The sequence below is a fragment of the Frankia sp. RB5 genome (genome assembly GCF_059816245.1).
In genome coordinates this window covers 1-115343 of sequence record NZ_JCBATA010000002.1, presented here as the reverse complement: position 1 = coordinate 115343, position 115343 = coordinate 1, and the positions used below count along the sequence as shown (strand labels likewise).

Below are 115343 nucleotides of genomic sequence, written 5' to 3'. Positions count from 1 at the left end.
GACTGGCCGCGTTTCCGGAACCCGGGACGCCGGTGCGAACCGCCGAAGAAGTTCCGCAAAGCCTGCTCGAAGTCCCGCAACGCCTGCTGCTGGACGGTCTGCGACCCGGCAGCCAGCCACGGGTTCTCCGCCCGCGCTTCGGTCAACTGCCGACAACGCTCCACATGATTCGGACCTTTACCCCGATACGGCGTCCACCACGCCTGCTGCTCGACCGCAAGATTCCAAACAAAACGCGCATGCCCGCAGTGCTCTTCGAGTCCGGCGACCTGTTCAGGCGCCGGAACGAGCCGGTAACGGGACATACCGTCATGCTACCGAAAGGACTCGCAATGCGTTCCAACGTGGGACGCCGTTACCTCCCGGGCCTGAAGGCCGGGGTATCCACGGCGAGATCCCGATGAGAATCCAGGACGGCGTCCCGGCGCGGCCGGCGGCCTCCGACCCACCGCTGCGGGGCCTACGGGTCCTGGACACGGCGACCCTCTACGCCGGCCCGTTCATCTCGACGCTGCTCGCCGACCACGGCGCCGACGTCATCAAGGTCGAACCGCCGGGCGGCGACCCGTACCGGGCCCGGGCGATGTGGCCGATCCTGGCCCGCGACAAGCGGTCGATCACGCTGAACCTGCGCTCCGAGGAGGGTTGCGAGCTGCTGCGCCAGCTCGCGCGGCACGTCGACGTGCTGGTCGTGAACATGCTGCCGGGCCAGCTGGAGCGCCGCGGCCTGACCTGGGAGCGGCTGTCCGCGATCAACCCGGACCTGGTGCTGGTGTGCGTGACCAGCTTCGGTCTGGACGGTCCGAACGCCGAGCTGCCGGGCTCGGGCACCCTCGGCGAGGCCTTCGCGGGCCTGACCCATCTCACCGGCGACCCGGCCGACCGGCCGATGCTCGCGTCGGTGCCGCTCGGCGACGCCGTCACCGGCATGGTCGGCGCCTTCGGGGTGCTCGCGGCCTGCCTGTCCCGGGCGAACGGCGGGCCCGGCCGGGTCGTCGACGTCAACCCGGTCGACGCGCTGCTGCACGTCGCCGCGCCGGCGCTGGCCGAGTGGACGCCGGGCGAGCCGGCTCCGGGCCGCCTGGCCGGGCGCCTCGCCGGCTCCCCGGTGCGCAACACCTACCGCTGCAAGGACGGCACCTGGGTGGCTATCAGCTGCAGCACGTCCCGTCATCTCACCGAGCTGCTCGACCTCGTCGGCTACCGCGACGACGAGGAGGAGGACGTGATCGGCGACGCCGACGGTGGCGCGATCGACCGGGCGGTCGCGGCCTGGGCGGCGCGGTCCGTCCGCGCCGAGATCCTCGCGGTGATGAACGCCCGTCGGCTGCCGGTGGTCCCGGTCCACGACGCGGCGAGCCTGTCTGACGACCCGCACGCGCAGGCCCGGCGGGCCGTGCGCACGGTCGACAGCCAGGACGTCGGGCCGCGTCTCGTCCCCGCCCCCGCCCCCCGTTTCGGTCCGCGGGCGGCCGCGGCCGACGGGTCGGCGGTGCCCGACGCGCCACGGCGCTGCCCGGACATGGGTGAACACACCGCCGAGGTCCTCGGCGGCCTGCTCGGTCTCGACGACGAGCGCCTCGCCGGGCTGCGGCGCGAAGGAGTGATCTGAGCATGTCCGATCCCACGACGCTGGTGTGGATCAGCGGCGCCACCGAGGGGCTCGGTCTGGGCCTGGCCACCACCTGCCCGCACCCGAACGCCCGCATCATCAACCTCTCCCGCCGCCAGCACCCGGACCTGGAGTCGGTGCGGCTGGACCTGACCGACCCGGCGACCTGGCCGGGAGTGATCGAGCACTTCCGCACGGAGCTCGCCGCCTTCCGCGGCGAGCGGGCGATCTTCATCCAGAACGCCTACTGGCCGGGCCAGCCCGGGTTCATCGGGGAGCTCGACCCCGAGTACGTGCGGGCCGACGCCATCGGCAACGGGACGGCGCCGCTGGTGCTCGCCGACGCGTTCATCCGGGCCGTGCGACCGGACTACGAATCCGGGCTGGTGCTGATGTCGTCGGCGGCGGCGCGGGTGCCGTTCGAGGGCCGGGCGGTCTACGCCGCGGCCAAGGCGGGCATCGAGCAGTTCGTCCGGGTGGTGCACCGGGAGCGGCGCCACCGCGGCCGCGGGCCCTGGGTCGTCGCCGTGCGCCCGGGTTTCGTCGACACGCCGTCGCTGCGCGCCCAGGCCGAGGCCGACCCGGACAGCTACCCGGTGGCCACGTCGATGCGCGCCGGCGTCGCCTCGGGCGAGGCCGACCAGCCCGACGACGCGGCCCGGCGGATCTGGGCCGCCCTGCCCCCCGCCCCCGACCAGACGCTGCTGCTGTTCGGCGAGGTGCCGAAGGGAAGCCGTGCGCAGACCTCCTGACCCCACCCGCACCGCACAGGAAGGCATCGCGGATGACCACCACCGCGCCACCGGACATCAACCAGGCCATTGAGCACCTGCGTGACCTCGTCCGCGGGGACGGGGCGGACCTACGCCTCATCGACGTCAACGACCAGGCCCACACCATCGAACTGGCGCTCGACATCACCGACGTCGAGTGCGCCGAGTGCCTGCTGCCGCCGAACCGGCTGCGCGAGGTCCTCACCGCGAGCCTCGCGCAGCGCGGCCTCACCTCCCACCGGGTGGTGCTGCGCGATCCCCGCAGCACCGCCACCACCGAGTCCGCCGCGCCGGCCCGGATCACCGTGCTCGACCCGACCGCCGCCGTCGACGCGGGCGATGGCGATCCCGGACCCGACGCCGGCCCGCTGGCCGGGCGCACGATCGCCATCCGCATCGACGTCCTGTGGCAGTCATGGGACTGGGTGGTCGACGAGTGGACCCGGCTGCTCGGCGAGGGCGGCGCGACCGCGCGGGCCTGGCGGCGCGCCCAGGGCCTGTCCGGCGCCGAGGGCGCCGCGGCGGACGACGCCTACGACCGGCTGCTCGCCGAGGCGGACGTCGCCATCGTCGGCCTCGGCAACTGCGGTTCGTGCACGTCATGGACGATCCGCGACGCCGTCCGCCCGGCGCGGCGCGGCCTGCCGACCGTCGGCGTGGTCACCGCCCAGTTCACGGCGCTGGGCACCATGCTCGCGACCCAGTACGGCCGGCCCGGCCTGCGCCTGCTCACCCTGCCCTTCCCGCTGCAGACCCGGCCGGAGGACGAGGTGCGCCAGATCGCCCGCGACGCCTTCCCGGCGCTGCTGGAGACCCTCGGAGCCACCCTGTGAGCACGGCGAGCGCCGTCCTGTCGAGCGTCCGCCACGACGTCGCCGGTGATCCCGGCGACTTCCAGGAGTTCGCGACCATCGCGGGCTGGGGCGACGGGCTGCCGCTCGTCCCGCCGACCGAACAGCGGGTCGCCCGCTTCCTCGACCTCGCCGGTGCCGACCCGGCTGAGGTGGTGGCCGCGTCGCTGCCGCCGTCCGGGGCGTCGTGCACGATGGAGAAGCTGGCCGTCAACGCGGTGATGGCGGGCGCGAGCGCCGAGTCGCTGCCGCTGCTCGCCGCGGCGCTGCGGGCGATGGCCGCGGACGACTTCGAGCTGCACGGCCTCAACGCGACCACCGGTTCGGTCGTCCCGCTGATGCTGGTCAACGGGCCGATCCGGCGCCGCCTCGACCTGCCCTGCGAGACCGGCTGCCTCGGTGGCGTGGCAGGGCCGGCGCCGGCGATCGGGCGGGCGCTGCGGCTGGTGATGCGCAACGTCGCCGGGCAGCGGATCGGCGTCACGTCGCAGAGCACGTTCGGCCAGCCGGGCCGGGTGGCAGGCATCGTGTTCGGCGAGTGGGAGGAACGCTCGCCGTGGGTGCCGCTGGCGCAGCGGCGCGGCGTGCCCGGCGACGCGGTCACCGTCTACGCCGCGATGGGCACGATGAACGTCTGCGACACGCTCGGGCAGACCGGCGCGGACCTGCTGTCGATCATCGGCCGGTCGATGGCGGTGCCGGGCGCGAACGGCTACCTGACCAGCTCGGCCTACTCCGAGGTGCTGGTGCTGATCAATCCGGTGTGGGCGGAGGTGATCGCCCGGGAGGTGCCGGACATCGAGGAGGTCCAGCGCCGGCTGTGGCAGCTCGCGAGCCTGCCGCTGACCGACTGGCCGGAGTCGTACCACGCGCCGATCGCCGACCTCGGCCGGGTCCGCGACGGCCGGGTGCACCTGGTGCAGGACCCGTCCCAGGTGCTCGTCGCCGTCGCCGGCGGCCTCGGCTCGCTGCACGCGACCGTGATCCACAGCTGGGGTGCGACCCTGACCACCACCCGACCGGTCGAGCCGATCCGGCGCTGAACCGCCACGGCGCCCGTCAGGCCGCCGCCGCGCCCAGGGCGTGCCGGCGGCTGGCGGTCGTCGCGACGGACGAACGGCCGCACGTAGCCTGGTGGGATCACCGAGACGCCAGCGATGCCGGGCCGACCCGGGCCGGCGGATCCAGGACGTAATGACGGACATCGTGACAACTTCGCTCACCCCGATCCAGGGGCACGAACTGCTGGCGAAACGGGTCGAGCACCAGCTGCGCGAGGCCATCCTCGCCGGCGAGCTGCCGCCCGGTTCCCACCTGAGCGTCCCCGAGCTCGCCCGCCGCCTTGGCGTGAGCCGCACGCCGGTGCGCGACGCCGTGTACGCGCTCGAACGCGCCGGCCTCGCCGAGATCCGCGCACGTCACGGCGCGGTCGTGTTCGGCGGCAGCCACGACGACCTGCGCCACCTCTTCGAGCTGCGGGAGGCGTTGGATGGCATGGCCGCGCGCCTCGGCGCCGCCCGGATGACGCCGCCCGAGCGCGATGCCCTGCGCGAGGTGCTGGACCAGCACACCGAGGCCATCCGCCACGCGGATCCGGACCTCCACGTCGCCTTCGACGCCGAGTTCCACCGCCTGATCCGCGACGGCGCCCGCAATCCGCGCCTCGCCGACGACCTGGCCCGGCTGCAGGACCAGATCGTGCTGGTCATGCGCGCGGTCTCGCTCGCGCCCGGCGCCATGGGCCACGGGGTCCTACACGACCACGCGGCCGTTCTCGCCGCCATCACCCGGGCGGAGCCCGAGACCGCCGAGCGGGCCATGCGCGCCCACATCCGCGCCGTCCTGCGGTTCGTCGAGGACGCCTCCTTCGAGGCCGAGATCACCGGCTGACCGCCGCCCCACCCGAGCGTCCCGGACCGCGGGCCTCTCGGGCGCGTTCCCGCGCCCGGCGGCCGAGGTGTCGGCTACTTGTCACGGCCCGAGCGGGGCCTTCCGCGGCCGTGCCGGCAGGCGGACAGCGAACCGCCCGCCGCCCGTCCCGCCCGTTCGTCCCGGGCCGGATTTCCACCTGCACCAGAACGAGAAAAGCTCTCCTGCCCGTCGCGCGGGCTGACGGAACGGATGCCGCGGGCACGGACATAGCAGCGGATCCGGGCGAGTATCCAGCTACTGCCATGTTCCGCCATCAACGCGGTGCGACACGCTTCACCACCGCTCCTGGACGCCGCGAGCTCCGGGGAATTACTTTCTTCTCGTACCCAGGAAGAACTGCCGGGCGACGACATCGGCCGAGCGCGACCCGAATGCAGGAACGCCTGGTGTGCAGGGCGCCGGATACCGGCGCCAGCCGGCCACCATGAAGCGCGTTCACGGCACAGCTCACGGGACCAGAACACTTCGATGAAAAAGCCTGGACAGGTGGCCGGAAAAGCACAGCGCCGCCCGCGGGCGGCGTCCATCAATCCTACCTCTAGTTCAAGGAGTGACCATGAACAGGAAGGTACTGCGCCGCGGCCTCGCCGTCGCCGCCAGCGGCATGGCCCTGGCGGGCATCGTAGCCGCCGGCCAACCCGCAGGCGCCGCCACCGCCAAGGACGGCCCGGCGCCCACCCACGCCACCAGCCTGCCCGACCCCGCTCCGTCCTTGGGGACGCGCAGCACCACGGCCTCCACGCCGTCGGCGCGCAACGCCGGGGGCGTCGGCGTCCGGCACCTCGACGGCGCCTGCAACGTCGGCGACCTCTGCCTGTGGTGGGGCTACAACTACTACGGCAGCCACGCCGACTTCTACTGGGCTGACAACAACCTCAACAACGACTACTTCAACAGCCCCGGCGGCGGCCAGGGACAGCGGGTCGGCAACAACGCCCGGTCGTACGCGAACTACGACCACTACCTGACCGCCCGGGCCTTCACCAACACGAACTACACCGGCGCCTCGGTCAACCTCTACCCGTGGACCGGCAACAACTTCCCGGGCGGATTCGCCGACAACGTCGAGTCCTTCTACTGGACCTTCTGACCTGACGTAGAACGACGCCTGACCGGTTCCGCGGCGAACAGGTCGGCACGCGGCCCGGTCCCCTCCGAAACCGGCGGGGACCGGGCCGCGGCGCCGGGAGTCCGACCCGCGCCCGTCGACGCCCACATTTCCCGGCCGTCGCGCGCCGACCGCCCGGATGAAGAGGAGCCCCGATGCCCCACCCCTCCGGTGGCGGTGAGCACCCCGTCCTCCGCGGGAGGACCGGACTCGCCCGATCCCGCCGCATGACCTGGCGGGTGACCCGGCGGGCGCTGGCCGCCGCGCTGAGCCTCCCCTGCGTCCTCGTGGCCGGCTGCGGCAGCCAACCGAGCCGCCCAGCGGCCGCGACGCCCCCGAGCCCGGCCGCGGTCGTCGACGCCTCCCGGCTCCGGCTTCCCCTGGACAGGTACCTCCTGAGCCCGGACCAGTCGGAGCTCGTGGCCCGGGCACACCGGACGGTGCTGGCCGAGTGCATGCACCGCTTCGGGGTGGCCGGACCACCGCGGCCGCCCAGGCCCGACGGCCCGCGTACGTGGGAGGAGCGCCGGTACGGCATCACCGACCTCGACCTGGCGTCCCGCACCGGCTACCGGACCTCCACTCGCCCCCCTGCCCCCGTGACCAGGCCTTCCGGGCTCGACGACCCGCAGACGCTGGCCGTGCTCACCGGGCGGGGCGACCGCGTCATCGGCGGTCGGCCCGTCCCGCCCGGCGGCTGCGCCGGTGAGACGCGGCGACGGCTGACGGCCGGTGCGCCGACGAGCGTGGAGGAGACGGACCTGCCCCAGTGGCTCGGACGGGATACCTATCTGACGTCCAGACGCGACCGCCGGGTCCAGGCGGCGCAGCGCGCCTGGTCCACCTGCATGCGCGAGCACGGCTACCACTACGCCACCGCGCTGGACGCCCCGGCCGACCCGCGCTTCAAGGGCCTGCCGGTGTCGGCCCTCGAGATCACCACCGCGCGGACCGACATCGCCTGCAAGCGGCGGACCGATCTGGTCGGGGTCTGGTTCGCCGTCGAGGCGGACCTGCAGCGCGCGAGCATCGCCACCCACCGGGACGCGCTGGAGCGGATCCGGCTGACCAACGAGGCCCAACTACGGGCCGCCGACGGCCTTCATCTCGACTGATGCCTCCCGCCGACCGCCCACTCATTCCGCCCATGCCACGGAATCCCGGCATGGCGCGCATAACCCGCTCGCGCCGGCAAAAGGCCGCAGGCCCCCTCCTTTCACCGGTCGCGACCACCACGGCCTACCGCGACGTTTCGCCATCATTGCGGTTCGACACGCTTCATCGCGCGCTCCTGGACTTCACCGGCCCCGCGACATATTTTCGTCGCGCACCCAGAACCACCTGCCGGGCAGCGAAATTCGGCCGAGCGCGATCCGAACAGGAAAACAGGTGCACCAGCCACCGGAGAAAACGTTCGCGGCGCGGCTCACGGGACTGATGAGACACGAATCGACGACATGCCAGAACGGGTGGCCGGGCCAGCACGACGCCGTCGCGGCAGCGCCGCCGCGCGGGCGGAATGCTCTCATTCACTGATAACTCACAGGAGCGTGCACATGAACAGGACTGTACTGCGCCGTGGCTCCGCCGTTGCCTTCGGCGGTCTGGCGTTGGCCGCCGGCATCGTGGTCGCCGGCCAGCCGGCCAGCGCCGCCTCCGACGGCGGGTCGGCCACCTCGGGCGGCTCGACCGCGCCCGGCGGCGTGTCGGTCCCGGGCGCGGCCAGCGCCGCCTCCACGGCGGACACCCGCGACGGCGGCGGCGTCAGCACCAAGCACCTCGACGGCGCCTGCAACCTGTACAGCAACGGCGACGGCGACCTCTGTCTGTGGTGGACCCAGAACTTCACCGGCAGCCGCGCCGACTTCTTCTTCGCCGACAACAACCTCAATGACAACACCTTCCTCACCGCCGGTGGCGGTCAGGGCCAGCGTGTCGGCAACAACGCGGAGTCGGTCTGGAACTACGACCGGCACCTGACCGCCCAGGTCTGGACCGGCGTCAACTACACCGGCACCGCGGGCACCGTCGGCCCGAACAGCGGCGGCAACTTCACGCCGACCTTCCGCAACAACGTCGAGTCCTTCAAGTGGGTCTGATCTGACTCGATCAGTGGTTGACGGACCGGTGGCTCCTTCCGCCGGTACCCGGACGCTCTGAGACCGGTCCCCGCCCCAGCGGCGGGGACCGGTTCCACCGATCGGCGCCGCGCCCCGCACTCCCGGCACGGGACACCTCGCTCACCCGTTCAAGAACGGCATCCACAGGATTCGGGCGGGTGTGGCCCGGAGGAATCATGAACATTCGCGCCCCGCGCGCCGGGGCGGTTCCGCGCAGGGCGATCCGGTTACGACCGCGCGCCGCGCAGTCGGTACGGAAAGGCAATGCGATGCTCCACCGGATGGGCGACGGGATATCTCCCGTCCCCCGCGGACGTGCTGGTCTCCCCCTAGCCCACCGGCTGACGCGATGGACGCTGGCGGCAGCCCTGGCCCTCCCGGCTGCCCTCACCGCCGGATGTGGCGGTGGGCCGGCCGCACCGGCGGGAGCACGTCCGACCGCGGTCGTCGACGCCTCCCGGCTGCGGCTTCCGCTGGACCGATATCTGCTGAGCCCGGATGAGTCGGCCCTGGTGGCCCGGGGATACCGGGTGCTTCTCGCCGAGTGCATGGACCGGTTCGGGCTCTCCGGGCCGCCGGAACCACCGCGGTCGGAGGGGCCGCACACCTGGGGGGAGCGCCGGTACGGCATCACCGACCTGGCCCTCGCGGCGCAGGCCGGCTACCGGGTGTCCACCCACCCGCCCGTCCCGGTCGCGAGGCCGTCGGCCAACGACGATCCCCGCACCCTGACCGCGCTGACCGGGCGGGGAGCGCCCACGGTCAACGGCCGCCCCGTCCCGCCAGGCGGCTGCTCGGACGAGACGGACCGGCGGCTGCGCGCCGACGCGCCGACCGGCGCCGACGAGTACCTCGCCCAGCGACTCGACCAGGACAGCTACTTCCGCTCCGAGCGGGATCCGCGGGTCCAGAAGGCCGCCCAGGCCTGGTCGGCCTGCATGCGCGGGCACGGCCTGCGCTATCCCACCCCCCTGTCCGCGCCCGCCGACCCTCGGTTCAGGAACTGGCCGGTGTCGCGCCTGGAGATCACCACGGCCACGACGGACATCGCCTGCAAACGGCAGACCAACCTGGTGGGCATCTGGTCCGGCGTCGAAGCGGACCTGCAGCGCGCCGGCATCGCCGCCCACCGGGACGCGCTGGAGAAGGTCCGGCTGACCAACGAGGCCCAGCTGCGCGTCGTCAGCGATCTCCACCTGCGCTGAGGCGTCCGGCCTGGCGCCCCCATCTGTTTCACCCCAACCATCCATGCCCCGCTACCGCCTCGCCGGGGACGCCATCCGGGCGCCGGGCCGCATCCGCACGCTGCGGTCCGATCTACCGGGCTGCCCACGGCCAGGCAGAAAGTGATCACTCCATGAGTCGACGACTGTCACTGCGCACCGCCGCCTGCGGGTTGCTGGCCGGTGTCGCCCTGACCCAACTGGCCCTGACCGGCACCGCGCACGCGGCCACTCCGGACGTGACCGGCCGCTACATCGTCGTGCTGAAGTCGGTGGCGCCGGCGAGCGGCTCCTCGGCGGCCGTGACCCGCGCCCGCACCCGGGGCGTCCAGGTCACCCGCGAGTTCCGCCGTTCCCTCAACGGATACGCGGCGCAGCTCGACGCCAGCCAGCTGGCGGCGACGCGGGCCGACCCCGACGTCGACTTCGTCGAGCCCGACGCGGTCGTGCATGTGACCGACGACGAGGTGTCCGCGGAACGCGCCGTCACGCAGCGCCCGGCCGACTGGGGCCTGGACCGCGTCGACCAGCGCCGCCGCCCCCTGAACAACACCTACACCTACGCGTCGACCGGGAACAACGTCACCGCCTACGTGATCGACACCGGCATCCGCACCTCGCACCAGGACTTCGGCGGGCGGGCCAGGGGCGGCTTCTCGGTGATCGACGACGGCCACGGCACCGATGACTGCGACGGCCACGGCACGCACGTCGCCGGCATCGTCGGCGGCTCGACGTACGGCGTCGCCAAGTCGGCCCGCCTGGTCGGCGTGCGCGTCCTCGACTGCGACGGCTTCGGCACCATCAGCGGCGTCATCTCCGGCATCGACTGGGTGACCGCCGACCATGCCGGCCCCGCCGTGGTCAACATGAGCCTGGGTGCGAACGCCTCCCGGGCCCTGGACCAGGCCGTGCGCCAGTCGATCAACTCCGGGCTGACCTACTCCGTGGCCGCCGGCAACAGCAACGGCAACGCCTGCAACGAGTCGCCCAGCCGGGTGCCCGGCGCCATCACCGTCGGCGCGACGACCTCCACCGACAGCCGGGACACGAACTACTCGAACTTCGGCCGCTGCGTGGACCTGTTCGCGCCCGGCACCGACATCACCTCGGACTGGAACTCGTCCGACAGCGCGACCAACACGATCAGCGGCACCTCGATGGCGACGCCGTTCGTCACCGGCGTCGCCGCCCTCTACCTCCAGCGCCACCGGAACGCCGGCCCGACCAATGTCCGCAATGCCATCGTCGACGCCGCCACCCCCGGCACCCTGACCGACATCGGCGCCGGCTCCCCCAACGCCCTCCTCTACTCCCGCGCCGCCGGTTTCTGACCCGCCCAGGCAGGGGCTCGCGGGCCCGTGGGGAATTCCTCACGGGCCCGCATGGCATTCCCCACAGAACCGTCATGAAGGAAGGGAAAACCTGAGAACGATGACGCTACGCCGCGGCCTCGCCGTCGCCGTCAGCGGCGCCGCCCTGGTCACCCTGATGGCCTCCGCCCAACCGGCGGACGCCGCCCAAAGCCCGAGTTCGGCACCCCTGCAGAACGCGAGCGCTCCACGCCCCGCACCGGTCCCCGGCACCGCTTCAACCACCGGCAACTCCGGTAGCCGTAGCGGCGGTGGCGTCGGCACCCGTCATCTCGACGGCGTCTGCAACCAGTACAGCAACGGCGACGGCGACCTCTGCGTGTGGTCGGGAGCGAACTTCACCGGCACTGTCAAAGACTTCTTCTACGGGACCTGCGGACTCGTGTCGCCCCCGCCCATCGGCAACGTGGGATCGATCTGGAACTACGACCGACACCTGTCCGCCAGGCTCTTCACCGCCCCGAACTACATCGGCAGCACCGCAATCATCCGCCCCAACACCGGCGGAAACCTAGCACCACCGTTCCGCGACAACATCAGCTGCTTCGACTGGATCTGACAACCACCGACCCCCAGCCCGACCCAACCGCCGCGACTCCCCCGTCGCGGCGGCCACCACCCCGACCGCCCACCACCGGATTCAACTCAAAAACCCCTGAACCCCCAGTGCATGGCGTTCCAGAATCGGGCATCACCCAGCCGTGTCACCCGTTCCCGGTTGCCGTCCCAGTGACCTTGGCTGCATCGTCGCTGCCGCTCGATCCGTCCGCGGACTCACGCCACTCACGCAGGTTCTGCACGACCTCCTCGTAGCACTTCTCCAGAGCGTCTACGACAGATGTGACGAACGTACCTTTTCCGGCACCGCGCTTCGTCCCAAGTGGCGCACTGAGCGAAACCCGAAAAGCCCGGAGTTCGTTCTCTGAACCCGAAACAAGCACGTCCGGCTTCTGTCGCACCAAGGCAAGCAACTCGGCGCGGACGGCCTCCCTGGAGCCCTGTTCGAAGGTCTCGATCCGCAGGTTTCCGTTCGCGTCCCCCAGCTGCCGGGCGAGCCACCTGACACGGGTGAGCGGCCGCCCTTGGCGCGGCGCATCGAAAGTCACCGAGCAGGCGACCCGGCCAGCCCGCAGATCTGTGATGATCGACACCGGACCAACCGCGCCTGGCACACGCAACGTCGCGGAGAGAGTGCCGGTGCGGCAAAGCTCCTCGGCCAGTGCCTGGCGCCGCTGCGCGGCGTCCACACGACGGTTGAGCTGTGGCAGAACCTCCAGCCCGAGCAGACCGCCAAGGTGTAGGCACAGGTAGTGAGCAAGCTGGTCGAATCGCTCGGCGACTGGGAAAAGGCCCCGGTCCGTCGGGCGCAGCGTTCCCAAGGCGACGCTGTCCCGCACCTGCACCCAGTGCGGGCCCATGTCGTCAAACCGTTCGGCGCCTGACCGTGGATGGGCCAGGTACCTCAGGAACTCGGTGAGAAGATACTCCTGAGTCCCGTCGGCCACTGCGCTGTTCTCGATGAGCATCTGACAGCGGAAACGAATCTCGGCCCAGGAGAGGTGCCCGACGGACACCTTCTTCGTCTTTCGCCCATCGACGGAGACCGGATGGCGCTCGTCGGCCGCCGTGATCAGATTCGAGATCGTGATGACCGCGTCGAACCGCTGCTCTCGCGCGATGTCCAGGTATGCCTCGACCTGCTCTGCCCGGAGTTCCCCGGCACCAGTCTTGACCTCAACCAGCGCGGTCCACACGCGTTGGCCGCGCGTAACCCGGATGAGGCCATCAGGTCGGTAGGGCTCATCACCCAGACTGAACGGTACCTCGATGAACGTCTCGATCTGACCCGCGGGTGCGCCGAATCGAGTAGTGATCGTCCGACCGAACTCTCGCACCGACCCCAGCACGGCCAGCAACGCGGACGTCGCTCGTCGTTCCTGCTCGCCGGCGCCGCCGATACCAGCAACGGGGAACAACCGTGCCGGCTGCCACGACTCGGTAACATCACCCAGTTCTACCCGGCGCACCTTGGACGCCGACAACCGCTTGGCGGATCGGCGTTTCCGGGTGGTGACCGTCTGGGCTCGCCTCTCCTTGCCCCTCGTCTGAGCGGGCCTCGCCGTTCTCTGCTGCGCTGGTCCCAGCGAAGCGGCAGCGGCGACGGTCACATCCTCGGTAGCCTCGTCGACAACGGATACCAGTGCTTCAACGGCGCTCTCCGGCTCGCTTCCGCCATCTTCCGGGTCGACCTCGACACCGTAGTCCGTGACGAGGGCTGAGAGGCCCATCGCATATCCCTGACCAATGGCACGGAACTTCCACTGCCCGATTCGGCGGTACACCTCACCGAGAACAAACGCCGTCTCGATTGACGCGTCCGTCACGTCGAAGCGGAGGAGCTCCGTTGCGTCGGACCCTCGCAGAAGCCGGACCCTCAGATACTCCAGGCAGCCGAAGCCGAGTCCGTCACCACCGTCCAGACTTGCAGCGAGAATTATCCGATCAACACTGTCAGGGACATCGTCCATATCGATTTCGACCACGTCCGTGAAGGTCGTGACGCGATCCTCGACGCTGGATGTCTTGCCCCGCAGACGAACTGCGCCACCAGCCCCGGCCGGCTGGTTGTAGAACACGAGGTCGTCGTTGGACCGGACCTTCCCATCGTCCCCCAGCAGGAGCACACTCACATCCGCATCAAGCGGATGATCTTTCTCGGTGGCCCACTCGAGAATGACCGACACAGAACCCAGCTCGTCAGCCAGAGCACTGAGGGTGACGTTTCCCCCCTTGCGCATGGCCGCAACAGTCGCAGCGCACATGGCAAGGACCATATCGTTAGCACTCACCACAAAGAGCCCAACGTCACATATCCGAAAAGTCCCTAGCCGACGTCAACCAAGCAACATATTCGGAACAACATAACAACAAAGGCGGCCCTGACGCACGCCAAGATCGCCATAACTAGAAACAGGGTCCACCCACCCACCGACCCGAAACAACAAAAAAGACCTGAACCCAAAACCAGTCCAGGTCATCGTGGGGGGTTTCGGGGGGGCTCGGCCCCCCCGGCCAGCATTACGCTACGAAAAAACCCAAGCAATACCTGGGTATAGAAACCCAGAGTAGCGTGGAGCTGAGGGGATTCGAACCCCTGACCCTCACACTGCCAGTGTGATGCGCTACCAGACTGCGCCACAGCCCCAACTGCTCGTACTGTTCTTTTATATCAGATCCGTGTGGACTCCGATGTGGTGCCCTCCTGGACCCGAACCTCGGTGCCCGGTGGGCTACTTCGGCAAGTGTACAGGTTCCGTGTCGGACTCCGTCGGGGCCCCCTGACTGGGCAGGAGCGCCTGGGACAGGCCCGATCCGGCTCTGCCGACCTTACCAGTCAGCAGCGGAGCCGCGTTGTGCTCGGTGAGCCGGAAGCCGCCCTCGGCGAGGCGCAGCAGCGACCACCGGCAGTTGGCGAGCGGGCCGAAGTGCCACCACAGCTGGGGGGGCATGCCGAGCACGCGGCCGATGAGCGCCCGGGCGGTGCCGCCGTGCAGCACGAACACGATGAGCGGGTCCGGGGTGGAGGCCGCCGACGCCTGCTCGGCACGGACCTCGTCGAAGAGCTCGCCGGCGCGCCGGGCGACGTCACGGTACGTCTCGCCGCCGCCGCGGGGAATGTCCTCACCGGTGCGCCAGGCGCGATCCTCCTCGGGGTACCGGGCGGCGGCCTCGGCGCCGGTGAGGCCGGACCAGCGGCCCAGGTCGACCTCCCGCAGCCGCGCGTCGGCCCGGAACGGCAGGCCGAGGCCGGCGGCGGTGTCGCGACAGCGCTGCAGGTCGGAGGAGACGACCACGTCGGGGTTCATGGCGCGGATGAGCGGGGCGACCGCGGCGACCTGGGCCCGGCCCGTGTCGTCGAGCGGCGGATCGGCGTGCCCCTGGAAACGCCCGATGTCGTTCCAGGTGGTCCGCCCGTGCCGCCAGAGCAGCAGCCTCACTGGGAGGTCGCCGGGCCGCCGCGACCGGCCTCACCGGCGGGCGAACCGGCGGAGGCGGCCCCGACACCGACCGCCGCGTCCGTGAACGGGATGACCGGGCAGTCCTTCCACAGCCGCTCCAGGGCGTAGAAGCCGCGCTCCTCGTCCCGCTGGACATGGACGACGACGTCGACGAAGTCGAGCAGCACCCAGCGGCCCTCCCGCTCGCCCTCCCGGCGCACGGGCTTGGCGCCGAGCTGGCGCAGCTTCTCCTCGATCTCGTCGACGATGCCCTTCACCTGCCGCTCGTTTCCCGCGGAGGCGAGTACGAAGCAGTCGGTGATGGCCAGCCGCTCACTCACGTCGAGGACGAGCAGGTCATGGCCGAGCTTGTCGGCGGCGGCCTGCGCGGCGGCGAGGGCGAGTTCGACGGCTCGGGGGGAAGCGGTCACGCTCGGGGTCTCCAGGGTGGTGACGTCCGCGCGACGGCCAGGCCTGGCCGTCCCGCGCGCCGCCCGGGGTTCCGGGTGGCTGGGTCCAGCGTGACACATCCGCGCCCGGACAGGGCACCCATCAGGTCGGCGATGCCCCGAAAAGCGGTTCATCGCCGCACCTCGCCGCCGCCGGGCCGGGCGTCGAGCCGACCCGCGGGCCCGGCCCGATCAGGCCCGCGGGTCGCGCTCCGACGCGTGGTAGAGGCCTCGCTTGGCGATGTAGCGCACGACGCCGTCCGGGGTGAGGTACCAGATCGGCGCGCCGCGCCGGACCCGCTCGCGGATGTCCGAGGACGAGATCGCCAGCGCGGGTACCTCCAGCAGGCTTACCGTGCCGGGCGGGAGGGCGCCGTCGAGGCTGAGGTGGTAGCCGGGCCGGCTGACGCCGACGAAGTGAGCGAGCGCGAACAGCTCCTGGTGGTCCCGCCAGGTGAAGATCTGCGCGAGGGCGTCCGCGCCGGTGATGAAGAACAGCTCGTCGTCCGGCCGCTCGTCCCGCAGGGTGCGCAGCGTCTCGATCGTGTAGGAGGCGCCCGCCCGGTCGATCTCGAGGCGGCTGACGGTGAACTGCGGGTTCTCCGCGGTGGCGAGGAAGGTCATCAGGTAGCGGTCCTCGGTGGCGGAGACGACCCGGTGGGTCTTCTGCCAGGGCTGCCCGCTCGGCACGAACACGACCCTGTCCAGGTCGAACAGGGAGGCGACCTCGCTCGCGGCGACGAGATGCCCGTTGTGGACGGGGTCGAAGGTCCCGCCCATCACGCCGAGTCGCACGGACGGACCCTAACCCCGTTCGACCTGCACACGCCCGCCACGCCCCGGCGGACGGGAGATGTCCCACAAAGCAACCCACCGGACAGGCCCTGTGGACGGCCCCCACGCCTGTGGACGGCCGGACCCCCCGCAGCGCGATCCGGCTAGGCTGACGGCAAGGCCGCCGGCCAGCCCCGTCCCACCGCGAGGAGGCGCCGCCCATGCCGACCAGTCCGCGCGCGGGTAAGCCCGCCGCACCCGAGGACCTCATCGACGTCGACGCGCTGCTCGCCGCCTACCACGACATCCATCCGGATCCCGCCGATCCGGCGCAACGGGTGGCGTTCGGGACATCGGGCCACCGGGGTTCGGCGCTGCGCGGCTCGTTCAACGCCGACCACATCCTCGCGACCACCCAGGCGATCTGCGACTACCGGGCGTCCGCCAGGGTCGACGGCCCGCTGTTCATCGGGGTCGACACGCACGCGCTGTCGGCGCCGGCGCTCGCCAGTGCGCTGGAGGTGCTCGTCGCCAACGGCGTCGCCGTGCGCATCGCCCCGGACGGCGAGGCCACGCCCACGCCGGTGATCTCGCACGCGATCCTCGCGCACAACCGCGAGCGCGCCGGGTCCGCCGCGGGCGGGGGGCGCGGCCTCGCGGACGGCATCGTCGTCACTCCCTCGCACAACCCGCCGGCCGACGGTGGCTTCAAGTACAACCCGACCCACGGCGGCCCGGCCGACACCGCCGTCACGAAGGTCATCCAGGACCGGGCCAACGCGCTGCTGACGGCCGGGCTCACCGGCGTCGTCCGGGTCCCCCACGAGCGGGCCCGCGCCGCCGCCACCGTGCACGACTTCCTCGGCGCCTACGTCGACGACCTGGCCGACGTGATCGACCTGGACGCGATCCGCGGCGCCGGGGTGCGCATCGGCGTCGATCCGCTCGGCGGCGCGAGCCTGGTGTACTGGCAGGCCCTCGCCGAGCGGTACAAGCTCGACCTGGACGTCGTGAACACCACCGTCGACCCGACCTTCGGCTTCATGACGACCGACTGGGACGGGAAGATCCGGATGGACCCGTCGTCCCCCTACGCGATGGCCTCCCTGCTGCGCCTGGCCGGCTCGTTCGACGTCGCGCTCGCCAACGACGCCGACGCCGACCGGCACGGCGTGGTCACCCCGGGCGCGGGGCTGCTGAACCCGAACCACTTCCTGTCCGCGGCGATCGAGTACCTGTTCGGCCACCGGGCCGCCTGGCCCGCCGGGACGGCGATCGGCAAGACGCTGGTCAGCTCCAGCATGATCGACCGGGTCGGCGCGGGCCTCGGGCGCGGCGTCGTCGAGGTGCCGGTGGGCTTCAAGTGGTTCGTCGAGGGGCTCGCCGACGGCACGCTCGGATTCGGCGGTGAGGAGAGCGCCGGCGCGTCGTTCCTGCGCCGCGGCGGCGGGGTGTGGACGACGGACAAGGACGGCCTCATCGCCTGCCTGCTCGCCGCGGAGATGACGGCGGTCACCGGCCGTGATCCCGCCACGCTCTACCAGGAGCTGACCGAGCGGCACGGCGCGCCGGCCTATCGCCGCGTCGACGCGCCGGCCACCCCCGCGCAGAAGAAGGTGCTGGCCGCGCTGACCCCGGCGAGCCTCGGCGCGACCGCGCTGGCCGGCTCCCCGGTGACCGCGGCCCTGTCGCACGCGCCCGGCAACGGCGCCGCGATCGGCGGGGTGAAGGTCGTCACCGACGACGCCTGGTTCGCCGCCCGCCCGTCGGGAACCGAGGACGTCTACAAGATCTACGCGGAGAGTTTCCGCGGCCCCGGCCATCTGGACGAGGTCATCGCCGAAGCCCAGACGATCGTCGACGCCGCCCTCGTCGGCGCCTGACCGCGCCCTCCCTCACGAAGCGGTCGGCGGCGGGTCCGTCGCCGCGTTCCGCGCGACGCGGGTGAACGCGGCGTACGCCGGTCGCAGCACGTCCCGCAGGTCCGCCGACCCGTCGACGACCAGCGGCCCGCACTGGTCGAGCAGCCCGTCGGGGGGGTCGGCGGGCACGCGGCCGGAGCCGGCGTCACCGACGGACTCCGCGTCAGCGCCGGATCCGCCGTCGCCGGAGGACCCGAGGTCGTCGACAGGTCGCAGGATGCCGCCGGTCCAGAAGACGCCGGGGTCCGGGGCGGCGGTCGACGATCCGTCGGCCTCGGTCGCGGCCTCGCCGGGCTGGGTGTCGGGGACAGGAGCGGGGATGCCGCGGTGGGTACGCAGGCCGTCGAGGAGGACGTCGCGTTCCCGGCCGCGCAGCGCGAGGACCTCGAACGGATCGCGGTCGAGATGCTCGGCGAGGGCGTGGCAGGCGGCCGCGAGATGAGCGCACGGTCGCTGCCAGTCGGGGCAGGAGCAGTCCATCGCGAGGTCGTCCGCGCCGGTCGGCAGAGGGGACAGGCCGAGCGCGGTGAAGACCCGGTCGATGTCCGCCGGCACCGTCCCAGCCAACAGCGACGCGGCGTAGCCGGCCCGTGCGGCCAGCGCCCGCTCCAGGCGCGCCCACTGCCCGCCGGAGAACGTCCCGAACGCCAGCCTCGCCTTGTGCACCTCGTCCTCGCCGTCACGCACCAGGGCGACGACCAGGTTCCCCGACCGGCGCACGCTGATCACCGCGCCGGCCCGCACCAGCCGGCGGCCGCCACGCACCGCGCCGGTCATCCCCAGCTCCTCGATCAGCGCCAGGAAGCGCCGGGACCAGTCGGAATGCCCGGAGGCCGCCATCACCCCGCACCGCCCTCGGCCAGGCCGCGCACGGCCGCCCCGGGCTCAGCCGCCCCGCCGTCGATCACCTCGGCGGACGCGGACAGCGTGCACAGGTCCCGCAGCTGGCTCGTCGACAGGCCGGCCAGCCACGACTCCCCGCCCACGATCATGCTGCGGGCCAGCGCCGTCTTGTCGGCGAGCATCCGGTCGATCCGCTCCTCCAGGGTGCCCATGCACACCAACGTCCGGACCTGCACGCCGCGGCGCTGGCCGATCCGATGGGCCCGGTCCGTGGCCTGCGCCTGCGCCGCCGGGTTCCACCAGCGGTCCAGGTGGATCACGTGGTTGGCGGCGGTGAGGGTCAGCCCGGTCCCGCCGGCCTTGAGGGACAGCAGGAAGATCCCCGGGCCGTGCCCGCGCTGGAACCGTTCGACCATCGCGTCGCGGCGGGCCCGCGGCACCCCGCCATGCAGGAACGGCACGTCAACGCCGAACCGCTCCGCGAGGTAGGGGGCAAGCATCGCGCCATAACGGGCGTACTGGGTGAAGCAGAGCGCCCGCTCACCGTCGGCCGTGATCCGTTCCAGCAGTTCCTCCAGCCGGGCCAGCTTGCCCGAGCGCCCGGCCAGCGGGGAGCCGTCGTCCAGCAGGTGCGCCGGATGGTTGCAGACCTGCTTGAGCCGGGTCATCGCGGCGAGGATGGCGCCCTTGCGCCGGGCCGGGGAGGTGTCGGCGAGCCGTTCGAGCATGTCGTCGACCACCGCCCGGTACAACGACGCCTGCTCGGCGGTCAGCACGCACAGATCACGGAACTCCATCTTCTCCGGCAGGTCCGCGAGCACCGCCGGGTCGCTCTTGATCCGGCGCAGCAGGACGGGCCGGAGGCGGCGGCGCAGCCGGGCGGCGGCCTGCGCGTCGTCGTAGCGCTCGATCGGCACGGCGTAGCGGGCCCGGAACCGCGACGCGCCGCCGAGCAGGCCCGGGTTGAGGACGTGCATGATCGACCAGAGGTCGGCCAGCCGGTTCTCCACCGGGGTGCCGGTGAGCGCGACGCGATGGCGGGCGGGCAGCTGGCGCACGGCCCCGGCCAGCTGGATGCCGCTGTTCTTGATCTGCTGTGCCTCGTCGAGCACGATCCGGTCCCAGCTCAGCGAGGCGAGCGCCGCCGCGTCCCGGCGCACCACCGAATAGGTGGTGATGACGAGGTCGTGGCGGGCGGCGACAGCGACGAAGGCGCCCCCGACCGCCCGATCGGCCGCGTGGTGGACGTGGATCCGCAGGCCGGGCGCGGCGCGGGCGGCCTCCCGCTCCCAGTGGCCGACGACCGATGTGGGGCACACGACCAGCGTCGGCGCCCGTGGGCCCGCCTCCCGGGCGAACAGCTCCAGGGCCAGCACCTGCACCGTCTTGCCGAGACCCATGTCGTCGGCGAGCAGCGCGCCGACGCTCACCCGGTCCAGGAACGCGAGCCAGGCGAGCCCGCGGCGCTGGTAGGGCCGCAGCTCGACCGCCAGCCCCGCCGGCGGGTCGACGAACTCCACCTGGTCGTCCTGCGCTCCCCCAGCAGTGCCTATGCCGCCCGCGCCGGCCGCTGCGCCGCCCGGCCCCGCGAGTAGACCGCCGAGCCAGCCGTCCGCGCTGACCTCGATGTCCAGATCGGCGAGGGCGTCCGGATCGACGAGGCCGGCCCGCACACGATCCGGCGGCGGCCCGATGCCCGCGTCTGGGCGCAGGTCCGGGTCCGCCAGCCGCCCCACCCCAGCAGGTCCCGCCGGCTCAGGGTCGGCAGCGGGCAACAGGCCGGCGTGGCCGAGGACGTCGCGGGCTGTCATCCGCGCGCCGGCCTGCTCCCGTAGCCGCGCCAGACCGGCGGCCAGCAGGTCGGGGTCGACATGAGTCCAACGGCCCCGGACCCGGACCAGCGGCATCTTGGCGGCGGCGAGTTCGGCGAGCTCCGCCTGGCTGAGCCGTTCACCGCCCAGCGAGACGCTCCAACGGAAGTCCACCAGCTGGTCGAGGCTCATCGCCGCGTCGCGGACGCTCGGGACGACCGGCTGGGCGCAGCGCACGCCCAGCCCCAGCGACACCCGGGCGCGCCGGCGCCACCATGACGGCACCAGCACGGCGAGTCCGGCCCGTTCCAGGCCGTCGGCCGCGCGCAGGAAGGCGTACGCCTCGTTCACGTCCAGAATCAGTCCGGTCGGGCGGGTCTCGAGCAGCGCGCGGCGCACCAGCGGCCAGACGGACGCGGCCCGGCCGAGCCCGGCGAGCAGCGTGTCCTGGGGATGATCCGCCCACACCGCGAGCCGGTCGGCCCGCCCATCCCAGACGCGGTCCGCCCCGACCAGCAGACTCCGGTCGACGAGCGGCTGCAGCAGGAACTCCACCCGCCACTGTGCCGCGGGGTCCGCGGCGTCGGCGGGCTCGTGCAACCGCAGGCAGACCCGCGCCGTCGACGCCCGCAGCACCCCACCGCGCCAGCCCTCGACCCGCGCGGCGAGCTCCCGCACCGCCTGCCCCGGCCCGGTGACGACCGCCCTGGACACCTCCTCCACACCGGCACCGAGCATCTCTCCCGTACCGACACCGGCCGCTTCCCCGGCTCCGGCGCCACGGCCCTCGCCAGCCGAAGCGGACGCCGCCGGCCATGGGCCGAGCGCGGCCACCCAACGGGTGACGAGCGCACCAGACCTCGGCTCCGGGACGAGGTGATGGCCCGCCGCCGCGAGCCGACGGCGGACGACGGCGTCGACCAGGTCATCCAGCGCCCGTCGCAGGACATCGCCCCGCGCGGTGGCCTCGCCGCAAGCCGATGCCGACGCGGTGGCGCCGCCCCAGCCCGACGTCCGATCGGCACGCGCCATCCGACCGGCACGCGCCATCGGATGGGCGCGCGACGCCGAACGCGCGGGCAGCGGCGCATGGGCACGCACCACCGGGGGCATCGCGTCGCGCAGGGCGTCGAAACGTGCCGCGTCCGCGCCGGTCAGCACCGGCGCCCATGCGGCGCGGACGGTCCCCTCTCCCGTGCGTGCCGTCGGCAGGACGCGTCCGCGGTCCACCAGATCGACCGCGAGGTCGCGGATCAGCAGCAGGAACCGGAACGACGCCGCCGGCACCCAGCCGGAGGCTCCCGCGGCGGCCGACCGCTCCAGATCCGCGAGCGGCCGGTCGACGAGGTGCGGATCAGCGAGATCCAGCGTGATCACACTGACCCGCCAGCGCCGCTGCGACGGGCGTCCTGCCAGCGCCGTGCCCTGGTCAGGCCCCTGGTCAGGCATGGTGTCGGCGACATCGACATCGATGTCAGCACCGGCATCGGCGGGCGAGACCGCAGGAATCGCCGACAGCGGTGGGCCACCGGCGTCGGTGTCGGCGGGCAGGCTCGCGAGGGTCGGTGACCGAAGCGGGCCGGCGGCGTCGCTGGGAAGCAGCACCGGCGCCTGGCTGACGGGATACACGTCCCCGCCAAGCGCCGCGCGCACGGCCCGCCGCAGGTCCACCGCCCGTGCGGCAAAGGGATGCCGCCCAGCCGCTATCAAGCCGGTCTGGTCCGAGGGCCAGCGCGATGCGTCCTCAGCCCACACCACCGGGCCGTGCGGCCCAAGCAGCCCGTGAAGCACCAGCACCCGCGCCATCACCTCCGGTGGCCACCCGGCCGTCCACCGGCGCGGACCGTTCCGCGCATCACCGTCCACTCTCCCCCGCCGCCCAGCCCAAGGACACCCCGGGCCCGCCCGCCGCGGCGAGGGCCACGCCGTCAGCCCGCCTCGTGAATACTCCTCCTCGCCCCAACGCCGCCAGGAGTTCCCGTTTGGACCGACACACCGCGGGCCGTCCACCTGCTGCCCGTGAGAACGCGGCGGGCAGACGGCGGTCAGGAGGGGAGGATGCGTTCGATGAAGTCCTGGAGCTGCTCGACGTTGCGGCATTCGACCATCTCGTCGACGAGGTTGGCGTAGACGTCGGTGGCCGAGTCGCCGGAGCCCCAGTAGCCGCGGGGCTCCGGGTTGAGCCAGTAGGAGTGGCGGGCCTGCGCGCACAGCTGGCGGAACACCGGCGCGGACGTCGGCCGGTAGTTGTTGCGGGCGTCGCCGAGGACGAGCAGGGAGGTGCGCGGGCCCACCGCGTCCGGGTAGCGCTCGGCGAAGACCTCGATGGCGTGGCCGTAGTCGCTGTGCCCGTCGAGCCAGACCAGGTCGGCCTCGCTGGAGATGCGCGCCATCATGTCGCCGAGGTCGAGGCCACGCAGGAAGCGGCTCACCTCGTCGGTGGTGTCGATGAACGCGAACGCGCGGACCTTCGCGAACTGCTCGCGCAGGGCGTGGGTGAGCATCAGGGTGAAGTGCGCGAACGACGACACCGAGCCGGAGACGTCGCACAGCACGACGAGCTCGGGCTTGTGCGGCTTGTGCGGGCGGTGCTTCGTCTCGACGGGCACGCCGCCGGTGGCGAGCGACGCGCGCACCGTGCGTCGGAAGTCGAGCCGGCCGGCACGGCCGAGGCGGCGGCGCGCGGTGAGCCGGGTGGCCAGGCGCCGGGCCAGCGGGTACACCTGCCGGCGCAGGTCGACGAGGTCACGCTGGGAGGCGCGCAGGAACTCGACCTGGTCGGCGAGCGGCTTCACGGCGGTGCGCTCGACCGCGTCGATGCCGCGTTCCTCCGCCATCCGCCGGCGCACCTCACCGGCGACCATGTCCTCGAACGCCCGGATGCGGTCGGCGATCGTCTGGCGGGCGACCCGTTCGGCGAGCCCGCCGCGCTCGGCGTCGCCGAGCAGCGCGGACAGCAGGTCGGCGACGAGTGTCTCGGCGGACATCGCCCGCAGCACCCGGTAGAGGAACCACGACCTCCCGGCGCTGCCGAGGCCCGCGCCGAACGATCCGACGGCCTGGCGGGCCAGTGCCCGCAGCGTCTCGTCATCGCCGTCGCGCAGCGCGTCGAGCAGGTCGGCGCGCAGCGCCTGGCGCAGCGCGTCGAGCTCCTCGGGGGTGAGATCGCGGGCTGGTGCCTCGCTGTCGGTGGGCGCCCCGTCGGCCGCGTCCCCACCGTCGCCGGCCCGCGGGTCGTTGACCCCGTCGCCGATCCGCGGGGGGAAGTACAGGTCGAACAGCGTGTCGAAGGCAGGACGGTACAGCGGCCGCTTGCACATCGTCGCCGCGAACGCCTCCCGCACGGCGTCCCGGTCGGCCCAGCCGAGCGCGCCGATCGCGGCGGCGGCGTCCACCGTCTCGGCGCTGCTGACCGGCACGCCGGCACGGCGCAGCGCGGCGGTGAAGTCGACGGTGCGGTCCAGCAGGTTCATGCCGGCGTCCTCGGGGTCAGTTCGCGGCGAGCTTGAGGTGGTCGATGGCGCGGGCGTGGTCGCTCGCATGCTTGAGGACGACGCCGAGGGTCGAGGCGACGGCGGCCTCGTCGAAGGTGTCGAAACCGAGGGCCAGCACGGTGTGCGCCCAGTCGATCGACTCGGCGATGGACGGCGCCTTCTTCAGCTCCATCGCACGCAGCGCCCGCACGATGCGCACCAGCGACTCCGCCAGCTTCTCCGGCAGGTCGGGGACGCGGGCGAGCACGATCTCCTTCTCCCGCTCGGCGCTGGGGTAGTCGAGGTTGAGGTAGAGGCAGCGCCGCTTGAGCGCCTCGGACAGCTCGCGGGTGGCGTTGGAGGTCAGGACGACGAACGGGCGGCGCGCGGCGGTGATCGTGCCGAGCTCGGGGATCGTCACCTGGAAGTCCGAGAGCACCTCCAGCAGCAGGCCCTCCACCTCGACGTCCGCCTTGTCCGTCTCGTCGACGAGCAGCACGGTGGGCTCGGTGCGGCGGATGGCCGTCAGCAGCGGACGGGAGAGCAGGAACTCCTCGCTGAAGATGTCGTCGTGGGCCTGCTGCCAGCCCTCGCCGCCATCGGCGTCGGACCCGGCGCCGGCCTGGATGCGCAGCAGCTGCTTCTTGTAGTTCCACTCGTAGAGCGCGCGGGCTTCGTCGAGCCCCTCGTAGCACTGCAGCCGGATCAGCTCGGCGCCCACCGAGCTCGCCAGCGCCTTCGCGAGCTCGGTCTTGCCCACACCGGCGGGGCCCTCGACGAGCAGCGGCTTGTGTAGCCGGTCGGCGAGGAAGACGGTGGTGGCGATCGCCTCATCCGCGAGATACCCGGTCGCGCGCAGGCGCTCTCGCACGTCCGCGACGTCAGCGAACGCGTGTTCCTGAAGCGGCATGGCTACCTTCCGTCCCCACGTCAAGCATCGCAACGTCCATAGTGCCAGCAACGCGCCCCAGACGCGGCACTACGTCATGCGCGTACCGTTTGGGCAGTTTTGCACCCACAGCGCGAGCGGAGACGGTCAGTCGATCCGCTCGTAGGCCGGCAGGGTGAGGAACTCGGCGAACGTGTCCCCGAGGGCCGTCTCCTCGAAGACCGCCGCCGCGTCCTTCCACCGGCCGCCGCCGAAGGCGTCCGCGCCGACGGTGTCGCGGATCTCGTCGAGCACCTCGGCGAGCGTGGCGCGCACCAGCTCGGCGGTGACCGGCCGGCCGTCCTCGAGCGTGGCGCCGGCCGCGATCCACTGGAAGATCTGGCTGCGGGAGATCTCGGCGGTGGCCGCGTCCTCCATCAGGTTGTCGATGCCGACCGCGCCGGTCCCGCGCAGCCAGCTCTCCAGGTAGCGCACGCCGACGCTGACGTTGCCGCGCAGACCCGCGGCGGTGATCGAACCCGGGGTGGCGCGCACGTCGAGCAGCTCGGCGGCGCTCACCGCGACCTCGGGCCGCTGCCGCGTGAGCTGGTTCGGCGCGTCCCCCAGCACCGCGCTGAACACCTCGGTGCACACCGGCACCAGGTCGGGATGGGCCACCCAGCTGCCGTCGAAGCCGTCGCCGGACTCCCGCTCCTTGTCGGCGCGGACCTTCGCCAGCGCCACCGCGTTGACCTCCGGATCACGCCGGGACGGGATGAACGCCGCCATCCCGCCGATGGCATGGGCACCGTGGCGGTGGCAGGTCGACACCAGCAGCTCGGTGTAGGCGCGCAGGAACGGGACGGTCATCGTCACGCTGTTGCGGTCGGGCAGCAGGAACTCCGCCGGCCGGGACGCGAATGTCTTGATGGTGGAGAACATGTAGTCCCAGCGGCCGGCGTTGAGCCCCGCCGAGTGTTCCCTCAGCTCGTAGAGGATCTCCGCCATCTCGAACGCGGCCGGCAGCGTCTCGATGAGCACGGTCGCCCGGACCGTGCCCACCGGCAGGCCGAGCTCGGCCTGGGCGGCGGTGAACACGTCGTTCCACAGCCGGGCCTCGAGGTGGGACTCCATCTTCGGCAGGTAGAAGTACGGGCCGACGCCGGCGGCGAGCAGGGCCCGCGCGTTGCGGAACAGGTGCAGGCCGGCGTCGAAGAGGGCGGCGACGATCGGCTCGCCGTCGACGACGACGTGCCGCTCGGGCAGGTGCCAGCCGCGCGGGCGCACGACGAGCGTCGCGGTCGTCTCGTTCAGCGCGTAGCGGCGGCCGTCCGGGGTGACATGGGTGAGCGTGCCGGCGATCGCCGCGGTGAGGTTGAGCTGCCCGCCGACCATGTTCGCCCAGGTCGGGACGTTGGCGTCCTCCAGGTCGGCCATGAACACCTTCGCGCCGCTGTTGAGCGCGTTGATGAGCATCTTCGCGTCGGTCGGCCCGGTGATCTCCGCGCGACGGTCGACGAGGCCCGGCGCGGGCGGGGCGACCTGCCAGTCGCCGGCGCGGACGTCCGCCGTCTCGGCGAGGAAGTCCAGGCTCGCGCCGGCGGCGATCGCGGCGCGCCGGGTGGCACGGGCGGCGAGCAGCTCGTCGCGGCGGGCGGCGAACGTGCGGTGCAGGCCCGCGACGAAAGCGACCGCGTCGTCGGTGAGCACCTCGTCGACCTGCGCCGGGCTCAGCCCCGGCACGTCCCGCACGACGGTGACCCCCTGCGTGCTCACGCCGTCCAACGCGCCCATGCCCATCCCCTTCCTGCGGTGACCGGCGGGTTCCGAACCGCCGGGCGCCGCCGGCGCCCCGCTCCCGCCTTCCCCAGTCTCGGGGCTGGACCGGGCGCACGCACCCGTTGGCGCCTCGGATCACGGCTGTGGGCACGGTCCCGCGCGCTGTCCTCGGACGCGGCCGGCACGCTTCGCGCGGTCAGCTCACCAGGTGGCCGTCACCGATGCCCACCCAGGTGGTGGAGGTGAGCTCGGGCAGCCCCATCGGGCCGCGGGCGTGCAGTTTCTGGGTGGAGATGCCGATCTCGGCGCCCATCCCGAAGCGCTCACCGTCGGTGAACCTGGTCGACGCGTTCACCATCACCGCAGCGCTGTCACAGGTCGCGACGAACCGCTGGGAGGCGCGCAGCGACCGGGTGACGATCGCCTCGGTGTGGCCGCTGCTCCATCGGCGGATGTGCGCGACCGCGTCGTCGAGGGACTCCACGACGCGCACGGCCATGTCCAGCGAGAGGTACTCGGCGGCCCAGTCGTCGTCGGTGGCGGGCACGGCGGCCGGGTCGATGGCGCGCACCGCCTCGTCGCCGTGCACGGTCACGCCCGCCTCGCGCAGCGCCGCCAGCACCCGCGGCAGGAAGGCGGCGGCCACGTCCCGGTGGACCAGCAGCGTCTCCGCCGAGTTGCACACCGAGACCCGCTGCGCCTTCGCGTTCACCGTGATGGCGAGGGCCTGGTCGAGATCGGCCTCCGCGTCGACGTAGACGTGGCAGTTGCCGACTCCGGTCTCGATCACCGGGACCGTCGACTCCTCGACCACGGCGCGGATGAGCCCGGCGCCGCCGCGCGGGATGAGCACGTCGACCAGGCCGCGCAGACGCATCAGGTGCTTGACCGACTCGTGGTCGAGCCCCGGCACGAGCTGTACCGCGTCGGCCGGCAGCCCGCCGGCGGCGGCCGCGTCACGCAGCACGGCGACGAGCGCGGCGTTGGAGCGGGCGGCCGAGGCGCTGCCGCGCAGCAGCACCGCGTTGCCGCTCTTGAGGCACAGGCCGGCGGCGTCGACCGTGACGTTGGGGCGGGCCTCGTAGATGATCCCGACGACGCCGAGCGGGACGCGCACCTGGCTGAGCCGGATGCCGTTGGGCAGCACCGAGCCGCGCACCACCACGCCGACCGGATCCTCGAGCGTCGCGACCTGGCGCAGCCCCGCGGCCATCGCCTCCAGGCGGGCCGGGGTGAGAGTCAGCCGGTCGACCATCGCGCCGGCGGTGCCGGCGGCGCGGGCGGCGTCGACGTCCTCGGCGTTGGCGGCGAGGATCTCCACCGACCGGTCGAGCAGGGCGTCGGCCATCGCGAGCAGGACGCGGTCCTTGTCCGCGCGGCTCGTCGGGGCGAGCTGGGCCGCAGCCGCCCTGGCGCGAACCGCAACGTCTCGGACAGCCTCCGCAGAGGTGCTCATCTCGGACCCTCCATCAGTGCGGGTGCCGCGGCGCGACCCACCCTCCTGAGGCTACCGGCGCCCGAGCACCGCCGCGCCGTCTCCCGGACGCCCGCCCGCCGGCGTCCCGTCGCCACGTCTACATCAAGATCCGAGGCGCCAGCCGCAGCTACACGATCGACTGCATCCATGACCCCACGAAGTCGACCTGGTGCGCGTGATGGCCGACGACCATGATTGCCGGCCAGGACTGCGCGCCGCCTACACCGCCTGGCCCCCGCGCGACGGTCACCCAGATGGACCGATCACGGCCGGGATCGACCCCCGTTGCCGGCCGGGCGCCCCCGCCTGCCTAACGTGCTCGCATGCTCGCCCTGCACACCTCCGACTGGCATCTCGGCCGCGGGCTGCACGGCCACGACCTGCTCACCGCCCAGGCCGCGTTCGTCGACCACCTGGTCGAGGTCGTCCGCGCCGAGGCGGTCGACGTCGTGCTCGTCTGCGGCGACGTGCACGACCGGGCGATCCCGCCGGTGCGCGCGCTCGAACTGTTCGACGAGGCGCTGTCGCGGCTGCGCGACGCGGCCACCCGGGTCGTGGTGATCAGTGGCAACCACGACGCCGCCCGCCGCCTCGGCGACAAGGCCGGTCTGCTCGACCCGCGCATCCGCATCCGCACGGATCCGTCGGCCCTGGCCCGGCCAGTCGTCCTCGACGACGCCCATGGCCCGGTGCGGATCTACCCCGTCCCGTACCTCGAACCCGCCGTGGCCCACACGCTGCTCCCCGAGCCTCCCGACGAGAACGACGAGGACGAGAAGGAGGACGAGGACGAGAAGCAGGTGGTGGCCCGGCCGTCGCCGGTGGCGACCATGGGGCGGGCGATGCGGGCCGTGCGCGCCGATCTGGCCGGGCATCCGGGGGCTCGTTCGGTCGTGCTCGCGCACGCGTGGGTGACCGGGGGCGCGGCCAGCGACAGCGAGCGGGACATCTCGGTCGGTGGGCTCGGCAACGTGCCGGCGAGCCTGTTCGACGGCGTCACCTACACGGCGCTCGGCCATCTGCACCGCCCGCAGGCGATCTCCCCCGCCGTGCGCTACAGCGGGTCTCCGATGGCGTTCTCGTTCTCCGAGGCGTCCGACCGCAAGGCGTCGCTGCTCGTCGAGTTCGGCCGTGACGGGCTCGGGGCCGTGCACGACGTGCCCGCGCCGGTCACGCGCCGCCTGACCGTGCTGCGCGGCACCCTCACCGACCTGCTGGGCTCGCCCGCGTACGCCGCGCACGAGGACGACTTCGTCGCCGCCGTGCTGACCGACCCGGTGCGGCCGATGGAGGCGATGGCCACCCTGCAGCGCCGCTTCCCGTTCGCGCTGCGCCTGGCGCACGAGCCGCCCGCCGGCGAGGGCGACGAGCGGACCTTCGGCGAGCGGACCCGGGGCCGCACCGACCTGGAGATCGCCATCGCGTTCGTCGCGCACGTGCGCGGGTCGACGCCCACGGACCGGGAACGGGCGCTGCTCGCGCAGGCGCTGGACGCGGCCCGGCTCGCCGAGGACGCTGCCTGATGCGCCCGCACCGGCTGAGCCTGGAGGCGTTCGGCGCCTTCCCCGGACGCGTCGACCTCGACCTCGACCAGGCAGGCGCCGGGGGCCTGCTGCTGCTGTGCGGGGAGACCGGCGGCGGTAAGACGACCCTGCTCGACGCGCTCGGCTTCGCCCTGTTCGGCGAGGTGCCGGGCCTGCGCGGCAAGCTGGCCGGCGGCCCTGACCTGAGGTCCCATCACGCCGGGGCGTCGGTGCGGCCGTGGGTGAGCCTGGAGTTCACCGTCGCGGCCGAGCGGTACCTGATCACCCGAAGTCCCGCCTGGGACCGGCCGCGGCGCGGCGGCGCCACCTCGCGGACGCATCCCACCGCGACGTTGGAACGCCGTGTCGGCGGCGGCGAGTGGGAGACGCTCGCGACCCGCCCGCAGGACGTCGGGCACGAGATCGGGCTGCTGCTCGGGATGACGCACGACCAGTTCTTCCAGGTCGTGATGCTGCCGCAGGGCCGTTTCGCCGACTTCCTGCAGGCCGACCACGACGACCGGGAGAAGCTGCTCAAGCGGCTGTTCCGAGTCAGCCGCTTCGAGTTCACCGAGCAGTGGCTGCACGACCGGGCCAAGAACGGCCGCGCCGACCTCGACGAGGCGACCGCCGACCTGCGCCGGGTCGCCGCCCGCGTCGCCCAGGCCGCAGCCGTGCCCGAGCCGGCCGAGGACGCTTTCGACGACCCGGCCTGGGCCGCCCAGCTGGCCATCACCGCCGCTCAGGAGGCCGCGGCGGCCGACGCCGCGCGGGAGGCGACCCGGGCCGCGCTCGACACCGCCGAGGCCACGCTGCGGGCCACCCGCGAGCTCGCCGGCCGCGTCGCGCGCCGCCGGGCGCTGACGGCCCGCCGCGACGAGCTCACCGCCGACCAGCCCCGCGTCGACGCCCTCGCCGCGACCGCCGACGCCGCCCGCCGCGCCGCCGTCATCACTCCGGCGCTGACCGAGCTGCGCCGCCTCACCGACAGCGCCCGCGACACCCGCGAGCTCGCGGACGCGGCCCAGCGCACGCTGGCCGAGCACCCCGCCGACCTGCTGCCGGCCGAGGACGCCCACGCCGGCGACATGATCGCGCGGCTCACCGCCCAGGCGCGGGCCGCCCACGTCGAGATCGGCCGGTTGGACGGGCTGACCCGTGCCCTCGACGACGCCGAGCGCGACGCCGTCGAGGCCAGCGCCGCCGCCGCCGAGGCCGCCGCGCACCACCGCGAGGCGGACACCCTCGACGAGCGGTTGCGCACCGAGCTGCCCGCGCTTCGCGCCGCCGCCGACGCCCGGGTCGCCGCCGCCCGGCAGGCCACCACCACCCTGCCCGGCCTGGTCGAACGTGCCCGCTGGGCCCGCGAGCTCGCCGAGGCCGTCGACGCCCATCGCGACGCGGTCACCGACGCGGACACCGCGGGCACAGCCGCCCACGCCGCCCGGGCCCACGCCGACGAGGTGCGCCGGGAGCGGATCGACGCGATGACGGCGGAGCTCGCCGCCGCCCTCGTCGACGACACCCCCTGCCCGGTCTGCGGTTCCCTTGACCATCCCGACCCGACCGAGGTCCGGGCCCGCCCGGTGAGCAAGGACGAGGAGATCACCGCCACCCGGGAGGCGGACCGGCTCGCCGCCGACGCCGCCGACGCCGTGGGCACCGTCCGCCGCCGCGACGAACGCGTCCGCACCCTGCACGCCGAACTCACCCGCACCTCCAGCCTGACCGACCCGACCGACCTGACCGACCCGACCGACCCGACCGACCGGACCGACCCGACCGACCGGACCGACCCGACTGATCTGGCTGACCTGGCTGACGTCGACGCGCTCCCTGGCGTCGAGCAGCTGCTGGACGTGTCGGTGCCGGCGGCGTCGCACGGCCTGACGACGTTCGTCGACACGCTGGACGACGCCGTCGTGGCGCGCACCACCGCCGCGGCCGATCTCGTCGGCGCCGAGGCGGCACAGCGCGACGTGCAGGAGGCGGAGCGGGACACGGCGACCCAGCTCGCGGCGCTGCGCACGGCGGCGGCCTCGGCGCGGCGGCGCGCGTCCGACGCCCGAGACCGTTCCACCCGTGGGTTCGCCGACATTCCGGACGGCCTGCGGGATGGTGACGCCCTCGCCGGCCGACTGGCAGCCATACACTCCCTGGCCGACGACGCCGAGGCCGCCCGCGGCGCCGAGCTCGCCGCCGAGCAGGCCCGCACCACCCACGTCGACGCCGGGCTCGCCACGCTCGACCTCGTCCGGCAGGCCGGGTTCGCCGACCTGGACGAAGCCGCCGCGGCCGGGCGCGACGCCGCCTGGCTGCGCGACACCGACGCCGAGGTCCGCGAGCGCCGCGACGAGCTGGCCGCCCTCACCGCCGCCCTCGCCGGCAACGAGCTCGCCGTCGACCCCGAGGCCGCCCTCCCCCTCACCGAGCACGAGACGGCCACCGACACCGCCCGCACAGCCCACGAGCAGGCCGTCGCCGCCCAGGCCCAGGCCACCCAGCGGGCCGCCGAACTCGCCGAGCTGCACGCCGAGCACGCCGACGGCCTCGAGGCGCTGGGCCCGCTGCGCGCCGGCGTCGAGGAGCTCGTGCACCTGGCGGACCTCGCCGCCGGAAGGGGCGGCAACACCGCCGGCATGCCGCTGTCGAGCTTCGTGCTCGCCGCCCGGCTGGAGGAGGTGGCGGCCGCGGCCAGCCGGCGCCTCGCCGCGATGAGCTCCGGCCGGTTCACCCTCGTTCACGACACCGAGGCCCGCCGGGACAAGCGCCGCCGCGCCGGCCTCGGCCTGCTCGTCGAGGACGCCTGGACCGGCCGACGCCGGCACACCCGGACTCTCTCCGGCGGCGAGACGTTCCAGGCGGCGCTGTCGCTGGCCCTGGGGCTCGCCGACGTCGTCACCGCCGAGACCGGCGGGCGGCGCCTCGACGCCCTGTTCGTCGACGAGGGCTTCGGCACCCTCGACGCCGACAGCCTCGACGAGGTGATGAGCGTCCTCGACGAACTGCGTTCCGGCGGCCGTCTCGTCGGCATCGTCAGCCACGTCACCGAACTCCGCCAGCGCATCCCCCACCAGATCCGCGTCATCAAGGAGACCGCCGGCAGCCGCGTCGAGACGACGGCGTAGTCCCGCCGCTGGCGGCGACCACGGGTCAGCGGGAGGGCAGGAGGAGGACGAGGTCGTCGCGGTGGATGACCTCGCGTTCGTAGGAGGGGCCGAGGTCGGCGGCGAGTTCGGCGGTGCTGCGGCCGAGCATGACGGGCAGCTCGGCGGCGTCGAAGGCGACCAGGCCGCGGGCGACGGGCTGGCCGTCGGGGTCGACGAGGTCCACCGGGTCGCCGGCGGCGAAGTCGCCGTCCACGGCGAGGATGCCGGCGGGCAGCAGCGACGCCCGGCGGCGCACCACGGCGGCGACCGCCCCCGCGTCCAGGCGCAGCCGGCCCTCGGGGGCGGTGGCGTGCGCGAGCCAGAGCAGCCTGGAGGCGCGGCGCGGGCCGGTCGGGTGGAACACGGTGCCGACGTCGTCGCCGCGCAGCGCGGGGGCGGCGTTCGCCGCCGAGGTGATGATCGCGCGCAGCCCGCCGGAGGCCGCCATCCGCGCCGCCTCGATCTTGGTGGCCATGCCGCCGACGCCGACGCCCGCTGTGCCCGTGCCGCGCGCGGTCAGACCGGCGAGGTCGGCGTCCGAGCGGACCTCACGGACCAGGTTCGCCGGGCCGAGCCGCGGGTTCGCGTCGTACAGGCCGTCGACGTCGGAGAGCAGCACCAGCAGGTCGGCCGAGACCAGGTGGGCGACGATCGCGGCGAGCCGGTCGTTGTCACCGAAGCGGATCTCCTGGGTGGCGACCGCGTCGTTCTCGTTGATGATCGGGACGACGCCCAGCTCCAGCAGCCGGTCCAGCGTCGTGCGCGCGTTGCGGTAGTGGGTGCGGCGGATGACGTCCGTCGCCGTGAGCAGCACCTGGCCGACCCGGAAGCCGGCCCGGCCGAACGCCGCCGCGTAGCTGTGGACGAGGGAGCTCTGCCCGACGCTGGCCGCGGCCTGCTGGGTGGCGAGGTCACGGGGCCGCTTCGACAGGCCGAGCGGCGCGAGCCCGGCGGCGATCGCACCCGACGACACCAGCACCAGCTGCCCGGCCCGGGGCAGCAGCGCCTCCACCAGCCGCTCCAGCCGCGCGACGTCCAGGCCCCCGGCCGCTGTCGTGAGCGATGACGATCCGACCTTCACGACGACCCGCTGCGCCTCGGCCACGAACGCACGCACGCTACACCCTCCGCGCCTCGTCAGACTGCGGTCAATCGAATTCCAGGGGCACGGAGCCCGCGGGGCACCCGCCGGACGTGCGGGTCAGCAGGCCCCGATCGGCGCGGAGATCAGACGTCCGGCTCGGCGGCAGCACCGGAGACGCCAGCGGTCTCCGGCTCGGTGTCGTCACCCGCGTGGGCTCGGCGGGCGCGGGCCATCCGCTCGGCGCGGGTCAGCCGCACCGACGTCCGCAGCCGGTCGTCGCTGCCACGCGGGCCCAGATGCACGTCCACGTCGCCAGCGCTGCCCGGCCGCGACACGACCGGAGCACCGGCGGTCCCGCCGACGGTGGCCACACCGGCCTCGCCCGCGCTGGTGGGATCGGCGCCGGTGAGGCCGCCGCCGCTGAGGGTCGGCTCCCAGTCGAAGGTGACGGCACCGATCGTGACCTCGACGCCCTCGACCGCGCCCTGGCGAGCGAGTTCCTTCTCCACCCCAAGCCGGGCGAGCCGGTCGGCGAGGAAGCCGATGGCCTCGTCGTTGGAGAAGTCGGTCTGGCGGACCCAGCGCTCCGGCTTCGCACCGGTGATCAGGAATCCGTCCCCGCTGGGCGACACGGTGAAGTCGGGTTCGTTCACCGCCCGGGGGCGCAGGACGACCCTGGTCGCGGTCGGCCGCGGCGCGGTCGCGCGGTACGCGGCGACCCGCTCCGCGAGCGCCAGTGACAGCGCGCGCACCCCCTGCCGGGTGGCCGTGCTGACTGCGAACACGTCGAGGCCGCGGGCCCGCAGGTCGGGCGTCACCAGCTCGGCCAGTTCGGCGGCGTCCGGGACGTCGATCTTGTTGAGGACGACGAGACGCGGCCGGTCCGACAGGTCGGCGGAGTAGGCGGCGAGCTCGGCCTCGATGACGTCGAGGTCCGTCAGCGGATCGCGGCCCGGTTCCAGGGTGGCACAGTCCAGCACGTGCACGATCAGGGAGCAGCGCTCGATGTGGCGCAGGAACTCCAGGCCCAGCCCACGACCCTCGCTCGCCCCCGGGATCAGTCCGGGCACGTCCGCCACCGTGTACGGCGGGTGGTCGCCGGCCTGGGCGACGCCGAGGTTCGGCACCAGCGTGGTGAACGGATAGTCCGCGATCTTCGGCTTGGCGGCGCTCAGCACCGACACCAGGGATGACTTGCCCGCGCTCGGGAAGCCGACGAGGGCCACGTCGGCCACTGTCTTGAGCTCGAGGACCGCGTCGAGCAGCTCACCGGGCTCCCCCAGTTCGGCGAACCCGGGAGCCTTGCGCCGGGCCGAGGACAGCGCCGCGTTGCCGCGCCCGCCGCGCCCGCCGCGGGCGAGGACGTACGCGCTGCCCACTCCGACGAGATCGGTGATCTCCTCTCCGTCGGCGGACAGGACGACAGTGCCGTCCGGCACCGGCAGGACGAGATCCTCCCCGTCGGCGCCGTGCCGGTTCGAGCCCTGCCCGGGCCGACCGCGCGAGGCCCGCTGATGCGGGTGGAAGTGGAAGTCGAGCAGGGTCGTCACGCTCGGGTCCACGACGAGGCGGACGTCACCGCCGCGGCCGCCGTCCCCGCCGTCGGGGCCGCCCAGCGGCTTGAACTTCTCCCGGTGGATGGAGGCGCAGCCGTGGCCGCCATCTCCGGCCGCCGCGTGCAGTATCACCCGGTCGACGAAACTCGACATGACACCGCCTCCTCTCCCTCGTCATCGTCATCCCGCCAGGGCGAACACCAAACCGCGCGCATCACACCCGGACGGGATGATGCGCGCGGTGGAAGATCAGCGCCTGGTCAGGCGGCGGTGGCCGCTACCTCGGCGACGATGTTCACGACCCGGCGGCCACGCCGGTGCCCGAACTGCACGTGCCCGGCCGACAGCGCGAACAGCGTGTCGTCCTTGCCCCGGCCGACCAGCTCGCCGGGGTGGAAGTGGGTGCCGCGCTGCCGCACGATGATCTCGCCGGCCTTGACGAACTGGCCACCGAACCGCTTCACGCCGAGGCGCTGGGCGTTGGAATCCCGACCGTTGCGCGAGGAACTCGCGCCCTTCTTGTGCGCCATGGCGTCAGGCCTTCCCGGTCTCGATGCCGGTCACCTTGAGCCGCGTCAGCTTCTGGCGGTGTCCCTGACGCTTGTGGTAGCCGGTCTTGTTCTTGAACTTGTGGATCCGGATCTTCGGACCCTTGACGACGCCGACCACCTCGGCGGTCACCTCGACGGACTGAAGGGCGTCCGCCGCGTGGGTGACCGAGTCACCGTCGACGAGCAGGAGCGGCCGAAGGTTCACGGCCGCGCCCGGCTCTCCGGAAAGGAGCTCGACGTCGACGACATCGCCGACGGCGACCCTGTGCTGCTTGCCGCCGCTGGCAACGACCGCGTACACCAGATCTCCCTGCTGTTGTTATGCCGCTGTGACCGCGCGGGATCAGATCCCCCGCGGAGCTTTGGGTCGCGCGCCTGCCACCCGGCACCCGCTGGGCGGCCGGACGGCGACTCCCCGACGGGCCGGCCAGCGGGCCGAGCTCAGTCCGGAGGAACACGCGGCCTTCACCTTACAGGTCATCCGCGGGTGGATGACGGCGGGGACCCGGCGCGTGGACCGGAGAGCGGCCATCAGCGGCCTGTCCCCCGCAGACGGGCCATGTCGTCGGATGACCCAGAAGGGCCATGGCGAACCCTCCCGGACAGGGAGAACCATAGACCGTCCACACGGCGCGGTCCGCGCCGGAACGCGGTCTTTCGAGGCCGGACACGACGTCGGGTCGGGGGTGACGGACATGGTCTGGCAACTGCTGGTCTGGGCCGCGGGCGCGGGGGCGGCCGGCGCGCTGGCCGTCGTCTGCCGCCCCGCCGCGGCCGCCGCACGCCACCACGGCTCGGTGCCCGGCACCGTGCCGGCCGCCACTGGAGCGCTCGCGGTCCTCGTCGTCACCGGTCTCGCCCTGACGGCGTTCACCGGCCTGCCCACCTGGGCGGGCGTCTGCTGGCTGCTCGGCACCGCGGCGGCGGCGGGCTGGATCGCCCTGCGGCGCCGGGATCCGGCCGCCTGGGGCCTGGCCACGGCGGCGGATCGCCCGCCGGCCGATGCCCCGGAGCTGGCCGCCGCCGAGCTGGCCACCGCCTCCCAGCCCGCCGTCGCGGTGGAGGCGCCGCGGCGGATGAGTCCGGATCTGGCCGATCAGGACGATCTCGTCCAGTCCCTGACGATCGCCTCCTACGCGCTGCAGATGGGCGATGCCGGCCGGGCGCGCCAGGCCGTCGAGGCGGCGCTGTCCCGCTCCCGGGCAACGCTGGACCTCCTCCTACGCGAGGATGCCGGTCGCGGCTTCGTGCGCTCCACGCCGGCCGCGCAGAGTTCGGCGGGCCCGACCGCCGCCTGAGGACCACACCGGATCCCGCAGAGTCGTTGTCACGGCGGACCGTGGCAGGGTTTTGGCAACGTTTCACGGCGGCCGTGTCGCGAACAGGTGGACAAACCGGACACGACACGCGGGGTTCGCGACATGGTGCCGCTGGCCCCCCACCCGCGCTTCCCACCTATGGGAAGGAAGTCCGCCCGACATGCGGAGACTGACTGGGAACAGCCGACGCCGCTGCTGATCGCGGCCGCTCCAGGGGATCTGCTCAACCATCCGCGGCTCCCCGGGAGCCACGCATAGGGAGAGGTTGCGGCGCCGGTCCGCCGCCACGCGGACCAGGCACGCCCGCCGCCGGTGCCAGGATGTGCCCGGCACCGGCGGCGGGTGCGTCGATCAGCTCGTCAGCTGGCCGAGTCCTCGGCCGCCGCGGGCGGCACGGACTCCAGGGGCTCCGCGGTGGGCTTGGACACCGGCCGGGAGGCCCGGCGCCGACGTCCCCGGGCGGGCTTGCCGGCAGCGCCGCTGTCCACCGTCGCCAGGCTGTCCGGATCATCGGAGTTGGCGTACACCGGCGTGGGTGCGTCCAGCACCGCCGCCGCACCCGCGGCGTGGTGACCGTTGCCGTTCACCGCGGGGTTGCCGTTCACCGCGAGGTCGCCGTTCACCGGGATGCCGTCGCCCGAGGGCACCGACCCGGCCGCCGCCGTCAGTTCCGCGGCGGCCTCTGCACCGAGCGGGGCCGCGCTGTCGCCACCCGTGCCGGGCGCGGCGCTCGCCACGGACCGGTCTGGCTGCGCGGCCGCCCCGCCTTCGCCGTCCACGCCCGTGTCGGGCCCGTCCGGCTCGGCCGCCGCGCCCGTGCGCGACGATCCGCCGTTCTGGCTGGTGGTGGCGACCAGGGCGGGCCCGCCCGCACCGCGCCCGGCGCGCGAACGCCGGCCGGAGCCCGAGCCCGCCGCCGCCGGCTCGGCCGGCCCGGTGCCGCCGGCGGCCGCGGCCTGCCCGTTGGTGTGGGCGCCACTGCCGCCCAGGTGGATGACGACGCCGCGGCCGCTGCAGTGCACGCAGGGCTCGCTGTACGCCTCCAGCAGGCCCTGGCCGACCCGCTTGCGGGTCATCTGGACCAGCCCGAGGCTCGTGACCTCGGCGACCTGGTGGCGGGTGCGGTCCCGGCCGAGGCATTCGGTGAGCCTGCGCAGCACCAGCTCCCGGTTGCTCTCCAGGACCATGTCGATGAAGTCGATGACGATGATCCCGCCGATGTCGCGCAGCCGCAGCTGCCGGACGATCTCCTCGGCGGCCTCCAGGTTGTTCTTGGTGACCGTCTCCTCGAGGTTGCCGCCCTTGCCGGTGAACTTGCCGGTGTTGACGTCGATCACGGTCATCGCCTCGGTGCGGTCGATGACCAGCGACCCGCCCGAGGGCAGCCACACCTTGCGGTCGAGTGCCTTCGCGAGCTGCTCGTCGACCCGGTAGTCGGTGAAGACGTCCCCGGTGCCGGTGTAGCGGCGGATGCGCGGGCGCAGGTCCGGGGCGACAGTGTCGATGTACTCCTCGATCGTCTGCGCCTCGCCGGAGCCCTGGACGACCAGCTCGGTGAAGTCCTCGTTGAAGATGTCGCGGATCACCCGCACGACGAGGTCGGGCTCGCCGGAGAGCAGCGAGGGTGCGGACGCCTTCTTGGACCGGCGCTGAATGTCGTCCCACTGCGCGGCGAGCCGCTCGACGTCGCGGGCGAGTTCCGCCTCGCTCGCGCCCTCGGCCGCCGTGCGCACGATCACGCCACCGTCCTCGGGCGTGATCTTCTTGAGGATGCTCTTCAGTCGCGCCCGCTCGGTGTCGGGCAGCTTGCGGCTGATGCCGGCGTTCTGGCCGTCCGGCACGTACACGAGGTAGCGGCCGGGCAGGCTGATCTGGCTGGTGAGCCGGGCGCCCTTGTGCCCGATCGGGTCCTTGGAGACCTGGACCAGGACCGACTGGCCGGACTTGAGCACCTGCTCGATCTTGCGCGGCCGGCCGTCGAGCCCGGAGGCGTCGTAGTTGACCTCGCCTGCGTAGAGCACGGCGTTGCGGCCCTTGCCGATGTCGACGAACGCCGCTTCCATGCTGGCCAGTACGTTCTGCACCCGGCCGAGGTAGACGTTGCCCGCGTAGGAGGCGGAGCTGGCCCGGGTGACGAAGTGCTCGACGAGGACGCCGTCCTCGAGCACGGCGATCTGAGTGCGGTCGCCGGCGTGGCGCACGACCATCCGCCGCTCGACCGCCTCGCGGCGGGCCAGGAACTCCGCCTCGGTGACGATCGGCGGGCGGCGCCGGCCGCTGTCGCGGCCCTCCCGGCGCCGCTGGCGCTTGGCCTCCAGCCGGGTGGATCCGCTCAGGCCGCGGACGAGGTCCTCGTCGCGGCGGGTCTCCCGGACGTGCACGACCGTGTTCGGGGGATCGTCGACGACTCCGGCCTCGTCCCCACCGGCCCGTCGACGCCGGCGACGCCGCCGGCGGGATCCACCGGCGCGATCGTCCTCCGCGTCACCGTCACCGTCACCGTCGGCGTCGTCGGCATCGGTCGCCTCGCCGTCGGCGGCCGCGTCCGCCGCCGCGTCCCAGGAGTCGGCGTCCTCGCCGCTGTCACCGGCCTGTCCCTCATCGGCGTCGCCGAGGTCGGTGCCGTCCTCCTCGCCCCGGGCCCGGCCGCGGCCGCGGCGGCCACGGCGGCGACGGCGGGTCGAACCCGCGCCACCGGACTGCTCCTCGTCCTCGAACTCGCCGTCCTCCTCGCCCTCGGCGAGCTCGGCGGCGATCGTGAGATTCTCGTCCTGCTCGTCCTGCTCGTCCCGATCCGGCGCGGCGGCGACAGGCTGCTGCTCATCGCCGGCGGCGGACGGCGCGACGGGGGCGGGGGCGGGGGCGGGGGCGGGGGCGGGGGCGGACTGATCGGTTTCGTCGCGACGCCACCGCGGCTCGGCCGCCGGCTCCGGCGCCTGGAAGGTCACCATGGCCACGGGACGGCGGCGGGACTGCCGGACGACGGGCTCGACGGCCGGCTCCTCCGTGACACCGGTCCAGGTCGGCGCGGTCGCCCGGCGGGAGCGCGTACGGCGGGTGCCCGTCGGGGCCGGCTTGGAGTCCTCGGTCGACGCCTCCTGCGGGGCCGCCTCGGCGGCAGCGGCCGACCCCTGCACCGCATCGGCGGCGGCGGACGCCGCCTTGTCCTCGTCAGCCTCCTCGTCGCCCGCAGCGGTGCGCTGCGCGGCATCGAGACCCCCGGCGGCCGTACCGGGCGGCGTCGAAGCCGCCGGTGCGGGCTGCGCCGAGATCGACCCGGCCGACGGGGCCTCGGCCACACTGGCCTGGGTCGCCGCCGGCTTCACCGGCTCAGCGACGGCGGGCTCGGCCGGGTGGGTACTCGCCGGGGAGACAGCGGGAGTGCCGGTGGCGGGCTGCGCCGCGGCGGCGTCGGGAGCGGGAACGACCGTGCCGGTGGTCGCCGCACGGCGACGGGTGGTCCGCGCCCTGGTCCGCGGCGCCGCGGCCTCGCTGCCGGCCGGCTGCGCGGCCGTCGTGCCGGCGGCTGCCAGCTCAGGACCGGCCGGCCCGGCCGCGCTCGGCTCGGGCGCGGTCTCCCCGCCGGCCGGCACCGCGGCGACCGGCTCGGCAGCGACCGGCTCGGCGGCGACCGGGGGTGCCGGCGGGGGGCTGGCCGGGGCGGACGTGGCACGACGGGCTCGCGTGCGCCGGGTCTTTGGCTCCGGCGCCGCGGTCGAGGCGGCGTCGGCGGTGCCGTCGACGGCCGGCGCCGACGCGGCGGAGGCCTCCGAGGACTCCGCGACGGAGGCCTGACCGCTGCCGCCCGCGCTGGACACGGGCTCGGCGGCCGGCGGAACGTCGGCCGCGGCGACCTCACGGACCGCGCGGCGACTCCGGGTGCGCCGTGCCGGCTGGGATGGCTCGGCGGCCGGGGCGCCGGCGGCCGGGTCAGCGCCCGCGGTGCCGTCGACGGCCGCGACCTCCGGCGTGCGGGCGGCCACGGACAGGACATCGGTACTCGCCACCGGCGTGGCGGCCTCGAGCGGGGAGGTGGGGACGGACTCGGTGTCGGCGTCATCGGCCAGCTGGGTGGCGGACTTCGCCCTGGCGGCGCGCGTCGTCCGGGTCCGGGTCGTGGCGGTGCTCGCACGGCGCCGCCGCGTGGTGGTCGGCTGCTCGTCCGCGGAGGCGTCGCCGCTGGCCGCGGGCCCGCCGTCGGCCGCGGGTGCGGCCACGGGTGCGGGTGCGGGTGCGGCCGCGGGTGCGGCCGCGGGTGCGGACGGATCCGCGGTGCCGGCGGCAGCCTCCGAGGCGGCCTCGCCGTGGTCGTCGACGGGCGGCCCCGCCGCCCGGCCGGCGGCCCGGCGCCGACGCGGCGCGGGGCGAGTGGATTCGAGCTCTGTCTGAGTGATCAGTTCATCGTCGGGCACGGGTTAAGAAGCCTTTCGGGCTCCCGGGCGCGCTGCTGGTGCAGTCGCGACCGCGCAGAAGCCGCTGTCTCGGTCCGGCGCGAGTGCCGCCGGGAAATCCTGCGACGCCCTGCAGTCACGCTGAGGAACAACCCACTGGCCGGCCAGCATCGTTGCGGTCCGGCGCCAGCGGATCCGCCAGCGTGCCATCGTCGAGCAGCCGGCCCTGTTCCAGCCGGGTGGGCTCGGGAGGCGCCGACGGGCGCAGACCGGCTACCACGTCCAGGGCGGTCAGCACGTCGTCTGGTCGCACAGCGGGCGTCGTGTGCCGCGCGACCAACTCCAGTATCGCACATGTGTCGTTCTCTGCACGACCAACGGCCGAGACCACGGCGCTACGCACGTCGAACCGGCGCCTGCCGTCCTTGGTCGCGCGCTCGACCTCGACCTCCTCGCGGCCCAGCAGCGCGGTCACGGCGGCGCTCAGCGCCGGCTCCGCGACGGTGGGCAGCCGCACCCGCCAGCGCGAGGCGTCGATCCGTTCCGCCAGTCCTCCGCCGCCCGCCACGACCGCGTCGACCACGTCCAGGCCGCCCGGCAGCGCCGCGTCCAGCGACGCCCGCAGCCACCCCGGATCGACCGCGGTGGCCAGCGCGAACTCGACGTACTCGGCCTCGCTCGCCGCCGCGGTGGGCGCCGCGCCCACCCAGGAGATCCGGGGATGGGGACTGAACCCGGCCGAGTACGCCATCGGCACCTCCGCGCGGCGCAGCGCCCGCTCGAAGGTGCGGGCCACGTCCCGATGGGACAGGAAGCGCACCCGGCCCCGCTTGGCGAAGCGCACCCGCACCCGCTGCACCACCGGCGGGGGCGGGGGCCCCTCAGGCCGGCGTGCCACTGCCCACCACCGGAGGGACGTCGACCGCGCCACCCGCCCCGGCACCACCCGCCGCGGCGGCGCCGGGTGCGCCGGGTGCGCCGGCGGCCCGCGCCGTCGAGGCCTGCGCGGCACTGGCGGCATCCCCGGAGCGGGCCCCGGCCGAGACGCCGACCACGGGCAGCAGCGAGCGCCCGGTCGGGCCGATCTGCGTGTCGGTGCCCATCGTCGGGCAGACCCCGCAGTCATAGCAGGGCGTCCAGCGGCAGTCATCGAGCTCGTTCTCGCGCAGCGCCTCCTGCCAGTCCGCCCAGAGCCAGTCCCGGTCCAGGCCCGCGTCGAGGTGATCCCACGGGAGCACCTCGCGCTCCTCGCGCTCGCGGGTCGTGTACCAGTCGAGCGAAACGCCGAGCGGCTCGAGCTCGGCGGCGCAGGCCGTCTCCCAGCGGGGGAAGGAGAAGTGCTCGTTCCAGCCGTCGAAGCGGCCGCCTTCGCGCCAGACCCGCTCGATCACGGCGCCGACCCGACGATCCCCCCGGGCCAGCAGGCCCTCGATGATCCCGGGACGGCCGTCGTGGTAGCGGAAGCCGACGGCGCGGGCGATCTCCCGGTCGGCGCGCACGGTGTCGCGCAGCAGCTTCAGCCGCGCGTCCGTGACCTCGTGCGACGCCTGGGCGGCCCACTGGAACGGGGTGTGCGGCTTGGGCACGAACCCGCCGATGGACACCGTGGCGCGGATGTCGCGCTGCCCGCTGGCCCTGCGGCCGGCCCGGATCACCTCCCGGGCCAGGTCCGCGATCTCCAGCACGTCCTGGTCAGTCTCGGTGGGCAGGCCGCACATGAAGTAGAGCTTCACCTGGCGCCAGCCGTGCGCGTAGGCGGTGCTCACGGTGCGCACCAGGTCCTCGGCGCTGACCATCTTGTTGATGACCCGGCGCAGCCGCTCCGAGCCACCCTCGGGGGCGAAGGTCAGCCCGCTGCGCCGGCCGTTGCGGGAGAACTCGTTGGCCAGCGTGACGTTGAACGCGTCCACCCGGGTGGAGGGCAGGCTGAGCGAGATCCTGCTGTCCTCGTACCGGTCGGCGAGCCCCGTCGCGATCCGGCCGATCTCGGTGTGGTCGGCGCTGGACAGCGACAGCAGGCCCACCTCGTTGAACCCGGTCGCCCGCAGCCCGGCGTCGACCATGGCGCCGACCGTCTCGATGTTGCGCTCGCGCACCGGACGGGTGATCATCCCAGCCTGGCAGAACCGGCAGCCACGGGTGCAACCGCGGAAGATCTCGACGCTCATCCGCTCGTGCACCGTCTCGGCGAGCGGCACCAGCGGCGCCTTCGGGTACGGCCAGGAGTCGAGGTCGGACAGGGTGTGCTTGCCCGGGCGGGCGCAGATGTCGTCCCGGTTCGGTGTGACGGCGGCGATGCGCCCGTCGGGGCGGTAGGAGACGTCGAAGAACGCCGGCACGTAGACCAGCCGCCGCCGGGCCAGCCGGGCGAGCAGCTCGCCCCGGCCGCCCGGCGCGCCCTCGGCCTTCCAGGCCCGCACGACGTCACAGATGCCCAGCACGGCCTGCTCGCCGTCGCCGAGGACGACCGCGTCGACGAAGTCCGCGATCGGCTCCGGATTGAACGCGGCGTGGCCGCCGGCCACGACGATCGGCGAGCCGTCGCCGCGGTCCCGCGCGTGCAGGGGGATGCCGGCGAGGTCGAGGGCCGTCAGCAGGTTGGTGTAGCCGAGCTCGGTGGAGAAGCTGACGCCGAACAGGTCGAAGTCGCCGACGGCGCGGTGCGCGTCGACCGTGAACTGGGGCAGGCCGTGCTCGCGCAGCAGCGCCTCGAGGTCCGGCCAGACGGAGTACGTCCGCTCGGCGAGCACGTCGGGCTGCTCGTTGAGGATCTCGTAGAGGATCTGCAGGCCCTGGTTGGGCAGGCCGACCTCGTAGGCGTCCGGGTACATCAGGCACCAGCGGACGGCGGCCGACGCCCAGGGTTTGACGATGGAGTTCCCCTCGCCGCCGACGTACTGCACGGGCCTTCGCACGCGCGGGAGCAGCGGCTCCAGGCGAGCGAACAGCGACTGTCCGGACATGCGTGCGAGCCTACGGCACCTGGCGGCGCGGGCTCCCCCGCGTCACAGAGCGTAGGGATCGGATCGTGATCGCAGTCGCACGTTCTGCAGCAGACCCACGGCGGTCATGTTCGCGAACATCGACGAGCCGCCGTAGGACAGGAACGGCAACGGCAGCCCGGTCACCGGCATGATCCCCAGGCACATCCCGATGTTGACGAACGACTGGAAGGTGAACCAGCAGACCACGCCGGTCGCGATGAGCGCCCCGAACGAGTCCTGGGAGGCGAAGCCGATCGACAGCGCCCGCCACAGCACCACCCCGAGCAGCACGATCACGCCGCCCGCGCCGAGATAGCCCAACTCCTCACCGGCGACGCTGAACACGAAGTCGGTCTGCTGCTCGGGCACGAACTGACCCTGTGTCTGCTGCCCGTGCAGCAGGCCACGCCCGGAGATCCCCCCGTTCGCGATCGCGATCATCGCCTGGGAGACGTTGTACCCGGTCCCGGAACTCGCCTTGTTCTCCGAGACGAACGACGTCAGCCGCGCCTCCTGGTACGGCTGCAGCAGATGGAACTGCAGGATCGCGCCGCCGAACAGCACCCCGCACAGGATCAGCCCGAGCACCCAGCGCCTTGGCGCCCCGCTGACGGCGAGCATGCCGAGGATCGTGAACACGAGCACCATGACCGTGCCGAAGTCCGGCTGGAGCATGATCAGGCCGATCGGCACCACGGTCAGCCCGAGCACGACCAGCACATCACCGTGCCCGGGCGCGCTGTGCCGGATCCCGGTGTGGCGGTCCTCGTGTTTCTCCCCCAGGATCATCGCCGCGCCGACAACCAGCGCCACCTTCGCGAACTCGGACGGCTGCAGCTGGAACCCGGCCGGCAGCACGATCCACGAGTGCGCGCCGTTGATCGTCGAGCCGAGCACGAGGACGGCGACCAGCCCGAGCAGTGACCCCAGGTAGACGAACGGCGCGTAGGCGCGCAGCACCCGGTAGTCGACGACGGTCGCCACCGCGCCGAGCACGAGGCCGATCGCCAGGTTCAGCAGATGCCGCTTGAGGAACGTCTGCGGATCGCCGCCGCCCTCACCGAGGCGCTGGCGGGTCGCCGACCAGACCAGCAGCGCGCCGATCACGGACAGCGCGACGACGCAGAGCTGCAGCGTCCAGTCCAGCCGCCGCAGCGGCGAGTGACGCCCCGACGCCCGGTCCCGCAGCTGCCCCATCCGGCCGCGCAGCGGCACCGGGGACGAGCGCAGCGCGGTCGGCCCGGCTTCCTGTGACAACGCCTCCTCCTGTCTCCCGATTCACGTCGCTGGGCTGGGCTGGTGCCGGCGGGCGGCGGGGCTGACGCCCCGCCGGGCTAGGGCGGCGCGCGGCTCGACGCGGCGGCGGACGACGCCGCGGGCGCGGGCAGCGTGGTGGTGCGCTCGGCGGGACGCGCCGTGGCGGCGACCCCAGGACCGCTTCCTGCGGTGTACCGGCCGAGCGGCACGGTGGTCGAACCGTCCCGGGCGCTGTCGGACGGCGTCGTCGATCCGGCGGGCAGCACGACGAGCGGACCCCGTCGCGGCGGACCGGCAGCGGGTCCCGGAGCGGGTGCCGGCTCCGCCGTGGCGGGCAGCAGGCCTCCGCCCGCGGTGGTGGGTGACAGGGCGGTGGGCGAGATCGCGGCCGGCGGGGCGCCCGCGGCCGGCGGGGTGCCGGCGGCCGGCGTCGCGCCCGTGGCGGGCGCGGGTGCCGGGTCGCCGGTGGTGGCGCCGGCGATCGTGCCGTCCCGGTTGATCCTGGGGAGGGTGGCCGGGGGCTTGCCGCCGGCCATCGCCGCCGGCTGCCCGACGCCGTAGATCGCCTGATAGATCCGCTTGGCCACGGGGCCGGCGTACTGGGCGCCCTGGCCGGAGTCCGGGATGGTCACGACGACGGCGAACCGCGGGTCGTCGGCCGGGGCGAAGGAGGCGAACCACGAGGTGTCGCCCTTGCCCTCCACCTCGGCGGTGCCGGTCTTCGCCGCAATCGGGATCTGGTCGGTCGGCCAGTCCGCGAACACGCCGGTCGCCGTGCCGCCGGGTTCGCTGGCCACGCCCCGCAGCCCGCTGCGGATGTAGGCCAGGATCTCCGGGGACACCGGCAGGGTGCCCGCCTTCGTCGGCGCGAAGGTGCGTACCACCTTGCCGTCCGGGGAGATCGCCGCCTTGGCCAGCGTCGGCTTCCACAGCGTGCCGCCGTTGGCGATCGCCGCGTAGGCGGTGGCGAGCTGCAGGGGGCTCACCGACAGGTACTGTCCCTGGCCGATCGCGAACTGGGCGGCGGCGCCGGCGTTGTACAGGTAGCCGTCCACGCAGGCCTCGGCGGCGTACTTGCGGTACCGCTCGGCCTTGGCCGGGTCCGGCTCCTCCGGGTAGCCGTTCTTGGCCCGCCGGCAGTAGGAGTCCTTCAGCTCCTCCCAGATCGCCTTCGCGTCGGCCCGGTCGACGACCGACCCCTTCGCCTCCCCGGGCAGGTCCACCCCGGTGGCCTTGCCGAAGCCCATGGCCTCGGCCATCCGGGCGAAGTACTCGTTCGGCGGAGCGTACGGCCCGCGCCCGTTGCGCAGTCCGCCGTCAGCGAGCCAGGAGTCGTAGGCGAACTGGTCGAAGATGACGTCGCAGGAGATCACCAGCGCCTGGTGCAGCGTGATCGGCCCGGCGGACTCGCCGTCGAAGTTGTGGAAGATCTGGTCACCGATCTGCAGGGTCGGCGAGCAGTCGAAGTGCTGGTCGGGCTTCGCTCCCAGGTTCTGCATCGCCACGGCGGTGGAGACGACCTTGAAGGTGGAGCCCGCCGCGCCGGATCCCTGGTAGGCCCGCGACAGCAGCGGGATGCCGTTGGCCGGGTCCGACAGCGCCTTGTAGTCTTTCTCCGACACTCCGCCGACGAACACCGACGGGTCGTACGACGGCAGGCTCGCCATCGCGACCACCCCGCCGGTGCGCACGTCCAGCACGACCGCCGACGCCGTGCGAGCGCCGCCGCCGAGCTTGTTGATCGTGTCCTGGAGGGCCTGCTCGGCCGCCTGCTGCACGCCGAGGTCGAGGTTGAGCACCAGGTGGTCGCCGCTGCGCGGGGCGGTGGTGGACGCGGTGCCGGCGACCCGGCCGAAGCGGTCGACCTCCAGGCGCTCGACCCCGTCGGCGCCGCGCAGCTCGTCGTCGTAGGTGCTCTCCAGCCCGGCGACGCCGATCAGGCTGTTGAGGTGGTAGCCCTTCTCGTCGCCCTGTTTGTTCAGCTGGTCCTGGGAGACCGGGGCGAGGTAGCCGAGCTCGTGGGCGGCCAGCGACCCATGCGGGTACTCGCGGACGGCCTGCAGATCGGCGGACACCCCCGGGAAGCGGTCGGGATGCTCGATGACGGCCAGGGCCTGCTGCGGGGAGACGTCCTTGGCCACCGGCACCGGCTGGTACGGCGAGCCGTTCCAGCACGGCGGGCGGACCTGGGCGGTGCAGAAGCGGACGCGCCGGGTGAGCTCGTCGGCCGGCGTGTTGATCACCGAGGCCAGGCGGGCGAGGACGGCCTTGCCGTGGTCGGCCTGGCGGTCCGTCGCCGACCGGTTCACCGAGATGACCAGGGACGTGCGGTTACGGACCAGCGGCTGGCCGTGATCGTCGAGGATCATGCCACGGGTCGCGGGGGTCACGACCTCGCGCACCCGGTTGGACTCCGCCACCTGGCGGTAGTGGTCGCCGTCCAGGATCTGCAGCACCCACAGCCGGGCACCGAGAGTAATCAACAGCGACAGGACGAGAACGCGAAGCAGTAGGACGCGGATGCGCATCCGGTCGTTCATCGGCCGCCCCGTGCCCGGCCACCGGCGAGCCGGCGGCTGGCCTTCAGCAACAGCGGGAACACGAACGGCGCGATGAGCACTGCGTAGACGCCCGCGGCCAGTGCCCGGCCGACGGCCTCGCCTCCGGTCATCGCCGCCTCACCCAGAATCGAGGTGATCGCCGCATAGCCCAGGGTGCCCAGCAGACTCGCTCCCCCGATCACCGCGAGGGGCACCGCCACCGACCGCTCCGCCGTCTCCATCACCAGGCCGACAGCGTAACCGATCAGGCACATAACGAGAGCGGACTGACCGAGAACATGACTCGACGCCAGATCGGCCAACACCCCTACCACAAAGCCGCTCATCGCTCCGACCAGCGGACCCTCGATGAGCGCGATGGCCGCCAGCAACACGAGGACGAGATCGAACCGCCCGCCGGGCAGGCCCAGCCGGGCCACGATCGAGACCTGGGCGACGAGGGCGACGGCCAGCAGCACGACCGCGGCGACGACGGTCCGGGGCCGCACCGACTCCTCGGTGTCGAGGATGTCCCACATGCCGGCTCAGCCCGTCCCGTCCTGGGCGGGTGCGGTGCCCGCCCCGCTCTGGGCGGGGGCTGTCGGCTGGGGCGGCAGGGGACGCGGCGACAGCAGGCGGTCACCCGGGTCGGCCGGCGGCCGGCTGACGACCACACCGACGAGGTCCAGCGTGCCGACGTGCACGAACGGCTTGACCTCGGCCGTGCGGGACAGCCCGCCGACGTCGGTGACCTTGGTGACCTCGCCGATCGGCACGCCGGCCACGTAGTCGAGGCTGCCGAAGGTCACCAGCCGGTCGCCCTTCTGCACCCGGAACGAGGCGTCGTAGAGGGTGAACGTGAGCGTGCTCGGCCCCTGCCCGCCGGCGACGGCGCCGAGCAGCTGGGTGCGCTCGAGCCGGGCACCGATCCGGCTGCCCGGGTCGCAGGCCAGCCGGACGACGGCGGTGTGCGCCGTGACCGCCGAGACGGTGCCGACGAGCCCGTCCGCGTTGAGGACCGTCTTGTCGACGACGACGCCGTCGTCACGGCCGGCGTTGATCGTGACCGTCCAGTCCGTCCCGGTCACGTCGCCGACCGCGATCACCTTCGCCGGGACGATCGAGTACTGCCCCTTGTCGGCGAGCAGCCGCAGGTCGGACAGCTCCTTGCTCAACCGGGTGACCTGGCCGTCGTCGGCGATCTGGCGGCGCAGCCGGGCGTTGTCCTGGGCGAGCCGGTCGGCACGGTCGTGGTAGCGGTTGGGATGGGCCAGCGACGAGACCGTGCGGCCGATCGGCCGGGTCACCGCGGTGACGCCGTTCTCGACCCCGCCCAGGACGGAATGCACGACGCCGCGCGCGCCGGTCGCCGAACGGCCCGTCCTGTAGTCCAGCGTGATCAGGGTGAACGCGACGATCAGCAGGGCCACGATCACCAGGCGGGATCGCCTCGTGTCACGCCCCACAACGGCCTCCGAACAAGCTCTCAGGTCCCACGGCGCCGGGCGGCAGGCGCCGGCGGGCGCGGAACTGCGGCCCGGCCTCGGCACGGGCGGGCAACGGCCGGGTCACGGCGGGCCGGGGCGGCCGGCCGAGGCCGGCCACCGCTCGCGGCCCGTCGCTGTGGTCGGACGATCGACATCGCCGCGACGTTCCCGGTTCTGACACGAAATTCCCGAATCCCGGGAATGCCCGGGCGGCCCGGCCTGGCGCCGGACCACCGGACACCGAGCCGCCGTGGCTAGCGCCGCGGCTCGGAGATGAGCACCTGCTGCAGCGCCTCGAACTCCTCCACGCATTTGCCCGAGCCCATGGCCACCGAGTGCAGCGGGTTCTCGGCGATGTGGATCGGCATGCCGGTCTCGTGGCGCAGCCGCTCGTCCAGCCCGCGCAGCAGCGCGCCGCCGCCGGTCAGCACGATGCCGCGGTCCATGATGTCGCCGGACAGCTCCGGCGGGCAGCGGTCGAGGGTCACCTTGACCGCGTCGATCACGGCGTTCACCGGCTCCTCGATGGCCTTGCGGATCTCCTCGGCGGTGACCACGATCGTCTTGGGCAGGCCGGTGACGAGGTCGCGCCCGCGGATCTCGGCGCTGGGCTCGTCCGGCACCTTGTACGCCGAGCCGATCGCCATCTTGATCTCCTCGGCGGTGCGCTCGCCGAGCATCAGCGAATACTCCTTCTTCACGTAGGAGATGATCGCGACGTCCAGCTCGTCGCCGGCGGTGCGGATCGACTGGCTGGTGACGATCCCGCCGAGCGAGATCACTGCGACCTCGGTGGTGCCGCCGCCGATGTCGACGACCATGTTGCCGGTCGGCTCGTGCACCGGCAGGCCGGCCCCGATGGCGGCGGCCATCGGCTCCTCGATGATGTACACCTTGCGCGCCCCGGCCTGGTAGCCCGCGTCCTTCACGGCCCGCTGCTCCACACCGGTGATCCCGGACGGCACGCAGACGACGAGCCGCGGCTTCGCGAAGTGGCGCCGGCGGTGCACCTTCTGGATGAAGTAGCGCAGCATCCGCTCGGTCGTCTCGAAGTCGGCGATGACGCCGTCCTTGAGCGGCCGGACCGCCACCACGTTGCCCGGGGTGCGGCCGATCATCCGCTTGGCGTCGGTGCCGACGGCGAGGATGCCGGACGTCGTGGTGTTGATCGCCACAACGCTCGGCTCGTTCAGGACGATCCCGCGGCCCCGCACGTACACCAGGGTGTTGGCGGTACCGAGGTCGACGGCCATGTCACGACCGAGGAACGACAGCGAACTGGACATCGTCGGGTACCGACCTTCCCGGGGGATGCGGTCCTGGCCACCTCCGGCGTGGTTCCGGCGGGGCGACCGGGGAACCACCGAAAGCGCGTGGAACAGGTACAGGGGGTTCGTGGATCGGGCAGGGAGACCCGGAGCGCCCACGGGGACCGACCGGCGACCCACGGAGACCGACCTGTGCTGTCGGCCACCGCGACCCACCGGACACGCTCCGGGCAGGTACTTGGAGGGTAGACCGCCGCCTCGCCCCCCGCCGCCCCGGTGGACGGTGGGACCGATCGTGTCACCGCCGGAGAGGATCGACGTAGCGGGTGCCATCGTGTCATCCAGCCGATACCCACCGCAGCCCGGCCCAGATCACGCTCCGGTTCGCACGCCGATGACCGATGCGCCGGACCTGACCGGACGACCGGCACGGGGCCCGGCGCCGACGACGCCGGCGAGCATGGACCCACCCACCCGCCCGGAACTCACCCGCAGGTGATGAGTCGGCGGCGTGGCCCGCCGGAGCGCGGCGCCCGCCGGCCGCGCGACCGGCGGGCGGGCGAGGCTCAGCTCAGGCCGGGGAAGAACAGGTCGATCTCGCGCTTGGCGGACTCGGGCGAGTCCGACCCGTGCACGAGGTTCTGGCCGATCTCCAGCGCGTAGTCCCCGCGCAGCGAGCCCGGCGCGGCCTTGACCGGGTCGGTGGCGCCGATCAGCCCGCGGGACGCCTCGACCGCGCGCGGCCCCTCGGCGACCAGCGCCACCAGGGGGCCCGAGGTGATGAAGTCGACCAGCTCACCGAAGAACGGCTTGGACGCGTGCTCGCCGTAGTGCGTCTCGGCGACCGAGCGCTCCAGCGTGCGCAGCTCGAGCGCGACCAGGGTGAGCCCCTTGCGTTCGAGCCGGCCGATCACCTCTCCGACGAGGCCACGGCTGACGCCGTCCGGCTTGACCAGGATGAGGGTGCGCTCGGCGGACACGGTTCTCCTTCTCGATCAGTGACGTCGTCGTCCTCGGGAACCCGCGGGCCCCTCGTCAACTTACAGGGTGCCCGCGTCATCTCCATGGCCGAACCGGGCCTCCTCAGGAGCGCAGCAACACCCGGGCGCGACCCACAACGGGTGCCGAACCCGTCACCAGGACACCCGCGCCGCCCAGGTCCCCGTCCTCCTCCGCGAGGCGGACGGCGTCGTCGATCGCGTCGTCGAGGCGCACGGCGACCTCCACCCGGTCCGCCCCGAACACCCCCGCCGCGACCGCCGCGAGATCGTCGACGGGCAGCGCCGCGGGCGTCACGCCCGTCGTGACGACAACCGTGGACAGAACCGGTTCGAGGGCGGCGAGCAGGTGGGCGGCGAGCGCCTCGTCGCCCTCGACGGCCAGCACGCCGACGAGGACCTCGAAGGTGAACGCCTCGTCGAGGGCGCTCGCGAGGGCCGCGGCCGCGACCGGATCGCCGGCGACGTCCAGCACGATGGACGGGCTGCGGCGCACGACCTCGAGACGGCCCCGGCCGTCCACCTGGGCGAGCCCCGAGCGGAGCGCGTCGATGTCGAGCTGGTTGCGCCCGCCGCCGAGGAACGCCTCGACGGTGGCGAGCGCGACGGCGGCGTTGTGCGCCTGGTGCGCGCCGTGCAGCGGGAGGAACAGCTCCTCGTAGGTACCGCCGAGTCCCTTCAAGGTGATCATCTGGCCGCCGACGGCGACCCGGCGGCCCACCACGCCGAACTCCAGGCCCTCGCGGGCGACGGTCGCCCCGACCGCGGCCGCCCGGCGCAGCAGCGCCCGCGCGGCCGGCAGCGACTGCTGCGCGAGCACGACCAGCACGTCGGCGCGGATCGCCCCGCCGACCGGAGCCGCGATCCGCTCCAGCGCCGCCGCCTCGCCATCCCCACCGCCGCGGGCGTCCCCATCGGCGGGAGACCCTCCCCCAGGGCGGACATCCCCGTCGGCGCCGAGGGACCCACCGTCGCCAGCGGCAGCGCGCCGCATCGGCTCCGTGCCGTCCGCGAGTACGCCGGCCTCGTCTGCGTCCGCCTCGGACACGGCCAGCGGCGTGATCGCGGCGACCGGCCCGTCGAGCAGGTCGGCCAGGTCACCGAGCTCGGTCGCGCCGTCCCAGCCGGACTCGACGACGGCCAGGTCGACCGGGGCGTCCGCGAAGGCCGCGAAGGTGACCGCGGCGAGCAGCTCGAAGGCGCACAGGCGCCCGTCGTCCTCGATCAGCGGCAGGTAGGGGGCGATGTCGTCATAGGCGCGGTCGAGCACGTCCGCCGGGATCTGCGCGCCAGCGAGCCCCACCCGCGCGGCGGCGCCGAGCCAGTCGGGCGAGCGCAGCGAACCGGCGCGGATGCCGAAGCCGTCGAGGAGCGCGGTGATCGCCGCGACGGTCGAGCTCTTGCCCACCGACCCGGCGACGACGATGCTCGGGAACGCACGCTGGGGATGGCCGAGCAGGTCCAGCAGCCGGCGCAGCCGGGGCATCCCGGCCGGCCGCGCCACCCCCAGCCGGCTCGCGTACGCGGCGGCGAAGGTGGGCACGCCCTCCCCCGCCGAATCGGTCGGCCCGGCCGTGATGCCGGCGTTCGCGGCGGCGCCTGTCACAACCCTGATCCTACGAGTCCGGACGACCCCGCCTCCGCGGGCGGGCGGCCGACCGTGTCACCTGCCTCATTCGCCTCCGCGAGCAGATCAACCGACTCGTCCGGGTTGCGCGAGTCGCTACTGTCGTGCGGGGTGAAGGAGGCGGGAACAGCTGGTGACGTGGACGTACGAGGCGGCGTGCGCCGCGCTGGCCAGGTCGGTGGACCTGGAGAAGCAGGCGATCACGAGCGAGCCGCCGGTGCCGAGCCTGGCGCGGATGCGGGAGCTGGCCCGCCGGCTCGGTGACCCGCAGCGCCGGTTCGACCTGATCCACCTGACCGGCACGAACGGCAAGACGTCCACGGCACGCATCGCGGCCGCGCTGCTCGGCGCCGCTGGGCTGCGCGTCGGGCTCTACACCAGCCCGCACCTGGAGCGTGTCAACGAGCGCCTGGTCGGCGACGGGGTGCCGATCGACGACGACGCCTTCGCCGCCTGCGTCGGCGCGGCCGTCGACGCCGCGGCGCCGATGGCCGAGCGGCCGACCTTCTTCGAGCTGCTCACCGCGGCCGCCTACCACTGGTTCGCCGAACGCGGTGTCGACGCGGCGGTCGTCGAGGTGGGCCTGCTCGGGCGCTGGGACGCCACCAACATCGCCGACGGCCGGGTCGCGGTGATCACCGGGATCGGCGCTGACCACCTGGACTACGCCGGCAGCCTCGCGGGTGTGGCGCGGGAGAAGGCCGGCATCGTCAAGCCGGGCGCGCGCCTCGTGCTCGGCGAGATCGAGGCCCGCTTCGACGACGTGTTCGCCGCCGCCCCGGCGTCGCGGGTGCGCCGCGGCGGTCACGACTTCGCGATGGACGACGCCCACCCCGATCCGGCGGGTCGGCGGGGGGACCTGCGTACGCCGCTGGCCCGCTACGACGGCGTGCTGCTGTCGCTGCATGGCGCCTACCAGGACATGAACGCGGCCTGCGCGCTCACGGCGGTGGAGGAGTTCCTCGACCGGCCGCTGCCCGACGCCGTGGTGCGGGAGGGCCTGGGCGCGGTGCGGGCGCCGGGCCGGCTGGAGATCGTCGGCGATCGGCCGCTGGCCGTGCTGGACGGGGCGCACAATCCGGCGGCGGCGGCGGCACTCGCCCGCTCGCTCGCCGAGGAGTTCCCCGACCGGCGGTGGACCGTCGTCTACGGGGCGCTGCGCGGGCACGACTTCGAGGGCACCCTGGCGGAGCTGCCCGCGGACCGGATCGCCGCCCTGGTGTGCTGTGAGCCGGACTCGCCCCGGGCGATCCCGGCCGAGCAGGTCACGGCGGCGGCCCGGCGGCGGGGAATCGTCGCGGACGCCGTGCCGCCCGTCGCCGACGCGGTCCGGCTTGCCATGGAACGGGCGGCGAGCAGCGGAGCGATCCTCGTGACCGGGTCCTTCTACCACCTCAGCGAGGCCCGCAGGGTCCTGGCTGCCGTCACGCGGCCCTGACACTCCCCAGCGGGCACGCGACCCCGGCTCTCCAGCGACGCGGCCCCGTCACCACGACGGACAGCGGCCGTCTGCCGTGCCGCCGGCGCTCGCCGCTCAGGCAGGCGCCGCCGCGCGGCCTGGGCAGGCCTCGCCGCGCCCCGGGCAGGCCTGCCGTCCGCTCAGGCGGACTTCTCCTGGCGGGGAGCCCGCTTGGAGGCGACATCGCGGGGCACGATGGTCGGGTTGACGTGCTCGAGAACGACCTCCCGGGTGACGACCACCCGGGCGACATCCTTGCGGCTCGGGATGTCGTACATCACCGAGAGCAGCACCTCCTCCATGATCGCCCGCAGGCCGCGGGCGCCGGTGCCGCGCAGGATCGCCTGGTCGGCGATGGCCTCCAGGGCGTCGGAGGTGAAGTCGAGGTCGACGTTGTCGAGCTCGAACAGGCGCTTGTACTGGCGGACCAGCGCGTTCTTCGGCTCGGTGAGGATGCGGATCAGCGCCTCGCGGTCGAGGTTCGACACGCTCGTGATGACCGGCAGCCGGCCGATGAACTCGGGGATCATGCCGTACTTCAGCAGGTCCTCGGGCATGATGTCACCGAAGACGTCCGAGGAGTCCGGGTCGTCCTTGCCGTGCAGCACCGCGCGGAAGCCCAGCGACTTCTTGCCGATCCGCGACTCGATGATCCGGTCGAGCCCGGCGAAGGCACCACCCACGATGAACAGGACGTTCGTCGTGTCGATCTGGATGAACTCCTGGTGCGGGTGCTTGCGCCCGCCCTGCGGCGGCACGCTGGCCGTCGTGCCCTCGAGAATCTTCAGGAGGGCCTGCTGGACACCCTCACCCGACACATCTCGGGTGATACTGGGATTTTCGGACTTCCGGGCTATCTTGTCGACCTCGTCGATATAGATGATCCCGGTTTCAGCCTTCTTGACGTCATAGTCCGCGGCCTGGATGAGCTTGAGCAGTATGTTCTCGACGTCCTCGCCGACATACCCGGCCTCGGTCAGCGCGGTGGCATCGGCGATGGCGAACGGCACGTTGAGCATCCGGGCCAGCGTCTGGGCCAGCAGGGTCTTGCCGCAGCCGGTCGGGCCGAGCAGCAGGATGTTGCTCTTCGCGAGCTCGACCTCGCCCTTGGCGCCCTCACCGCCCGCGGTTCCGCCGGCCTGCACCCGCTTGTAGTGGTTGTAGACGGCGACGGACAGCGTCTTCTTCGCCGTCTCCTGGCCGACCACGTAGCCGTCGAGGAACTCGTAGATCTCCCGCGGCTTGGGGAGCTCATCCCACTTGAGCTCGGAGGACTCGGAGAGCTCCTCCTCGATGATCTCGTTGCACAGATCGATGCACTCGTCGCAGATATAGACGCCAGGGCCGGCGATGAGCTTTTTCACCTGCTTCTGCGATTTGCCGCAGAACGAGCACTTGAGCAGGTCACCGCCATCACCGATGCGTGCCACCGAGGACTCAGTCCCTTCGTCCAGACGATGGTGTCGCCTGCGTGTCAGGGGCGGTTGACACCGCCCGGTCGTCGCGTGTCTGCCTGCAACCATCCCCGTGGGGACGGTACCCCGCCGAGCGACCCGGTGAGTGCCCTATCGCTCGGCTCATACCGGTCAGCCTACGGTCACCTCGGCCGTCCTCGCGCGTCCACGCCGTCCTGTTAGGCCAACGCGTCACGCGAGTGGTCGCGCTGGCCGAATTCGCACCCGTCGGCGCGTCGCACATGATATTTGCCCGTGATGACCGGGGTTGGGCGGAGTCGTCACGTCGCCCAGGTGCCCCTGGCAGGGCGGCGGCGCCACAGTGGACGCCGCAGCGGACCGGCCCGCCGCGGCGCACGGTCCGCCGGGGCCCCGGGCGGGTAGCCGTGTCCCGGGGCCGGCACCTGTACACGGCCGGCCCCGGAGCACGCGTACCGCCGCCCGGTCATCCGCCCCTGCGGGCGGCTCAGTTCGTGGTGGCGAGCCGCGAGGACTTGCGGGTCTTGATCACCTCGTCGATGAGACCGTAGTCCTTGGCCTCATCGGCGCTGAAGATCTTGTCGCGCTCGATGTCCTTGCGGATGTCCTCTTCCTTGCGGCCGGTGTGCGTCGCGAGCATCCGCTCCAGCAACGAGCGCATCCGCAGGATCTCGCGGGCCTGGATCTCGATGTCGCTGGACTGGCCCTCGCCCGACGCGGACGGCTGGTGGATGAGGATCCGGCTGTTCTCCAGCGCGAACCGCTTGCCCGGGGTACCCGCCGCCAGCAACACCGCCGCCGCCGACGCCGCCTGGCCCATGCAGATCGTCGAGATGTCCGGCCGCACGAACTGCATCGTGTCGTAGATCGCCGTCAACGACGTGAACGACCCACCCGGCGAGTTGATGTAGATCGAGATGTCCCGATCCGGATCCTCCGACTCCAGGAACAACAACTGCGCCATCACGTCGTTCGCCGACACGTCGTCGATCTGCACACCCAGGAAGACGATCCGCTCCTTGAGCAGCTTCGAGTACGGGTCCATGCCGTACTCGCCGCGCGACGTCTTCTCGATGATGTTCGGCAGGACGTACCGGCCCTGCGGCGGAGTCGCGGCGGCGGCCTGGCGGGCCTGCTCAAACCGCAGCTGCTGGTAGAGCGTCTCGTGGAACATGGTGGCTGCCTCCGGAAACGGATGACGACGGTGCGATCCGGGGTGAGCGGACGGAGCCGCTCAGCTCACCGGGCCTTCGCTGGGGACCTGGCGGGCCTGCTGGACGACGTGGTCGACGAAGCCGTAGTCCTTGGCCTCCTCGGCGGTGAACCACCGGTCCCGGTCGGAGTCGCGCTCGATCTGCTCGATCGGCTGGCCGGTGTGGAACGCGATCCGCTCCTGCATCATCCGCTTGGTGTAGAGCATCTGCTCCGCCTGGATGGCGATGTCGGAGGCGGTGCCGCCGATGCCACCGGAGGGCTGGTGCATCATGATCCGCGCGTGCGGCAGCGAGTACCGCTTGCCGGGCGCGCCCGCGCACAGCAGGAACTGGCCCATCGACGCGGCGAGCCCGAGCGACACGGTGGCGACGTCGTTCTCGACGAACTGCATCGTGTCGTAGATCGCCATACCGGCGCTCACCGAGCCACCGGGCGAGTTGATGTAGAGGAAGATGTCGCGGGTCGGGTCCTCCGCGTTGAGCAGCAGCAGCTGCGCACAGAGGGCGTTGGCGATCGCATCCTCGACCACGGACCCGAGGAAGACGATCCGGTTGGCCAGCAGACGGTTGAACACCTGATCGTCGAAGGCTGGTCCACCCTGGCCAGGCGAACGGAGCTCCGGACCCGGAACGGGCAGGCGCGGAACTGCGAGGTTACTCACGGTCAGCTCCTCGGCTTCCTCACATGGGGCGGCTGATTGACCGGCTCGACACTATCTGTGACACGCGCGAGTTCCGGCCGTTCAGGCTCGATGTTCGCGCTGGGCGTGAGGACCGGCCGGTTCGGACGGACGGCCGGCGACGGCCCGCGACCTTCGGCGACGGATCGTCGCCGCGGCGCGGCCGCAGGATCCCCCTGCCCAGCCATCCCGTACCCCGGGGAGCACACCGGCCCTCGGACCAGGTCCGAGGGCCGGTGGCCCGGATGACGGGAACGATCAGATGTCGCGGTCCCCGGCGTCGCCCGTGGCGGCCTCGGCCGCTCCCGGCTCCGCCTGCGCGGTGGCGGGCTGCGCGGTGGCGGGCTGCGCGGTGGCGGGCTGCGCGGCCTCGGCGGCCTCCTCGGTGCCGGCCGGCGCGTCCTCGGCGGCCTCGTCCACGTCGTCGGCCTCGGCGGCCTCGTCCGTGTCGGGCGCGGGCCGGGCCGGCAACGCGAGCTCCACCGGCGCGCCGGAGCCGTCGACGACGGTGGCGTTCTCCAGCAGGAGGAACAGTGCCTTCGTCCGCAGCACGTCGGCCATCAGCGCCTGCAGGCCCTCGCCCTGGGCGAGCTGCTGCGCGAAGACGTCGGGCTGCATCCCCGACCGCTGGGCGCGCATGATGACCTGCTCCATCAGCTCACCCTGGTCGATCCCGATCGACTCCACGTCGATGACCGCGTCGAGGATGAACTGCGAACGGATCGCCTTGCCCGCCGACTCGCGGACCTCGGCGTCAAACTCCTCGGCGGACTGGCCGAGGGTCTCCAGGTAGGCGGCGCGGTCGGTGCCGATGTGCTCCAGCTCGTGGGACAGCCGGTGCTCGCGGGCCTCGATCTCGCCGGTGAGCAGTGAGTCGGGCACCGGCACGTCGACCCGCTCGAGCAGACCCTCCAGCAGCTTCTCCCGCGCCTGGCCGACCTGCTCGGCGCGCCGGGACTGCTCGAGCCGCTGGCGCACGTCCGCGCGCAGCTCGCCCAGGGTGTCGAACTCGCTGGCGGTGGTGGCGAAGTCGTCGTCGAGGGCGGGCAGCTCCTTCTCCTTGACCCCGCGGACCGTCGCGGTGACCTCGGCCGGCTGGCCGGCCTGGTCACCGGCGAGCAGCTCGGTGGTGAAGGTGCGCGACTCGCCGTCGGCGGCGCCGATGATCGCCTCGTCCAGACCCTCGACCAGGTTCCCGCTGCCGACCTCGTAGGACAGCCCGGTGGCCTCGGCACCCTCGACGGGCTTGCCGTCCGCCTCCGCGGACAGGTCCAGCGAGACGAAGTCACCCGACTGGACGGGCCGCTCGACCGGCGTGAGCTGGGCGAAGCGGTCACGCAGCGCGCCGAGCTGCTCCTCTACCTGCTCGTCGGTGACCTCGACCGCGTCCACCGTGACCGTCAGGTCGGAGAACTCGGGCAGGGTCAGCTCGGGGCGGACGTCGACCTCGGCGGTGAACACGAGGTGACCGCCGTCAGCGAACTCGGTGATGTCCACCTCGGGCCGCGAAAGGACGTCGACCTCCTCGGCCTGCACGGCCTCGGAGTACAGCTGCGGCAGCGCCTCCTGGACCGCCTCGTCGAGGATCACTCCCCGACCGAGCCGCTGGTCGAGGATGCGCGGCGGAACCTTGCCCGGCCGGAAACCCGAGACCCGTACCTGGCGGGCGAGCTTGCGATAGGTGGCATCGAGCGAGGGCTTGAGCTCGTCGAAGGGCACCTCGACGGTGAGCTTGACCCGGGTCGGGCTGAGGGTCTCCTTGGTGGCCTTCACGGCGCGGCGGTCTCCTGGTACGACGTTGGACGGGGTGACACGCCGAGGCTATCGGTCGGGGCGGGGAGACTCGAACTCCCGATCTCCTGCACCCAAAGCAGGCGCGCTAGCCACTACGCTACGCCCCGAGGCGTCGCACGCTTATCCTACGGGGTAAGCTCGCACCGATCACCCCGCGGGTGTAGCTCAATGGCAGAGCCCCAGCCTTCCAAGCTGGCCATGCCGGTTCGATCCCGGTCACCCGCTCCATCGCCGGACGCCATCCGGCCGCGGTTTCGCCGCGGCCGGCGGCGTTCCGCCCCCGCGTGTCCTTCCGCGCCGCCTCATGCGCCAGACGTCCCGCCCGTGCCGCGTGACCTGGGCCGCATCCGGGTCGGCCGCGTGTCGACATCCGCCTCCCGTCCCGTCCCGCGGGCCCTCGGACGCGGACGCCCGCGTGGACACCGGCGGACGGGCATCGGCCGCCCGGTCTCGCACCGCGGAACCCGGGGGCACCCCCATCGACATGCCCCGCTGGCATGCCTGCCGCGCGTGTCGTGGCCACCGATCCGGCACAGCCCGCGCGACCAGCGGGACGCACCCACCGCATCCCGCCTCCCATGCGCTGAGTCACAGTCGACGGCGGTACTTTCGGGGCTCCCCCGTCCGTTTCCACGTCCCACCCGGTGCCCGAGGAGTGCGTTGCATATGGCCCTGAATCGCCGTGGCTGGCTCCCCGTGGTCGTCGGGGTCGGCATCGGGCTGAACACGGCCCGCCTGCGCGGTCGTCTGCACGCCATCGACGTGGTCCCCACCGAGGTGAGCGGTGCGGCGGCGGTCGGGCCCGCCGGGACCGCCCCCACCCGTCCGGAGGAGGCGCGCGAGCGGTCCCGCTACGTGCTGCTCTCCGCCGCGGGCACCCGCCTCACCGCGGGCCAGCGGCGCGCGGCCGAGGAGCACGCCCGGCGCAACGGCCTCGACGTGCTCGACCTCGTCCCGGCGAACCTGCCGGCACACCGCGTCCTCGACCTGGCCCGCATGGTCGATCCCGCCACCTACCGCGCCCAGCCGCTCACCCGCGGGCGCGGCGCCGGGCTGGCCGTGCTGATCGACCAGGAGGTGCTGGCCCGCATCGGGCTGGCCACAGCCGACCAGCCGCGCTTCCACGGCCGATCCGAGGTGGGCGACCTCACCGAGGCCGAGCTGGTCGCGATCGTGCAGCTGGGCAAGCGGCACGCCGCCGCCAGCACCGACCTCGCGGTGCTGCCCGGCCTGCGCGGGCCGGGCGCCGGTGCCGGTGCCGGCGACGCTCGGCTGTCCGTGCAGCAGACCGCCTATGCCTGGGAGCCGGCCCGGCGGGTACTGCCGGCGCTGCGCGACGGCGCCCTTCTGCTCGGCGCGGCGAGCAATCCGTCGGCGACGCTGGGGGCGCTCGCCCTGTCCTGGGTGCAGCCCGCGCTGGTCGGGGGCGGGCATGTGCGGGTGGATCCCGCCGCGCTCGGCCGCAGCCTGCTCGCCCGCCGCCAGATCGCCGTCGCGCAGGTCCGCCACGCCCGCGCCCGCGCGCGGGAGTTCCTGGGCGAGCCACAGCCCACCGTCACCGAGGCGGCGGGGACGAGCCGGCTGGTCGTGTCGGTCCGCCCGGCGGCCGCCGACGTCGACCGCGCCCGGCCCGGCTATCAGGCTGATCTGGCCGTCGGCGTCGAGCGTTTCCTCGAGGACCGCCGCGACAGCTGCCCCTGGTGCGGCGGCCGCGACCTCACCCTGCGGCTGCGCGGGCGCGACGTCGCCCAGCGCAAGCCCGGCGAGTTCCAGTACGACCGGTGCGGGGACTGCGGCCATATCTTCCAGAATCCGCGGCTTTCACCCGACGGCCTGGAGTTCTACTACCGCGACTTCTACGACGGCCTCGGCGGTGCGGCCCTGGAGGAGGTCTTTGGCTACAGCGTCGACCCCTACCTGCAGCGGGCCCGCCAGCCCATTGCGACGCCGCGGCGGTGGCTGGACGTCGGCGGAGGTCACGGGCATTTCTGCGCCATGGCGAGAACCGTCTGGCCGGCGACGAGCTTCGACGCGCTGGACATCGGCGCCGGCATCGAGGAGGCGGCCCGACGACGCTGGGTGGACCATGCCTACCGCGGTTTCTTCCCCGACCTCGTCGCCGAGGTCAAGGGCCGCTACGACATCATCAGCATGTTCCACTACCTCGAGCACACCCGAGACCCACTGACCGAACTGGACGCCGCCGCGGCGGCGCTGGAGCCGGGCGGCCATCTGCTCATCGAGGTCCCCAATCCGGACAGCCCGGCCGCCCGCTGGTACCGCAGCCTGTGGCCCGGCTGGCTGGTCCCGCAGCATCAGCACCTGATACCCGCCGCGAACCTCGTGGCCGCGCTGGAACGGCGTGGATTCGCGGTGCCCGAGCCCGTCTTCGGCGAGGTGCACCAGAAGGGCGATCCCGTGATGGCCGTCTACGGCCTGCTGCAGACGCTCGCGCCGTCACCCTCAGTCGCCTGGCGGGCCCCCGCCAGTCCCGGCCGTGGCCGGGCCGCACGCGCCCTGACGGCCGGGGCCCTCGTCCCCGCCTTCGTGGCCGCGCTGGTCACCGACGAGGCGACCCGCCCCTACCTGACCACCGGCACGCGCGCGAACGCCTACCGCATCCTCGCCCGCCGCCTCTAGCCCACGTCGCGAGTCCAGATCGTCGCCGTCGGTCGCTGCGGCGGGCCGTGGCAGCGTTCTGGCGACGTCGCGGCGGCCCGTGTCGCGCATTCGGCGACAAGACGGCTCAGTCCCAGCCCCAGTCGTCCTTGCGGTCCTTCGATCCGCGATCGGGGTGCCCGTGGCCGGATGCCCCGTCCCTGTCCCGCGGGCCCTTGTCATCCCAGGAGTCCTTGCCGTGCCAGGAGTCCTTGCCGTCCCAGGAGTCCTTGCCGTCCCAGTCGTCCTTGCTCCAGGAATCCCTGCCGCGCGCGTCCTTGTCCCGGGAATCCCTGTCCCGGGAATCCCTGTCCCGGGAATCCCTGTCCCGGGAATCCCTGTCCCGGGAATCCCTGTCCCGGTCGTCCCTGTCCCGGTCGTCCTTCTTCCAGGCGTCCTTCCAGTGTTTCCACCAGTCGTCCTTCGACCAGTCGTCGCCGGACCCGCCGTCCTTGTCCGGCCCGCCGGAGACGCGATTCCACCAGTCGTCCTTCGACCAGCTCGACGGCCACCAGTCCTTTCTCGACCAGTCGTCCGACCAGCTTCGGGGCTGCCTGGCCGGCGCCTCGGAATCGTCCGCGCGGGCGCTCGGCGCCACCGGTCCGAGAGTCACGAAAAGGGTCGCCACGGTCGACATCGTCATGATGAAGACCCGCGTCACACCAGGTCTGGACACAGTTCCCCCGTCTGTTCGCCGGATTTCCCGTCTCACCGCCGGACACCCGCCGGCCGAAACCGTGGCCGAGCCTAACCGCGCCGCCGCGCCACGCCCACACGATCACCGGGCCCCGTCCGACGATCGACAGCCATGCGGGGCAGGCAGGCCACGGCGACCATCGGTCACCTGAAGTAGCCTGTCGGCGACGGAGGGGGTTCGGATGGTCAGCACCATGGCGACGCGCCGAACGGCCGTCCACCTGCCGGACGCCGATCCAGACCGCGCGACACGACGAACGCGACCACGCGGAACCGGCCGCCACCGATGCGCCTGCGGTCCGCTCGCCGCAGGCCTGCTCGCCGTCGAGATGATCGCCGTCGGGATGCTCTCGGCCTGCGCGGGCGGCGACCCACCCGCTCCTCGCCCGCCCACGACGACGACGCCCGCCGCCCACGCGCCCCGCCCCACGGCGGCTCCGGCCGCGGGGCGCCATCTCGTCGCCTGGGCGGTGAACCCCGAGATCACCTGGTACGCGGACCCGAACCAGGACACGGCACGCGGCCGGCTGGCCAACCCGAACGAGCAGGGTGCCCCGCTGGTCTTCGCGGTCGTGCGGCGGTGGGCCGACTGGCTCCAGGTCCTGCTGCCGGTGCGGCCGAACGGCTCGCGAGGCTGGCTGCGCGCGGCCGACGTCCGCCTGAGCGAGACGCCGTACGCGCTGCGGGTCGATCGCGCGGCGCATCGCCTGACCGTGCTGCGTGACGGTGCCGTCCTCGCCCGGCTTCCGGTCGGCATCGGTACGGGCACCACACCCACGCCATCCGGTGAGTTCTACCTGACCGAACTGCTCCGCCCGTCGGATCCGGCCGGGCCGTGGGGGCCGCTCGCCTTCGGCCTGTCCGGCTTCTCCGACGTCATTACCAGCTTCAACGGCGCGGATGGCATCATCGGCCTGCACGGCACGAACCGTCCGGACCTGGTCGGGACCGATGCCAGCCTGGGCTGTGTCCGTCTTCGTAACGAGGACATCATAAAACTGGCGGGAATGGTGCCGGTCGGCACCCCGGTGGCCATCAGCCCGTGATTGCGCGTCGTTCCTGGCGGATGGCGGGGGACATCTCTAGGCTGCTTTCATGACGGGTTACCATCTGGCCCAGGTGAACATCGCCCGAGTACGCGCCCCGCTCGACTCCTCCGCGCCGGATGACCTCGTCGCCGGGCTCGCGCCGGCGGCCGACACCGGCGACGGCCAGCCCGGATTCGTCTGGCGGCGCACGCCCGGTCCCAGCGCGACGGCCGTGCACACCTTCCGTCTCGGTTCGGCCGCCCAGCTGACCGCCATCGTGAACCTGACGGTGTGGGAGTCGGTGGACGCGCTCGCCGACTTCGTGCTTCGCCAGGGGCATGGCGCGTTCCTGCGCCACCGCCGGGACTGGTTCCATCCGACCGACCGGGCGACGAACGCGCTGTGGTGGGTGCCCGTCGGGCACGAGCCGGGTGCCGAGGAGGCCGAGGAGCGGGTCCGGCACCTGCGCACCCACGGGCCGACGGCCACCGCGTTCACCCTGCGGCTCACCTTCCCTCCGCCTGATCGGCGGATCTCCCTGGTGCCGGGCGGGGGCGCGCGGGTCGCCGCTGCCCCGGCCGGGGGTGAGCCGGCAGGCCCGCCGGCCGCACGCAGCCTGGCCACGGGCGGCTGACCGCCGGCGGCCCGGGGCGCCCTCACGACACGGGCAGGTCGTCCCGTGCGCCGAGGTCGGCGACGTCGAGGTCGGCCCAGCCGGACAGGATCGTTCCGAACACGGACGGATCCTCGCCCCGGTTCCAGAAGGCGGTGGCGGCCTGCACGGCGACCGCGCCGGCCCGCAGGTACTCGGCGACGTGCCATCCCTCGCCGATGCCGCCGACACCGACGACGTCGACGGTGTCCGGCAGCAGGCGGCGCAGCTGGCGGACCTGGCCGAGGCCGATCGGCCGCAGTGCCGGGCCGCTGAGCCCAGCCAGTTCCACGTCGATGACGGGCCGGTGACCGGCGTCCAGGACGAGGGCGTTCGGGAACGTGTTCACCGCGGTGACGAACCGCGGCCCGGCAGACCCGACCAGCCCGGCAGACCCGACCGGCCCGGCCGCCGCGAGGTCACCGAGCAGCGCCGCGAGCTCGCCAAGCGCCGCCGGATCGGAGAACGGCGAGATCTTCACCCCATACGGGACGGCCGGGGCGCCCTCGGCGGCGCGGGCACTCAGCGCGTCCCCGACGGCCGCGCAGATCGCGGCCGTCTGGTTCGGGTCGAAGCAGGCGATCCGCTTCTGCGCGCCGCCGTCCCAGACGTTCGGGCAGGCGAGGTTCACCTCGATGAGGTCGACGCCGGTCGGTGCCACGGCCTCGACGAGCTGGCGGTACTCGGCGACGTCGAACCCGGCGACGCTCACGACGAGCGGCTTGCCGGCGGCGTGCGCGGTCGACACCATCCGCGGCAGGTGCTCGGCGTAGTAGTCCAGCCCGCGGTTGGGCAGGCCGAGGGCGTTCACCGAGTACGACGGGCCGGGCCAGTAGACGTTGCCGGTGTTGCCGGCCCGTGCGTGCACCGTGATGGACCCGACCATGACCGCCGCGACCGCGCTGCGCGCGAAGGCCTCGACGTCGGCCATCGACTTGCAGGTGCCGGCCGCGTTCATGACCGGATGTTCGAGGTCGATGCCGGCGAGCCCGGCCAGCGCAGTCATGCCGCCGAGCCTAGGCGGCGCGGCACCGGAGCGGGGATGATGATCAGTGCCGGGCCAGCGGCCGGCGGGCCCGCCGCGCGCGATGCCGGTCGACGGCCTTCTGGTAGACGGCGACCCGCAGCTCGGCGATGCGCCGCGGCTCCAGCTCCGCGGTCCCCGCCCGGCCGCGGGCGCCGACGGCGGCGGCGAGCTCCGGGTCGGTGAGGTAGGGCTCGAGCGCGTCCGCGAGTGCCTGCGCGTCCTCCGGCGGCACGACCGCGCCGCCCTCCCACTTCGCCACCCAGGTCGCGACGCCGGTGGTGGCGGTGGCCACGACCGGGCGGCCCGAGGCCATGCCCTCCAGGCCGGCGATGGAGAAGCTCTCGAATCGGCTCGGCACGACGACGACCCGTGCCTCCTCGTAGGCCTTGACCAGCTCGGGCCGGCTGAGGTGGCCGGCGAAGCGGCAGGGGACGCCGAGCTCGACCGCGCGCCGCTCCAGCCAGGTGCCGGTCGCGACGCCGTCGATGGTCCCCGACGACTGACCGGCGAAGACCACGGTCGGGGACACTCCCCGCTCCCGCAGCCGCGACGCCGCGTCGAGCAGGACGTCGAGGCCCTTGCGCCACTCCAGCCGACCGACGACGAGCAGTGTCCGGTCCGTGCCCTGGGGCGGCACCGACTCCAGGTACGGCGAGCGGTCGAACGGGTAGGGGATGACGTCCGCGTCGGTCTTCTTCTTCAGCCAGCCGAAGTCACGCAGCGTGGTGACGATCAGTTCGGATGGTGCGGTCCGCGCGTCGGCGCGCAGCGCGGAGAAGCGGTCGATCCGATCGGCGAGCGCGCCCCGGCCGTGCAGCCGGCCCTCACGCAGCCGGACGTCCATCATCGTCGGCGTGTGCAGATGGATGACGAGCGGCACGTCGCGGCGCACCGCGGTGCGCAGCCCCCGGGTCTCGCCGTCCTGCGTCTCGATGACGTCGGGCCGAAGCCCGAGGCGGCGCAGCCAGAACGCGTAGGAGACGGCGAGGACGAACCGCAGCATCAACGAGTCGCGCGGATGGTTCGCCCCCTGGACGGACCGCCCCAGCGGGCCCAGGTAACGACTGACCGGAAGGCGCAGCAGCGGCCGCCGGTGGACCTGGACACCGTCATGATCCTCGTCGGTCCGATGCCGCCCCTGGGCGCACAGGATATGAACCCTGTGACCGAGTGCGACCAACGCGTGAGCGATGTCGTGCGTGTAGACACCCGCGCCATCCCAGATGATCGGCGGGTACTGCTCGCACAAGAAGACGATCTCCATACCCATCCCCCACGGCGGCGAACTCCGGTCGGCTCACCATAGCGCCAGCCTATCGAGGCACCACGCCGGGTTTCGGGCATTGCGAGCACCCCGACAACATAACCCTCACGTAAACGTAGCGACACCCAAATGACACCACTGACCTGCGCTTTTGCAACACCCGGGCAACCGGCCGACGGCATTGCGGCCATCTTCACGCCATCGCCAACGCACACCCGACGGACATCCAGGCCACACCAGTAGGGCAATACCCCGCGTCATGGTGCTTCCCAGTGGTATCAGATGACCGATTCACGGTCCGGCGAGTGCCTCCGGCGTGCCCGCGCCCACCGCCCGGGCGCCGGCGCCGGACCGCCCGCGGTCCGTCCGGCGGGCACCGCGGACCCGCCCAGCGCCACTCCGGCGACCTGGCGAAACAGCGTCGGCAGGGTCGCGACGGTGGCCAGCAGCGCGGCGGCGGCGAGCACGAACGGCAGCCGCGGGTCGGCGGCGAACAACGCCCCGGAGAGCAGGGCGGCGAGCACGGTCCAGGCGGTCTGCGTCGTCGCGAACACCCCCTGGCCGCGGCCCACCGAACCGGTGCGCGCGCTCTCCTGCGCCAGCAGCGCCTGGCTGGCTGGATAGATGACGGCCAGCACGATCCCCTCCAGGCAGCCGATCACCAGGATGAGGGGCCGGGAGTGCAGGAACGGGTAGGCCGCGACGGCCGCGCCCCGCAGCGTGATCGTCACCATCAGCAGCCGGCGGCGGTCCAGCCGGTCGACAAGCCAGCCGGCGGGCCAGGCGAACACGAGATAGGGCAGCCCGAACAGGGCGAAGGTGACGCCGATGAACGCCGTCGACTCGCCCTCCCGGCGCATCAGCAGGCTCCAGCACGTCTCGTAGACGCCGGTGGCGAACCCGCCGCACGCCGCGATGAGCAGCAGCCCGGCGAGGCCACGCGCGTGCCGCCGCCCGAACGCCGGGCGGTCGACGCGGGTCAGGGCATCCAGCTGAGTCACCGCGGGTGACGGGTGGGACGGGGACCGGGCGGGCAGCAGCCAGACCACCGGCAGCGAGGCCAGCACGGCCGCCGCGCCGCTGGTCAGGAACATCGCGTCCATGTGCCGCTCGCCGGCGAGCCCGCCGAGCAGCGGGCCGACCGTCAGTCCGAGCAGCTGGCCGGTGAACACGGCGCTGAACGCCCGGCCCCGCATGCCCGGCGCGACGGTGGCGGCGACGGCGGTCAGCGTGGCGACCTCGAAGGCCCCTGCGCCGGCGCCCTGCAGCACCCGCATCGCCGCCGTCGCCGCCACCCCGCCGACCGCGACCAGCCCCAGGCAGCCCGCCGCGTACCCGGCCAGTCCGGCCAGCAGGACCGGCCGCGGACCGTGGCGCGCGGCGGCCCGGCCCGCCAGGTACTGCGACAGCAGGGCACCGAGGAAGAACGCCGCCATCACCACGCCGACGGCGGCGGCGGAGACGTGCCGGTCCCGCAGGTACAGCGGCAGCAGCGGGGCGATGGCGAACGACCCGCACCACTGCAGCAGCGTCGCGGCGGTCAGCGCCACGAGCAGCCGCGCGACGGCGGCCCGCGGCGCTCCCGCGGATGCCACCCGCGCAACCGCGCGCCCCCCGTCCACGCGTGGGTCATATCCCGCGAACCGGGTACCTGGCAACGTGGAGCCGCACACCGGGCATGCACCGCGGGACCGGGCAGACCCGGCCCAGGACCGGGCAGCCCGGGCGGACCGGCCGCAGCAGAGGATGCCGACAGATGCCACATGAGGACACCCACCCGGCCCCCGGCCCGAGCGCCGCGACCCGCGCACCTGCGGCTGGCCCGCCGGAGCGAGGAGCTCCGTTCGCCGCGAAGATGGCGTACTACCGCTCGCAGCACACCAGCCGGGGCATCCGGCTGACCCACCTGGTGGGCATCCCCGGCGTGGCGTTCTCGCTGCCGCTGTTGGCGGCGCGGCCCCGGGTCGGCCTGCCGGTGTTCGCCGCGAGCTGGGCGGTGCAGGTCGCCGGGCATCTGCTGGCCGAGCACAACCGGCCGGCGCTGGCCGAGGGGCCGCTCACCTACCAGCTGTGCGGCCTGGCCTTCTGGTGCGAGGAGGTCGTCGACCTGCTCGCCGGCCGCGGCCTGGCGGGCGCCGGGAGCAACCCCGAGCGTTGACGGTGACGGGCGCCGCTCGACCGGGCCGGCGGGCGGCTCAGCCCTGCTGGAGCGGCAGGCGGCCGGTAGGCGGCTGGGCCTGGGCGGACGGCGGGGCGCCACCGCCGGGTCCGCCGGACCCGCCCGCCGGAGCCGGCGCGGCGACCCGGGTGACCTTGGGTTCGATCCGGCGCAGCATCAGCGTGGTCAGCGCGAGCGCGACGACGCCGATGACGATCCCGAGCGTGATGTCGAGCGCCCAGATGCTCGCCCTGTGTTCCCAGAACCGGTCCGGCGGGTCGCTGCGCAGCGCCTTGTTGCCGAGCTTGCCGACGACGTTGAGATCGTCGGTGCTGGCGAGCGCGGCGAACCCCCACCGGGCCGGGGCCAGGTAGCTGATCTGTTCCAGGCCGATCCTGCCCGTCATGGACGTCAGGCCGCCGGAGAAGACCAGCTGACCCATGGTGACCAGGACCAGGATCGGCATCGCCTTGTCGGCGTTGTCGATCAGGGTGGACACGAACAGGCCGATCATCATCGACGCGAGCGCCGCGACGATCACCGCGACCAGGCATTCGAGCAGCGGCGAGCCGATCGCGACGGCCTCGGGCGGCGTGCGGCCGGTCACCGCGATGAGGGTGAACACCACGCACTGCGCGGTGGTGATCGCCGTCAACAGAATGATCTTCGAGCCGAGGTAGGCCGTGCGGGACAGGCCGATCGTCCGTTCTCGCCGGTAGATCGCGCGTTCCTTGACGATCTCGCGGACGGCGTTCGCCATGCCCATGAAGCACGCGCACAGCACGAGCACGACGAGGACCTTCGTCGCGTCCGCGTTCGGTGTCTGGGCCAGCGCGCCGAGGCCGTCCGGTGCTTTGAGCACCCGTGGGACGATGCCGAGAATGAACGGGTAGGCGATGATCAGCCGTAGGTAGGAGCGGTCGGCGAGGACGACCCGCCAGTAGCGCCTGGTCAGTGTCGCGAGCTGGGCGAGCACCGGTTGCTGGCGGACGCTGGGCAGCTCCGGTGGCGCCCTGCGCACGGCGGGCGCCACGACCGCCGAGGGTACGAAGAACTCCGACGCCCGGAAGCGGGCGGCCATCTGCGCGCCCGGGGTCGCCTCCAGCTCACGGAACACCGCGGCGAACTCGCGGAAGTCCTGCTTGCCGAAGAACCGCAGCGCGCCGTCGGCCGGCCCGAAGTAGGCGACATGGCCGCCGGGCGCGAGCACGAGGATGAAGTCGCACAGGTCCAGGAACAGCACGCTGTGGGTGACGACGATGACCGTGCGGCCGCTCTCGTCGGTGGACCCGGCGCCGCCGCCCTTGGCGAGGCCCTGCAGCGTCTCCATCACCGACTGGTCGTTGGCCGGGTCGAGGCCGGACGTCGGCTCGTCGAGGAAGAGCAGCGACGGGCGGGTGAGCAGCTCCAGCGCCACGCTGGTGCGCTTCTTCTGGCCGCCGGACAGGCGCGAGACGCGGGTGTCGGCGTGCGCGGACAGCCCGAGCTGCTGGATGACCTCCTCGACCCGGGCGCGCCGCTCGGCCGACGTGGTGTCGGCGGGGAAGCGCAGCTCCGAGCCGTACAGCAGCGCCTCGCGCACGGTGAGCTGGTCGTGCAGCGGGTCGGCCTGCGGGACGTAGCCGATGCGGCGGCGCAGTTCGTCGAATTCGCCGTAGAGGTCCCGCCCGGCGTAGCGGACCGAGCCGCGGTCAGCGGGGCGGAAACCGGTGAGCGCGTTGAGCAGCGTCGACTTGCCCGCGCCGCTGGGGCCGACGACGCCGAGCAGCGAGCGGCCGGGCAGCCGGAAGGTGATGTCGTGCATGAGCTGCTTGGCGCCGGCGATCACCGACAGATCCTGCACCTCGAAGGCGACGTCGCCAGAGTCGACGTACTCGACGAGCGAGCTGCCCTCGAGCTGGAACAGATGGTGCCCGATCGCGACGACGTCCCGCTGCATCACCGGCGCGCGGCCGACCCGGTGACCGTTGACGAACGTGCCGTTCGCGGACGCCAGGTCCACGAGCTCGACGCCACCGAGGGAGATGTGCAGCTCGGCGTGGTGCCGGGAGGCGAGCAGATCACCCACGGTGATCTCGTTGTCGCGGGAGCGGCCCAGCCGCATCCGGCCCGGTACCAGCGGGTGCACGCGGCGGCGGGCGTGCACGATCGCGCTCTGCGCCGTTGCCGGATCCAGCGCCATCGCGCCGGACGCGGGACCACCCGGCCCCTGCCCCGGCAGGGCGGCGCCCAGCGCGGTCGAGGGGTTCGCCGGCGAGGCTCCGGTCGGCGGCGAGGCGTAGGCGGCGAGGCCGTCGATGTCGATCGGCGCCGAGTCCGGGCCACGGGTGGGCGCCGTCGGCGGGATCGCCGGGCGGGCCGGCAGCAGTACCACCTCCGGGCCGTCGGCCGCGCCGAGGCGCAGCCGCAGCTCGCCCGCGACCTCCAGGCCGCCGACCCGGCGGCCGTCGCGCCACAGTCCGTTCGCGCTGATGTCCTCGACCCGCCAGCCGACCGGGGCGGGATGCAGCACCAGGTGCCGGCGGGACACCCGGCCGTCGTTGATGACGATGTCGGCGGAGCGGGCCCGGCCGATGACGGCAGGGGCGTCGCCGGTGAGCGTCACCTCCCCGGCCGGGGTGCGGACGTGGAGCGGGGTGCCAGGCACGAACAGTCTCCCTAGGTCGCCAGACGCACCATAGTGTGCCCGGCCACGGGCCATATTCCCGGCCCCTTCAGCCACATGTCCGGAACCCGACCGCTCACGCGGCGGTCCGCGACCCCCGGTCGATCAGCGCAACGCGCGCCCCCCGAAGCCGCGCTCGTCGCCTCGCGGCCCGTAGCCGGCATCGTCCCCCGCGTCATACCGGGCGCCCCCGCGGGCGGCGTCGCCGGCGTCCCCGCGGGCGGCATCGCCCGTCGTCATCGAGCCGTAGCCGGACGGCCGCGGGCCGGTGCGTCCCGCGGCCGGCGCCGCAGCGGAGGAATCCGTCGCCCCGCCGACCGCGGTCGCCTCCCGGTCGGCCCCACCGCCGGGGCCGGCCGCCGCGCCGGTGGCGATCTCGATGTGGCGGGGCTGGCTGCGGTGCGCCTTCGGCAGCGTCACCGTGAGCACGCCGTCGGTCAGCGTCGCCTCGACGCGGTCCGGGTCGACGTCGCCCGGCAGGGTGACGCGGTGCTCGAAGCTCCCGGTCCGCCGGGATCGGCGGCGCACGATCCCCGTCCGCTCCCGCTCGCGGACCTCGCCGGCGACGTGCAGCTCGCGCTCACGCAGATCGATGGACAGGTCGTCACGGCGCACCCCGGGCAGCTCCAGCTCGACGATGAAGGCGTCGTCGGTCTCCTCGACATCGACCGCCAGGCTCGTCCCGGCCAGCACCCCCAGCGGCCGACCCGCACCGCCGGCGACGTCCCCGAGCAGGCTGCCCATCCGGCTCCACACCTCCTCGATCTCCCGGAACGGGTCCCAGCGGGCGGGCGGGGCCGATCCCGCGGCGCCCTCGTGCATGGACAGCGTCATGTCGCCACCTCCATCATCACGGTCAACCATCAGCGCAAAGCGTGATTCTCTGCCTACACTGTGGTCAGTACCCGGGCGCTGTGGGACGGCAAACCGGTGGTATCCGTCACCATGGAGCGATGCATCCAGCGGGCGTGAGGCGGGCGTGAGGCAGCCTGGGAGGTCCGGCGCGACGCGCGCCGCCGCTGCCGACGGGCGCCCGGGCACGCCCCGTGGGCGTCGCTTCCAGCCGCACAGCCTGCCGACCAGGATCGGCGACGACCCGCACCAGGCCCGCTGGGCGGACGCGATGAAGACGGTGCTCAACCGGGAGCAGATCAGTCTGCCGATGCTCGCCGAACGGGTGGCGGCCGTCCTCGACCTGCGGGGCACGCACAAGCTGCGCCGCTGGCTCGGAAACGAGACGACGGTGCCGGCGCACGCGATCGGCGCGCTCGCGCGGGCGGTCGGCGCGCACGAGAGCGAGATGCTCGCCGCCTACGGACTGCACAGCCCGTCGATCGGGCGGCTGGTGCGCCGGGTGGAGGCGGCGCAGGAGCGGGAGCGGGCACTGCGGGCGCGCGCCGCCCAGGCGGACCGGGCCACCGGCGGCGCCCTGTTCGCGGTGGCGGCGGCGCGCGAGGGCCGGTGGGCGGTGACCGTGCGGCCGCACTGGCGAGGCCGGCGCCACCGCTGCCACTTCGCCGACCACGTGCTGCTCGAACGGGTCGACGCGATCAGCCTGCAGGCGGACGCCGAACGGGACTTCGCCGAGGAGTTCGAGCGCACCGGGGGCAGCTGGGACGTCGCGCCGGTGTCCGTGCGCGGGCTGCCCACCGGCCCGCTGCCGCCGGTGATCGTTCACCGGTTCACCGCGCCGCACGAGCCGACCGCCCACCACGCGCCGACCGACGCCTGCGGGGTCGGCGCGCAGGGGATCGTGGTCACCGGCCTGCAGTGGACCGGCTCCTACACCGTGGCGGCGCTGCTGGCCAGGGCGCTCGGCTGGGGCCTGGGCAGCTTCGCGCGCGACGCGCGGGCGGTGCACGGCGGCGCCCGGCTCGACTTCGCCCTGGCGGACGAGATCATGCGGGACTGGCTGCGCGCCCCCGACGAGACGCCCCGGCGGGTCTGGGCGCACGTGCTCACCGACCCGCCGACGCCGACCGCGCCGAGTGCCCGCCTGCTCGGAACGGCGCATCCGGACGTCCTCGTCATCGTGGTCGTGCCCGAGCCGGAACTCGTCGAGACCATCGCGGGCCTGTCGGCGAATTCGCCGGCCGAGTTCGCCGCCCGCGCGGCCCGCTGGGGCGAGCTGCTCGCGCCGCGTTCCCGTCTGCTGCACGTGACCGCCCGGGCCCCGCGCGCCGCGGACGGCTCGGTGCTCGGGGGCGGCGATCCCCGCTTCCTCGACGCCTACTTCGACTCGTCCGTCGACGCGGCGATGGACGCCCTGCGGCTGCTCGCCGGCGATCGCCCGCTGGGCGTGCTGGTCCCCGAGCAGGCGCGCCGGGAGGACCCGTTCGCCGCCCTCGTCGTCGCCGACGGTCAGGCCGCCAGTACGAGCAGATCGCCCAGCGCCGCTGACGCCTGCCCACCGGCGGCACCCGCGTCCCCGCGTTGATCGCCACCGCCACCCGCACCGCCCCTGCTATCGCCATCGCCATCGGCATCGGCATCGGCATCGGCACAGGCACCGCCGCCGGCACCGACAGCGGGACCGGCACCGGAACGCGGTCCGGTGGGTGCGGCGGCGTGGCACAGCACGGCGGCGAGGTCGGTGTCGCCGACGCCGGCCGCCGCCGGCCCGAACGCGCCGACCAGCGCGGCGCGCAGCGCGTGCACGCCGGCCTGACCCGTGCCGTGTAGACCGGCGGCCTGCGCCGCGAGCGCGGCCAGCCGGTAGGCGGCGATCCGCCGGTCGGCGCCCGCGCCGTCCGCCGCCGCGGAGAGGTCCGCCGCCGCGGAGGACGGCGGCGTGGGCGCCCACAGCGGCCGGGCCGGCTCCCGGCGCCCGCCACCCGACGCCGCGGCGCGGGCACCGACTCTCTCACCGGCGACGGGCCGCCCAGGGCCGTCGACGGGCACGTCCGCGCCGCGCAGGGCGCTGAACGGCAGCACCACGGGCGCCTTGTCGGCCAGCGGCCGGGCCAGGTAGCGCCGGTACCGCTCGGGCGAGGCAGCTTCGACGGCCCGGGTCACCCGCCGGATCCGGTCGGCCATCCGCGCCGGGGTGGTGCCGTACCGCTCGGCCCAGGCGCGCAGCGGCCACCCGGTGCCGGGCACGGCCGGAACGTCGCTGCCCAGCCACGTCATCAGGTGCGCCAGCAGCGCGCGGTCGGCCGGGTCCGGCAGGGCCCGACGCGCCCAGGCGGCGTCGGGAACGCGCTCGGGCCGCTGCTGCATGCCACTATCCCGCCGGCGCTCGCGGTGCAGATCGCCCAGGCTCGAGCGGACCACCCGGGTGAGGTAGCCGTGCGGGACCGCGCCACCGGCGCCCGGGCGGGTGCCGGGGCCCACCTCGACCAGCCGGGAGAGGACCCGTTCCAGCAGGGTGATGGCGTCGTCCAGGCAGCCCAGGTCACAGCAGCCCAGGACGCCGCCGCGGACCGCGCGGGCACCCTCGGGGCAGGGCAGGCCGCCATGGTGGGCCGAGCGGCGGGCCAGGGTGTCGTTGACGGCACGCACGGCCGCCGCGAACATCATCTGTTCCATATGCCCTCAGCGTGCCGGCCGCGGCGGGCCGGCGGACTCCCGCGGACTGCCGAGTTGGCCGGGTCGGACTGCAGAATCTGCCAGCCTGCCGACGGGCGCCCAGGGCCGCCGCCCGCACGCCCTACGCTGGAGCGGTGTCCAGCGTGCCGGGCGAGCAGGCCCTCGAACGGGTCATCGCCGCCCGGGTCCGCGAGTACCGGCTGGCCGCGGCGCTGTCGGTGGCGGAGCTCGCGCGCCGCTCGAAGCTGTCCAAGGCGATGCTCTCGAAGATCGAGAATGCCCAGACGTCCTGCAGTCTGTCCACCCTGAGCCGGCTCGCCGGCGGGCTCGGCGTGCCGGTCACGGCGCTGTTCCGCGGCGTCGACGACGAGCGGGAGGCGGTGTTCGTGCCCGCCGGGCACGGCGCGCGCATCCTGCGCCACGGCAACCGGGTCGGGCATCTCTACGAGCTGCTGGGCACGCTGCGCGGCGGGCACCGGCGGATGGAGCCGATGCTCGTCACCCTCAGCGAGCCCGCCGAGGTGTTCCCCCTGTTCCAGCACGAGGGCACCGAGTTCCTCTACCTGCTCGAGGGCGTGCTGGAGTACGGCCATGGGGAGGCCCGCTATCTGCTGCGCCCGGGTGACGCGCTGATGTTCGACGGCCTCGGGCCGCACGGGCCCGTCCGCCTGATCGAGCTGCCGATCCGGTTCCTGTCCATCACCGCCTACGGCTCCCACGACGGGCCGTGACGACGCACGGCTCGTCCTCTCGACCCGTCCGGTTGGTCGGCTAGCGCATCTGGCCGGCGCCGACGTAGGGGTGCGGGCTGACCAGCGGGTCGTTCTCCGCGAAGCGGGACAGCCGGAAGTCCGCGGCGGGGATCAGCGGATGGCTCGACTCCCCGTCGACGACGAGGTCGGCGACGAGCTCCCCGACCGCCACCGAGATCTTGAAGCCGTGCCCGCTGAACCCGGCCGCGACGACGAGCCCGTCGACCGACGTCGTCGAGATGATCGGGTTGTAGTCGGGGGTGACGTCGTAGCAGCCCGCGTAGGACGACGACAGCGCCACGTCCGGCAGGCCGGGGAAGCGGTGGGCGAAGCGGCCGACGGCCAGCTCGGTGTACTCGGGATCGGCGCTCTGGCGGAACGCGTCGGGGTCCACCCACTGGGGCCGGCTGTGATCGCTGTTGCCGACGAGCAGCTCGCCGGACCGTTCCGGGCGCACGTACTGCAGGGAGACCAGATCGGACAGCACTGGCCGGCCGATGATCGGCGCGCCGGGCGAGACCAGCAGGATCTGTTCGCGCTGCGCCCGCACCGGCAGCTCGACGCCGACCCCGGCGGCCAGCGCCGCCGACCAGACGCCGGCCGCGAGCACCACCGTGCCGGCCGCGACCTGGCCGCCGTCGGCGAGTTCCACCCCGACGGCCCGGTCCCCGGCGGTGACGATGCGGGTGACGGCCGCGCCCTGGCGGACCCGGACACCGCCGCGGCGGGCGGCGGCCAGGTAGGCGTGGCAGGTCCGGTAGGCGTCGCCGTAGCCGCCGCGCGGCTCGTAGGCGAACGCGGCGAAGTCACCGAGTTCCGCCTCCGGCCACAGCTGCGCGACCTCCTCCGGGTCGGCGAGGCGGGTGTCGACGCCCACCTCGGCGGCGGCCGCGACGTTGGCCGCGAGCGCCGCCGCGTCCCGTGGCCCCACCCCGACCAGGTAGCCGACCGGCTCGAAGCCGACCCCGCCGGCGACGCCGAGAATCTCCGCGGCGTGGGTGAACAGCTGGACGCCGCACCAGGCCATCGCCGCGAGCGAGCGCACCCCGTAGTGGCAGCGGACGATGCCGCTGGAGCGGCCCGTCCCGCCGGAGCCCACCGACGCCCGCTCCAGCACCAGGACGTCGCAGACGCCCCGGCAGGTCAGTGCCCAGGCCGTCGCGGCCCCTTCGATGCCGCCGCCGACGATGACCACCTCGGCGGTCGTGGTCCCGCTCACCGGCCCGGGATCCAGTCGGTTCCGGCGAGCGGCACGCGGGCCATGGCGGCCGCCTCGACGGTGAGCGCGACGAGGTCCTCGGGTTCGAGCCGGTGCACGTCGCTCTTGCCGCAGGCCCGGGCGAGCATCGTCGTCTCCATCGCCAGTGCCCGCAGGTAGTTGGCCACCCGGGTGGCGCCGAGGACCGGGTCGAGCCGGGCGGCGAGCGTGTCGTCCTGGGTGGTGACGCCGACCGGGCAGCGTCCGGTGTGGCAGTGCACGCAGTGGCCGGGTGCCGTGCCGAGGGCCGCGTACTCCGCGGACACGTCGACCTCGACGTATGCGCTGTCGCTGGCGCCGGTGGGGGCGGAGTCCGGAGGTGGGACGGGTCGGCGGCGGTAGGTGGGGGCGTTGCAGCCGAGCGCGACGAGGGGTGCGACGCCGAGGGAGACGGCGTCCGCGCCGAGGGCGAGCGCCTTGGCGACGTCGGCGCCGGTGCGGATGCCCCCGGAGACGATCAGGCCGACGTCGGTGGTGAGCCCGAGGTCGGCCAGCGCGTCGCCGGCGAGGCGGACGGCGGCCAGCGTCGGGATGCCGGTGTGCTCGATGAACGCGTCCTGGGTGGCGCCGGTGCCGCCCTGCATGCCGTCGACGACGACGACGTCCGCCCCGGCGGCGACGGCCAGGCGCACGTCGTGGTCGACCCGGGTGGCGCCGACCTTGACGTACACCGGGATCTGCCAGTCAGTGACCTCGCGGATCTCCTCGATCTTGATCTTCAGGTCGTCGGGGCCGGTCCAGTCGGGGTGGCGGCTCGCCGAGCGCTGGTCGACGCCCTCGGGCAGGGTGCGCATCCCCGCCACCCGCGCGCCGACCTTCTGCCCGAGCAGCATCCCCCCGCCGCCGGGCTTCGCGCCCTGCCCCAGCACGATCTCCACCGCGTCGGCGGCGCGCAGGTCGGTCGGGTTGAAGCCGTAGCGCGACGGCAGGCACTGGTAGACGAGGGTGCGCGACGCCGAGCGCTCCTCCGGCGTCATCCCGCCGTCGCCGGTCGTCGTGGACGTGCCGACCATCGACGCGGCCCGGCCGAGCGCCTCCTTCGCGTTCGCCGACAGCGAGCCGAACGACATGCCGGCGATGGTGATCGGGATGTCGAGCACCACCGGGCGGGCGGCGCGGCGTGCCCCGAACACCGTCCGCGTGTCGCAGCGTTCCCGGTAGCCCTCCAGCGGGTAGCGCGAGGCGCTGGCGGTCAGCAGTAGCAGGTCGTCGAAGTCGGGGACGGCGCGGCGCGCTCCCCAGCCACGAATCGGGTAGCGGCCCAGCTCCGCCCGTTCCCGGATGCCGGCGAGCACGTCCGGGCCGAAGGTGTGGTGGGCGGGGGGCGCCTCGGCGGCGAGCCGGCCGGGGTCGATCAGGTCGGGGCGGTGCGTCATCGTCGGCTCCCGTCAGTAGGCGCCGTCAGTAGGCGCCGTGGTGGGCGGTGTCGAAGTGGTAGAGGGAGCGGACGGAGGCGACCCGGGTGACGTTCTGCGGGTCGACGTGGTCGAAGCCGGCGGCCGCGGCCAGCGCGCCCGCGGCCGCCACGTCGGCCTCGGTGAGGTCCTCGACCCGGGCGTCGGTGCCGAGGCCGCGGATCCGGCCGGCGACGTAGATCACCGCCTCGTACAGGGAGTCGCCGAGCGCCTCGCCGGCGTCGCCGCCGACGAGGATCGTCCCGGCCTGGGCGAGGAACGCGCACGAGCGCCCCACGTCACCGGCGACGGCGAGCTGCCCGCCCTTGAGCGAGATCCCGGCGCGCAGCGACGCGTCCCCCTCGACGACGACGAGACCGCCGTGCGCCGACGCGGCGGCGCTCTGGCTCGCCGCGCCGCGCACCCGCACCGTGCCGGACATCAGGTTCTCCCCGACGCCCCAGCCGGCCGGGCCGTCGACGTCGACCTCGGCGGCGGCGCCGAGCCCACCGACGTAGTAGCCGGCGGGCCCCGCGATGCGCACGTGCACCGCCCGGGTGAGGCCGACGGCCAGGTTGTGCCGCCCGGCCGGGTTGTCGAGGCGGGCACGGGCGCCGTCCGGCAGGGAACGCAGGGCGGCGTTCGCCTCGCGTGTCGACATCGCGGCCAGGTCGAGCACGATCTCGTCGCGGGCCTCGTCCACCACGGCGGTGGTGCCGCTCAGCTCGCCCACAGGTAGACCTCCTCGGGCTCGGGTTCGAAGACGACGGCGTCGGCGAGGCCGGGCAGGCCGAGCAGCGCCTGGTACTCGGACACGACGGCCACCCAGTGGTCGGTCTCCGCGATGATCGCCGGCTTGCAGGCGATCGGGTCGCGCACGACGGCGAAGCTGTCCGCGGTGGTGACCGCGAGGGTGAAGAAGCCGTCGAAGGTGGTGGTGAGGCGGCGCAGCGCGGTGGTGAGGTCGTCGCCGGCGGCGCGGCGCGCGGCGAGCCAGTGCGCGGCGACCTCGGAGTCGTTGTCGGTCTCGGTGATGATGCCCATGCCCGCGAGGCGGCGACGGATCGTCGCGTGGTTCGCGAACGACCCGTTGTGGACGAGGCAGAGCCGCTCCTCGCCGGCCACGAACGGGTGGCAGTGCGCGGCGGTGACCGCGGACTCGGTCGCCATCCGGGTGTGGGCGAGGGCGCGCACCCCCGCCCGGCCCGCCAGGCCGATCCGCGCGGCGAACTCCTCCGGGTCACCGACCTCCCTGAACACCGTGAGGCCGGCCCCCGGTGCCGCCGGAACGCCCGGGACCGCCTGACCGGGAACGCCGGGAACGCCGGGAACGCCGGGAACGCCGGGAACATCGGGAACATCGGGAACATCGGGAACATCGGGAACATCGGGAACATCGGGAACATCGGGAACATCGGGAACATCGGGAACATCGTCGTGGATCGCGACGCCCGCCGAGTCCGGGCCGCGCCGCGCGACGCCGCGCAGCATGCCAGCCACCATGGCGCCAAGCCGCTCCCGATAGGTGTGGTCCTTCAGGTGCAGGCCCGCGATGCCGCACATGACGCCTCCCCTCGCCTCGCTTCCGTGCCGCCGGATCCCGTCCGCGCCCGCCGTCGCCGCCTCGATGCGGGACCCGGATCAGAACGCGGTCAGGTAGCGGTCGATCTCCCAGCCGCCCACCTGGCTGTGCCAGTCGAGGAACTCGGCGCGGCGGCGGGCGGCGTAGTAGGCGGGCACGTCGCCGCCCGCGCCCGCGGCCGCGAGCGCCCCGGTGATCACCGGATCGGCGACGAACGCCTCGACCGCGTGCAGCAGCGTCGGCGGCAGCTCGCCGCCGGCCGCTCCCGGCACGGGAGTCGTACCGATCCCCCCAGGCCGGCCCGGGCCGCCGACGGGACCGGGGTCGAGCTTCGCGTCGACGCCGTCCAGCCCGGCCGCGATCAGCCCGGCGATCGCCAGGTAGGGGTTGGCCGCCCCGTCGACGACGCGGATCTCCACCCGGTCGCCGTCGGGTACCCGCACCAGATGGGTGCGGTCATTGCCGCCGTAGGTGGCGCGGGTCGGCGTCCAGGTGGCGCCGGAGCTCGGCGTGGCCGCGCCCGTCCGCTTGAAGGAGTTCACCGTCGGGGTGAGCAGGGCGAGCAGCGCCGGCGCGTGGCCGAGCACGCCGCCGACGAAGCCGTAGGCCAGCTCCGACAGGCCGAGCCCGCGCGGATCGTCCGGGTCGGGGAACAGCGCCCGCTCCCCCGCCCACAGCGAGACGTGCAGGTGCATGCCGCTGCCGGTCAGGCCACTGAACGGCTTGGGCATGAAGGTGGCGACCATGCCGCGCCGCTCGGCGATCATCCGGACGAGGTAGCGGAAGGCGATGACCCGGTCGGCGGTGGTGAGCGCGTCGGCATGGGCGAAGTTCTGCTCGAACTGGCCGTTGCCGTCCTCGTGGTCGTTGGCGTAGTTGTCCCAGCCGAGCGTGTTGAGCGCCGTGGAGACGTCGGTGAGATGTTCGTACATGCGGGTCAGGTCGCGGGCGTCGTAGCAGGGCCTGGCGGAGCGGTCCGCAGCGTCCGCGGGGACGATCGTGCCGTCGTCGCGCCGCTCGACGAGGAAGTACTCGCACTCGGCGCCCACCCGCAGCGACCTTCCCTCGGTCGCGAGCCGCTCGCACATCCGGCGCAGGATGATCCGCGGCGCGTACGGCCACGGTTCACCCTCGACATGCGGGTCGCACTGCACCATCGCCAGTCCCGGGCGGACGAACGGCAGCGCGACGTAGGAGTCCGGATCGGGCCTCGCGATGAGGTCCGGGTCGCTCGGGACCTGCCCGGTGCCGCCGGCCGCGAACCCTGCGAAGCCGACGCCGTCGGTCTGGGCGCGGTCGAGCGCCGCTGCCGGGACGAGCTTCGCGCACGGCTTGCCGTCCAGGTCGACGAAGGTCGCCAGCACGAACGACGTGCCGTCGGCCGCCGCCCGCTCGGCCAGCGACGCGCCCGACGCCGTCTCGGTCACGGTGCTCTCGATCACGGTCCGCCACCCCCGCCCGCGAGGTCTCACCACAGGAGCCATCGTCAACTGGCATTCGACGAGAACCCGATGACGCCGGAACGGCACCGCCGTAACGATCCAGTAACGACCGGTTCGGGCTGCCCGGCCCACGTCCTTGGCCACCCCCGCCGCTGCCCGCCCCGTCCACCGGCGCCCCGTCCGGCGGGACCTCGCGACGACCCGCCGATTCCGCTCAGACGGGTCGGTCCTCGATGGACTGGGCCGGCGAGCCCTCCTCGGCGGACAGCGCGCGCGGTTCCCGTGCTTCGGGCACGACCGCGGTGGATGCGCCGCCGTCCTGGTCGCCCGCGGGCGAGCCCTCCCGTTCCCGCTCCCGTTCCCGCTCCCTTTCGTGGGCGCGGGTGAGCGCGGCGCGGGCGTCGTAGCGGACCAGCGCCGGCACCGCCACGCACGAGACGGCCAGCGCGCCGATGCAGGCCAGGCCACCGCTGACCACGGAGAAACCCGGCGAGACCGCGGCCGCGGCACCGCCGGCCTCCAGGTCGCCGAGCCGTGGGCCACCCGTGACCACCACCAGGAACACGCCCTGCAGGCGGCCGCGCATCTCGTCGGGGGTGGTGACGTTGAGGATCGCGTTGCGCAGGATCGCACTGACCATGTCGGCGGCCCCGGCCAGCGCGAGCAGCAGCAGGCCGGCGGCCAGGGTGTGCACCAGCCCGAACCCGGCGATCGCCCCGCCCCACAGGGCGATCGCGACGACGACGGCGACGCCCTGCCGGCGGATCTCGCCGAGGGGGCGCGACAGCCCGGCGGCGATCAGCGAGCCGACCGCGACCGCGGAGAACATGGCGCCCGCGGTGGTACTGCCGCCGTGGAAGTGGGTCTCGGCGAGTTCCGGGAACAGTGCCCGCGGCATCCCGAAGACCATCGCGATGATGTCGACGACGAACGTCATCAGCAGCACCTTCTGACCGCGCAGGAACCGCAGCCCCTCCCCCACGCTGGCCACGCCGGCGGCACGCCCACCGCCCGCCGGCGGCATCGCCGCGAGCCGGGCCAGCCCGTACAGCGGGGCGGCGAAGGTCGCGAGGTCCACCGTGTAGGCGCAGGAGAAGCCGCCGACGGCCACCGCGAGGCCGGCGATCATCGGCCCGCCGACCTGGGCGATCGTCCCGCCGATCTGGGACAGCGCGGACGCGGCCGGCAGGCTCTCCAGCGGGACGAGGCTCGGGGCCATCGCGCGCCGCGCCGGCTGGTCGATGGCGACCAGCGCGGACTGGGCGGCGACAAGGCAGAACAGCGGCCAGACGACGGTGTCGACGCCGCCCGTCGCCGTCAGCGCGAGAAACGCCAGTGAGATGGCCGCGAGTCCGCCGGAGGTGAGGATCGCGAGACGCCGGCGGTCGACCGCGTCCACGATCGCCCCGCCGAACAGACCGCCGACGACCAGCGGGACCAGGCCGACCACGCCGACGAGGCCGACCTGGAACGACGAGCGGGTGACGGCGAAGACCTGCAGCAGCACCGCGGTGGCGGTGATCTGGGAGCCGAGGGACGAGATCGTCTCCCCCAGCCACAGCCGGCGGTAGGCCGGATGGTCCCGCAGCGGCGAGACGTCGGCGAGCAGCCGGGCCGCTCGGGACGGCCGCGCGGCCTGGGCCTCCTGCGACGGGCGGGCGCTGACCGACCGCCGCATCGTGCCCCCTCCGCGCTGGCCGCCGACGCCCGTTCACCCGAGGCCCGGGCGTGCCCCAGCACGACGGGCAGGGTGCACGCTACCCGCGGATGGCCGCCCGGGCGGGGCTTCGCCGGTCAGAGCCGGCGATAACGGGCCTCGAAGAAGGAGTAGACGCCGAACAGCGCCAGGCCGAGCGCGCACAGGGCGAGCAGCCACTGGCCGTACGCCTGCCCGGCGAGTGTCCTGAGCGTGCCGTCGAGGCCCTTGGCCTCCTGCGGATCGAACTCGATCGCGGCCTTGGTCACGAACACGCCGACCAGCCCGAACACGACGCCCCGCACGACATACCCGACCGTGCCCGCGGGCTTCGCGATCCGCCGCGCGAACGGGCCCATCCGCCCGGTCTTCAGCTTCTCCTCGAACTTGCGCTTCACCCCGCGGACGATCATCCCGACGCCGATCCCGATGACGACGAGGCCGACGAAGCCGACCAGAACGCGGCCGGTGTCGTTGCGCATGACCCGCGCGGTCCACGGCGCCGGCTCACTGGAGCCCCCGCCGCCGGAGGTGAGGAAGCTGATGGTGCTGCCGGCGATCGCCAGGTAGACCACGCCGCGTCCGGCGGAGACCAGCCGCTTGGCGGTGCGCTTCTTCTGGTCCGACTCGCCCTGCTCGCCGACGGCCGCGTCCAGCAGCCGCCAGATCGCGTAGCCGAGGAAGCCGACGACAAGGATCACGAGCACCACGGACCCGAACGGCTTGTCCTTGATCTGGCCGAGAGCGCCCGACCGGTTCGTCTGCGCGTTGCTCAGCCCGAAGGCGACCTCGACGGCGAGCACGCCGATGAGGAGGTAGACCAGGCCGCGCCCGGCCAGCCCGATCCGGGCGGCGATGTCGAGCGACCTGCTGTGCCGCGCCTCGCGGGCGGCACCCTTGGCCCCGCCCGCGCTCGGCCCGCGCCCGCCGCTCACGGCGTGCCGAAACCGGCCGCCCGTCTGCACCGTCACTGCCATCAACTCCTCGCCGCCACCGGACCGGATTGATCCGGATGAGGCGATGCCCGTGATGGCGGTGAGAAAACCCGGTCGCTCCTGGTTCGGCCGGGCCTGTGACCCGCAGGTCAGGTCCCTGATTCGGCCAGCAGGTATCGGAGCAGGACCACGTCGTCGAGCTGGCGGACCTCCGCGAGCCGCAGGGGCGCGCGGACTCCCTGCGGGTAGTCGCCGGGCGCCACGAAGGTGGGCGCCTCGGCCACGCCGACGAAGAACGGAGCGACGACGAGGTGCAGCTCGTCGACAACGCCGGCGGTGAGAAACGCGGTGTGCACGGAGGTGCCGCCCTCCACGAGCAGCCGGCGCACACCCCGGCGGGCGAGGTCGGCGAGCACGTCGGCCACGGCGAGCCGCGGCCGGGCTGGCAGGTCGACGACGGTCACCGACGCCCTGCCGCCGGCGGTCGCCACAGCGCCCCGGCCCGCCCAGGGACTCTCCGCCGGTCCGCCGACGGCATGCCGGTAGAGGAGCACCTCACCCGGGTCGGCGGTGAACAGCCGCGCGGCCGGATCGAGGTCGGCCGCGCCGGAGAGCACGACCCGCAGCGGGGTCGGCGGCCTGCCGGCGGCCACCCGGGCGGCGCGGCGATGCTCGGCACGCACCACGAGGCGCGGGTCGTCGCGGCGCACCGTGGCCGCCCCGACGAGGATCGCGTCGCAGCCGGCGCGCACCTCGTCGACCCGGTCGAGGTCGGCCGGGCCGGACAGCATCAGCCGCTCGTCGGAACAGTCGTCGATCCGTCCGTCGAGCGACATCGCGCAGCTGCACAGGACGTAGGGGCGCTCCGCTACCGCTGGGGTCCGCACGGCGGCCCGCAGGCGTGGGTCCACAGCTCGCAGCATCGCATGTCGGGTCCTCTCGGTACCTCGTGGTGTCCTCGGCGCGGGCCTGTCGGAGCGCGGTACTACCGTCACACCTGTGCGGATCGCGACCTGGAACATCAACTCCGCGAAGGCCCGCCAGGCCCGGCTGATCGAGTGGCTGGACCGGGCGGCGCCGGACGTGGTGTGCCTGCAGGAGACCAAGCTCTCGGACGACGCGTTCCTCGAGCTGTTCGACGAGGATCTGTTCCGCCGTGGCTACCGGATCGCCCACCATGGCGACGGGCGGTGGAACGGGGTCGCGATCCTGTCGCGCGGCAGCCTCGACAACGTCGTGCGCGGCCTGCCCGGCGGGCCGGGATTCCCGGGGCCGGAGCCACGCGCCATCGCCGCGACGTGTGACGGCATCCGGGTGTGGTCCCTGTACGTGCCGAACGGCCGCACGGTGGACGACCCGCACTACGCCTACAAGCTGACCTGGCTGGCGGCTCTGCGCGATGTGGTCGTGGCGGAGTCGGCCCGGGGACCGCTGATGACGCTGGGCGACTTCAACATCGCTCCCACCGATGCGGACGTGTGGGACGTCGCCCAGTTCGAGGGAGCCACCCACGTCACCCCGGCGGAACGCTCCGCCCTCGCGGCACTGGTCGACGCCGGCCTCACCGACGTCCTTCGGGCTCGCTGGCCCGACGACGTCGTCTACACGTACTGGGACTACCGGCAGCTCTGCTTCCCGAAGAACTACGGGATGCGCATCGACCTCACGCTGGCGACGGCGGACGTGGCGGAACGGGTTTGTGCCGTGTGGGTGGACCGGGCGGCTCGCAAGGGCACCGGCACCAGCGACCACGCCCCGGTCGTCGTCGACCTGGACACGGCTCCCGACGGCGACGTCGGCCCCATGGTGCCGCCGCCGTCCAGTCGTGGTTCCTCCAGCCGGGGATCGTCGGGCCGCTCGACATCCAGCGACTCACTGCGCCAGCGCTGAACCGGCATCAGGTCCGGGCCGGCTGTCGGGTCCAGGCCGCGGCCGGCCCGGACCCGATCCGCCGGATGCCCGTCGGAACGCCCCGCCGACGTCCCGATCCGCGGGCTCACGCGGAGGGAGTGGCCTCGGCGGAGCTTGCGGCGTCGTTGCGCCCAGGCGCCGACTCCGTGGCCGCGGGCGCCGGGGCGTCGCCAGACCGCACAGGCGCGACCTCGGGGATCGCGCCGTCACGCGCGGGGGTCACGGCGATCCTGGTGGCCTTGGGCTCCACCGCCGCGCCCGCGAGCCGGACGCTTAGCACGCCCCGCTCGTAGCCGGCGGAGATCCGCGCGGCGTCGACCCGCTCGGGGAGCCGGAACTCGCGACGGAAGCCGCCGCTCCACCGCTCGCGGTGCACCCGCCCGCCGCGCGCCTCCTCACGCTGCCCGCCGCGCTGACCGCGGACCACCAGACGGCCCCGGTCGATCTCCACGACGACGTCACGCTCGACGTCGACGCCGGGCAGCTCCAGGTTGATCACCACGTCCTCGCCGTCGGCCACGACGTCGGCGGACGGGACGGCGAGCTCCGCGTCCTGCGCACGAGTGGCGAGCGCCGGGCGGCGCGTCCCCCACGCACGTCGGACGATCTCGTCGAACTCCCGGTCCATCCGGCCCAGCGCGGCGAACGGGTCCCACAGGTAGGTAGCCACAGCGATCTCCCTCTATGTGCTCAGTAGTTCGGAACTCCGACCGGACGCGCCACCCACAGGGCCCGCAGGTCGACCTGCGCCGACCACCCTGTGGCTTGCAACCTCCTGTCGTTCACAGTTCATGAGTCTAGGCCACTCAACCTTGCGAAGGCAAGTCGCCTCAGCAGTCGTGCGGACAGGAGACGGCGATCACGCGGCGGCGAGGCAGGCGGCGCGTCCACGGCGACGCCTGGCGGAGGAGATAGTCGCGGGCACGACACGCGGGCGGGGGGTGCGTACGCCGGACACGAGCCCGGCCAGGCCGGAATGGCACCGTTCGGACCTCGAAGTCGGCGGCCGATCACGGTAAAAGACGCCGTACCCAGGTAATCATCGGCGGGGATACCCGCCGATGATTACCGGCCGACAAACCGGCATGCCGGGCGGGCTACAAGGGGTGGCGATAAGTCAGCCACACCATCGTGGTATAAAGTTCCACGCTACACGGAACTGGATGCTGGGGAGGCAGTTCGTGTACATCGAGCGAACGGTCGCCGCGCCGCGCCCGCCGTCGGTAAGAGGAGATCACCTCGCCCGGCCCACTTCTGCCAGGCGGCGACCCGCCCGCGGTCGCGCCTGCCCGTCGCCTCGCCGGCGACCCAGCAGAGCGTGCCGGGTGCTTCGCTGCCTGGTCGCGCACGACTGACGAGCCGACGACCGGCGCGCCTCGTGACCGCCTGTCGCGGAGCGTCGCGCCGACAGCGCCGGCAGCACAGAGGACGAAGGAGCGGCATTGAACGAAAGCGATCGGCGCGCGGCTGTGGCGGTCGAGGCCCCCGCGGGCGGTGTTCCCCTTCCCGCGCTGGATCTCGACGATCTGCCCGCGTCCGTGGTCAGCCGGTTCCGCGAGGTGGCGACCCGGCTGCCGGACACCCCCGCGCTGGTGTCCCCGGGGGTGGCTATGACGTTCGCCGAGGCCGACCGGCGCACCGACGCCATCGCCGTGGCCATCCTGGGCCGCCTCGACGCGAGCGAGCTCGGCCCGGTCGCGACGCTGCTCCCGCACGGGGTCGCCGGGCTGCTGGGCCTGCTGGCCGCGATGAAGACGGGACGGCCCGTCGTCCCGCTCGACCCGATGGTGCCGGCGGAGCGGATGGCGCAGATCGTCCGCCAGGCCGGCTGCGTCGCCCTGCTCACCGACCTCGGGGACGCCGCCGTCGCCCGCTCCACGGTGGGCCTGCGCGCCGTCGGCGCCCAGGGTGCCGACGCCTCCGCGGTGGCCGAGATCAACCCCCGGCCGGTGCTCGACGCGCTCGGCGACGACGCCCCGCGCCTCGTCCTGGACCTGGCCTGCGCCGCCGGCGACGGAGCCGAGTGGATCGCGGCGAACGGGGCGGACGCCGTGTGGTGGCCGGAACCACGGCTCGACGAGCCGGCCTGCGTCGTGTTCACCTCGGGGTCCACCGGCACGCCCAAGGGCGTGGTCTGGAACCACGGGACCTTCCTCTGCGAGGCGTTCGCCGGCGCCGAGCGGCTCGGCTTCGCCCCGGGCGACCGGCTGGCGCTGGTGCTGCCGTACTCGTTCGCCGCCGGGATCACCGTGGTCGTGTTCGGGCTGCTCAACGGGGCGGGGCTGTACGCCTACGACCCGCGCGCGGCCGGTCTGCGCGGCCTCGGCGACTGGATCATCACGCAGAACCTCACCGCCCTGCAGACCACGCCGAGCCTGCTGCGGGCCCTCGTCGGCGCGCTCGAGGTGGACGAGGTACTGCCCGACCTGCGGCTCGTCACCACCTGCGGCGAGGCCGCGTACGGCCGCGACGTCGCCGCGCTGCGCGCGCACGTGCCCGCGACCTGCACCTACGTCAACTGGTCGGGCGCGTCGGAGATCGCCTCGCTGGGCTTCCACGAGATCGGGCCGAGAGCGCCGATCCCGCACGGCACGGTGCCCGCGGGCCTGCCCGCGCCCGGCAAGGAGGTGCTGCTGCGTCGGGAGGACGGCAGGGTGGCCGGGCCCGGTGAGTCCGGGGACGTCGAGGTGATCTCGGAGTTCCTGTCCGCCGGCTACTGGGACAACCCCGAGCTCACCGCGGAGCGGTTCCTCCCGCTGGCCGACGGGCGGACCAGCTGCCGCACCGGCGACCTCGGCCGGATCGAGCCGGACGGCACAGTCATCCTGCTCGGCCGCCGCGACGCCGCCGTGAAGATCCGCGGCTACCTCGTGGAGCCGAGCGAGGTCGAGGCGGCGCTGCTGCGCTCCCCGGAGATCGCGGAGGCCGTGGTCACCGCCGTCGCCGACGAGGACACCGCACAGCACCGTCTGATCGCCTACGTCGTGCCGGCCGTGAACGGGAACACGCTGTCCCCCGTGCGGATCCGGCGGGCGCTGCGCGAACGGCTACCGGTCTGGATGGTGCCCACCATGGTCGTCCCGCTGGCGGAGCTGCCCCGCAACGAGCGGGGCAAGATCGACCGGCGGGCCCTGCCTCCCCCGCCGGCGCGCACCATCTCGAAGCGTCCCCGGACGCAGTGGGAGATCGTCGTCGCCGACATCTGGACCCGCGTCCTGGACGTCGAGGAGGTCTTCGTCGGCGACGACTTCATGGAGCTCGGCGGCGACTCGCTGGCCGCGAACGAGCTGCTCACGCTCGTGCAGGAGAAGCTCGGCGTGTCGATGCCGTCGTCCGCGCTGGTGGACGCGCCCACGCTCGGCGCGTTCTCGCACGCGGTGTCGGTGGCCCAGCAGTCCGGGCCGCGCCACCCCACGGTCGTCCCGTTGCGCACCACGGGGTCGCGCCCGCCGCTGTTCTGCTTCGCGGGGGCCGGGGCGCTCGCCCTCGGCTTCCACTCGCTGGCCCGCCGGCTCGGCGACGACCAGCCCGTCTACGCGTTCCAGGCGCATGGCCTGGAACGGCGCGGCTTCCCGGACTGGAGCGTCGAGAAGACGGCGCGGCGCCACCTCGAGGTGATCCGGGTCCTCGCCCCGCGGGGCCCGTATCTGCTCGCCGGGCACTCGCTGGGTGGCCTGATCGCGATGGAGATCGCGCAGCAGCTCGCGGCGGTCGGCGAGGAGGTGGGCTTTCTGTCGATCATGGACACCTACCTGCCGTCCTCCCTGCGCATCGGCCCGAACGAGGACGGTGAGAACGCCCCCGCCGCCCAGGGTGTCGACGGCAGCGCCGTCACCGGCAGTGGCAGTGGCAGTGGGACCGGCAGTGGCAGTGGGACCGCGGGCGACAGCGCGCAGGAACACGCCCGCGGCTACCGCGGGCGGCTCGCCCGGTTCACCCAGCGGCTGCTGCCGGAGCAGCGGGCCAACTTCACCAACATGGCAACTCTCAAGAAAATGGTGCAGATTCCCCTGACCGGCGTGGTGCAGTTCGGGGGACTGGAGCAGTTCGATGTCTTCTTCAATCACGGCCGACTGCTCGAACGGTTTTACCGGCCCCGCCCGTGGGCCGGGCGCACGATTGTCTACCGCTCCGCGGAGAATCCCGACTCCGAGAATGCCTGGTCGACGTATCTGACCGGTAGCCATGACACCCACTACGTCCCGTGTGAGCATTTTTATCTGCTTCGCGAGCCGCATGTCATCAAGATCTCGGAGCATTTCCGGACCGAGATCGACAGGGTCGTCGCCGAGCAGGCGTCGCGAGGCTGAGCGTCGATGCCTCCGGTCCCGGCGGGGTGTGCTGAGCACACCCCGCCGGGAGGCACGTGCGGCCGAGGAGACGCCACGCCGCCCCGGCCGTGGGCCTGGCGCGCCGGCCCTGGGCCTGGGCCTGGACCGGCGTCGCGGGCGGGAGGGCCGGGTCAGCGGCGGTCGGCGGCGTAGGTGACCTGGACGTTGGTGAAGCCCAGGGCCCCGAGCAGGCCGCGCAGCATCGCGGTGGTGTTCTTCTTGCCCAGCTCGAGGACCTGGCCGTCGGTCTGGGCGGCCTGGGCCATCTTCGTCGAGGCCTTCTGGTAGAGCGCCTTGTCACTGCTGACGCCGCCGACCAGGCCGCCGACCCGGTCCAGCACCCCGCGCTGGCGGGCGACTACATAGCTGTGGTCGAGGTCGAGCTGCGGCTTGGACAGGGTCGGGTTCGGCAGCTCGATGCTCACCGAGCGGCGGTCCGGCGACACCTTGACGGCGCCGGCGTCCAGATGACCGAAGTCGACCATCGCGTCGACCGTGCCGACCCCGACGAACAGGGTGCGCTCACCCTTCAGCGCCGACGGCAGCCACTTCGTGTCCTGCTCCAGGTCGACGACGACCTCGAAGTGGGCGCCCGCGGCGTGGTACTGGCTGAGATCCTCCAGCGAGCGCAGCACCGCCGGGGAGCTGCGGTCGATCGTGCGCTGCGTGAACGGGTTGAGACTGGGTCGCCAGCCGGCCACCACCGCGACGAGGCCGACGACGAGCACGGCGAGCAGGATGGTGGCGATCAGCCGCAGCGGGCTGAAGCGGGAGACCAGGGCACGCGGGGACCGCGTGGAGCGGGTGGGCCGGTCCGTGCCGGACTCGTCGTTCATGGTGGGCGATGTACCCGAAAATCCCTGTGACCACGCTAGTAGTCGCCATCACGACGAACCGTCCGCGCTCTGGGGCGGCTGATCGGTGCGGGCGAGGATGATGGCCGTCCGGTCGTCGCCCTGCCGCCCCGGCGCGTGCCGGCGCACGGCGTCGAAGGCGTCGTCGAGCAGGGCCAGCGGAGTGCGGCCCGGGTCGCGCAGGATCTCCGCGATCAGCCGGTGCACACCGAACTGGCGGCCGTCGCCGTCGCGGGCCTCGACCAGCCCGTCGGTGTAGGCGATGAGCACGTCACCAGGGTCGAGGCGCAGGGTGCGGCTCTCCCAGGCACCAGGGCCGGTCAGCAGGCTGGACATCAACGGGCCCGTCGGCGGCAGCCGGACGATCTGCGCGGCCGCCGGCGCGGACGTGGATGGCGGCGCGGACGACGGCTCGGCGGGAGAAACCGGCCCGGACGGGGACTCCGACACGGGCGCCGACGCGGACGGGGATGGGGACGCTGGAACTGCGGGAGGCTCCGGCGCGGGCGACGGCCTCGGCGCCGACGGAGCCTCGGAGGCGGACGTGGACGCGGGCTCAGGCGCGGACGTGGACGCGGGCTCAGGCGCGGACGCGGGCGTGGCGGGAGGGGCGGCCGCGGAGGTCGTCCGCTCAGGCCACGCCGCACCGGCCCGGCGCAGCAGCAGGACGTCGGGGTGGCCCGCGTTGACGTAGGTGAGTTCGCCGCTGCCGGGGTCGACGATGGAGATGATCGCGGTGGCGAACATCTCCTCGGTGTCGCCGAGGTTCTCGACGACCCATTCCACGGCGATGGCGGGCGTGGCACCGGTGGACAGCGCGGCGTCTAGGAGCTGCTTGAGCCGCAGGGCGAACACGCCGGCGGTGGCACCGTGGCCGGAGACGTCGCCGACGATCACCGCGACCCGGCCGTCCGGCAGGTCAAGGGCGTCGTACCAGTCACCGGCGAGCTCGCCCTGGGCGGGATCGACCCGGCCGTGCAGCATCACGCCCCGGGCGCGCAGTACCGAGGGGGTCAGCGCGTCGCGCAGCGCGATCACGGCCGGCCCCTGTTGGGCGAGCGCTTCCCAGGACCGCTCGTTCTGCCGGACGAGCCGGACGAGCTGGGCGCGCATCGTCTCGACGTCGGTGGCCAGGGCGACGATCTCGGCCGGGCCGACCGAGGGGATGCGCGTGTCGTAGCGCCCGGCGGCGACCGCGTTGACGGAGCGCTGCAGGGCGCCGATCGGGCGCAGCAGCCAGCGCCGGGACACGATCATGACCGTCACGAGCACGCCGAGGATGACGGCCATCGCGCTGACCAGCGAGCTCAGCAGCAGCACCGCGGCGTTCTCGACCCGGTTGGACGCCTCGGTCTGCTCGCGGTCGATCTGGCCGGCGAGCCCGGCGACCTGGCGGCGCAGCTCGTCGAAGTCCTCGCGGGCGCTGGAGCGGACGATCGACGAGGCGCGGGCGACGTCCCCGCGGGCCATCGCGGCGAGTTCCGGCTGGACGACCTCGCTGCGCCAGGTGCGATACGCCTCGCCGACCTTGTCGTGCTGTGCACGCAGGTCGGGGAACTGGGCCAGCAGGTCGGCGAGGCGGGCGTCCAGGCCCGGCAGCTCCCGGTCGGAGGCATGAAAGGGGGCGAGGAAGCCGCGGTCGCGGGTGACGATGTAGCCGCGCAGGGCGCTTTCCTGGTCCACGTAGGCGGCGAGGAGCAGCGCCGTGGTGGTCGCCGCCGGGTCGAGATGGCGGCCCCGCTCGCCCGCGGCATGCCGCGATCGCAGCGCCGAGAAGACGGCGAGCACCAGCATCAGGATGACCGCGAGCCCGGCGAACAGGGTCAGCACCCGGATGCCTCGCCGGAGGCCAGCCGTCTCACCCACGTCAGGATTGTCGTCCACGACCTGCGGCGGACCAGGGGCGGGGGCGGGGGCGGGGGCGGGGGCGCCGGCCCGGATCCGCGACGCGGATCCGTCACCCGCCTCGGCCGCCGCGCGGACGCCCGGCGACCGGCCGGGACATGTCCGCCCAGCAAAGGTCAAATGAACCGACCGATCACAGTTCAGCCACTGTGCCGGAACCGTTCACCACCGCGTGGCCCGACAATCGGCGAAACCATCACCGCCACGCCGGAACGCCGGCTGTGGGCCGGTCGTTGGAAATCGTGGACGCGGCGCCCCTGACATGTGTCGGTGCCTGACTCGTCCGCACGCACCCCACGCTTCCCCGGCGATGTTCCCCGTCCCGGGCGATGTTCTTGTGCGGCGCCGAACCGTCCGTTCGCGCGTGTTTGCACCATGCTGCGCCCATAGCGCGAGCGCCCACGTGGTTCGGGCCGGCCAGGGTCGATCGTGGACTGGTGCGGGCATTCCACTGTTGCGGGCCCGCGCTGGCTCGGCGCCGTGTTTCGAGGTCATGGCGCCCGGCTGGGGCGGCACGACACTCGAGGTTGGGAGTACGACGACGATGACCTTCGGACCGTCCGCCGCTCAGGCGGATGCGGGCACGGCGCGCGCGCCCGCGGCCTGGGCGGGGGGCACGAGGAGCCTGGCCCGGTCCGACGCGGCGATCTGGACGCGCGGCCTGACGAAGAGCTACGGCCAGCGGCGCGCCGTCGACCACCTGGATCTGCAGGTGCCCCGCGGTGCGCTGTCCGGCTTCGTCGGGCCGAACGGCGCCGGCAAGTCGACGACCCTGCGGATGCTGCTGGGCCTGCTGCGGCCCACCGCCGGGCGCGGCCACGTCCTCGGCGAGCCCATCGGCCGGCCGGACCGTTACCTGCACCGCGTCGGTGCGATGATCGAGGGCCCGACGTTCCACCCCGGCCTGTCCGGCCGGCGCAACCTCGACCAGCTTGCCATCCTGCGCGGCCTCGGGGGCCGGCGCGGCCAGCTCCGCCGCCGTGTCGACGAGGTCCTGGCGCAGGTGGGCCTCGGCGACCGGGCGCAGGATCCGTTCGCGTCCTACTCCCTGGGCATGAAGCAGCGCCTCGGCATCGCCGCCGCCCTGCTGCCGAAGCCCAGCCTGCTGATCCTGGACGAGCCGACGAACGGCCTCGACCCGGCCGGCATCCGGGAGATCCGGGCGCTGCTCGGTCAGCTCGCCGGCGCCGGGATGACCGTGTTCGTCTCCAGCCATCTGCTCACCGAGGTGGAGCAGATCTGCGATCACCTGGTGATGCTCGACCGGGGCAGGATGCTCTTCCAGGGGCACGTCACCGAGCTGCTGGCGGCGGAGGATCCGCGCATCCACCTCGTTCCCGAGCATGACGGCGACGCCCGCCAGCTCGCCCGGATCCTCGACGAAGCCGGCCTGCGCGTCGAGATCGACATGCGCATCGGCCCCCCGGACGCCGTCGCCGCCCCCGAGCACCGTCCGGTGATCACCGTGCACGCGCCCGAGGTGCTGGCAGCCGATCTGAACCGGCTCGCGATGAGCGCCGGGATCGCACTGCGGTCGCTGCGCGCCCACCGGCCGAACCTCGAGGAGACGTTCCTGCGGGTCACCGGCGAGATCGACGGCGACCTCTCCCGCGCCGACGAGGTGCGCCCGGTGTCGGACGGCAGCGTCCCGCCGGTGGGCGCCGGCCTCGGCCCGGCTCAGAGCCGCGGAGGCGCCACGTGATCAACGCGTTCCGCGCCGAATGGGTGCCGCTGCTGCGCCCCCGGTTCGCCCTGGGCACGCTCGGCGCCGTGCTCGCCTGCTCCATCCTCGGCACGGTGCTGACGTTCTTCTCGGTCGGCCACAACGACTTCGACGGCGACCCCGTCACCGCCGCCGCGCTGTCCCACCCGACCGGTCTGGTGCAGGGCGCGCAGGCGGTGAGCATCCTGCTCGGCGTGGTGGCCCTGTCCGTCGTCGCCGCGGCCCTCGCCGGCGACCACAGCCACGGGACGCTGCGCAACCAGCTCGTCGCGCAGCCCCATCGGGCGCGGCTGCTCGTCGGGAAGCTCGTCGCGCTGGCCTTGTTCGTCGTCCTGGTGGTCGCGGTGGCGCTGCTCGCGTCGACGGCGTTGTCGTTCGCGCTCGCGCCGGTTGCCGGGGTGTCGACGTCGGCCTGGCTCACCGGCTCCGGCCTCGCCGCCCTGGGGTCCGGCTTCCTGAACCTCAGCGTCGGCTCCCTGGGCTACGCCGCCGTCGGTGCCCTGGCCGCGATCCTGCTCCGCGGCCCCGCCGCCGCGATCGCCGTGTCCCTCGCCTACGCCCTGCCGGTCGAGATGCTCATCTCCCGCATCTACCATCCCGCCCGCGACTGGCTCCCCGTCCAGCTCATGCAGGAGGTGGCCACCGGTGGCGCAACCTTCGACATGCCCTACTCCGCCGCGCTGCTGCGCGGCCTGCTCTACGCCGCCGTCATGCTCCTCGTGGCCATCCTCTTCTTCCAGCGCCGCGACATGACCTCCTGACGCCGCGCACCCGACGCTGCCGAGCACTGCCCCGGGGGCACGCCGGCCTGCCGCGGTCCCGGAAAATCCCTCGACGGGACAGTGCGGCTCTGGCATCCTGCCCGTCATGCGAGCCTGAGCTGCCATCGAACTGATCATTTTCTCCGAGCCGGCGTTGCCGCGCGTGCCGCGCGCCGCCGGCCTGCGTGGCGTTCCCGAGAACGGGCGCCGAGATGGGATCTTCGATGGAGCTCAACGAGTACGCATGCCTCGACGCGGTCGGCCTGAGCGGGCTGATCCGTGACCGCGAGATCAGCGCGGCCGAGGTCGAACAGGCCGCCCGCGCAGCCCTGGGCGCGGTGAACGACCAGGTCAACGGCCTGGCAAGGGCACCCTTCCCCCGGGCGCTCAGCCATGGGGTCGGGCCGTTCACCGGGGTGCCTTTCCTGATCAAGGACTCCGGGCCGATGGCGCGGGGCGTCCCGTTCTTCTGCGGAAGCCGGGCGCTCGGCGACGGCATCCCCGCCGCGGAGGATCACGAGCTGATGGCCCGGTTCCGCGCGGCCGGGCTCGCGACCGTCGGGCTGACGACGTCGCCGGAGCTGGGCCTGCACTTCGCGACGGAGCCGGTCCGGACCGGGCCCACCCGTAACCCGTGGGACGTCACCCGCGGAGTCGGCGGGTCCAGCGGTGGATCCGCCGCGCTGGTGGCCGCCGGCGCGGTACCGATGGCGCACGGCAACGACGGCGCCGGCTCGCTGCGGATCCCCGCGTCCTGCTGCGGCCTGGTCGGGTTCAAGCCGAGCCGCGGACGCACCCCGCACGGCGCCGGCACCGGTTTCGGCGCGTTCGGGATGCTGTCCGAGTTCGCCCTGACCAGGACCCTGCGCGACGCCGCTCACCTCCTCGACGCGGTCGGCGGCCCGGGACTCGGCGACGCGTTCTCCGTCCCACCCCCGGCCCGGCCCTACGCCGAGGAGGGGCGGCGCGGCGGTGAGCCGTCGTGCCTGCGCGTGGCGGTGGCGACCGGGGCCTGGTCGGGGGTGGCGGTGAACGCCGAGGTCGCCGCGGCGACGACGCGGGTCGGCGAGGTGCTCGAGCGGCTCGGCCATCCCGTCGAGGCGGCGAGTCCCGCGGTGGACTGGGACGGCGTCGTCCAGGCCGCGACGCTGGAGGCGACCGCGCTCGCCGCGCCGTTCCTGCTGGCACCGCGCCGGCCGCCGGCGCATCGGATGGAGGCCGTCTCGCGGGTGGTGCTCGCCGAGGCCGCCGGGCGCGGCGCCGTCGAGCTGGTCGCCGCCCTGAATGCGGCCGACCAGGTCACCCGGGCGATCGCCCGGTTCTTCACGACCCACGACCTGCTGGTCACGCCGACGCTCGGGCAGCTTCCCGCACCGCACGGGGCGCTCGACTACAACGCCGAGGAGCGCGGCGAAGGCCGCTCCACGACCGAGAGCTGGCTGCGCGCCCTGTTCGACTACGGGCCGTTCACGGTGCCGTTCAACATCACCGGCAACCCGGCGGTCAGCCTGCCGCTCGGCATGAGCGCGGACGGCCTGCCGATCGGCGTGCAGCTCGTCGCGGCGCACGGGCGGGAGGACCTGCTGTTCCGGGTCGGCGCCCAGCTGGCGGACGCGATGCCCTGGTGGCACCGCCGGCCTGCGGTCTTCGCCGGCTCCTGAACGACGCGCGGCGCGGGAGGGAGGCCACCCGGCGCGGTCCTTCCTCCCGTCCCGCGTGCTTGCGGGGGGCGGCCTAGTGACCGAAGGAGTCGGAGTCGAGAGCGGCGGCCTCGCCGGCGGGTCCGCGGTCGAGGGCGCAGATGTCGGCGATCTGGGCGGGTGTCAGGGCGAAGTCGAAGACGTCGATGTTCTCGGCCAGGCGAGCGGGGCTGGACGACTTCGGCACGACCACGAGGCCGAGGTCCAGATGCCAGCGCAACACGATCTGGGCGGGGGTGCGGTCGTGCTCGGCGGCAATACGGGTGATCACCGGCTCGGTGAGCAGGCCGGTGCCGGCGCCCAGCGGGCTCCACGCCTCGGTGACGATGCCGTGGCGGGCGTGGTAGGCGCGGATCTCGGCGCGGCCCACGCGTGGGTCGAGCTGGATCTGGTTGACGTCCGGTGCCACCCCGGTCTCGGCGAGCAGGCGGTCGAGATGCGTCGTCTTGAAGTTCGACACCCCGATCGCGCGGACCTGACCGTCCGTCAGCAGCTCGATGAGGCCCCGCCAGGCGGCGACATACCGGTCGCGCCACGGGTTCGGCCAGTGGATGAGCAGCAGGTCGACGTAGTCGATGCCCATTCGGCGGACGCTGTCCCGCGCGGCCTGGCGGACGCCGCGCACGCTGTGCGACCGCCTGTTGAACTTGGTCGTCACGAACAGCTCCTCGCGGGGCACTCCGGACGCGCGCAGCCCGGCGCCGACCCCCCGCTCGTTGCCGTAGTTGTGCGCGGTGTCGATGAGCCGGTAGCCGAGCCCGATCGCCCGCTCGACCACCGGAGCCACGGCCTGGTCGTCCAGCGGCCAGGTGCCGAGCCCCAGCCGGGGCATCCGGGCACCGTGGGTGAGGGCGACGGTGGGGACGGGCGAAGGTGGCACGGCGCGCGAACCTCTCTGTGACGAACCCTGGTTTCGGTGACTGGCTCTGGCGTGGTTGCCCGGCAGTGGTGTGAGCCACCCGGCGCGCGTCAACGGCCACCCGGAGAGCAGACTGCCTGCATGAGTGCCGCCAGGGATGACCGACTCTCCGTACCGTTGCCCCCGGACTCCGCGGAGGTCATCCGCGACGCCGCCGAGGGTGAGGGCCTCTCGCTGGAGGACTTCGCCGTTGAGGCGATGAAGCGGTACGCCCGCGAGGTGCTCGCCGACCGCCGCCTGTTCCGCGTGCCGGACACCGACTGGAGCGCGTTCGAGGCCCTGCTCAACGCCCCCTCGGCGGACACGCTCCGGTTGCGCCGCCTGCTCGACGAGGGACCCGGCGCCGACAAGGCCGAGTAGGCAGCGCAGGCTCGCATCATCGGCGGTGCCGGGCAGGGAGGCCGACCAGTCCCCCACCGCACCGCCCCTCGCCGTCCGACCGCGCCGCCGGGCGCCCGTCCAAGGATGTCACGCAGTGTCCCTCAGCAAGCCGACGGCCCTGACCGAGGCCCTGGACCGCACCACGTTCTCCAGCGGTGACCACACGCTGGACGGCTGGCTGCGCCACCATGCCCTGGATCATCAGCAGGACCGGACGACGAACACCTTCGTGATCGTCGACGACGGTCGCATCGCCGGCTACTACTGCCTGGCCACGGCGGCCGTCGAGCGCATCCCCGGCTCCCGCTGGCGTTCCCGGCGCCCGACCGAACCGGTGCCGGCCATGTTCATCGGGCGTCTCGCCGTCGACCTGCGTCACCAGGGCCGCGGACTCGGCGCGCGCCTGGTCCGCGACGCGGTGATGCGGGCGCTCACGGTGCACCGCATGGTCGGCCTGCCACTGCTGCTCGCCCACTGCGCGGCGCCGAGCAGCCGGGACTTCTACCGCCATCTCGGCTTCCGCGAGGTCCGCTTCGACCCCTACCTGCGGGCTCTCCCCCTGCGCGCCGCCGCGGCCGCCAGCGCCGGCTGACCGGGCCGCGGGACCGGGGCACCCGCTCAGATCATCGCGGGTTACAGGCAGGTGCGGGCACGCACGCCGGCCCGGCCGCGGCGGCGGGCGCTAGCCGTCGTTCAGCAGGACGTCGAGGTCGACGCGCAACAGCCACTGGTCGAGCTTGAACGGCGGATAGGGCCAGGTCAGGCCATCGAGCACCATCTGGTTGACGGGCAGCCACAGGCTGCGCCGCTCGGCGTCGACACTCCCGCGGCGCACGCCGACATAACGGGTCGAGGGGCCGCGCAGCCTGCTGAGGCCGACGTCGATCGGCTGGCCGGTGCGAAACGTCATCCGCGAGCCGCGCCCGGCGGGCCGGACCGTCTGGACGAGTCCGTTGAGGCCGGCGAGCAGCACCGCCCCGGTGCTCGGGTCGACGCTGATGCTGCGCACCAGCCCCCCACGGTCCGTGCCGACGACGAGGTAGTCGGGCGGGTTCGCGATGCCCCAGGTGTCGACCGGCCAGTTTCCCGTCGCCGGCGTGCGGCTCACCAGGCCCCGTTCCCGACCGAGCTTCGGGTAGACGGCGAGGGTCTCGGCGCGCAGGCCGTCCTGCTTCGTCCGCGCGACGTAGAGGGTGCCGTCGGCGCCGAACACCGCCGACTCCATCCGCGACCCGTCCTGCACGGCGCGCACGGCGGTGCTGCGCGGGGTGATCGTCCCGGTGGAGGCGGAGTAGGAGAACTCCTGGATCGGGAACGGCTGCGTGCTGTAGTCGAGGCCGCGGGCGTCGCTGATGAGGACGAAACGCTCGTCGTCGGGCTCGCTGGTCGGGTCGGCGACCACCTCGCGCGGGTTGACGACGAGTTCGACGCCGAGCGGGCGGACCTGCGGATACTGCCAGTGGGCGCGGACCCGCCCGTCGAGATCGAGGACGAGCAGCGCGCCGTTGTCCGTCCCGCCGCGGCCCGTGCCCAGGTACTGGGCGATCACCAGATGCCCGCTGCGTGGCAGTCGGGCGATCGACGACGGCCCCCGCGGCGAGCGCGGCTCGAGCGGGTTGAGCACCGGGAAGGCCCGCGCCGCGATGGTGGCGGGGGCGCGCGCGGCCAGCTGGGCCGCCGTGCGAGACGCGGACGCGTCGTACATCCACCGGCCGGAGCCGCCGTCGCGGCGCAGCTGGCCGACGCTGGGCAGCTCCCCGTCGACCGAGGTGTCCCAGCCGTAGAACGGCATGAGCGAGGTGAACACGACGCGATCGGCGCCGTCGGGCCCGGGCACGACGATCACGTCGGACGTGTCGCCGCCGCCGACACCGCGGTAGCCCGGGTCGAAGCGCGGCAGGCTGGTGCGGCCCCGCGTGGAGGGGATCACCAGGCGGGAGAACCGGCCCGCCTCCGGCTCGAAGATCTCCAGCTCCATGTCGGTGCCGGTCAGCTTCGACTGGTCGTCGGTGAACGGCGTGGTGGAGATGAAGACGGTGCCGTCCGGGGAGACCGCGGACATGAACGCGGCCTGGCCGGGGCCGAAGCCCCAGCCGGGCACCTCGGTGATCCGGGTGGGTGACGCACCGTCACCGAGTTCCCCGAAGGTGCCGGGGGCGCCGTAGATGGTCAGCAGGTTCGCCGGCAGCTCCGTCTCCGACCCGGCCGGCATGGACGGGCCCGCGGTGACGCCGCCGACGGGCGTGGACGGATGGGTGCGGGGCAGGCCGCCCGGGCCCGCGTCGCCGGAGGACAGCAGCCGGCCGGCGAGCAGCCCGCCGCCCGCGGCCGCGCCGAGCCCGACGGCGGAGACGAGCAGCCGCCGGCGCGTCACCGGCGCCGGTCCCGCCCCGGGCGCCGGCCCGCCGGCGCCGCTGGTCCCGCCGGCGCCGCCGCTGCCCGTGGTCCCGCCAGCGCCGCCGCTTCCGGCAGTGCCGCCAGCGCCACTGCCGGAACTGGTCGCGCCGTCCGCCACCGCGCCGCCGCCCTGGCCGGGCCGTGCGCGCACGGATCGGTCCGCACCGAAGGCCGCACCGCCTCCCGGCCGGGAAGCCGGCTGGGGGGCGGGGGCGGGGGGCGCACCGGGGCCGGAGCCGCCGGGCAACGTGTCGTGATCCGGCCCGCCGGGACCGGGCAACGTGTCGTGCTCCGCGCCGTCGGCGGTCAGCCCGAGCTCCTCGGCGATGCCCGCCGGCGCGGTGGCGCTGCCGGCGGGCGCGGTGGTGGCACCATCGTCGCGCGCGTCGCGACCGGCACGCGACCGCCGGGAGGAATGGCCACTCGCGGCGGCGCGCCCGCGCTCGCCGCCATCGGCCCCGGAGCGAATCCTGACTGGCATGTGCGGTGGCCTCCGCCTCTCGACGCCGGTGGGGGCTCTCCACACCGATGAGGGATGCCCTCATCGAGTACATCGACGGTACCGGACGACCCCATCGGACATATCGGGCACAGGCCGAATGGGCTACGCCCTGGCGGGGACGCCTACACGGGCGCCGGGAAACCGCCCTCGGGCTGGGGATCGCCCACCGCCGCGGGCCCGCGCGGCTCGACGGCGTCCGGGGCCGGCCCGGCTGCCCGCCGATCGGCGTGGTGTAGCTGGACGACGAGCAGCCCGACCGCCAGTGCCGTCACCGATTCGGCGGCCAGTGCCGCGACCGCGGTGGCCATCGCCCCGCCGCCGGCCGACACCAGCGCCCCCGCCGTCGCCACCGTGGCGACCGCCAGCACCCCGACCACCCTGCGCACGCCCGCGCCCAGCAGGTAGGTGGTGAACATCAGGGTGACCGCCAGCAACGTCATGCTGAGCGCCAGCACCCACAGGGCGGGGGCCGCGCCGGTCAGATGCGGGCCGAACACGAGGCCCAGCAGCCACTTTGCGCCGACCAGCCCGATGGCCGCCAGCACCAGCCCGGGGGTGACCACGAAGGCGAGCGCGATCGCCAGGGTGCCGCCGGCGGGCCGGCCCTCCTTGCGCCGGCGCGCCGCCTCGGGCAGCAGGAAGTTGGCGACCGCGAGGCCGATGAACACCGGCACCTTGCAGGCCGTCGAGATCGCCGCGTAACCGCCGACGCCCGACGAACCCAGCCAGCCGACGATGACCACGTCCATGTTCTGCAGCAGCGCCAGCGGCACCAGCGCGCCGAGCGCGACGGTGGTGTCGGCGATGACGCTCTGGCGGGCGCTGGGCCGCGGCGCCGGGATCGGCACCGGGATCGGACCGGTGGCCGGCGGGGTGCCGTCGTCGGGCAGCTGCGGGGCGGACCAGCGGGGCGCGGCGGGCGGGCGGGGCAGGCGCGGCGTGCGCGCCACGGCCCACCGGGCGTGCTCGGCCCCGACGACCACCCCGATGACGATGCCGAGACCGGCGCCGTTGACTCCCAGCCCCGCCACCACGAAGATGATCACCAGGCCGATCCGGACGAAGCCCTCGACGACGAAGTTGACCGCGAGGCGCTGGTAGGCGCCGCGGGCCTGGATCAGGCCGCGCTCGACGCACAGCAGCGTCCACAGCGCGGCCCCGATCGTCGCCTCGGCGATCGCCACCGGGTGGGGGTAGGACATCAGCGCCGCCATCGGGCGCGACAGCACGATCGCGACGACCGTGGCGATCACGATCGCGACGCCGCAGGCCCCGCGCAGCCGGCGGATCCAGAACCACTGCTCGCGGCGGGTGTCGCCGGGGCCCGACGTCTCGTGCTGGACGACCGCGATGAGCAGGGCGTTCCCGGCGACGGAAAGGATCAGGAAGATGCTGACCTGGACGGACACCGCGCCGTAGGAATCGGAATCCAGCGCCCGCGCGACGATCAGATTCATCAGCAGGTTGCACCCGTTGACGAGCATCCCGGCGACCGCCAAAGCCGCCGGCCCGGCAAGCAGCCCGGCCACAGCCTCGCGCGATGGCTTCGCCATCAGTCTCCCCATCGGGTTGGTTCGGGACCCATCGGTCACTCATGGCGGAACGCCGCCCATGGTATGTGGCCGCCGATTTCTCCGGCATCGGTAGGTTGCAGGCGAACATGCTAAGCCCTGTGGACCACAGCGAGAGGAACGCCACTGCCGATGGAAAAGTCCCGCCCACCGTCCCCCACCACCGTGCCGAGGCAGCGCCACCTGCCCGCGCTCGCCGGTCGGCACGTGGTGTTCCTCAACTGGCGTGACCGGGCGCATCCCCAGGCCGGCGGGGCGGAACTGTTCTGCCAGTCGATCGCCGAACGCTTCGCCGCGGCGGGTGTCCGGGTCACTCTGCTGACCTCCCGGCCGGCCGGTGAGGGGGGCCCGTCGGCCCTGCCGGCCGAGTCCGTGGGCGGGGTGGACATACGCCGGGGGGGTGGCACCTTCGGCGTGTATCCGGCCGTTCTCGCGCGGCTGGCGAGTCTCGGGCGCGCCGGGCATCGCGTCGACGCCGTCGTCGACTGCCAGAACGGGATCCCGTTCTTCAGCCCGTTGGTGCTACCCGCCGCCACCCCGATCGTGCAGGTCCTCCACCACGTCCACCAGAAGCAGTTCCCGCTGTACTTCCCCGGGCCGGTCGCCCGTGTCGGCCAGGTGCTGGAGTCGCCCGGCAGCCGGCTGGTCTACCGGCACCGGCCGGTCGTCGTCGTCTCGCCGTCGACGCGGGACGAGGCACGCGCCGTCCTGGGCCTGCCCGGCCCCCGCTACCTGGTTCCCAACGGCGTGACCAGCATGGCCCCGCCCACCGCGACCAACGGCGCCACCGGGGTCGAGGCCGGCCTCGGCGCCGGCGATGACGGCGTTGGTGGCGGTGCGGGTGAGGGCGGCGGACCGGCCGCCGTGCCGACGATCGTGTGCGTCGGGCGGCTCGTTCCGCACAAGCGCCTGCACCTGCTGCTCGACGCCGTGGCGACCCTCGCCGCCGCGCATCCCGGGCTCGCCGTGCACATCATCGGCGACGGGCCCGACCGGGATCGGCTGCGGGCGCATGCCGCCTCACTCGGGCTCAGCACCGCCGCGGGCCTCCCCCACCGCGACGGTGACGTCGTGCGATGGCACGGCTATGTCGACACCGCCACCCGGGACCGGCTGCTCGCCTCGGCCTGGCTGACGGTGAACCCGTCGCATGGCGAGGGCTGGGGACTGTCCGTGCTGGAGGCGGCGGCGCTGGGCGTGCCGGCGGTCGCGTTCCGGGTCCCCGGACTGCGCGACGCGGTGCGCGACGGCGTGACCGGCTGGCTCGTCGAGGACGGCGAGCCGCTCGGGCCCACGCTGGACGCGGCGCTGCGCACCCTCGCGGATCCGGCGGGCGCGGCGCGGGTGCGATCCGCCGCACGGACCTGGGCGTCCGGGTTCACCTGGGACGCCAGCGCCGAACTGCTGGCCCGGGTGGTCGGCGCGGAGATCGACCGGCTGGCCGGCGCGGGCGGGCGGGGGCGGGAGCGCAGGCGGGTGGATGACGAGCTCACCCACGCCACCTTCACCCTGGCGCCCGGCGCCCCGCGGCCCGCCCTGCGCCGCACCGACCTGCTCTACCGGCCGGATCCGGCCGGCGCGGAGATGGTCGCGCTCCTCTACGGCACCGGTGAGGCGGACGCCCGCGCCGCGCTGGCCCGCGCCGGGCTGCGGTCGCCGGCACGCCTGCGTCCCGGCACCGGCGAGGATCTCCTGCTCGCCGCCGGGCACGCGCTGCCGGCCTCCCCCACCGTCGACCGCCGCGGTGCCGCCCCGCTCCCCGGTCCGCCCGCGGGCGTCCCGGCCGCCGCCCGCTGAACCGCCGCCCGCACGGGCGCCGGCGACGAGCGCGGGCGCCGCGCGGCCGGGAACGATCAGCGGGTGGGGACGATCAGCGGGTGGGGACGGTGCCCCGGCGCTGGTCGGCGGCCGGGGAGAAGCGGCTCCGCTCCGGCCGTCGAGCCGGAGCGGCGGCCGGCTCCGACGCCGGTGCCGGCGAGGCGGACCGCGGTGACGCCACGGACGGGGGCGCCGAGGCGGGCGGCGTCGCCGACCCGGCGGAGCCGATCTCGACCAGTTCGGCGAACGAGGCCCGGAAGAGATCCGCGAAGGCCGGCACGGAGCCCGGACCGAACAGCTGCCGGTGATGGCCGAAGGTGACGTTGAGCCTGTCCCCCATCCCGAGCACCCCGATGAACAGGCCCTGCGGCATTCCGGCCGTCCCAGTGAAGTAGACGGCGGTCACGGCCGGGCCGGTACCGGCCACCAGGCCGCCGCTGCCGACCGCGACGAGCAGCCGCCCGGACCCCGCGCGCGGCGCGGCCGTGCCGATCGGTCCGGCCACCGCGTCGTGACGGCCGAGGTTGCTGACCGCGGCGGTCGGCGCGAGCAGCGGGCGCCCGGCGGCGACGCCCAGGCGCAGCAGGGTGCTGCGCCACGGGCCCGGGACGAACCGGGCGGCGGCGATCCCGAGGGCACCCGACACGCCCGGCACCGGCGGCGGGACGACCTGCTTGGCCTGGCATGTCTGCTCGACGACCCGGCCGGCCAGGCGCACCGGATCGGCCCGCTCGGCCGCCTCGCTCATGATGATCGTCTGACCGGTCCGGTTGCCGCTGATCTCCGCCGGCCCCGGGAACGACGACGAGCTCGCCGAGGCCGCGAACGACGGCGCGGTGACCAGGTCGACCGGCATGCGGATGCGCAGCCGCCCCGTCTCGCCGCCGCGCCGGGCGTTCCACCGGTCGACCGCGAGGTGCGCGGCCCCGAGCAGCAGGTCGTTGACCGTCATGTGGCGGCCGTCGGGAAGAGTGCGGCCGCCGCTCGGCGCCGGCAGCACCATCGGGTGGAAGCCGTAGCCGTCGCCGCGGCCGAGCGTCAGCGGGGTGATGTAGCGACCGGAGCGACGCACCAGCGCCGACCAGCCCGGCGCCCCGGAACGGACCACCGCGGACATTCCCGCCGGCATCCCCCGCACCGTGCCGCCCGCCGGCCGCGGACCGTCGGACGGGTGGTGCTCGTCGGACGGGTGGCGGTAGTGGTCGAGGATCTCGGTGACGAGGGCGGCGAGACGCAGCCCGTCGAAGGCGAGATGGTGGGCGACCACGCAGAGCTGGTCGCCTTCGGGGCGGCGGACGAGCGCCACCCGCAGCGGCGGGTAGCGGCGCAGGTCGAACGGCGCCGACGAGAGGAGCTCCTGGACTCGCCAGCCGTCGGTCCCGTCGTCGACGAAACCGAACGGATCCGCGGTCGGTTCGGCGGCGAAGCGCCACGCGTGCTGGCGGGAGCCGTAGAGCACGGCCCGGGCCATCGGGTGGCGACGAATCACCGCCCAGACCGCGGACCGTAGCTGGTCGGGGTCCAACCGGCCGTCGATCTGCACCAGCAGCCCGCAGGTCAGGGGCGCACTCGCCCGGTCCGACGCGGCAAGAATCTGCTCACCAGGAGTCAACACCCGATCGGGTATCGGCGATGCCGGGGCATCGCCCTCGTGCGCCCATCCCATAGTCGTTGGCCGGCCTCTCTCCTGGGTTTCTCGCGAATTCACAGCGATGGCGCGCGTCGCCGGTAAGAGTTCACTAAGACTAGCCACCGAGAAATGCCTGTTCGCGACAGAGGTCACTCCCCCGAGGGGACGGGCCGTGGGACTGAGTGCTCCGCCGCCCGGGGTATCGCCACCATCCGTGACAGGCCCGGGCCGTTGCTCCGCCAACGCCGCCGGTCCGCTCCGACGGGCCCTCGAATAGCACCGAAGATCGTGACGGAACGTAGTTTTGGGCAGCGGGGGTCCCGGTGCCCGACGGTGGGTGGACGATCGCCACCCCCTGCCTACCCCGCCCCCATCGGCCGCCCGGGCGAGCCACCGCCCTCCCCCGGGACTCCCCGAGGCGGCTACCCACTGTCAGACACTGGTCATCATTCGAGGGAACTGAGAGGATGGTCACAGGGACTTCACGGTGATGGTAACGGCACGTTATGTGCTCGCGGCGCTCGGTTCCACCCTCGACGGTGGCCTGCCGCGCGTCGAGCGCCCGGGCGCCGGTCCGGCCTGATCGAGCGGAGTGCGCGTCCGTCCGCGCGGGTGCGGCGCCCGCGTCACCCGCGACCCGGGCCCGAAGGAGCGGTATGACCGAGGACGGACACTTCGCGCCGGAGCGGCTTGAGCTCGCGGACCTGGTCTGTCTCACCGGCGCCGAGACCGCGCGCTACGCGGGGGTGGCGATCCCGAACGAGCGCGACGTCGCCATCGTCGACCTGCTGCGCAAGGCGCGCCGCACCGGCGGTCCCGGCCAGCTGCTGGACCTGATCCGCCCGGAGGTGGAGGCGGAGACGCTGCGCACGTTCGCCCTGCGGATGGCGTCGCTGGCGGTCCGCCGCGCCGATCCGGAGCTGCTGCGGATGGGGCTGCTCGCCGTCTCGGTCTCGACCCTGCGCGCCGTGGACCGCCACGACGACGTATCCGTGCTCGCCCCGCTGTGGCGGACGGCGAGCCTGCTGCGTCTCGATCCCGCCGCCGAGTTCGCCGCCGCGGCGGCGGAGTTCCCGGCCGCGGCACCCCTGCTGTCCGGCTGGCTCGACCGGCCCGCGTCGCTGCGGGAGCTCACCGTGTTGGGCTTCCACGAGTCGGCGGACGCCGACGGGTTCCGCTACGCGGAGGACTGGGCGGAGCTGTCCCGCGAGTTCGACGAGGAGTTCGCCCACCGGTCCCTGCTGCGCCGCGTCACTCTGCCCCTGCTGCGCCGCCGCCCCCGGCACTGAGCCCGCGACCCGCCGGCTCGGCCCGGGTCCGTTCCCAGGACCACACCGCCAGCGCGGCCAGCGCCGCGGCGAAGGCGACGGCTCCGAGCAGCTGCACGACCGTGCTGAACGCCCCGCTGCCGCTGCCCGGCTGGCTGTTCGGCGCGGCCGCGACGCCGATACCGGCTCCGAGCATCGCGAGCCCGGCGATCCAGCCCAGCACAGCCGGCCGGCCCCGGCCGATCCAGACCAGCACCGGCACGGCCAGCGCGACCGGCCCCGCGACCAGCACCAACGCGATCATCGCCAGGCCCGTCCAGAGGACCGCCGGCAGCCACGCGGGCCCGGTCCCAGGCGGGCTCTCCCGGCCGAGGCGGCGGCGTGCCGAGGCCGGCGGGCGGGGGAGGACCGGGTACGAGTCCGGGTCGACGCGCCGCCGCAGCCGATACCGGCCCGGCAGCACGGCGAGCGCCACGAGCAGCAGTACCAGGCCCAGACCGATGAGCAGATCGCGCCGGTACTCGATGCCGGGCCGGTTCTCGATCACGATCGTGCCGCCGGCACCGGCCGGGACGATCCAGCCCTGCTGCCAGCCGTCGAGACGGACCGGGGCGAGCGTGCCGCCTCCGAGACGCGCCGTCCAGGACGTGTTCGCGTTCTCGCGGACCGCGAGGAAGGCCCGGCTGCCCGCCGCGATGTCCACGGTGCGGCGCTCCGAGCCCCACTGACGGACCGTCGTCGCCCGCGGCGGCTGGTCGGACAGCTCCGGGCCGGTCCCGACCAGCGAGAGCGAGTCGACGAGGATCGAGGTCGGCCCCTGGTCCACGGAGACCAGGTGCGGCCCGGCGGACAGGGCGAGCACCCCGCCCTGCGTGCACAGCGACACCCGCACCGGCCGTACGGACGTCACGTCGCTGTTGCGCCCGGTGATCCGCAGCGGGTGGCGGCCGCCGTCGACGACGAGGGTGGGGCCGTCGCCGCAGTCGACGAGCAGCGGGCCGTCGTCGGCGGGCGGGGTGCCGCGCGGCGGCGGCAGGAAGCTCGCGGTGCCGGCGACGACCACGTCGGTCTGCCGAGGCACGTCGAACCGGCGGGACAGGGCCAGCTCCTCGGACCCGCCGAACGGCTGCGCCGGATCGACCCGCTCGCGTTCCAGGGAGAAGGCGAACTGGCCGCTGTCGGCGCCGGCGAACAGGCGCCCGACGTCGTCGGGCAGCTGCGCGTAGCGCTGGAACCGGACGCCGGGGATGGTGATCTCCCGGATGCCGGCGCCGAGGGTGTCGTCGTTCTCCCGGCTGACCCGCTCGAAGGTGATGCGGTACCAGCGGCTCTCCCCCGGCGGGACGGCGAGGCGCTGGGTGTCCTCGACCGAGCGCACCGTGGTCACGATGGTGCCGGCCTGCGTGGTCACCCGCATCGCCTGCACCGTCGGGCGCCAGGCCCCCTCGGCGAGCAGCTGGACGTCGATGTACGGCACGGACATCCGCCGGCCGACGTCGAGCTGGATCCACTGGCCGGCCGAGGTGGTGCCGTTCTTGCGCAGCGCCGTCCAGGCGGTCGCCGGGTAGCCGTCGACGGCGGCCTGCGGCGCGAGGTCCGGGGCGGCGAGCAGGTCGTAGCCGTAGGAGGAGGCGGTGACGGACATGCCGCCGGCATAGCCGGCGACGGTCTGGTGGCCGTCCACGTCGTCCTCGGCCCACTGGTTGGGCGAGCCGGCGCGGCCGACCGCGTTGCCGGTCGGGCCGAGCAGGTAGGAGTTGGCGTCGTGGACGATGCCGAACGTGCTGTCCCGGCGGGTGAGGGTGTCCGTGTCGACCCAGGCCGTGGTCGGGCCGATCACGTCGCCGGGCGCCGCCTTGATCGCGGCGGGGCTGGTCGACGGCGGGGTCGTGTTGGCCGGGGCGGCGAGATCACTGGCGAGCACCACGGCCCGGTCGGGACTGAGCAGGCCCTGCGCGGCCATCTGCACGGTCGCCTCGGGTCCGCCGGAGACGACGACCGCCCGGTCCGCCGGATAGGACTGCACGAGCGTCGTCCCACCCGGCACCGTCCACACCTCCAGCGCCGGCACCGTGCCCTTGGGATTGCGCAGTTCGGGGATGAGCCGTTCCTTCGCCGAGGCCCGCCCGAGCACCTGCGGACCGAAGGACGCGGCGAGGGTGAGGCCCGAGGAGCGCAGCGCCCGGTGCAGCTCGTCGGTGGACGGCGGGATGTCCCAGTCCTTCTGCTCCAGGTCGTTGCGCAGCAGGATCTGCCCGATGCCGGCCCTGGCGAGCGCCGTGGCGAGGCCGGTCGCCGAGCCGGTGGACAGCTCGTGCTCGATGCCGTCCATCAGCCGGGTCACGCCCACCCCGCCGAGCGGGATGAGGCTGCGCACCCCCCACGGGGTCTTCGCGAGCCACTGCAGCGGCTCGTCCAGCGGGCGTCCCCAGTCGTACTCGGCGAACGGCGAGCCCGGGACGACCAGGGTGCGGCCGCCCTGCGGGTTGCCGCCGAGCCAGTCCGCGGCCTGCACCCAGTAGTCCGGCACCGCGCCGAACGGCCGCGGCTGCAGCGCGCGCCCGGACAGGGCCGGCGTCATGCCGCACACCAGCGCGGCCGCGGTGAGCGCGGCGGTCACCGTCGCCACCCCGGCGCGGGGCCGGGGCCACCGCCGCCGCCGCCGGCCGGCGGCCGCGGTGAACCGGGTCGGCAGCACGGTCAGGGCGTGCGCGACGCCCAGCGCGATCGGCAGCCGCACCACCGGCTGGAACTTGTAGACGTTACGCAGGAAGCCGAGCTGGTTGCCGAGCAGGTCACGCAGCTCACCGGAGAACGGGCTACCCGGGTGGCCCGGGTACGCCGCGGACACCGACACGGTGCCGACGGCCAGGGTCACCAGCAGGAACCGGCGGGCGGGAAGATCGGAGCGGCACAGCCCCCACAGCCCGATCCCGGCGACCGCGGCGGAGCCGACGATCGGCACCGGCCTGGAGACGTACTCGGTCGCGGCGGGCAGCCAGGCCCGCGGCAGCTGCAGGTAGGCCAGCCAGTCCGTCGCGCCGCGCAGCGCCTCGGCGACGGACGTGGACGCCGTCGTCGTCTCGGCCGTCTCGGTGTACGGGAGGAAGTTGAGGCCGTAGCGGCCCTGCACCCGCAGCGCGAGCAGCCACCAGGCCGTCGCCAGGAACACGGCGACGACCCACCAGGCCCGCAGCGCCCAGGCCCGCCTGGTCCCGCCGGCGAACAGCAGCACCACCGCGGGGCACAGCAGCACGCACAGGGTGACGGTGGCGTTGATCCCGCCGGTCGCGAGGATCGCGAGCCCGGACAGCGCGGCCGCGCGCCGCGGCGAGAGCCGGCACGCCGGATCGGTGGCCGGATCCGCGCCCGGGCCCGCCGGGCCGGCGGCGGTGCCCGTGTCGGCGCCGAGCGCACCGTCGGGGCGCAGCGCGAGGACGAGCGGCAGGGTGATCCAGGGCAGCATCGTGGCGCCGGCCATCGCGACGGACGTCGCCCCCACCTTGCCGAGGAACATCGGCGACAGCGTGTAGGCCAGCCCCGCCAGGACCCTGGTGACGGGCACCCCGATGCGCAGCGCGTCCGCGAGGCGCACCACGCCCCACGACGCGACGGTGAGCAGCAGCGCCATCCACAGCCGCTGCGTGATCCAGGGCGACACGCCGAGCGCCTTGCCCAGGCCGAAGAACGGGCCCATCGGGAACAGGTAGCCGACGTACTGGTTCGGCAGGTAGCCGAACTCGGCGAGGGAGTTCCACAGGTGGGTAGCCCGGCCCATGAAGCCCCACGGGTCGAGCGGGACGTCGAGCTTGGTGTCCGCGGTCAGCTTGCCCGGCGCCTGCACCAGGTACAGCACGGCGAACCCGACGGCGAACCCGAGCAGCGGCCAGCGCGAGGTACGGCGAGCGCGCGGGGACAACGGGGCCGCGCCGGCGTCCACGACGGGCGCCCCGGACACGCGCGGCCCGGTCGCCGCCGCGACGGCGGGCCCACCGGCGGGTGAAAGGATCGCTGGCTCCAAGGTCCGGAAGGGGGTGTCCCGACACTACAGACCGGACCACATTCGTCCGGACACCCCCCACCTCGCCCCGGGACGCCCCGGCGCGACGGGCGCTAGGAGGACGCGCGGCGGCCCGCGCCGTCCGGTCCCACGGTGCCCGGGCCCAGCGACGCCCGGGCGCCGCCCGCCGCGAGGACCGTTCCGAGCGCGGCGGCCAGCGCCACCGCGGGCGTCGGCTCGGCGGCGGGACTCGGGATGGCGAGCGCCGGCTCCTCGGCCGGCGGGCGAGGCAGGCTCTCCGCGGCGTTCGGGCGGCTCACACCCGGCTTCGGTCGGTCGATCGTGGTGGGGGGCGGCGCACCCGCCGGCTCACGATCGTTCGTCCCGCGGGCGTCGCCCTCGGCAGCGGGTCGACGCGGCGGGGACAGTGGCGCGCGCGCCGCCGGGGAGGACACGGCGAGCGAGGACACGCCGAGCGAGGACACGGCAGGTGTGGGCGGCACGATCGGCGCCGACGGCCTGGCCGGTGTGGACGGGGTCACGGGGGACCCCGGGACGGTGGGCGGCGGGGGCGTCGGGCCGTCGGAGGTCGCGGACCTCGGCGCGATGACCAGACCGGGCGCGGCCCGTCCCAGGTAGCGGCGGGCCCGCACCACGTCGACGATCATCGCGGGAGTGTGCCGGGTGACCCGGAACGTCCCGCCGGGAACCTCGGCCCAGCGAATCGGCACCTCGGCGATCCGATAGCCGATCGAGCGGGCGATGGAGAGCACCTCGACGTCGAACCCGAAGCCGGACGAGCGGGCGAGGCTGAACAGCAGCTTCGCCTCCGGGCCGCGGAACGCCTTGAAGCCGCACTGGGTGTCGGCGACGTCCAGGCTGGCCAGCGACCGGGTGATCTGGTTGAAGGCCCAGCTGCCGACCCGGCGGCCGTTGGAGCGGACCGCGCCGCCGCCGATGCGCCGCGAGCCGAGCGCGACCTCGGCGTGCTCCAGCGCGGCGAGCAGCAACGGGAGGTCACTCAGGTCGGAGGCGCCGTCCGCGTCGAGGAAGACGATCGACTCCCCGCGAGCCATCGACACGCCGGCGCGCACCGCCGCGCCCTTGCCCGAGTTCCACGGCAGCCGCATCACGTGCCCGCCGCGCAGCCCCGTCAGGTACTCCTCGGCGACCGCGGCGGTCCCGTCCGTGCTGCCGTCATCGACCACGATCACCTCGGCGCCGGGAATCCGGCGCAGGGCCGACACCAGAGGCGGAAGCGAACCGGGTAGACGCATCGCCTCGTTGTAGGCCGGGATGATGACGCTCACGGGCACGCTGTCCAAGGGTCAACTCCTAGGCTTCGACGGCGGAACCGGTGACAGACGCCGGCCAGGGCGTCGCGATTGGTGACAGCCGATCGAGATCAGCATGCAGTTTCGAGTGATTGACGACGAGTGTCAATGTATGCGCACCCGAGTCTGCATCCGACCCTCGTTCCTCTTACTTCCCGGACAGGCACTAACAGGCCATACATTGGGTTATCGGCGGATCTCTCTGTGGCGACCAGCATACGGACACCGCGGGACAGATGGCGCAGCGGGTCCGACACGTGGACACGGGAAGCACGAAAGCCTCCCCTACGTAAAGCGACCAAACAGCGCCGAGTCGGCGACCGACATCCCTCGAAGGTCACGACAAAAAGACACCGGACACCCAACAGAGAATGCGATCAAAGGGAGGAGAGGGCCGGGCGTATTTCGGCGGCGCCGGCCGCACGTGCGGCCGAACGCCGAATCCCCTCATGCACGTCGGTCACGGCATCGGCCGTCCGCTCGGGGCGCCGCACGAGCGATCCGCGTCAGGCCACGGATATGCGCCCCCGGTCGGTCGCGGCGACCTCCGCGGAGAGTTACGATCATCAGGCCGACCGGCGGCTGATCGCCTGGTCCCAGTGCACACGGTCGGCGGGCGGAGGAATGTTCGCATGGTCCCGACCGACCGTCCCGCCCGGCCGCGGCCGGCGCCGGGCGGGGACGTCGACGGCCAGTTGCGCGGCCTCATCGGCGCCGGGCGTTCCCGACTGCCACCGACGAGTGCGATGCGGGCGCGTGACGTCGACCGCCCTACCGAGGCCGACCTCGCCGACGCCGAGCGGACCGTCGTGCTGCGCCGCGGCCCTCACCCCGCGCCGCGGCCCGCGGACGGCGACGGGGCGCGTGCGGGCGCCGGCCGCCCGCGGCGGGGCGAGAGCGGAA

The 115343-nt window shown here is 73.7% G+C and carries 84 protein-coding genes, 3 tRNA genes and 1 pseudogene (1 of these 88 running past the window's edge); 33 read left to right on the top strand and 55 right to left on the bottom strand.

Features of this window, described 5'->3' with window-relative positions:
- Nucleotides 1-305, bottom strand: partial view of an RNA-guided endonuclease InsQ/TnpB family protein gene (locus AC6EXY_RS01540; protein ID WP_499816935.1) — the 5' portion only. It extends 637 nt beyond the left edge of the window; 305 of the gene's 942 nt are visible here — the first part of the coding sequence; it begins with the start codon at nt 303-305; its stop codon lies beyond the left edge, outside the window.
- A gap of 95 nt (nt 306-400) precedes the next feature.
- On the opposite strand from AC6EXY_RS01540, the gene AC6EXY_RS01535 reads away from it, so the two are divergent.
- The 11 genes from AC6EXY_RS01535 to AC6EXY_RS01485 all read left to right on the top strand — a co-directional run bounded on the left by AC6EXY_RS01535 (nt 401) and on the right by AC6EXY_RS01485 (nt 11551).
- Nucleotides 401-1612: a CaiB/BaiF CoA transferase family protein gene (locus tag AC6EXY_RS01535; protein WP_499816936.1), complete on the top strand. Its 1212-nt coding sequence runs from the start codon at nt 401-403 to the stop codon at nt 1610-1612.
- 2 nt (nt 1613-1614) lie between these two features.
- Complete coding sequence (locus tag AC6EXY_RS01530) at nt 1615-2364, top strand: SDR family NAD(P)-dependent oxidoreductase (protein WP_101829749.1); 750 nt, start codon at nt 1615-1617, stop codon at nt 2362-2364.
- A 32-nt stretch (nt 2365-2396) separates the two neighbouring features.
- Nucleotides 2397-3218 (top strand): UGSC family (seleno)protein, encoded by an 822-nt coding sequence (locus AC6EXY_RS01525; protein ID WP_207770105.1) that lies wholly within the window; start codon nt 2397-2399, stop codon nt 3216-3218.
- Nucleotides 3215-4279, top strand: coding sequence for a hypothetical protein (locus AC6EXY_RS01520; RefSeq protein ID WP_499816937.1), 1065 nt, complete (start codon nt 3215-3217; stop codon nt 4277-4279). The genes AC6EXY_RS01525 and AC6EXY_RS01520 overlap by 4 nt, the downstream gene beginning before the upstream one ends.
- A 163-nt stretch (nt 4280-4442) precedes the next feature.
- Nucleotides 4443-5126, top strand: coding sequence for a GntR family transcriptional regulator (locus tag AC6EXY_RS01515; protein ID WP_165818187.1), 684 nt, complete (start codon nt 4443-4445; stop codon nt 5124-5126).
- Nucleotides 5127-5724: 598 nt separating this feature from the next.
- On the top strand, nt 5725-6258 hold the full coding sequence (locus AC6EXY_RS01510; RefSeq protein WP_101829751.1) for a peptidase inhibitor family I36 protein: 534 nt from the start codon (nt 5725-5727) through the stop codon (nt 6256-6258).
- A 173-nt stretch (nt 6259-6431) separates the two neighbouring features.
- Entirely contained in the window at nt 6432-7391 is a 960-nt protein-coding gene (locus tag AC6EXY_RS01505; protein ID WP_101829752.1) for a hypothetical protein, read from the top strand.
- Nucleotides 7392-7832: 441 nt separating this feature from the next.
- Nucleotides 7833-8375, top strand: coding sequence for a peptidase inhibitor family I36 protein (locus tag AC6EXY_RS01500; protein ID WP_101829753.1), 543 nt, complete (start codon nt 7833-7835; stop codon nt 8373-8375).
- A 290-nt stretch (nt 8376-8665) separates the two neighbouring features.
- Nucleotides 8666-9601, top strand: a complete 936-nt coding sequence (locus tag AC6EXY_RS01495; protein WP_133150537.1) for a hypothetical protein — start codon at nt 8666-8668, stop codon at nt 9599-9601.
- A 152-nt stretch (nt 9602-9753) separates the two neighbouring features.
- Nucleotides 9754-10953: a S8 family peptidase gene (locus AC6EXY_RS01490; protein ID WP_101829755.1), complete on the top strand. Its 1200-nt coding sequence runs from the start codon at nt 9754-9756 to the stop codon at nt 10951-10953.
- Nucleotides 10954-11053: 100 nt separating this feature from the next.
- A complete protein-coding gene (locus tag AC6EXY_RS01485) occupies nt 11054-11551 on the top strand; it encodes a peptidase inhibitor family I36 protein (RefSeq protein ID WP_101829756.1) in 498 nt (165 codons plus the stop codon).
- A 145-nt stretch (nt 11552-11696) separates the two neighbouring features.
- Here the strand turns inward: AC6EXY_RS01485 and AC6EXY_RS01480 are convergent, their stop codons facing one another.
- The 5 genes from AC6EXY_RS01480 to nadD all read right to left on the bottom strand — a co-directional run bounded on the left by AC6EXY_RS01480 (nt 11697) and on the right by nadD (nt 16219).
- Nucleotides 11697-13790: a TerD family protein gene (locus AC6EXY_RS01480; RefSeq protein ID WP_165818188.1), complete on the bottom strand. Its 2094-nt coding sequence runs from the start codon at nt 13788-13790 to the stop codon at nt 11697-11699.
- A 333-nt stretch (nt 13791-14123) separates the two neighbouring features.
- Nucleotides 14124-14197, bottom strand: a tRNA-Ala gene (locus AC6EXY_RS01475).
- An 85-nt stretch (nt 14198-14282) separates the two neighbouring features.
- On the bottom strand, nt 14283-14990 hold the full coding sequence (locus tag AC6EXY_RS01470; RefSeq protein ID WP_101829758.1) for a histidine phosphatase family protein: 708 nt from the start codon (nt 14988-14990) through the stop codon (nt 14283-14285).
- Nucleotides 14987-15421, bottom strand: a complete 435-nt coding sequence (gene rsfS, locus AC6EXY_RS01465; protein WP_101829764.1) for a ribosome silencing factor — start codon at nt 15419-15421, stop codon at nt 14987-14989. The genes AC6EXY_RS01470 and rsfS overlap by 4 nt, the downstream gene beginning before the upstream one ends.
- A 210-nt stretch (nt 15422-15631) precedes the next feature.
- Nucleotides 15632-16219 carry a nicotinate-nucleotide adenylyltransferase gene (nadD, locus tag AC6EXY_RS01460; RefSeq protein ID WP_207770106.1) on the bottom strand — a complete coding sequence of 196 codons (588 nt, stop codon included), beginning with the start codon at nt 16217-16219 and terminating at the stop codon, nt 15632-15634.
- Nucleotides 16220-16434: 215 nt separating this feature from the next.
- Here nadD and pgm point away from each other — a divergent pair, with 215 nt between their 5' ends.
- Nucleotides 16435-18096 carry a phosphoglucomutase (alpha-D-glucose-1,6-bisphosphate-dependent) gene (pgm, locus tag AC6EXY_RS01455; protein WP_101829760.1) on the top strand — a complete coding sequence of 554 codons (1662 nt, stop codon included), beginning with the start codon at nt 16435-16437 and terminating at the stop codon, nt 18094-18096.
- 12 nt (nt 18097-18108) lie between these two features.
- Here pgm and AC6EXY_RS01450 read toward each other — a convergent pair whose 3' ends face one another.
- The 6 genes from AC6EXY_RS01450 to AC6EXY_RS01425 all read right to left on the bottom strand — a co-directional run bounded on the left by AC6EXY_RS01450 (nt 18109) and on the right by AC6EXY_RS01425 (nt 28365).
- A complete protein-coding gene (locus AC6EXY_RS01450) occupies nt 18109-18975 on the bottom strand; it encodes an SWIM zinc finger family protein (RefSeq protein WP_499816938.1) in 867 nt (288 codons plus the stop codon).
- Complete coding sequence (locus tag AC6EXY_RS01445) at nt 18975-22586, bottom strand: DEAD/DEAH box helicase (protein ID WP_499842278.1); 3612 nt, start codon at nt 22584-22586, stop codon at nt 18975-18977. The genes AC6EXY_RS01450 and AC6EXY_RS01445 overlap by 1 nt, the downstream gene beginning before the upstream one ends.
- Nucleotides 22587-22834: 248 nt before the next feature.
- Nucleotides 22835-24262, bottom strand: a complete 1428-nt coding sequence (locus AC6EXY_RS01440) for a vWA domain-containing protein (protein WP_101835553.1) — start codon at nt 24260-24262, stop codon at nt 22835-22837.
- Between the two features lie 16 nt (nt 24263-24278).
- Entirely contained in the window at nt 24279-25172 is an 894-nt protein-coding gene (locus AC6EXY_RS01435) for an AAA family ATPase (protein ID WP_101835555.1), read from the bottom strand.
- 126 nt (nt 25173-25298) lie between these two features.
- Entirely contained in the window at nt 25299-26924 is a 1626-nt protein-coding gene (gene aceB / locus AC6EXY_RS01430; RefSeq protein ID WP_101835557.1) for a malate synthase A, read from the bottom strand.
- 181 nt (nt 26925-27105) lie between these two features.
- Nucleotides 27106-28365 (bottom strand): glutamate-5-semialdehyde dehydrogenase, encoded by a 1260-nt coding sequence (locus tag AC6EXY_RS01425; protein ID WP_101835559.1) that lies wholly within the window; start codon nt 28363-28365, stop codon nt 27106-27108.
- 344 nt (nt 28366-28709) lie between these two features.
- Here AC6EXY_RS01425 and AC6EXY_RS01420 point away from each other — a divergent pair, with 344 nt between their 5' ends.
- Together AC6EXY_RS01420 and AC6EXY_RS01415 are read left to right on the top strand one after the other, a co-directional pair.
- Nucleotides 28710-29909 carry an exonuclease SbcCD subunit D gene (locus AC6EXY_RS01420; RefSeq protein WP_101835561.1) on the top strand — a complete coding sequence of 400 codons (1200 nt, stop codon included), beginning with the start codon at nt 28710-28712 and terminating at the stop codon, nt 29907-29909.
- Nucleotides 29909-33037 (top strand): AAA family ATPase, encoded by a 3129-nt coding sequence (locus AC6EXY_RS01415; RefSeq protein WP_499816940.1) that lies wholly within the window; start codon nt 29909-29911, stop codon nt 33035-33037. Before AC6EXY_RS01420 ends, AC6EXY_RS01415 begins: the two co-directional genes overlap by 1 nt.
- 25 nt (nt 33038-33062) lie before the next feature.
- On the opposite strand, the gene proB is transcribed toward AC6EXY_RS01415, so the two are convergent.
- The 4 genes from proB to rplU all read right to left on the bottom strand — a co-directional run bounded on the left by proB (nt 33063) and on the right by rplU (nt 36550).
- Nucleotides 33063-34175 (bottom strand): glutamate 5-kinase, encoded by a 1113-nt coding sequence (gene proB, locus AC6EXY_RS01410; protein ID WP_101835565.1) that lies wholly within the window; start codon nt 34173-34175, stop codon nt 33063-33065.
- Between the two features lie 110 nt (nt 34176-34285).
- Complete coding sequence (gene obgE, locus AC6EXY_RS01405; RefSeq protein WP_499816941.1) at nt 34286-35851, bottom strand: GTPase ObgE; 1566 nt, start codon at nt 35849-35851, stop codon at nt 34286-34288.
- 107 nt (nt 35852-35958) lie between these two features.
- A complete protein-coding gene (gene rpmA, locus AC6EXY_RS01400) occupies nt 35959-36228 on the bottom strand; it encodes a 50S ribosomal protein L27 (RefSeq protein ID WP_101835569.1) in 270 nt (89 codons plus the stop codon).
- Between the two features lie 4 nt (nt 36229-36232).
- The gene (gene rplU / locus AC6EXY_RS01395) at nt 36233-36550 is read right to left on the bottom strand and encodes a 50S ribosomal protein L21 (protein ID WP_101835571.1); all 318 of its coding nucleotides are present in this window, start codon (nt 36548-36550) and stop codon (nt 36233-36235) included.
- A gap of 394 nt (nt 36551-36944) precedes the next feature.
- On the opposite strand from rplU, the gene AC6EXY_RS01390 reads away from it, so the two are divergent.
- Complete coding sequence (locus tag AC6EXY_RS01390; RefSeq protein WP_499816942.1) at nt 36945-37547, top strand: MFS transporter; 603 nt, start codon at nt 36945-36947, stop codon at nt 37545-37547.
- Between the two features lie 380 nt (nt 37548-37927).
- On the opposite strand, the gene AC6EXY_RS01385 is transcribed toward AC6EXY_RS01390, so the two are convergent.
- The 10 genes from AC6EXY_RS01385 to AC6EXY_RS01340 all read right to left on the bottom strand — a co-directional run bounded on the left by AC6EXY_RS01385 (nt 37928) and on the right by AC6EXY_RS01340 (nt 54099).
- On the bottom strand, nt 37928-41980 hold the full coding sequence (locus AC6EXY_RS01385) for an Rne/Rng family ribonuclease (protein ID WP_499842277.1): 4053 nt from the start codon (nt 41978-41980) through the stop codon (nt 37928-37930).
- A 115-nt stretch (nt 41981-42095) separates the two neighbouring features.
- Nucleotides 42096-42857 carry a TIGR03936 family radical SAM-associated protein gene (locus AC6EXY_RS01380; protein WP_101835575.1) on the bottom strand — a complete coding sequence of 254 codons (762 nt, stop codon included), beginning with the start codon at nt 42855-42857 and terminating at the stop codon, nt 42096-42098.
- Entirely contained in the window at nt 42841-44922 is a 2082-nt protein-coding gene (locus tag AC6EXY_RS01375; RefSeq protein WP_101835577.1) for a TIGR03960 family B12-binding radical SAM protein, read from the bottom strand. Before AC6EXY_RS01375 ends, AC6EXY_RS01380 begins: the two co-directional genes overlap by 17 nt.
- A 42-nt stretch (nt 44923-44964) precedes the next feature.
- Entirely contained in the window at nt 44965-46200 is a 1236-nt protein-coding gene (gene rodA / locus AC6EXY_RS01370) for a rod shape-determining protein RodA (RefSeq protein WP_101835579.1), read from the bottom strand.
- Nucleotides 46201-46277: 77 nt separating this feature from the next.
- The gene (gene mrdA / locus AC6EXY_RS01365) at nt 46278-48740 is read right to left on the bottom strand and encodes a penicillin-binding protein 2 (RefSeq protein WP_499818085.1); all 2463 of its coding nucleotides are present in this window, start codon (nt 48738-48740) and stop codon (nt 46278-46280) included.
- Nucleotides 48737-49279 carry a rod shape-determining protein MreD gene (gene mreD / locus AC6EXY_RS01360; protein WP_499818086.1) on the bottom strand — a complete coding sequence of 181 codons (543 nt, stop codon included), beginning with the start codon at nt 49277-49279 and terminating at the stop codon, nt 48737-48739. Before mreD ends, mrdA begins: the two co-directional genes overlap by 4 nt.
- Before the next feature lie 6 nt (nt 49280-49285).
- The gene (gene mreC / locus AC6EXY_RS01355; protein ID WP_101835584.1) at nt 49286-50206 is read right to left on the bottom strand and encodes a rod shape-determining protein MreC; all 921 of its coding nucleotides are present in this window, start codon (nt 50204-50206) and stop codon (nt 49286-49288) included.
- A 275-nt stretch (nt 50207-50481) separates the two neighbouring features.
- Nucleotides 50482-51513 carry a rod shape-determining protein gene (locus AC6EXY_RS01350; protein ID WP_101835586.1) on the bottom strand — a complete coding sequence of 344 codons (1032 nt, stop codon included), beginning with the start codon at nt 51511-51513 and terminating at the stop codon, nt 50482-50484.
- A 548-nt stretch (nt 51514-52061) separates the two neighbouring features.
- Nucleotides 52062-52475, bottom strand: a complete 414-nt coding sequence (ndk, locus tag AC6EXY_RS01345) for a nucleoside-diphosphate kinase (RefSeq protein ID WP_101833100.1) — start codon at nt 52473-52475, stop codon at nt 52062-52064.
- Nucleotides 52476-52578: 103 nt separating this feature from the next.
- The gene (locus AC6EXY_RS01340) at nt 52579-54099 is read right to left on the bottom strand and encodes a glutamate ligase domain-containing protein (protein ID WP_101833101.1); all 1521 of its coding nucleotides are present in this window, start codon (nt 54097-54099) and stop codon (nt 52579-52581) included.
- 154 nt (nt 54100-54253) lie between these two features.
- Here AC6EXY_RS01340 and AC6EXY_RS01335 point away from each other — a divergent pair, with 154 nt between their 5' ends.
- Nucleotides 54254-55558 carry a bifunctional folylpolyglutamate synthase/dihydrofolate synthase gene (locus tag AC6EXY_RS01335; RefSeq protein WP_101833102.1) on the top strand — a complete coding sequence of 435 codons (1305 nt, stop codon included), beginning with the start codon at nt 54254-54256 and terminating at the stop codon, nt 55556-55558.
- Nucleotides 55559-55719: 161 nt separating this feature from the next.
- On the opposite strand, the gene clpX is transcribed toward AC6EXY_RS01335, so the two are convergent.
- The 5 genes from clpX to AC6EXY_RS01310 all read right to left on the bottom strand — a co-directional run bounded on the left by clpX (nt 55720) and on the right by AC6EXY_RS01310 (nt 60807).
- Nucleotides 55720-57009, bottom strand: coding sequence for an ATP-dependent Clp protease ATP-binding subunit ClpX (gene clpX, locus AC6EXY_RS01330; protein ID WP_101833103.1), 1290 nt, complete (start codon nt 57007-57009; stop codon nt 55720-55722).
- Between the two features lie 490 nt (nt 57010-57499).
- Entirely contained in the window at nt 57500-58186 is a 687-nt protein-coding gene (locus tag AC6EXY_RS01325; protein WP_101833104.1) for an ATP-dependent Clp protease proteolytic subunit, read from the bottom strand.
- Between the two features lie 60 nt (nt 58187-58246).
- Complete coding sequence (locus AC6EXY_RS01320; RefSeq protein WP_101833105.1) at nt 58247-58888, bottom strand: ATP-dependent Clp protease proteolytic subunit; 642 nt, start codon at nt 58886-58888, stop codon at nt 58247-58249.
- A gap of 276 nt (nt 58889-59164) precedes the next feature.
- The gene (gene tig, locus AC6EXY_RS01315; RefSeq protein WP_101833106.1) at nt 59165-60679 is read right to left on the bottom strand and encodes a trigger factor; all 1515 of its coding nucleotides are present in this window, start codon (nt 60677-60679) and stop codon (nt 59165-59167) included.
- A gap of 55 nt (nt 60680-60734) precedes the next feature.
- Nucleotides 60735-60807: transfer RNA gene (locus AC6EXY_RS01310), tRNA-Pro, on the bottom strand.
- Nucleotides 60808-60854: 47 nt separating this feature from the next.
- Here AC6EXY_RS01310 and AC6EXY_RS01305 point away from each other — a divergent pair.
- Nucleotides 60855-60928: transfer RNA gene (locus AC6EXY_RS01305), tRNA-Gly, on the top strand.
- A gap of 438 nt (nt 60929-61366) precedes the next feature.
- On the top strand, nt 61367-63340 hold the full coding sequence (locus AC6EXY_RS01300) for a class I SAM-dependent methyltransferase (protein ID WP_207770406.1): 1974 nt from the start codon (nt 61367-61369) through the stop codon (nt 63338-63340).
- A 106-nt stretch (nt 63341-63446) separates the two neighbouring features.
- On the opposite strand, the gene AC6EXY_RS01295 is transcribed toward AC6EXY_RS01300, so the two are convergent.
- A complete protein-coding gene (locus AC6EXY_RS01295; protein WP_499818087.1) occupies nt 63447-64001 on the bottom strand; it encodes a hypothetical protein in 555 nt (184 codons plus the stop codon).
- A gap of 247 nt (nt 64002-64248) precedes the next feature.
- Between AC6EXY_RS01295 and AC6EXY_RS01290 the strand changes: the two genes are divergently transcribed.
- The gene (locus AC6EXY_RS01290) at nt 64249-65100 is read left to right on the top strand and encodes a L,D-transpeptidase (protein WP_499818088.1); all 852 of its coding nucleotides are present in this window, start codon (nt 64249-64251) and stop codon (nt 65098-65100) included.
- A gap of 49 nt (nt 65101-65149) precedes the next feature.
- Nucleotides 65150-65716 (top strand): DUF3291 domain-containing protein, encoded by a 567-nt coding sequence (locus tag AC6EXY_RS01285; RefSeq protein ID WP_101833108.1) that lies wholly within the window; start codon nt 65150-65152, stop codon nt 65714-65716.
- A gap of 22 nt (nt 65717-65738) precedes the next feature.
- On the opposite strand, the gene AC6EXY_RS01280 is transcribed toward AC6EXY_RS01285, so the two are convergent.
- The 3 genes from AC6EXY_RS01280 to AC6EXY_RS01270 form a co-directional block, all read right to left on the bottom strand.
- Nucleotides 65739-66740 carry a beta/alpha barrel domain-containing protein gene (locus AC6EXY_RS01280; protein ID WP_423748114.1) on the bottom strand — a complete coding sequence of 334 codons (1002 nt, stop codon included), beginning with the start codon at nt 66738-66740 and terminating at the stop codon, nt 65739-65741.
- A 43-nt stretch (nt 66741-66783) separates the two neighbouring features.
- Nucleotides 66784-68025: a glycosyltransferase family 4 protein gene (locus AC6EXY_RS01275; RefSeq protein WP_101833109.1), complete on the bottom strand. Its 1242-nt coding sequence runs from the start codon at nt 68023-68025 to the stop codon at nt 66784-66786.
- 278 nt (nt 68026-68303) lie between these two features.
- The gene (locus tag AC6EXY_RS01270) at nt 68304-69620 is read right to left on the bottom strand and encodes an MFS transporter (RefSeq protein ID WP_101833110.1); all 1317 of its coding nucleotides are present in this window, start codon (nt 69618-69620) and stop codon (nt 68304-68306) included.
- Nucleotides 69621-69781: 161 nt separating this feature from the next.
- On the opposite strand from AC6EXY_RS01270, the gene AC6EXY_RS01265 reads away from it, so the two are divergent.
- Nucleotides 69782-70183 carry a DUF962 domain-containing protein gene (locus AC6EXY_RS01265; RefSeq protein WP_101833111.1) on the top strand — a complete coding sequence of 134 codons (402 nt, stop codon included), beginning with the start codon at nt 69782-69784 and terminating at the stop codon, nt 70181-70183.
- Nucleotides 70184-70220: 37 nt separating this feature from the next.
- Here the strand turns inward: AC6EXY_RS01265 and AC6EXY_RS01260 are convergent, their stop codons facing one another.
- Nucleotides 70221-72830: an ATP-binding cassette domain-containing protein gene (locus tag AC6EXY_RS01260; RefSeq protein ID WP_101833112.1), complete on the bottom strand. Its 2610-nt coding sequence runs from the start codon at nt 72828-72830 to the stop codon at nt 70221-70223.
- Between the two features lie 123 nt (nt 72831-72953).
- The gene (locus AC6EXY_RS01255) at nt 72954-73682 is read right to left on the bottom strand and encodes an Hsp20/alpha crystallin family protein (protein ID WP_499818089.1); all 729 of its coding nucleotides are present in this window, start codon (nt 73680-73682) and stop codon (nt 72954-72956) included.
- A 145-nt stretch (nt 73683-73827) separates the two neighbouring features.
- Here AC6EXY_RS01255 and AC6EXY_RS01250 point away from each other — a divergent pair, with 145 nt between their 5' ends.
- Entirely contained in the window at nt 73828-75285 is a 1458-nt protein-coding gene (locus AC6EXY_RS01250) for a hypothetical protein (RefSeq protein ID WP_499818090.1), read from the top strand.
- Here AC6EXY_RS01250 and AC6EXY_RS01245 read toward each other — a convergent pair.
- A complete protein-coding gene (locus AC6EXY_RS01245) occupies nt 75210-76376 on the bottom strand; it encodes a hypothetical protein (protein WP_499818091.1) in 1167 nt (388 codons plus the stop codon). The genes AC6EXY_RS01250 and AC6EXY_RS01245 overlap by 76 nt on opposite strands.
- A gap of 134 nt (nt 76377-76510) precedes the next feature.
- Here AC6EXY_RS01245 and AC6EXY_RS01240 point away from each other — a divergent pair, with 134 nt between their 5' ends.
- Nucleotides 76511-77107: a helix-turn-helix domain-containing protein gene (locus AC6EXY_RS01240; protein WP_101833113.1), complete on the top strand. Its 597-nt coding sequence runs from the start codon at nt 76511-76513 to the stop codon at nt 77105-77107.
- A gap of 40 nt (nt 77108-77147) precedes the next feature.
- Here the strand turns inward: AC6EXY_RS01240 and AC6EXY_RS01235 are convergent, their stop codons facing one another.
- The 8 genes from AC6EXY_RS01235 to AC6EXY_RS01200 all read right to left on the bottom strand — a co-directional run bounded on the left by AC6EXY_RS01235 (nt 77148) and on the right by AC6EXY_RS01200 (nt 86358).
- On the bottom strand, nt 77148-78347 hold the full coding sequence (locus AC6EXY_RS01235; RefSeq protein ID WP_101833114.1) for an NAD(P)/FAD-dependent oxidoreductase: 1200 nt from the start codon (nt 78345-78347) through the stop codon (nt 77148-77150).
- Entirely contained in the window at nt 78344-79762 is a 1419-nt protein-coding gene (locus tag AC6EXY_RS01230) for an FMN-binding glutamate synthase family protein (protein WP_101833115.1), read from the bottom strand. The genes AC6EXY_RS01235 and AC6EXY_RS01230 overlap by 4 nt, the downstream gene beginning before the upstream one ends.
- Before the next feature lie 25 nt (nt 79763-79787).
- A complete protein-coding gene (locus AC6EXY_RS01225; protein ID WP_243407773.1) occupies nt 79788-80513 on the bottom strand; it encodes a GltB/FmdC/FwdC-like GXGXG domain-containing protein in 726 nt (241 codons plus the stop codon).
- Nucleotides 80501-81343 carry a class II glutamine amidotransferase domain-containing protein gene (locus tag AC6EXY_RS01220; protein ID WP_499818092.1) on the bottom strand — a complete coding sequence of 281 codons (843 nt, stop codon included), beginning with the start codon at nt 81341-81343 and terminating at the stop codon, nt 80501-80503. Before AC6EXY_RS01220 ends, AC6EXY_RS01225 begins: the two co-directional genes overlap by 13 nt.
- A gap of 78 nt (nt 81344-81421) precedes the next feature.
- On the bottom strand, nt 81422-82804 hold the full coding sequence (gene glnT, locus AC6EXY_RS01215; protein WP_243407774.1) for a type III glutamate--ammonia ligase: 1383 nt from the start codon (nt 82802-82804) through the stop codon (nt 81422-81424).
- A gap of 214 nt (nt 82805-83018) precedes the next feature.
- The gene (locus AC6EXY_RS01210) at nt 83019-84482 is read right to left on the bottom strand and encodes an MFS transporter (protein WP_101833118.1); all 1464 of its coding nucleotides are present in this window, start codon (nt 84480-84482) and stop codon (nt 83019-83021) included.
- Between the two features lie 116 nt (nt 84483-84598).
- Nucleotides 84599-85477 carry a DUF1206 domain-containing protein gene (locus AC6EXY_RS01205; RefSeq protein ID WP_101833119.1) on the bottom strand — a complete coding sequence of 293 codons (879 nt, stop codon included), beginning with the start codon at nt 85475-85477 and terminating at the stop codon, nt 84599-84601.
- Nucleotides 85478-85584: 107 nt separating this feature from the next.
- Nucleotides 85585-86358, bottom strand: a complete 774-nt coding sequence (locus AC6EXY_RS01200; protein ID WP_101833120.1) for a RibD family protein — start codon at nt 86356-86358, stop codon at nt 85585-85587.
- Between the two features lie 76 nt (nt 86359-86434).
- On the opposite strand from AC6EXY_RS01200, the gene AC6EXY_RS01195 reads away from it, so the two are divergent.
- Complete coding sequence (locus AC6EXY_RS01195; protein ID WP_101833121.1) at nt 86435-87325, top strand: exodeoxyribonuclease III; 891 nt, start codon at nt 86435-86437, stop codon at nt 87323-87325.
- Between the two features lie 106 nt (nt 87326-87431).
- Here the strand turns inward: AC6EXY_RS01195 and AC6EXY_RS01190 are convergent, their stop codons facing one another.
- A complete protein-coding gene (locus AC6EXY_RS01190) occupies nt 87432-88016 on the bottom strand; it encodes an Hsp20/alpha crystallin family protein (protein ID WP_101833122.1) in 585 nt (194 codons plus the stop codon).
- Nucleotides 88017-88788: 772 nt separating this feature from the next.
- Between AC6EXY_RS01190 and AC6EXY_RS01185 the strand changes: the two genes are divergently transcribed.
- Nucleotides 88789-91656, top strand: coding sequence for a non-ribosomal peptide synthetase (locus AC6EXY_RS01185; protein WP_101833123.1), 2868 nt, complete (start codon nt 88789-88791; stop codon nt 91654-91656).
- 152 nt (nt 91657-91808) lie between these two features.
- Here AC6EXY_RS01185 and AC6EXY_RS01180 read toward each other — a convergent pair whose 3' ends face one another.
- On the bottom strand, nt 91809-92513 hold the full coding sequence (locus tag AC6EXY_RS01180) for a DUF4230 domain-containing protein (protein WP_101833124.1): 705 nt from the start codon (nt 92511-92513) through the stop codon (nt 91809-91811).
- A 48-nt stretch (nt 92514-92561) separates the two neighbouring features.
- Nucleotides 92562-94397 carry a SpoIIE family protein phosphatase gene (locus tag AC6EXY_RS01175; protein WP_101833129.1) on the bottom strand — a complete coding sequence of 612 codons (1836 nt, stop codon included), beginning with the start codon at nt 94395-94397 and terminating at the stop codon, nt 92562-92564.
- A gap of 583 nt (nt 94398-94980) precedes the next feature.
- On the opposite strand from AC6EXY_RS01175, the gene AC6EXY_RS01170 reads away from it, so the two are divergent.
- The 3 genes from AC6EXY_RS01170 to AC6EXY_RS01160 all read left to right on the top strand — a co-directional run bounded on the left by AC6EXY_RS01170 (nt 94981) and on the right by AC6EXY_RS01160 (nt 98581).
- The gene (locus tag AC6EXY_RS01170) at nt 94981-96138 is read left to right on the top strand and encodes an ABC transporter ATP-binding protein (RefSeq protein WP_101832203.1); all 1158 of its coding nucleotides are present in this window, start codon (nt 94981-94983) and stop codon (nt 96136-96138) included.
- Entirely contained in the window at nt 96135-96920 is a 786-nt protein-coding gene (locus tag AC6EXY_RS01165; RefSeq protein WP_101832204.1) for a DUF2705 family protein, read from the top strand. The genes AC6EXY_RS01170 and AC6EXY_RS01165 overlap by 4 nt, the downstream gene beginning before the upstream one ends.
- 224 nt (nt 96921-97144) lie before the next feature.
- Entirely contained in the window at nt 97145-98581 is a 1437-nt protein-coding gene (locus AC6EXY_RS01160; RefSeq protein ID WP_499818093.1) for an amidase, read from the top strand.
- Between the two features lie 73 nt (nt 98582-98654).
- On the opposite strand, the gene AC6EXY_RS01155 is transcribed toward AC6EXY_RS01160, so the two are convergent.
- Nucleotides 98655-99500 carry an aldo/keto reductase gene (locus AC6EXY_RS01155; protein WP_101832206.1) on the bottom strand — a complete coding sequence of 282 codons (846 nt, stop codon included), beginning with the start codon at nt 99498-99500 and terminating at the stop codon, nt 98655-98657.
- A gap of 120 nt (nt 99501-99620) precedes the next feature.
- Here AC6EXY_RS01155 and AC6EXY_RS01150 point away from each other — a divergent pair, with 120 nt between their 5' ends.
- Together AC6EXY_RS01150 and AC6EXY_RS01145 are read left to right on the top strand one after the other, a co-directional pair.
- On the top strand, nt 99621-99899 hold the full coding sequence (locus tag AC6EXY_RS01150; RefSeq protein ID WP_101832207.1) for a type II toxin-antitoxin system TacA family antitoxin: 279 nt from the start codon (nt 99621-99623) through the stop codon (nt 99897-99899).
- A gap of 115 nt (nt 99900-100014) precedes the next feature.
- A complete protein-coding gene (locus tag AC6EXY_RS01145; protein ID WP_101832208.1) occupies nt 100015-100512 on the top strand; it encodes a GNAT family N-acetyltransferase in 498 nt (165 codons plus the stop codon).
- A 90-nt stretch (nt 100513-100602) separates the two neighbouring features.
- Here AC6EXY_RS01145 and AC6EXY_RS01140 read toward each other — a convergent pair whose 3' ends face one another.
- Nucleotides 100603-102798 (bottom strand): hypothetical protein, encoded by a 2196-nt coding sequence (locus tag AC6EXY_RS01140; RefSeq protein ID WP_499842276.1) that lies wholly within the window; start codon nt 102796-102798, stop codon nt 100603-100605.
- Between the two features lie 143 nt (nt 102799-102941).
- Nucleotides 102942-104372: a lipopolysaccharide biosynthesis protein gene (locus tag AC6EXY_RS01135; RefSeq protein ID WP_499818898.1), complete on the bottom strand. Its 1431-nt coding sequence runs from the start codon at nt 104370-104372 to the stop codon at nt 102942-102944.
- A 150-nt stretch (nt 104373-104522) separates the two neighbouring features.
- Here AC6EXY_RS01135 and AC6EXY_RS01130 point away from each other — a divergent pair, with 150 nt between their 5' ends.
- Nucleotides 104523-106187: a glycosyltransferase family 4 protein gene (locus tag AC6EXY_RS01130; protein ID WP_499818897.1), complete on the top strand. Its 1665-nt coding sequence runs from the start codon at nt 104523-104525 to the stop codon at nt 106185-106187.
- Between the two features lie 73 nt (nt 106188-106260).
- Here the strand turns inward: AC6EXY_RS01130 and AC6EXY_RS01125 are convergent, their stop codons facing one another.
- Entirely contained in the window at nt 106261-107823 is a 1563-nt protein-coding gene (locus AC6EXY_RS01125) for a condensation domain-containing protein (RefSeq protein ID WP_243407888.1), read from the bottom strand.
- 671 nt (nt 107824-108494) lie between these two features.
- On the opposite strand from AC6EXY_RS01125, the gene AC6EXY_RS01120 reads away from it, so the two are divergent.
- Complete coding sequence (locus AC6EXY_RS01120) at nt 108495-109127, top strand: hypothetical protein (protein ID WP_243407723.1); 633 nt, start codon at nt 108495-108497, stop codon at nt 109125-109127.
- On the opposite strand, the gene AC6EXY_RS01115 is transcribed toward AC6EXY_RS01120, so the two are convergent.
- Both AC6EXY_RS01115 and AC6EXY_RS01110 read right to left on the bottom strand, forming a co-directional pair.
- The gene (locus AC6EXY_RS01115) at nt 109090-113064 is read right to left on the bottom strand and encodes an alpha-(1->3)-arabinofuranosyltransferase domain-containing protein (protein ID WP_499818896.1); all 3975 of its coding nucleotides are present in this window, start codon (nt 113062-113064) and stop codon (nt 109090-109092) included. The genes AC6EXY_RS01120 and AC6EXY_RS01115 overlap by 38 nt on opposite strands.
- 155 nt (nt 113065-113219) lie before the next feature.
- Nucleotides 113220-114422, bottom strand: coding sequence for a glycosyltransferase (locus AC6EXY_RS01110; RefSeq protein WP_499818899.1), 1203 nt, complete (start codon nt 114420-114422; stop codon nt 113220-113222).
- Between the two features lie 650 nt (nt 114423-115072).
- Here AC6EXY_RS01110 and AC6EXY_RS01105 point away from each other — a divergent pair.
- Nucleotides 115073-115343: pseudogene (locus tag AC6EXY_RS01105) on the top strand (hypothetical protein); the annotation flags it as partial.

Excerpts from the sequence above, each read along its gene's own strand:
- AC6EXY_RS01535 (WP_499816936.1), top strand. The coding sequence starts at position 401 with ATGAGAATCCAGGACGGCGTCCCGGCGCGGCCGGCGGCCTCCGACCCA.
- AC6EXY_RS01530 (WP_101829749.1), top strand. The coding sequence starts at position 1,615 with ATGTCCGATCCCACGACGCTGGTGTGGATCAGCGGCGCCACCGAGGGG.
- AC6EXY_RS01525 (WP_207770105.1), top strand. The coding sequence starts at position 2,397 with ATGACCACCACCGCGCCACCGGACATCAACCAGGCCATTGAGCACCTG.
- AC6EXY_RS01510 (WP_101829751.1), top strand. The coding sequence starts at position 5,725 with ATGAACAGGAAGGTACTGCGCCGCGGCCTCGCCGTCGCCGCCAGCGGC.
- AC6EXY_RS01505 (WP_101829752.1), top strand. The coding sequence starts at position 6,432 with ATGCCCCACCCCTCCGGTGGCGGTGAGCACCCCGTCCTCCGCGGGAGG.
- AC6EXY_RS01500 (WP_101829753.1), top strand. The coding sequence starts at position 7,833 with ATGAACAGGACTGTACTGCGCCGTGGCTCCGCCGTTGCCTTCGGCGGT.
- AC6EXY_RS01495 (WP_133150537.1), top strand. The coding sequence starts at position 8,666 with ATGCTCCACCGGATGGGCGACGGGATATCTCCCGTCCCCCGCGGACGT.
- AC6EXY_RS01490 (WP_101829755.1), top strand. The coding sequence starts at position 9,754 with ATGAGTCGACGACTGTCACTGCGCACCGCCGCCTGCGGGTTGCTGGCC.
- AC6EXY_RS01485 (WP_101829756.1), top strand. The coding sequence starts at position 11,054 with ATGACGCTACGCCGCGGCCTCGCCGTCGCCGTCAGCGGCGCCGCCCTG.
- AC6EXY_RS01480 (WP_165818188.1), bottom strand. The coding sequence starts at position 13,790 with ATGCGCAAGGGGGGAAACGTCACCCTCAGTGCTCTGGCTGACGAGCTG.
- nadD (WP_207770106.1), bottom strand. The coding sequence starts at position 16,219 with ATGGGCGGGACCTTCGACCCCGTCCACAACGGGCATCTCGTCGCCGCG.
- pgm (WP_101829760.1), top strand. The coding sequence starts at position 16,435 with ATGCCGACCAGTCCGCGCGCGGGTAAGCCCGCCGCACCCGAGGACCTC.
- AC6EXY_RS01450 (WP_499816938.1), bottom strand. The coding sequence starts at position 18,975 with ATGGCGGCCTCCGGGCATTCCGACTGGTCCCGGCGCTTCCTGGCGCTG.
- AC6EXY_RS01440 (WP_101835553.1), bottom strand. The coding sequence starts at position 24,262 with ATGAACCTGCTGGACCGCACCGTCGACTTCACCGCCGCGCTGCGCCGT.
- AC6EXY_RS01435 (WP_101835555.1), bottom strand. The coding sequence starts at position 25,172 with ATGCCGCTTCAGGAACACGCGTTCGCTGACGTCGCGGACGTGCGAGAG.
- aceB (WP_101835557.1), bottom strand. The coding sequence starts at position 26,924 with ATGGGCGCGTTGGACGGCGTGAGCACGCAGGGGGTCACCGTCGTGCGG.
- AC6EXY_RS01425 (WP_101835559.1), bottom strand. The coding sequence starts at position 28,365 with ATGAGCACCTCTGCGGAGGCTGTCCGAGACGTTGCGGTTCGCGCCAGG.
- AC6EXY_RS01420 (WP_101835561.1), top strand. The coding sequence starts at position 28,710 with ATGCTCGCCCTGCACACCTCCGACTGGCATCTCGGCCGCGGGCTGCAC.
- AC6EXY_RS01415 (WP_499816940.1), top strand. The coding sequence starts at position 29,909 with ATGCGCCCGCACCGGCTGAGCCTGGAGGCGTTCGGCGCCTTCCCCGGA.
- obgE (WP_499816941.1), bottom strand. The coding sequence starts at position 35,851 with ATGTCGAGTTTCGTCGACCGGGTGATACTGCACGCGGCGGCCGGAGAT.
- rpmA (WP_101835569.1), bottom strand. The coding sequence starts at position 36,228 with ATGGCGCACAAGAAGGGCGCGAGTTCCTCGCGCAACGGTCGGGATTCC.
- AC6EXY_RS01390 (WP_499816942.1), top strand. The coding sequence starts at position 36,945 with ATGGTCTGGCAACTGCTGGTCTGGGCCGCGGGCGCGGGGGCGGCCGGC.
- AC6EXY_RS01375 (WP_101835577.1), bottom strand. The coding sequence starts at position 44,922 with ATGTCCGGACAGTCGCTGTTCGCTCGCCTGGAGCCGCTGCTCCCGCGC.
- mrdA (WP_499818085.1), bottom strand. The coding sequence starts at position 48,740 with ATGAACGACCGGATGCGCATCCGCGTCCTACTGCTTCGCGTTCTCGTC.
- mreD (WP_499818086.1), bottom strand. The coding sequence starts at position 49,279 with ATGTGGGACATCCTCGACACCGAGGAGTCGGTGCGGCCCCGGACCGTC.
- AC6EXY_RS01350 (WP_101835586.1), bottom strand. The coding sequence starts at position 51,513 with ATGTCCAGTTCGCTGTCGTTCCTCGGTCGTGACATGGCCGTCGACCTC.
- AC6EXY_RS01325 (WP_101833104.1), bottom strand. The coding sequence starts at position 58,186 with ATGTTCCACGAGACGCTCTACCAGCAGCTGCGGTTTGAGCAGGCCCGC.
- AC6EXY_RS01300 (WP_207770406.1), top strand. The coding sequence starts at position 61,367 with ATGGCCCTGAATCGCCGTGGCTGGCTCCCCGTGGTCGTCGGGGTCGGC.
- AC6EXY_RS01295 (WP_499818087.1), bottom strand. The coding sequence starts at position 64,001 with ATGACGATGTCGACCGTGGCGACCCTTTTCGTGACTCTCGGACCGGTG.
- AC6EXY_RS01290 (WP_499818088.1), top strand. The coding sequence starts at position 64,249 with ATGGCGACGCGCCGAACGGCCGTCCACCTGCCGGACGCCGATCCAGAC.
- AC6EXY_RS01285 (WP_101833108.1), top strand. The coding sequence starts at position 65,150 with ATGACGGGTTACCATCTGGCCCAGGTGAACATCGCCCGAGTACGCGCC.
- AC6EXY_RS01280 (WP_423748114.1), bottom strand. The coding sequence starts at position 66,740 with ATGACTGCGCTGGCCGGGCTCGCCGGCATCGACCTCGAACATCCGGTC.
- AC6EXY_RS01275 (WP_101833109.1), bottom strand. The coding sequence starts at position 68,025 with ATGGAGATCGTCTTCTTGTGCGAGCAGTACCCGCCGATCATCTGGGAT.
- AC6EXY_RS01265 (WP_101833111.1), top strand. The coding sequence starts at position 69,782 with ATGCCACATGAGGACACCCACCCGGCCCCCGGCCCGAGCGCCGCGACC.
- AC6EXY_RS01255 (WP_499818089.1), bottom strand. The coding sequence starts at position 73,682 with ATGACGCTGTCCATGCACGAGGGCGCCGCGGGATCGGCCCCGCCCGCC.
- AC6EXY_RS01245 (WP_499818091.1), bottom strand. The coding sequence starts at position 76,376 with ATGGAACAGATGATGTTCGCGGCGGCCGTGCGTGCCGTCAACGACACC.
- AC6EXY_RS01230 (WP_101833115.1), bottom strand. The coding sequence starts at position 79,762 with ATGACGCACCGCCCCGACCTGATCGACCCCGGCCGGCTCGCCGCCGAG.
- AC6EXY_RS01220 (WP_499818092.1), bottom strand. The coding sequence starts at position 81,343 with ATGTGCGGCATCGCGGGCCTGCACCTGAAGGACCACACCTATCGGGAG.
- AC6EXY_RS01210 (WP_101833118.1), bottom strand. The coding sequence starts at position 84,482 with ATGCGGCGGTCGGTCAGCGCCCGCCCGTCGCAGGAGGCCCAGGCCGCG.
- AC6EXY_RS01205 (WP_101833119.1), bottom strand. The coding sequence starts at position 85,477 with ATGGCAGTGACGGTGCAGACGGGCGGCCGGTTTCGGCACGCCGTGAGC.
- AC6EXY_RS01200 (WP_101833120.1), bottom strand. The coding sequence starts at position 86,358 with ATGCTGCGAGCTGTGGACCCACGCCTGCGGGCCGCCGTGCGGACCCCA.
- AC6EXY_RS01180 (WP_101833124.1), bottom strand. The coding sequence starts at position 92,513 with ATGAACGACGAGTCCGGCACGGACCGGCCCACCCGCTCCACGCGGTCC.
- AC6EXY_RS01170 (WP_101832203.1), top strand. The coding sequence starts at position 94,981 with ATGACCTTCGGACCGTCCGCCGCTCAGGCGGATGCGGGCACGGCGCGC.
- AC6EXY_RS01160 (WP_499818093.1), top strand. The coding sequence starts at position 97,145 with ATGGAGCTCAACGAGTACGCATGCCTCGACGCGGTCGGCCTGAGCGGG.
- AC6EXY_RS01150 (WP_101832207.1), top strand. The coding sequence starts at position 99,621 with ATGAGTGCCGCCAGGGATGACCGACTCTCCGTACCGTTGCCCCCGGAC.
- AC6EXY_RS01140 (WP_499842276.1), bottom strand. The coding sequence starts at position 102,798 with ATGCCAGTCAGGATTCGCTCCGGGGCCGATGGCGGCGAGCGCGGGCGC.
- AC6EXY_RS01135 (WP_499818898.1), bottom strand. The coding sequence starts at position 104,372 with ATGGCGAAGCCATCGCGCGAGGCTGTGGCCGGGCTGCTTGCCGGGCCG.
- AC6EXY_RS01130 (WP_499818897.1), top strand. The coding sequence starts at position 104,523 with ATGGAAAAGTCCCGCCCACCGTCCCCCACCACCGTGCCGAGGCAGCGC.
- AC6EXY_RS01120 (WP_243407723.1), top strand. The coding sequence starts at position 108,495 with ATGACCGAGGACGGACACTTCGCGCCGGAGCGGCTTGAGCTCGCGGAC.